The 111,227-nt window shown below is 70.8% G+C and carries 117 protein-coding genes, 1 tRNA gene and 1 pseudogene (1 of these 119 running past the window's edge); 58 read left to right on the top strand and 61 right to left on the bottom strand.

The annotated features are described in order from the left end of the window. Positions 1–1,827: the 3' portion of a DUF4132 domain-containing protein gene (locus QSK32_RS20830; RefSeq protein ID WP_285472826.1), read on the top strand. The gene continues 1,176 nt to the left of window position 1, outside the view; 1,827 of the gene's 3,003 nt are visible here — the last part of the coding sequence; the start codon falls outside the window, past its left edge; it ends in the stop codon at positions 1,825–1,827. Here QSK32_RS20830 and QSK32_RS20825 read toward each other — a convergent pair. After that, positions 1,820–2,731 (bottom strand): NAD-dependent epimerase/dehydratase family protein, encoded by a 912-nt coding sequence (locus tag QSK32_RS20825; RefSeq protein WP_285472825.1) that lies wholly within the window; start codon positions 2,729–2,731, stop codon positions 1,820–1,822. The two genes, QSK32_RS20830 and QSK32_RS20825, sit on opposite strands and share 8 nt — an antisense overlap. Positions 2,732–2,830: 99 nt before the next feature. On the opposite strand from QSK32_RS20825, the gene QSK32_RS20820 reads away from it, so the two are divergent. Continuing rightward, the gene (locus QSK32_RS20820) at positions 2,831–3,436 is read left to right on the top strand and encodes a TetR/AcrR family transcriptional regulator (protein WP_285472824.1); all 606 of its coding nucleotides are present in this window, start codon (positions 2,831–2,833) and stop codon (positions 3,434–3,436) included. A 172-nt stretch (positions 3,437–3,608) separates the two neighbouring features. On the opposite strand, the gene QSK32_RS20815 is transcribed toward QSK32_RS20820, so the two are convergent. Next, positions 3,609–4,043, bottom strand: a complete 435-nt coding sequence (locus tag QSK32_RS20815; protein ID WP_045742663.1) for an ABC transporter ATP-binding protein — start codon at positions 4,041–4,043, stop codon at positions 3,609–3,611. Between the two features lie 128 nt (positions 4,044–4,171). On the opposite strand from QSK32_RS20815, the gene QSK32_RS20810 reads away from it, so the two are divergent. After that, complete coding sequence (locus QSK32_RS20810; protein ID WP_045742664.1) at positions 4,172–4,489, top strand: hypothetical protein; 318 nt, start codon at positions 4,172–4,174, stop codon at positions 4,487–4,489. Positions 4,490–4,519: 30 nt separating this feature from the next. Here QSK32_RS20810 and QSK32_RS20805 read toward each other — a convergent pair. Beyond that, positions 4,520–4,593, bottom strand: a tRNA-Asp gene (locus tag QSK32_RS20805). 752 nt (positions 4,594–5,345) lie between these two features. Continuing rightward, a complete protein-coding gene (locus QSK32_RS20800; protein WP_045742665.1) occupies positions 5,346–5,921 on the bottom strand; it encodes a TetR/AcrR family transcriptional regulator in 576 nt (191 codons plus the stop codon). A gap of 62 nt (positions 5,922–5,983) precedes the next feature. Between QSK32_RS20800 and QSK32_RS20795 the strand changes: the two genes are divergently transcribed. After that, the gene (locus tag QSK32_RS20795; RefSeq protein WP_285472823.1) at positions 5,984–7,048 is read left to right on the top strand and encodes an MBL fold metallo-hydrolase; all 1,065 of its coding nucleotides are present in this window, start codon (positions 5,984–5,986) and stop codon (positions 7,046–7,048) included. 36 nt (positions 7,049–7,084) lie between these two features. Here the strand turns inward: QSK32_RS20795 and QSK32_RS20790 are convergent, their stop codons facing one another. The 3 genes from QSK32_RS20790 to QSK32_RS20780 form a co-directional block, all read right to left on the bottom strand. Next, a complete protein-coding gene (locus QSK32_RS20790; RefSeq protein ID WP_045742667.1) occupies positions 7,085–7,669 on the bottom strand; it encodes a DUF998 domain-containing protein in 585 nt (194 codons plus the stop codon). Positions 7,670–7,728: 59 nt separating this feature from the next. After that, a complete protein-coding gene (locus QSK32_RS20785; protein ID WP_285472822.1) occupies positions 7,729–9,336 on the bottom strand; it encodes a lysyl oxidase family protein in 1,608 nt (535 codons plus the stop codon). Positions 9,337–9,580: 244 nt separating this feature from the next. Then, on the bottom strand, positions 9,581–10,474 hold the full coding sequence (locus QSK32_RS20780; RefSeq protein ID WP_285472821.1) for an AraC family transcriptional regulator: 894 nt from the start codon (positions 10,472–10,474) through the stop codon (positions 9,581–9,583). Between the two features lie 159 nt (positions 10,475–10,633). Between QSK32_RS20780 and QSK32_RS20775 the strand changes: the two genes are divergently transcribed. From QSK32_RS20775 to QSK32_RS20760, 4 genes are read left to right on the top strand one after another with little or no spacing between them, the layout of a single operon-like run. After that, positions 10,634–13,345, top strand: coding sequence for a family 78 glycoside hydrolase catalytic domain (locus tag QSK32_RS20775; protein WP_285472820.1), 2,712 nt, complete (start codon positions 10,634–10,636; stop codon positions 13,343–13,345). Then, entirely contained in the window at positions 13,345–14,649 is a 1,305-nt protein-coding gene (locus QSK32_RS20770) for an ABC transporter substrate-binding protein (protein WP_285472819.1), read from the top strand. Before QSK32_RS20775 ends, QSK32_RS20770 begins: the two co-directional genes overlap by 1 nt. Further along, positions 14,643–15,503 carry a carbohydrate ABC transporter permease gene (locus QSK32_RS20765; RefSeq protein WP_285472818.1) on the top strand — a complete coding sequence of 287 codons (861 nt, stop codon included), beginning with the start codon at positions 14,643–14,645 and terminating at the stop codon, positions 15,501–15,503. Before QSK32_RS20770 ends, QSK32_RS20765 begins: the two co-directional genes overlap by 7 nt. Before the next feature lie 35 nt (positions 15,504–15,538). Continuing rightward, positions 15,539–16,321, top strand: coding sequence for a carbohydrate ABC transporter permease (locus QSK32_RS20760; protein ID WP_285472817.1), 783 nt, complete (start codon positions 15,539–15,541; stop codon positions 16,319–16,321). On the opposite strand, the gene QSK32_RS20755 is transcribed toward QSK32_RS20760, so the two are convergent. Continuing rightward, positions 16,311–17,225, bottom strand: a complete 915-nt coding sequence (locus tag QSK32_RS20755) for an SDR family NAD(P)-dependent oxidoreductase (protein WP_285472816.1) — start codon at positions 17,223–17,225, stop codon at positions 16,311–16,313. The genes QSK32_RS20760 and QSK32_RS20755 overlap by 11 nt on opposite strands. Positions 17,226–17,328: 103 nt before the next feature. On the opposite strand from QSK32_RS20755, the gene QSK32_RS20750 reads away from it, so the two are divergent. Continuing rightward, a complete protein-coding gene (locus QSK32_RS20750) occupies positions 17,329–18,207 on the top strand; it encodes a helix-turn-helix transcriptional regulator (RefSeq protein WP_045742673.1) in 879 nt (292 codons plus the stop codon). 18 nt (positions 18,208–18,225) lie between these two features. Here QSK32_RS20750 and QSK32_RS20745 read toward each other — a convergent pair whose 3' ends face one another. After that, positions 18,226–18,417 (bottom strand): hypothetical protein, encoded by a 192-nt coding sequence (locus QSK32_RS20745; protein WP_045742674.1) that lies wholly within the window; start codon positions 18,415–18,417, stop codon positions 18,226–18,228. A 16-nt stretch (positions 18,418–18,433) separates the two neighbouring features. Then, complete coding sequence (locus QSK32_RS20740; protein WP_045742675.1) at positions 18,434–20,263, bottom strand: carbohydrate-binding module family 20 domain-containing protein; 1,830 nt, start codon at positions 20,261–20,263, stop codon at positions 18,434–18,436. Between the two features lie 321 nt (positions 20,264–20,584). Between QSK32_RS20740 and QSK32_RS20735 the strand changes: the two genes are divergently transcribed. Continuing rightward, positions 20,585–21,367, top strand: coding sequence for a matrixin family metalloprotease (locus tag QSK32_RS20735; protein WP_285472815.1), 783 nt, complete (start codon positions 20,585–20,587; stop codon positions 21,365–21,367). A gap of 9 nt (positions 21,368–21,376) precedes the next feature. Here QSK32_RS20735 and QSK32_RS20730 read toward each other — a convergent pair whose 3' ends face one another. Beyond that, positions 21,377–22,282, bottom strand: a complete 906-nt coding sequence (locus QSK32_RS20730; protein ID WP_045742677.1) for an AEC family transporter — start codon at positions 22,280–22,282, stop codon at positions 21,377–21,379. Positions 22,283–22,709: 427 nt separating this feature from the next. Here QSK32_RS20730 and QSK32_RS20725 point away from each other — a divergent pair, with 427 nt between their 5' ends. From QSK32_RS20725 to QSK32_RS20700, 6 genes are all read left to right on the top strand, one after another. Then, complete coding sequence (locus QSK32_RS20725) at positions 22,710–23,195, top strand: C40 family peptidase (protein WP_052720481.1); 486 nt, start codon at positions 22,710–22,712, stop codon at positions 23,193–23,195. Positions 23,196–23,370: 175 nt separating this feature from the next. Then, positions 23,371–24,468 (top strand): multiple monosaccharide ABC transporter substrate-binding protein, encoded by a 1,098-nt coding sequence (gene chvE / locus QSK32_RS20720; RefSeq protein ID WP_353050981.1) that lies wholly within the window; start codon positions 23,371–23,373, stop codon positions 24,466–24,468. Next, positions 24,468–26,069 (top strand): methyl-accepting chemotaxis protein, encoded by a 1,602-nt coding sequence (locus tag QSK32_RS20715; RefSeq protein WP_285472814.1) that lies wholly within the window; start codon positions 24,468–24,470, stop codon positions 26,067–26,069. The genes chvE and QSK32_RS20715 overlap by 1 nt, the downstream gene beginning before the upstream one ends. Positions 26,070–26,206: 137 nt before the next feature. Next, positions 26,207–26,401 (top strand): hypothetical protein, encoded by a 195-nt coding sequence (locus tag QSK32_RS20710; RefSeq protein ID WP_285472813.1) that lies wholly within the window; start codon positions 26,207–26,209, stop codon positions 26,399–26,401. Between the two features lie 54 nt (positions 26,402–26,455). After that, positions 26,456–27,901 carry a PAS domain-containing protein gene (locus tag QSK32_RS20705; RefSeq protein ID WP_285472812.1) on the top strand — a complete coding sequence of 482 codons (1,446 nt, stop codon included), beginning with the start codon at positions 26,456–26,458 and terminating at the stop codon, positions 27,899–27,901. After that, the gene (locus QSK32_RS20700) at positions 27,898–29,568 is read left to right on the top strand and encodes a putative bifunctional diguanylate cyclase/phosphodiesterase (protein ID WP_285472811.1); all 1,671 of its coding nucleotides are present in this window, start codon (positions 27,898–27,900) and stop codon (positions 29,566–29,568) included. Before QSK32_RS20705 ends, QSK32_RS20700 begins: the two co-directional genes overlap by 4 nt. Positions 29,569–29,586: 18 nt before the next feature. Here QSK32_RS20700 and QSK32_RS20695 read toward each other — a convergent pair whose 3' ends face one another. Together QSK32_RS20695 and QSK32_RS20690 are read right to left on the bottom strand one after the other, a co-directional pair. Next, positions 29,587–29,961, bottom strand: a complete 375-nt coding sequence (locus QSK32_RS20695; RefSeq protein WP_157411024.1) for a hypothetical protein — start codon at positions 29,959–29,961, stop codon at positions 29,587–29,589. 50 nt (positions 29,962–30,011) lie between these two features. Further along, positions 30,012–30,419 carry a (R)-mandelonitrile lyase gene (locus QSK32_RS20690; protein WP_285472810.1) on the bottom strand — a complete coding sequence of 136 codons (408 nt, stop codon included), beginning with the start codon at positions 30,417–30,419 and terminating at the stop codon, positions 30,012–30,014. A gap of 120 nt (positions 30,420–30,539) precedes the next feature. Between QSK32_RS20690 and QSK32_RS20685 the strand changes: the two genes are divergently transcribed. Then, positions 30,540–31,130, top strand: coding sequence for a DUF4291 domain-containing protein (locus QSK32_RS20685; protein WP_245673953.1), 591 nt, complete (start codon positions 30,540–30,542; stop codon positions 31,128–31,130). A gap of 94 nt (positions 31,131–31,224) precedes the next feature. Here QSK32_RS20685 and QSK32_RS20680 read toward each other — a convergent pair whose 3' ends face one another. Next, on the bottom strand, positions 31,225–32,130 hold the full coding sequence (locus tag QSK32_RS20680) for an alpha/beta fold hydrolase (protein WP_083449029.1): 906 nt from the start codon (positions 32,128–32,130) through the stop codon (positions 31,225–31,227). Positions 32,131–32,201: 71 nt separating this feature from the next. Between QSK32_RS20680 and QSK32_RS20675 the strand changes: the two genes are divergently transcribed. Further along, complete coding sequence (locus QSK32_RS20675) at positions 32,202–32,864, top strand: TetR/AcrR family transcriptional regulator (RefSeq protein ID WP_045742686.1); 663 nt, start codon at positions 32,202–32,204, stop codon at positions 32,862–32,864. A gap of 74 nt (positions 32,865–32,938) precedes the next feature. Here QSK32_RS20675 and QSK32_RS20670 read toward each other — a convergent pair whose 3' ends face one another. Further along, positions 32,939–33,385 carry an NUDIX hydrolase gene (locus QSK32_RS20670; RefSeq protein WP_285472809.1) on the bottom strand — a complete coding sequence of 149 codons (447 nt, stop codon included), beginning with the start codon at positions 33,383–33,385 and terminating at the stop codon, positions 32,939–32,941. Positions 33,386–33,512: 127 nt separating this feature from the next. On the opposite strand from QSK32_RS20670, the gene QSK32_RS20665 reads away from it, so the two are divergent. Next, positions 33,513–33,983: a hypothetical protein gene (locus QSK32_RS20665; protein WP_285472808.1), complete on the top strand. Its 471-nt coding sequence runs from the start codon at positions 33,513–33,515 to the stop codon at positions 33,981–33,983. Beyond that, on the top strand, positions 33,962–34,111 hold the full coding sequence (locus tag QSK32_RS20660; protein WP_157411025.1) for a hypothetical protein: 150 nt from the start codon (positions 33,962–33,964) through the stop codon (positions 34,109–34,111). The genes QSK32_RS20665 and QSK32_RS20660 overlap by 22 nt, the downstream gene beginning before the upstream one ends. Here QSK32_RS20660 and QSK32_RS20655 read toward each other — a convergent pair. Then, positions 34,099–35,391: a class I SAM-dependent methyltransferase gene (locus QSK32_RS20655; RefSeq protein WP_285472807.1), complete on the bottom strand. Its 1,293-nt coding sequence runs from the start codon at positions 35,389–35,391 to the stop codon at positions 34,099–34,101. The genes QSK32_RS20660 and QSK32_RS20655 overlap by 13 nt on opposite strands. 143 nt (positions 35,392–35,534) lie before the next feature. Next, positions 35,535–36,092, bottom strand: coding sequence for a TetR/AcrR family transcriptional regulator (locus QSK32_RS20650; protein ID WP_045742690.1), 558 nt, complete (start codon positions 36,090–36,092; stop codon positions 35,535–35,537). A 93-nt stretch (positions 36,093–36,185) separates the two neighbouring features. On the opposite strand from QSK32_RS20650, the gene QSK32_RS20645 reads away from it, so the two are divergent. Together QSK32_RS20645 and QSK32_RS20640 are read left to right on the top strand one after the other, a co-directional pair. Further along, on the top strand, positions 36,186–37,058 hold the full coding sequence (locus QSK32_RS20645) for an alpha/beta hydrolase family protein (RefSeq protein ID WP_045742691.1): 873 nt from the start codon (positions 36,186–36,188) through the stop codon (positions 37,056–37,058). Next, positions 37,055–37,909 (top strand): LLM class flavin-dependent oxidoreductase, encoded by an 855-nt coding sequence (locus QSK32_RS20640; protein ID WP_285472806.1) that lies wholly within the window; start codon positions 37,055–37,057, stop codon positions 37,907–37,909. The genes QSK32_RS20645 and QSK32_RS20640 overlap by 4 nt, the downstream gene beginning before the upstream one ends. A gap of 4 nt (positions 37,910–37,913) precedes the next feature. On the opposite strand, the gene QSK32_RS20635 is transcribed toward QSK32_RS20640, so the two are convergent. Continuing rightward, entirely contained in the window at positions 37,914–38,876 is a 963-nt protein-coding gene (locus QSK32_RS20635) for a helix-turn-helix transcriptional regulator (protein WP_285472805.1), read from the bottom strand. Positions 38,877–38,938: 62 nt separating this feature from the next. On the opposite strand from QSK32_RS20635, the pseudogene QSK32_RS20630 reads away from it, so the two are divergent. The 3 genes and pseudogenes from QSK32_RS20630 to QSK32_RS20620 form a co-directional block, all read left to right on the top strand. After that, positions 38,939–39,478: pseudogene (locus QSK32_RS20630) on the top strand (DinB family protein); the annotation flags it as partial. A gap of 45 nt (positions 39,479–39,523) precedes the next feature. Beyond that, a complete protein-coding gene (locus QSK32_RS20625) occupies positions 39,524–39,880 on the top strand; it encodes a RidA family protein (RefSeq protein WP_245673960.1) in 357 nt (118 codons plus the stop codon). A 5-nt stretch (positions 39,881–39,885) separates the two neighbouring features. Then, positions 39,886–40,605, top strand: coding sequence for an AAA family ATPase (locus QSK32_RS20620; protein ID WP_045742694.1), 720 nt, complete (start codon positions 39,886–39,888; stop codon positions 40,603–40,605). A 365-nt stretch (positions 40,606–40,970) separates the two neighbouring features. Here QSK32_RS20620 and QSK32_RS20615 read toward each other — a convergent pair whose 3' ends face one another. The 4 genes from QSK32_RS20615 to QSK32_RS20600 form a co-directional block, all read right to left on the bottom strand. After that, a complete protein-coding gene (locus tag QSK32_RS20615; protein WP_285472804.1) occupies positions 40,971–41,546 on the bottom strand; it encodes a TetR family transcriptional regulator in 576 nt (191 codons plus the stop codon). Positions 41,547–41,809: 263 nt separating this feature from the next. Further along, entirely contained in the window at positions 41,810–42,118 is a 309-nt protein-coding gene (locus QSK32_RS20610; protein WP_045742756.1) for a hypothetical protein, read from the bottom strand. 104 nt (positions 42,119–42,222) lie between these two features. Next, positions 42,223–43,674, bottom strand: coding sequence for a carboxylesterase/lipase family protein (locus tag QSK32_RS20605; RefSeq protein WP_285472803.1), 1,452 nt, complete (start codon positions 43,672–43,674; stop codon positions 42,223–42,225). Continuing rightward, complete coding sequence (locus QSK32_RS20600) at positions 43,671–45,533, bottom strand: peroxidase-related enzyme (RefSeq protein WP_285472802.1); 1,863 nt, start codon at positions 45,531–45,533, stop codon at positions 43,671–43,673. Before QSK32_RS20600 ends, QSK32_RS20605 begins: the two co-directional genes overlap by 4 nt. 99 nt (positions 45,534–45,632) lie before the next feature. On the opposite strand from QSK32_RS20600, the gene QSK32_RS20595 reads away from it, so the two are divergent. From QSK32_RS20595 to QSK32_RS20565, 7 genes are all read left to right on the top strand, one after another. Further along, positions 45,633–46,589, top strand: a complete 957-nt coding sequence (locus tag QSK32_RS20595) for a LysR family transcriptional regulator (RefSeq protein ID WP_045742758.1) — start codon at positions 45,633–45,635, stop codon at positions 46,587–46,589. A gap of 108 nt (positions 46,590–46,697) precedes the next feature. Next, positions 46,698–48,383 carry an FAD/NAD(P)-binding protein gene (locus QSK32_RS20590; protein WP_285472801.1) on the top strand — a complete coding sequence of 562 codons (1,686 nt, stop codon included), beginning with the start codon at positions 46,698–46,700 and terminating at the stop codon, positions 48,381–48,383. Next, positions 48,380–49,639, top strand: coding sequence for an amidohydrolase family protein (locus QSK32_RS20585; protein WP_285472800.1), 1,260 nt, complete (start codon positions 48,380–48,382; stop codon positions 49,637–49,639). Before QSK32_RS20590 ends, QSK32_RS20585 begins: the two co-directional genes overlap by 4 nt. Positions 49,640–49,660: 21 nt before the next feature. Further along, positions 49,661–50,737 (top strand): extracellular solute-binding protein, encoded by a 1,077-nt coding sequence (locus QSK32_RS20580; protein ID WP_285472799.1) that lies wholly within the window; start codon positions 49,661–49,663, stop codon positions 50,735–50,737. Beyond that, on the top strand, positions 50,730–51,770 hold the full coding sequence (locus QSK32_RS20575) for an ABC transporter ATP-binding protein (RefSeq protein ID WP_285472798.1): 1,041 nt from the start codon (positions 50,730–50,732) through the stop codon (positions 51,768–51,770). The genes QSK32_RS20580 and QSK32_RS20575 overlap by 8 nt, the downstream gene beginning before the upstream one ends. Next, positions 51,767–52,633 (top strand): ABC transporter permease, encoded by an 867-nt coding sequence (locus QSK32_RS20570; RefSeq protein WP_285472797.1) that lies wholly within the window; start codon positions 51,767–51,769, stop codon positions 52,631–52,633. Before QSK32_RS20575 ends, QSK32_RS20570 begins: the two co-directional genes overlap by 4 nt. Continuing rightward, positions 52,630–53,424 carry an ABC transporter permease gene (locus QSK32_RS20565; RefSeq protein WP_285472796.1) on the top strand — a complete coding sequence of 265 codons (795 nt, stop codon included), beginning with the start codon at positions 52,630–52,632 and terminating at the stop codon, positions 53,422–53,424. The genes QSK32_RS20570 and QSK32_RS20565 overlap by 4 nt, the downstream gene beginning before the upstream one ends. A 35-nt stretch (positions 53,425–53,459) precedes the next feature. Here QSK32_RS20565 and QSK32_RS20560 read toward each other — a convergent pair whose 3' ends face one another. The 4 genes from QSK32_RS20560 to QSK32_RS20545 form a co-directional block, all read right to left on the bottom strand. Next, entirely contained in the window at positions 53,460–54,146 is a 687-nt protein-coding gene (locus QSK32_RS20560; RefSeq protein ID WP_285472795.1) for a hypothetical protein, read from the bottom strand. After that, positions 54,146–56,446, bottom strand: a complete 2,301-nt coding sequence (locus QSK32_RS20555) for a NucA/NucB deoxyribonuclease domain-containing protein (protein ID WP_285472794.1) — start codon at positions 56,444–56,446, stop codon at positions 54,146–54,148. The genes QSK32_RS20560 and QSK32_RS20555 overlap by 1 nt, the downstream gene beginning before the upstream one ends. A gap of 104 nt (positions 56,447–56,550) precedes the next feature. Further along, positions 56,551–59,280, bottom strand: a complete 2,730-nt coding sequence (gene fxsT, locus QSK32_RS20550) for an FxSxx-COOH system tetratricopeptide repeat protein (protein ID WP_285472793.1) — start codon at positions 59,278–59,280, stop codon at positions 56,551–56,553. Positions 59,281–59,336: 56 nt separating this feature from the next. Next, positions 59,337–59,534, bottom strand: coding sequence for a hypothetical protein (locus QSK32_RS20545; protein WP_052720486.1), 198 nt, complete (start codon positions 59,532–59,534; stop codon positions 59,337–59,339). Between the two features lie 160 nt (positions 59,535–59,694). Here QSK32_RS20545 and QSK32_RS20540 point away from each other — a divergent pair, with 160 nt between their 5' ends. After that, on the top strand, positions 59,695–60,858 hold the full coding sequence (locus tag QSK32_RS20540; RefSeq protein ID WP_045742703.1) for an ROK family transcriptional regulator: 1,164 nt from the start codon (positions 59,695–59,697) through the stop codon (positions 60,856–60,858). A 21-nt stretch (positions 60,859–60,879) separates the two neighbouring features. Here QSK32_RS20540 and QSK32_RS20535 read toward each other — a convergent pair whose 3' ends face one another. Continuing rightward, positions 60,880–61,581, bottom strand: a complete 702-nt coding sequence (locus QSK32_RS20535) for an MBL fold metallo-hydrolase (RefSeq protein ID WP_285472792.1) — start codon at positions 61,579–61,581, stop codon at positions 60,880–60,882. Positions 61,582–61,640: 59 nt separating this feature from the next. Continuing rightward, entirely contained in the window at positions 61,641–62,909 is a 1,269-nt protein-coding gene (locus QSK32_RS20530; RefSeq protein WP_285472791.1) for a helix-turn-helix domain-containing protein, read from the bottom strand. 146 nt (positions 62,910–63,055) lie between these two features. Between QSK32_RS20530 and QSK32_RS20525 the strand changes: the two genes are divergently transcribed. Next, positions 63,056–63,667, top strand: coding sequence for a hypothetical protein (locus QSK32_RS20525; protein WP_285472790.1), 612 nt, complete (start codon positions 63,056–63,058; stop codon positions 63,665–63,667). Between the two features lie 9 nt (positions 63,668–63,676). Here QSK32_RS20525 and QSK32_RS20520 read toward each other — a convergent pair whose 3' ends face one another. After that, a complete protein-coding gene (locus QSK32_RS20520) occupies positions 63,677–64,162 on the bottom strand; it encodes a hypothetical protein (protein ID WP_285472789.1) in 486 nt (161 codons plus the stop codon). On the opposite strand from QSK32_RS20520, the gene QSK32_RS20515 reads away from it, so the two are divergent. Beyond that, entirely contained in the window at positions 64,161–64,730 is a 570-nt protein-coding gene (locus tag QSK32_RS20515; RefSeq protein WP_285472788.1) for an HD domain-containing protein, read from the top strand. The two genes, QSK32_RS20520 and QSK32_RS20515, sit on opposite strands and share 2 nt — an antisense overlap. Positions 64,731–64,734: 4 nt before the next feature. On the opposite strand, the gene QSK32_RS20510 is transcribed toward QSK32_RS20515, so the two are convergent. After that, a complete protein-coding gene (locus tag QSK32_RS20510) occupies positions 64,735–65,226 on the bottom strand; it encodes a DUF6624 domain-containing protein (protein WP_285472787.1) in 492 nt (163 codons plus the stop codon). Between the two features lie 68 nt (positions 65,227–65,294). Further along, positions 65,295–65,525, bottom strand: a complete 231-nt coding sequence (locus QSK32_RS20505) for a hypothetical protein (protein WP_083449033.1) — start codon at positions 65,523–65,525, stop codon at positions 65,295–65,297. Between the two features lie 64 nt (positions 65,526–65,589). On the opposite strand from QSK32_RS20505, the gene QSK32_RS20500 reads away from it, so the two are divergent. After that, on the top strand, positions 65,590–66,237 hold the full coding sequence (locus tag QSK32_RS20500) for a TetR/AcrR family transcriptional regulator (protein ID WP_083449034.1): 648 nt from the start codon (positions 65,590–65,592) through the stop codon (positions 66,235–66,237). Here QSK32_RS20500 and QSK32_RS20495 read toward each other — a convergent pair. Together QSK32_RS20495 and QSK32_RS20490 are read right to left on the bottom strand one after the other, a co-directional pair. Continuing rightward, positions 66,216–67,025 (bottom strand): hypothetical protein, encoded by an 810-nt coding sequence (locus tag QSK32_RS20495; protein ID WP_285472786.1) that lies wholly within the window; start codon positions 67,023–67,025, stop codon positions 66,216–66,218. The genes QSK32_RS20500 and QSK32_RS20495 overlap by 22 nt on opposite strands. Positions 67,026–67,033: 8 nt before the next feature. After that, a complete protein-coding gene (locus QSK32_RS20490; protein WP_285472785.1) occupies positions 67,034–67,678 on the bottom strand; it encodes a TetR/AcrR family transcriptional regulator in 645 nt (214 codons plus the stop codon). Positions 67,679–67,767: 89 nt separating this feature from the next. On the opposite strand from QSK32_RS20490, the gene QSK32_RS20485 reads away from it, so the two are divergent. From QSK32_RS20485 to QSK32_RS20465, 5 genes are all read left to right on the top strand, one after another. Then, positions 67,768–69,279, top strand: a complete 1,512-nt coding sequence (locus QSK32_RS20485; RefSeq protein ID WP_285472784.1) for an MDR family MFS transporter — start codon at positions 67,768–67,770, stop codon at positions 69,277–69,279. A gap of 199 nt (positions 69,280–69,478) precedes the next feature. Beyond that, positions 69,479–71,206, top strand: a complete 1,728-nt coding sequence (locus QSK32_RS20480; protein WP_285472783.1) for an outer membrane protein assembly factor BamB family protein — start codon at positions 69,479–69,481, stop codon at positions 71,204–71,206. Positions 71,207–71,280: 74 nt separating this feature from the next. Beyond that, positions 71,281–72,060, top strand: a complete 780-nt coding sequence (locus QSK32_RS20475; protein ID WP_157411030.1) for a hypothetical protein — start codon at positions 71,281–71,283, stop codon at positions 72,058–72,060. Between the two features lie 23 nt (positions 72,061–72,083). Next, a complete protein-coding gene (locus QSK32_RS20470; protein WP_285472782.1) occupies positions 72,084–74,273 on the top strand; it encodes an MMPL family transporter in 2,190 nt (729 codons plus the stop codon). After that, positions 74,270–74,893, top strand: a complete 624-nt coding sequence (locus QSK32_RS20465; protein ID WP_285472781.1) for a hypothetical protein — start codon at positions 74,270–74,272, stop codon at positions 74,891–74,893. Before QSK32_RS20470 ends, QSK32_RS20465 begins: the two co-directional genes overlap by 4 nt. On the opposite strand, the gene QSK32_RS20460 is transcribed toward QSK32_RS20465, so the two are convergent. Continuing rightward, a complete protein-coding gene (locus QSK32_RS20460; RefSeq protein WP_285472780.1) occupies positions 74,880–75,803 on the bottom strand; it encodes an AraC family transcriptional regulator in 924 nt (307 codons plus the stop codon). The genes QSK32_RS20465 and QSK32_RS20460 overlap by 14 nt on opposite strands. Before the next feature lie 71 nt (positions 75,804–75,874). Between QSK32_RS20460 and QSK32_RS20455 the strand changes: the two genes are divergently transcribed. Continuing rightward, positions 75,875–76,864, top strand: coding sequence for an NADP-dependent oxidoreductase (locus tag QSK32_RS20455; protein WP_285472779.1), 990 nt, complete (start codon positions 75,875–75,877; stop codon positions 76,862–76,864). Here the strand turns inward: QSK32_RS20455 and QSK32_RS20450 are convergent. The 4 genes from QSK32_RS20450 to QSK32_RS20435 all read right to left on the bottom strand — a co-directional run bounded on the left by QSK32_RS20450 (position 76,839) and on the right by QSK32_RS20435 (position 78,579). Continuing rightward, a complete protein-coding gene (locus QSK32_RS20450; protein ID WP_285472778.1) occupies positions 76,839–77,513 on the bottom strand; it encodes a hypothetical protein in 675 nt (224 codons plus the stop codon). The genes QSK32_RS20455 and QSK32_RS20450 overlap by 26 nt on opposite strands. 80 nt (positions 77,514–77,593) lie before the next feature. Next, positions 77,594–77,836 (bottom strand): hypothetical protein, encoded by a 243-nt coding sequence (locus QSK32_RS20445; protein ID WP_285472777.1) that lies wholly within the window; start codon positions 77,834–77,836, stop codon positions 77,594–77,596. Positions 77,837–77,874: 38 nt separating this feature from the next. Then, positions 77,875–78,066 (bottom strand): hypothetical protein, encoded by a 192-nt coding sequence (locus QSK32_RS20440; RefSeq protein ID WP_157411033.1) that lies wholly within the window; start codon positions 78,064–78,066, stop codon positions 77,875–77,877. 105 nt (positions 78,067–78,171) lie between these two features. After that, positions 78,172–78,579, bottom strand: coding sequence for an Mth938-like domain-containing protein (locus QSK32_RS20435; RefSeq protein ID WP_285472776.1), 408 nt, complete (start codon positions 78,577–78,579; stop codon positions 78,172–78,174). An 18-nt stretch (positions 78,580–78,597) separates the two neighbouring features. Here QSK32_RS20435 and QSK32_RS20430 point away from each other — a divergent pair, with 18 nt between their 5' ends. Next, complete coding sequence (locus tag QSK32_RS20430; RefSeq protein ID WP_285472775.1) at positions 78,598–79,161, top strand: DUF5317 family protein; 564 nt, start codon at positions 78,598–78,600, stop codon at positions 79,159–79,161. A gap of 134 nt (positions 79,162–79,295) precedes the next feature. Further along, on the top strand, positions 79,296–79,868 hold the full coding sequence (locus tag QSK32_RS20425) for a hypothetical protein (protein WP_045742717.1): 573 nt from the start codon (positions 79,296–79,298) through the stop codon (positions 79,866–79,868). Positions 79,869–79,878: 10 nt separating this feature from the next. Here the strand turns inward: QSK32_RS20425 and QSK32_RS20420 are convergent, their stop codons facing one another. From QSK32_RS20420 to QSK32_RS20410, 3 genes are read right to left on the bottom strand one after another with little or no spacing between them, the layout of a single operon-like run. Then, positions 79,879–81,303 (bottom strand): dienelactone hydrolase family protein, encoded by a 1,425-nt coding sequence (locus QSK32_RS20420; RefSeq protein WP_285472774.1) that lies wholly within the window; start codon positions 81,301–81,303, stop codon positions 79,879–79,881. A gap of 45 nt (positions 81,304–81,348) precedes the next feature. Next, positions 81,349–82,656, bottom strand: coding sequence for a serine hydrolase domain-containing protein (locus QSK32_RS20415; RefSeq protein ID WP_285472773.1), 1,308 nt, complete (start codon positions 82,654–82,656; stop codon positions 81,349–81,351). Continuing rightward, entirely contained in the window at positions 82,653–82,874 is a 222-nt protein-coding gene (locus QSK32_RS20410) for a VOC family protein (protein ID WP_353050980.1), read from the bottom strand. Before QSK32_RS20410 ends, QSK32_RS20415 begins: the two co-directional genes overlap by 4 nt. 167 nt (positions 82,875–83,041) lie before the next feature. On the opposite strand from QSK32_RS20410, the gene QSK32_RS20405 reads away from it, so the two are divergent. Beyond that, positions 83,042–83,473 (top strand): YunG family protein, encoded by a 432-nt coding sequence (locus QSK32_RS20405; protein WP_285472772.1) that lies wholly within the window; start codon positions 83,042–83,044, stop codon positions 83,471–83,473. A gap of 106 nt (positions 83,474–83,579) precedes the next feature. On the opposite strand, the gene QSK32_RS20400 is transcribed toward QSK32_RS20405, so the two are convergent. Then, positions 83,580–84,623: a pectinesterase family protein gene (locus tag QSK32_RS20400; RefSeq protein WP_285472771.1), complete on the bottom strand. Its 1,044-nt coding sequence runs from the start codon at positions 84,621–84,623 to the stop codon at positions 83,580–83,582. 146 nt (positions 84,624–84,769) lie between these two features. On the opposite strand from QSK32_RS20400, the gene QSK32_RS20395 reads away from it, so the two are divergent. Then, positions 84,770–85,270 (top strand): LuxR C-terminal-related transcriptional regulator, encoded by a 501-nt coding sequence (locus QSK32_RS20395; protein ID WP_285472770.1) that lies wholly within the window; start codon positions 84,770–84,772, stop codon positions 85,268–85,270. Positions 85,271–85,291: 21 nt separating this feature from the next. Here the strand turns inward: QSK32_RS20395 and QSK32_RS20390 are convergent, their stop codons facing one another. Continuing rightward, the gene (locus tag QSK32_RS20390) at positions 85,292–86,392 is read right to left on the bottom strand and encodes a glycosyltransferase (RefSeq protein WP_285472769.1); all 1,101 of its coding nucleotides are present in this window, start codon (positions 86,390–86,392) and stop codon (positions 85,292–85,294) included. 55 nt (positions 86,393–86,447) lie between these two features. Here QSK32_RS20390 and QSK32_RS20385 point away from each other — a divergent pair, with 55 nt between their 5' ends. Next, positions 86,448–87,047: a TetR/AcrR family transcriptional regulator gene (locus tag QSK32_RS20385; RefSeq protein ID WP_285472768.1), complete on the top strand. Its 600-nt coding sequence runs from the start codon at positions 86,448–86,450 to the stop codon at positions 87,045–87,047. A gap of 77 nt (positions 87,048–87,124) precedes the next feature. Then, the gene (locus QSK32_RS20380) at positions 87,125–87,523 is read left to right on the top strand and encodes a PASTA domain-containing protein (protein ID WP_285472767.1); all 399 of its coding nucleotides are present in this window, start codon (positions 87,125–87,127) and stop codon (positions 87,521–87,523) included. A 213-nt stretch (positions 87,524–87,736) separates the two neighbouring features. Here QSK32_RS20380 and QSK32_RS20375 read toward each other — a convergent pair whose 3' ends face one another. Then, a complete protein-coding gene (locus QSK32_RS20375; RefSeq protein ID WP_045742723.1) occupies positions 87,737–88,534 on the bottom strand; it encodes a hypothetical protein in 798 nt (265 codons plus the stop codon). 19 nt (positions 88,535–88,553) lie between these two features. Next, positions 88,554–88,784, bottom strand: coding sequence for a hypothetical protein (locus tag QSK32_RS20370; RefSeq protein WP_052720494.1), 231 nt, complete (start codon positions 88,782–88,784; stop codon positions 88,554–88,556). Positions 88,785–88,867: 83 nt separating this feature from the next. On the opposite strand from QSK32_RS20370, the gene QSK32_RS20365 reads away from it, so the two are divergent. Beyond that, positions 88,868–89,311 (top strand): hypothetical protein, encoded by a 444-nt coding sequence (locus tag QSK32_RS20365; protein WP_285472766.1) that lies wholly within the window; start codon positions 88,868–88,870, stop codon positions 89,309–89,311. On the opposite strand, the gene QSK32_RS20360 is transcribed toward QSK32_RS20365, so the two are convergent. From QSK32_RS20360 to QSK32_RS20350, 3 genes are read right to left on the bottom strand one after another with little or no spacing between them, the layout of a single operon-like run. Next, positions 89,286–89,681: a hypothetical protein gene (locus QSK32_RS20360; RefSeq protein ID WP_285472765.1), complete on the bottom strand. Its 396-nt coding sequence runs from the start codon at positions 89,679–89,681 to the stop codon at positions 89,286–89,288. The two genes, QSK32_RS20365 and QSK32_RS20360, sit on opposite strands and share 26 nt — an antisense overlap. 25 nt (positions 89,682–89,706) lie before the next feature. After that, on the bottom strand, positions 89,707–91,128 hold the full coding sequence (locus tag QSK32_RS20355) for a flavin-containing monooxygenase (protein WP_285472764.1): 1,422 nt from the start codon (positions 91,126–91,128) through the stop codon (positions 89,707–89,709). Beyond that, positions 91,125–92,762 carry a GMC oxidoreductase gene (locus QSK32_RS20350; RefSeq protein ID WP_285472763.1) on the bottom strand — a complete coding sequence of 546 codons (1,638 nt, stop codon included), beginning with the start codon at positions 92,760–92,762 and terminating at the stop codon, positions 91,125–91,127. Before QSK32_RS20350 ends, QSK32_RS20355 begins: the two co-directional genes overlap by 4 nt. Before the next feature lie 89 nt (positions 92,763–92,851). On the opposite strand from QSK32_RS20350, the gene QSK32_RS20345 reads away from it, so the two are divergent. Together QSK32_RS20345 and QSK32_RS20340 are read left to right on the top strand one after the other, a co-directional pair. After that, entirely contained in the window at positions 92,852–93,631 is a 780-nt protein-coding gene (locus QSK32_RS20345) for an alpha/beta fold hydrolase (protein WP_045742727.1), read from the top strand. Positions 93,632–93,674: 43 nt separating this feature from the next. Continuing rightward, a complete protein-coding gene (locus tag QSK32_RS20340; protein ID WP_157411037.1) occupies positions 93,675–94,010 on the top strand; it encodes a hypothetical protein in 336 nt (111 codons plus the stop codon). A gap of 428 nt (positions 94,011–94,438) precedes the next feature. Here QSK32_RS20340 and QSK32_RS20335 read toward each other — a convergent pair whose 3' ends face one another. Continuing rightward, complete coding sequence (locus QSK32_RS20335; protein ID WP_157411038.1) at positions 94,439–94,918, bottom strand: hypothetical protein; 480 nt, start codon at positions 94,916–94,918, stop codon at positions 94,439–94,441. A 148-nt stretch (positions 94,919–95,066) separates the two neighbouring features. On the opposite strand from QSK32_RS20335, the gene QSK32_RS20330 reads away from it, so the two are divergent. Further along, on the top strand, positions 95,067–95,381 hold the full coding sequence (locus tag QSK32_RS20330) for a YciI family protein (RefSeq protein WP_045742730.1): 315 nt from the start codon (positions 95,067–95,069) through the stop codon (positions 95,379–95,381). A gap of 91 nt (positions 95,382–95,472) precedes the next feature. Further along, positions 95,473–96,099, top strand: coding sequence for a hypothetical protein (locus tag QSK32_RS20325; protein ID WP_285472762.1), 627 nt, complete (start codon positions 95,473–95,475; stop codon positions 96,097–96,099). Between the two features lie 147 nt (positions 96,100–96,246). Here the strand turns inward: QSK32_RS20325 and QSK32_RS20320 are convergent, their stop codons facing one another. From QSK32_RS20320 to QSK32_RS20305, 4 genes are all read right to left on the bottom strand, one after another. Beyond that, positions 96,247–96,567, bottom strand: a complete 321-nt coding sequence (locus tag QSK32_RS20320) for a hypothetical protein (protein ID WP_285472761.1) — start codon at positions 96,565–96,567, stop codon at positions 96,247–96,249. A 72-nt stretch (positions 96,568–96,639) separates the two neighbouring features. Next, positions 96,640–98,385, bottom strand: coding sequence for an ATP-binding cassette domain-containing protein (locus tag QSK32_RS20315; protein ID WP_285472760.1), 1,746 nt, complete (start codon positions 98,383–98,385; stop codon positions 96,640–96,642). Next, positions 98,382–100,175, bottom strand: coding sequence for an ABC transporter ATP-binding protein (locus tag QSK32_RS20310; protein ID WP_285472759.1), 1,794 nt, complete (start codon positions 100,173–100,175; stop codon positions 98,382–98,384). Before QSK32_RS20310 ends, QSK32_RS20315 begins: the two co-directional genes overlap by 4 nt. 149 nt (positions 100,176–100,324) lie before the next feature. Further along, on the bottom strand, positions 100,325–100,558 hold the full coding sequence (locus QSK32_RS20305) for a hypothetical protein (protein ID WP_285472758.1): 234 nt from the start codon (positions 100,556–100,558) through the stop codon (positions 100,325–100,327). 188 nt (positions 100,559–100,746) lie between these two features. On the opposite strand from QSK32_RS20305, the gene QSK32_RS20300 reads away from it, so the two are divergent. Then, positions 100,747–101,622 (top strand): SIR2 family NAD-dependent protein deacylase, encoded by an 876-nt coding sequence (locus QSK32_RS20300; protein ID WP_285472757.1) that lies wholly within the window; start codon positions 100,747–100,749, stop codon positions 101,620–101,622. Here QSK32_RS20300 and QSK32_RS20295 read toward each other — a convergent pair. Together QSK32_RS20295 and QSK32_RS20290 are read right to left on the bottom strand one after the other, a co-directional pair. After that, complete coding sequence (locus QSK32_RS20295) at positions 101,613–102,332, bottom strand: DUF5984 family protein (RefSeq protein WP_045742733.1); 720 nt, start codon at positions 102,330–102,332, stop codon at positions 101,613–101,615. The two genes, QSK32_RS20300 and QSK32_RS20295, sit on opposite strands and share 10 nt — an antisense overlap. Positions 102,333–102,406: 74 nt before the next feature. Next, a complete protein-coding gene (locus QSK32_RS20290) occupies positions 102,407–103,228 on the bottom strand; it encodes an SAM-dependent methyltransferase (protein ID WP_285472756.1) in 822 nt (273 codons plus the stop codon). Between the two features lie 168 nt (positions 103,229–103,396). Here QSK32_RS20290 and QSK32_RS20285 point away from each other — a divergent pair, with 168 nt between their 5' ends. Then, on the top strand, positions 103,397–103,630 hold the full coding sequence (locus QSK32_RS20285) for a hypothetical protein (protein ID WP_285472755.1): 234 nt from the start codon (positions 103,397–103,399) through the stop codon (positions 103,628–103,630). 48 nt (positions 103,631–103,678) lie between these two features. Here QSK32_RS20285 and QSK32_RS20280 read toward each other — a convergent pair whose 3' ends face one another. Then, positions 103,679–104,419: a DinB family protein gene (locus QSK32_RS20280; RefSeq protein WP_045742736.1), complete on the bottom strand. Its 741-nt coding sequence runs from the start codon at positions 104,417–104,419 to the stop codon at positions 103,679–103,681. 126 nt (positions 104,420–104,545) lie between these two features. Then, the gene (locus tag QSK32_RS20275; protein WP_045742737.1) at positions 104,546–106,747 is read right to left on the bottom strand and encodes a putative bifunctional diguanylate cyclase/phosphodiesterase; all 2,202 of its coding nucleotides are present in this window, start codon (positions 106,745–106,747) and stop codon (positions 104,546–104,548) included. Positions 106,748–106,819: 72 nt separating this feature from the next. Here QSK32_RS20275 and QSK32_RS20270 point away from each other — a divergent pair, with 72 nt between their 5' ends. The 3 genes from QSK32_RS20270 to QSK32_RS20260 all read left to right on the top strand — a co-directional run bounded on the left by QSK32_RS20270 (position 106,820) and on the right by QSK32_RS20260 (position 108,832). After that, a complete protein-coding gene (locus tag QSK32_RS20270) occupies positions 106,820–107,284 on the top strand; it encodes a MaoC family dehydratase (protein ID WP_285472754.1) in 465 nt (154 codons plus the stop codon). Positions 107,285–107,346: 62 nt separating this feature from the next. Beyond that, the gene (locus QSK32_RS20265) at positions 107,347–108,375 is read left to right on the top strand and encodes an NADAR family protein (protein WP_285472753.1); all 1,029 of its coding nucleotides are present in this window, start codon (positions 107,347–107,349) and stop codon (positions 108,373–108,375) included. 58 nt (positions 108,376–108,433) lie between these two features. Then, positions 108,434–108,832, top strand: coding sequence for a hypothetical protein (locus QSK32_RS20260; RefSeq protein WP_285472752.1), 399 nt, complete (start codon positions 108,434–108,436; stop codon positions 108,830–108,832). Between the two features lie 153 nt (positions 108,833–108,985). Here the strand turns inward: QSK32_RS20260 and QSK32_RS20255 are convergent, their stop codons facing one another. From QSK32_RS20255 to QSK32_RS20245, 4 genes are all read right to left on the bottom strand, one after another. Beyond that, positions 108,986–109,219: a hypothetical protein gene (locus QSK32_RS20255; protein WP_083449039.1), complete on the bottom strand. Its 234-nt coding sequence runs from the start codon at positions 109,217–109,219 to the stop codon at positions 108,986–108,988. A gap of 12 nt (positions 109,220–109,231) precedes the next feature. After that, positions 109,232–109,537 carry a colicin D domain-containing protein gene (locus QSK32_RS45515; protein WP_353050982.1) on the bottom strand — a complete coding sequence of 102 codons (306 nt, stop codon included), beginning with the start codon at positions 109,535–109,537 and terminating at the stop codon, positions 109,232–109,234. 100 nt (positions 109,538–109,637) lie between these two features. Continuing rightward, positions 109,638–110,459, bottom strand: coding sequence for a transposase family protein (locus tag QSK32_RS20250; protein ID WP_285472751.1), 822 nt, complete (start codon positions 110,457–110,459; stop codon positions 109,638–109,640). 69 nt (positions 110,460–110,528) lie between these two features. Beyond that, a partial coding sequence (locus QSK32_RS20245; protein WP_285472750.1) for a polymorphic toxin-type HINT domain-containing protein occupies positions 110,529–111,227 on the bottom strand: 699 nt, incomplete at its 5' end.

Genomic DNA, 111,227 nt, shown 5'->3' with positions numbered 1-111,227 from the left:
GAACGGGAGACGGCCGAGCGGGCCGGGGTCTACGAGGACGCCGAACGCTGGGACGGTGTGCCGATCTCGCGGTGTGACGAGGCGCAGGTCACGGCGTGGCTGGAACATCGGGAACACTGGCGGATCCCGGCGACGCTCCCGGCGCTGGCCCTCGCGCCGCGCTGGACGCACGAGCGGCTGATGGCGCTCGGATTCGACATCCAGCAGTACTGGATCCGGTCGCTGATCCCGTTGCTGCTGCTCCGGCACGGGGTGAGTCACGTGGCGCCGCTGCTGGCCGCGTTCGGGGACCGGGACCACGTCGACGCGGCCCTGGAAGCGGCACAACCGGTCGGGCACGTGTCGCTGACCGCGCCGGTCGCCCGGGCGTTCGCCGGCAAGAAGCACCGTCGCCTGGCCCGGTCGTGGCTGCTGCAGCATCCCGCCCACGCGGCGGCCGGGGCGATCGCGATGGGCACCGGCGATCCGGCGGCCGCGCGGGTGCTGCGCTACCTCGACACCCAGGGCCACCGGCCGCTGCTCCTCGACCGGGACCCCGGCTTGGCCGCCTTCCTCGACGAGGACCCCCTCGACGCGCCCGGCGCCGTCCTTCCCAAGATCCCGGCCTATCTCACTGCCTCTGACTTTCTGGTACGCCTGGCGTCGTGCGACGCCGACTACGTGCACCCGGCCGTCCTCGCGGCCCGGACGAACGGCGACCCGGTGGCGCTGGCCGCCCTCGCCGACACCCTGTTCGAGAAGTGGCTCGCCGCCGGGACGCCGCCCGCCGACAGCTGGTGCATGCAGGCGGTCGGCCTGATCGGCGACGACGCCGGCGCCCGCAAGCTGGCGTCCTACGCCCGGCAGTGGGCGGGCACCAACGCCGCCGCCCGGGCGCAGGCCGCCCTGGACGCGCTGCGGCACCGGGGCACCGACGCGGCGCTGATCGAGATCAGTCTGCTGGCCGAACGGTCCCGGTTCCCGGTGTTCAAGAGCCGCGCCCGCGAACACATCGAGGCCATCGCCGAACGACAGGGGCTGACCGCTGACGAACTGGCGGACCGGCTCGTACCGTCGCTGGGCCTGTCCGGTTCCGACACCCTCGATGCGGGCGGCGGCACCTGGCGGATCGGGTTCGACCATCAGCTGCTGCCGGTGCTGCACGGTCCCGGCAAGCCCCCGCGGAGCGTGCCGGGGCTGGCCGCGCTGCGGAAGGAGGCGCGGGCGTCGGCGTCCCTGCACATCACGCGGCTGGAACGGGCGATGTGCACGGAACGCCGGATCCCGGCCGCCGTGTTCCAGGACCGGTTCGCCCGGCACCCGTGGATGACGCACCTGGCGCAGCGGCTGGTCTGGGGTGTCCTCGTCGACGACACGCTGGTGTCCACGGTCCGGGTCGCCGAGGACGGTTCCCTGGCGACCGTCGACGACGATGCCTTCACCCTGCCTCCGGCCGCGTCGCTGGTCGTCGCGCATCCGGTGCGACAGTCTCTCGACGAGTGGGGACCGGTGTTCGCCGACTACGAGTTGTTGCCGCCGTTCCCGCAGGTCGACAGACCGACATACACCGATTTTTCGGCTTTTGACCGCTACATCGGCCTCGCGACGACTTATGGGGCTCTTCGCGGTTTGGAGCGGCACGGCTGGATCCGCTGGTACGACGCCTCGGTGCAGATGGCGAAGCCGCTGCCCGGCGGCGGCCACGCGATCCTGCGCACCGACCCCGGCTGGCACGCCTCGGACACCGTGGACTCCGCTCCCCCACAGACCGTCGTCGGCCTCTCCTACGATTCCGCGCCCCCGGTGGCCTTCTCCGAAATGATCCACGACCTGCGCACCCTCAGCTGACCAGAGCGCTCACCTGGTCACGGATCGCCACGTCGAGATCGGTAGCGGTAAGGTCGAACGTCTTCATGGTCTCGGTGGCGTCCATGACGAGCGGGGCGTACCACTGGTAGTCCATCTCGGCGATCTCGCGGGCCATCGGCACGACCGTCCCAGCCAGGCGCATCGCGAAGCGGGGCAGCGGGATCAGCCTGATCGGCGGCTTCCCCGCTGCGGCGGCGTAGCGGGCGGCCAGTTCGCGGAGGGTTACCGGCGGCGGGGACGGCACGTGCCAGGCGCGGCCCCAGGCGCGGTCGTCGGCGGCCAGGGTGACCAGGGTGCTCGCCACGTCCCGGTTGTAGGTGAAGGTGTGCGGCATGTCCAGGTGGCCGGGCACCCAGGCGGTGCCGCCCTTCTTCAGGGCCGGTTCGAGGATCATCGCGTAGTAGCCGTAGGCGTCCCTGCCGATGAAGTCGGAGCTGCGCGCCTCGAAGGTACGGATGCCCGCTGCTAGGGACCGTTCCCAGTTCTCCTTGCGGAGCAGGCCTTTGCGCCCGGTGGCGGACAGCGGGGTGCGCTCGGTCAGCGTGCCGGGCTGCGGCCCGTACGCATAGGTGCTCCCGGTGTTGGCGAGGACCGCGTCGTTGGCCTGGGCTGCGGCGATGGCCGCGGTTTGCAGCGGCGGCAGGAGACGGTGCCAGGTGGTGTACGACGCCGGGTTCGCACAGTGGTAGATCACCTTCGCGCCCCGGGACAGCGTGGTCAGGCGCTCCGCGTCGGCGGCGTCGGCGGCGACCCGCTCGATCAGCGGATGGTCCGGCCCGGCGCCTCCGCGGGTGACGATCCGGACGGTCTCGCCGCGGTCGGCGAGGAGGAGCGCGACGTTCGAGCCGATCGATCCGGCACCGAGGACGACATGGTCAGGCATGATCCGCATTCCTTTTCTAACGTTGTTAGATCTTCTAACGTCGTTAAGCTAGACATGCACCGACAGCACTGTCAAGGAGGGTCACTACTGTCTGAGTCCATGCCCACCAGCACACGACGTGCCCGCGAACGGGCCGGCATCCGCGACCGGATCTTCACGGCCGCGCTGCAGGTCCTGGAGGAGGAGGGCGCCGCCGCGCTGACGGTCCGGCGCATCGCGACCGAGGTGGAGTACACCGCGCCGGTCGTCTACCAGCACTTCGCCGGCAAGGACGGCCTGATGCTGGAGCTGGTCACGCACGGCTACACGCTGCTGCTGACCGAGGCCCGCGCCATCGCCACGGCGGAGACCGATCCCGATCAGCGGCTGCTGCGCGTCGCCGCGGGCTACGTGCGCTTCGCCGGCGACCACCCGCACCTGTACGAGGCGATGAACGGCACCGCCGTCGGCGCGGCCGGCCGCCTGGAGGCCGCCCAGCCGACGATCGACCTGCTGGCCGAGCTGCTGGCCGCCTGGTCGGCGGTGCACGGCGTGAAACCGCCGGGCGACAACGCCTCGTGCGAGATCCTGTGGGGCACACTGCACGGGATGGCGACACTGGGTCGGCTGGAGGCCGTCGGCACCGAACGGGCCCAGCACCTCGCCGAGCAGGCCGTCGACGCCATCCTCCTCGGCTGGCGGCACCGCCCCGGTCTGCCTGCGTGATGACTTCGGGCGTCCAGCGCGCCCGTAATCACCACACCCCCACCGGTGTGTTGACTTTCGGCGCCCACCGCGCCCGAAATCACCACACCCCCACCGGTGTGTTGACTTTCGGCGCCCACCGCGCCCGAAATCACCACACGCGCGGGCTTCGCACTCTGAACACGAAACGTGTTCAGCCGACGGCTGCCCGGTGCAGGCGGGCGTAGGCACCGTCGGCCCGGCCGACCAGGTCGGCGTGGGTGCCCTGCTCGCGGATCCGGCCACGCTCCAGGACGACGATGTGGTCAGCCGTCGCGACCTGGGTGAACCGGTGCGCCACGATGATCGCGGTCCGCCCGCGGATCGCCGCCCGGACCGCGGCGTCCAGGCTGCCGCCGGCGCCGCCGTGCGCGGTGGCCTCGTCGAGCACCACCACCACCGGCGGGTCGGCGAGCAGCACCCGGGCCAGGGCGATCTGCTGGATCCGGGCGTCGTCCACGAGCGGCCCGAGTGCGGTGTCCAGCCCGTCCGTGCCGGCGCCGACCGCGTCCAGGGCCGCCACCAGCGCCCCGTCGGTGGCGTCCGGGTCGGCGAGCCGCAGGTTGCCGGCCAGGGTTTCGGTGAACACGCCACGACGTGGCCCTGCTGGAGTGTCACAAGGCGGTCGGCTGATCCCAGCCTCCGCCCCGGAGACGCTCATACCGTCGGATCGAAGCCGTACTCGTGTAACGACCGCACGCCTCCTAGGCTCGGCACGTGCGCGATGCAGCAGAAGACCCGGATCTGATCAGTGAGAGCTTCCGGCTCAAGGTCACGATGCCGTTCCTGCTGATCTCACTGCCCGTCAGCATCGGGGCCGTCGGCACCCTCGTCACGCTCTGGCCCGGCGAGGGCTGGGCGTGGCGATCGGTGTCCGTGGCGATGGCCCTGCTGGCGAGCTCCGGCACCGTGCTGGGCGTGACGATGGTCATGGACAAGCGCCTGAGTACCCTGCCGTGGCGGCGCATGCTCGCGGTTTCGGTGGTGCCGGCTTTGACCTTTGGCCTGGCGGTAGCCCGCGACCAGATGCTGTAGTCGGGAACCACAGCCTGAGTGACGATAGTGCGGTCCTGACGGGACTTGAACCCGCGACCTCCGCCTTGACAGGGCGGCGAGCACTCCAACTGCTCCACAGGACCTCGATGTGAAGGCGGCGCTTGTTGCTCGCTGCCTTCGTTGTAAAACTTACCAAAGCCCTCCGGCGCCCCTCGAGGGGACCCTACCGGCGCCATCCGCGGCGGCGCCTCCTGCTCGGGAGGTGCCCGGCGGGACGGCTCGGTTCGTTCCAGCCCAGATATCGCAGCCCGCCAGGTGCTGCAACAGCACGGCGTCGACGACGGCACCCGGCTCTCTTACAGGAACGAGGCCATTCCCCTTCAGGAGGCGTAGGGGAATCTCATACAAAACGCCGCACCGGCTGACGACTGGGCAGAGCCGTCAGCACGGGCGGCGACATGACAAGAATAGCCCGCAAGGCACCCGCCACAGGAGTCCCCGACAGGCGGTTCACTCTTCAGCCGGAGTCCTCGAAGGTAGCCGTCCTACCGTTCGGCGAGTGCGGCCAGCTAGCTGAGAAGATCAAAGAGGAACCCAAGAGATCGTGGTGAACCATGCCGAAGAGGCCTTTGAGCTGCTCGTCAACCAGCGAACACGACGCTTGCCGGGAACTCCCCCCGCTCACGCCGGAGGCCCTTGATATTCGATGCGATGGCGCCCAGTATCCAGCCAAAGCGCCTGCCATCAGGACTGATCCCCCATGACTCCTTGTCGATGGTTAACACCCGATCGAAGTCTTCACCGAAGACAGCTCATACCGCATGGTCCCGCAGACCAAAGCACGTGGCATCCGGCAGGATCCGAACTCGCAGCCGAGGAATCATGAGTCCCCTGATCAGGGGGCGTAGCCGCGCAGCGTGAAGGCGATCGTCTCGCGCAAGGCGTCCTCGGCCTTCGCGTCCGGCAAACCTCCGTGCGAGGTCAGGTCGGCCAGGCCCTGCAGGACCGCGGCCAGCGGCACCGCCAGCTCCAGCGCCGGCCCCGCACGCACCTCGCCCCGCCGCTGGCCGTCTTCGATCACGCCCAGGGCCAGGCCCATCAGCCGGTGCGTCGCGGCGATCAGCTCGGGCGGGGCGGACGGGTCGTGTTTGCGGGAGAACATCAGCTCGTGCAGGGCCACGTTCTCCGTCACGAAGGTGACGTAGGAGCGGATCAGCGCGTTCAACCGGTCCGCGAACGAGCCTCCGGTCAGGGCCGGGCCCAGCACGGCGGTCAGCCTGTCGTAGCCCTCCATCGCCAACGCGTCCAGCAATGCCTGTTTTGTCCGGAAGTGCCGACTCGGGGCGGCGGGGCTCACCCCCACCTCGCGGGCCAGTTCGCGCAGTGACAGCTCGCCCGGGCCCCGCGTGCGCAGCGCGTCCTCGGCCGCAGCCAGCAGGGCCGCGCGCAGGTCTCCGTGGTGGTAAGCCATGCGAGCCACCCTATCAAAATGTTGGCGTTGCATACATTGTTATCGCCGCCTACATTAGGGGCATGACGACGAAGAACCCGTCCCCGGCCAACATCGCCGCGCAGATCGGTGCGAAGGCGAGCGGCTCACGGCGTACCCGGATCCAAGCCTCTCCGCAGTTCGACGGTGGCAAGTTCCGCAACAGTGTGCCGACCAGCAACTCGCTGTCGCTGAGCGCGATTCCGCGGGTCGCCGCCGGGGCGCTGTTCGGCGGCGAGGCACGGCGGCCGAAGCATGACATCCCGGTGGTGCGAAGTAGCGGCGGCGACGCGGACGGCCTGCACATCACCTGGTACGGGCACTCCAGCGCGCTGATCGAGATCGAGGGCAGCCGCGTGTTGCTCGACCCGCTGTGGAGCGACCGCTGCTCGCCGTCGCAGCTGGCCGGGCCGAAGCGGCTGCACGCGGCGCCGATCGCGCTGCACGAGCTGCCGCCGGTCGACGCCGTGGTGATCTCGCACGACCACTACGACCACCTGGACATGGCGACGATCCAGCAGCTCGCCGCGAACACCGAGCACCCGGTGACGTTCGCGGTGCCGCTCGGAGTGGGCGCGCACCTGGAGCGCTGGGGTGTGCCGGCCGACCGGATCGCCGAACTCGACTGGAACGAGAGCGTCAGCGTCGCCGGCGTCGAGTTGATCGCCACGCCGGCCCGGCACTTCTCCGGGCGCGGGCTCAGCCGCGACGACACCCTCTGGGCCAGCTGGGTGATCAACGGCCCGTCCCGGAAGGTCTTCTACTCGGGTGACACCGGCTACTTCCCCGGGTTCGCGGAGATCGGCGCGCAGCACGGGCCGTTCGACGCGACGCTGGTGCAGATCGGCGCGTACAGCCACGACTGGCCGGACATCCACATGTTCCCCGAGGACGGTGTCGCCGTGCACCGTGACGTCCAGGGCGGACTGATGATCCCCGTGCACTGGGCCACCTTCGAACTGGCCGCCCACCGCTGGGCCGAGCCCGTCGAACGCGTCTGGCAGGAGTCGAAGGCTCATGGGGTACGCCTCGCGGTCCCGCGTCCGGGCGAGCGCATCGACGTGGACAGCCCGCCGGAGTTCGACGCCTGGTGGGAGCAGATCGCTTAAGGGGTCATCCCCGGCCCGATTCCGGGGTCTGCTCGATCATCTTCCTGAACCACGGCTGGAGAGGACCGTGGCCAGGGGCCAGAGCGACTGCGCGCCGGCGGCTACCCGTTCGGCCAGGCCTACATGGTCGCCGGTGGTGAGGGTGACGGCGAACCAGCCGATCAGGCCGAGCAGGACCAGGGCGGCGGCGGACGACACCGCCGGGCGCAGCGCCGCCGGGCCGGGGCCGCGACGCCAGGCCAGCGCCGGCCACACGGCCAGGGCGACGAACGCGGCGGTGGCCACCGTCATGTGGGCGGTCGTGGAAGCGTCCGGTGCGAGCGGGAAGGCCGCCACCAGCATCGTCGCCACCCCGCCGAGTCCGAGGACGATCCGGCCCGCCGGCGCCGCCCGGGACAGTCCGAGCGCGGTCACCACGTGGGCGATGCCGACGCCGACGAGGGCCGCGGTCATCAGCCACCGGTCGGTGGCGTCCAGGGCGGCCAGCGCGCTGATCGTGTCGACCGTGCTGTCGAAGCCGGCCGGTTGCCGCCGGGCGGCGACCTCCCAGCCGCCGATCAGCAGCACCGGCGCCGACGCCGACGACAGGACCGCCCACCACGGCACGGACGATGATGTCATCGCGCCATTCAACCGCTGCCGACCGGGACGCCGATCGGCAGGGCCGGGCAGCCGGCCGGTCAGCCGGTGATGCCGTGGACCGCGGGGACGGTCAGGGTGCGCTTCTTGGCCGTACCCCCGATGATGATCTTTCGCAGTGAGGTGTTGTTCTTCGTGGTCAGCTCGGCCAGGTGGTTCGACGGGTTGGCCTTCACCTGGATGTAGTACGTGCCGTTCTTCAGGTTGGTGATGTCGAACGACTGGCCGGGGCGGTCCTGGCTGTAGGTGTCACCGTTGCCGATGTCGAGGACCTCACGCACCGCGACGACCGTGTTCGCGCCGCAGGACGTGGCCAGCGACGTGTTGTCCGGACGCCACTTCGCACCCTTGATCGTGTAGTCGACGGCATCCGTGTTGGCCAGGCAGAACGCCTCCTTGCCGCTGCGGACGGCGAGTTTCTTGTCCGCGGCCAGCAGGTTGTACTGGGCGAAGTCGGTGAAGTGCCAGTGCATGTGACCCTCACGCGGGTCCCACTGCATGGTCCCGGCGGCCTTCGAACCGACCTGCTTGCCCTTGGCATCGAAGAAGTACTGGTAGGCGTCCATCTTCTCGGTGCCGGTACGCCGGAAACCGTCGACGACGAGCGGGGACGTGCCGGCGTTCCACACGGTGGCGCCGAAGTTCACGTACCACTTGCCGTTGGTCTTCCCGGTCTTCTCGTCCTCGCCCTGGGTGAGCGAGATCCCCCAGGCCGGCAGCGACCGGAGGTCCGGCTTCGGGCCCTGCGGCGTCGCCTTCACGGTGGCGGGACGACTCGCGGCAGCCCGGAACTCGGGCAGGTACGACGAGACCTGCCGGCTCGCGTCGCCCTGTGCCGCGTGCAGCCCGTGCTCGTCGTGACCGGCGGCGGTCACCGGCCCGGCGGCCCGCGCGTCCGCGGCCCGCGCCGCCTCGATCCCTCCCTCATCCGTCTTCACGTCGACGACCTTCACCGCGACCGTCGCCGCCGCCTTCCCTGCCGGGATGCCGAACATGCTGCGGTACTTCTTGTTGACGGTGGCGGTCGCGGTGTACGTCCCGGCGGTCAGCTTCGACAGTTGTGTCTCCGACCGCGGCCGGTCGTCGACGGCCGAGTCCCAGCCCGCCTGCACACCCCAGACCGCGCCGAGGCGGAACGGGTTCGGGCTGTACCCGCCGCAGTCGGCCGGGTAGGGGCTGGTCGCCGGCGCGTCCCGCCGGGTCCGGCCGGTCGAGTAGGAGTTGCCGCAGAACGACGTCTGGTACGACGTGACCGTCTTACCGGCCTTGTCCTGGATGGTGATCGTGGTGAAGTCCTTCAGCCCGGTGAAGTCCTTGACCGTCCCGGCCGGCAGCTTGACCTGCGTCTTCCTACCGTTCTTGACGACCGTGCGGGTCGCGGTGATCGGCTTGTCGTACCCGGCACGCTTCGCCCGCACCTCGAAGGCGTCCCGGCCCGCGATCAGGTGCATGCCCAGGTCGAGGGAGACGTACGCCGGCTCGCCCTTGACGGCGTACCGCTCGGCGGTCACGGTCCCGGTTGCCGCCACCATGCTGAGCGGAGCCGGCGTGGTCGCGGCCTGCGCCGGGCCCACCGCGAGTCCGCTCAGCACCAGCGTTCCCAGCGCCACTCCGACGGCCGGCCAGCGGCTTCCCCGGTACTCGATCAAGCGTTCCTCCACTGCTCAGGCCGGTAGGAGCCGGTCACGTGGAGAACATCTCAACCCAGAACCTGAGAAGAAGCTGTAGGTCTTTGGTGCCGCAGCTGTCAGCCGATCGGAGCCCGCCACCAGACCGGCCGGTCCAGTCGGGGCGTTCGGTCCGGCCGGGCATCATCTGATCCTCCGGGCGGGTCTGCCGGTGTGGCTGAGGACGGATCCGGCGCTGAGGACGCGTACCACGTCCGCCGGCCGATCAGCCCCGCGCTCGATGACCTCCGGTGACGCCGTGGGCGGCGTCGGTGAAACGGCGCCGGTACGTGGAGGCGCTCAGGCCGTAGTGGGCGCGGAACCGGCGGGCGAAGTAGTTCTGGTCCGGCCATCCGACGCTCTGCGCGATCTGCGTGATCGGGTCGGTGGTGTGCAGCAGCAGGTGGGCGGCCGCCTCCACCCGGTGCCGGGACAGGTAGGCCACCGGGGGCAGGCCGGTCGTCGCCTTGAAGATGCGCACCAGATAGCCGGGGCTGAGCCCGAGCCGGCCGGCCAGGTCCGCAAGGTTCCAGGGACGGGCCGGGTCGGTCTCCAGCAGGCGGATCGCCTGGGTCACCGCCGGGTGGGTGGCTGACGTGCCGGGCGGCGGGCCGGGCATCGCCCGGGACAGGACGGTCAGGAACAGGATCAGGCGGCCGATCACGTCGCCGTGGTCGGGGCCCCGGCCCAGCGCATCCAGATGGTTCGCGGCTTCCGCCAGCGCCGGATCGGGTAGCCGGCCGGTGAGGATTCCGCGGCGCTGGGACGCGTAGGGGCCGGTCCACAGCAGGTGGCCGAGCAGCGGTTCCTCGCGGGTCCACGCTAGTTCCCGGTGCAGCAGGTCGGTGGAGAAGCCGCAGTTGTACAGGCGCAGACCGTCGCACGACTCGTAGCCGTGCCACACGCCGGGGCGCAGCAGGATGACATCGCCGGTGGCCAAGGGGCGGCGGCCGGTCATCGAGCGGTGCACGCCGGTGCCGCCGACGATCAGGGCGATCTCCACGAAGCTGTGCGTGTGGTCGGGGTGCCGGTCCTGATGCAGGTAGGGGCCGGCGAAGGCCAATGCCCCGTCGGCCAGGAACACCAGGCCCCGGGTGTCCTCCACCGGATAGTCGGTCATGCCCGCCCACGGTAGACGTCCCGATCGTGCTACTCCAGGTGCAGCTTGGCCTATCCGAGCCGGGGCGGCGACACCACGATGGATCTGCGCCCGCAACCGTGTGGTAATCCGGGGGAAACCTCGCGGGCAGGCGCACATCGTCCTGACACGAGGAGCCCCATGCGCCCGTCCGCCCTGCGCCTCGAACACGACAGTCGATCCGTTCTCGGCACCGGCACGCCGCGTCTCTCCTGGATCGTCGAGGAGGCGCCGCCGGGTCATCGCCAGCGGGCCTATGCGATCGCGATCGGCGACGACGAATACCTGGTCGACGGCGCCGAACAGGTTCTGGTGCCGTGGCCCGGGCCGCCGTTGTCGTCCCGCGAGCGGGCGACCGTGCGGGTGCGGGTGCGCGGCGAGGACTGGAGCGAATGGTCGGAACCGGTCACCGCCGAGGTGGGGCTGCTGCATCCGGAGGATTGGACAGCCGTTTTCGTCGCGCCGGAGAACGACGAGGACAATGCGCTGCAGGGCCGGTTCACCATCGACGGCGGTGTGGTCCGCGCCCGGTTGCACATCACCGCCCACGGCCTCTATCGCGCGCACCTCAACGGCATCCGGATCGGCGACCACGAACTCGCTCCCGGATGGACCAGTTATCACCACCGCCTGCGCTATCAGACGCATGACGTCACCGCGCTCCTGCGCAACGGCGACAACAGCCTCGACGTGCTGCTCGGCAACGGCTGGTATCGCGGTCGCCTCGGATTCCAGCAGGGCCGCGCCCTTTACGGCGACAAGCGCGCGCTGCTGGCACAACTCGAACTCACCTTCGACGACGGCACCACCCGATCGGTGGTCACCGATGACAGTTGGCGTTGCGGTCCCAGTCGGATCAGATTCGATGATTTGTACGATGGACAACTCACCGATCTCCGTCGATCGGTCCCGGCGCGTTCACCGGTGAACGTCATCGGTGCCGACCTCGGCAGGCTGGTCGCGGCGGACGGTCCGCCGATGCGCGTCACCGGGGTCCTCCCCGCCGTCGCGGTCAAGGGCACTCTGATCGACTTCGGGCAGAACCTGGTCGGCTGGGTCCGGCTGAAGACCCGCGGCCACCGGTCCGGTCACGAGATCACGGTCCGGCACGCCGAGGTGCTCGAGGACGGCGGGCTGGGGGTGCGCCCGCTGCGGACCGCCGCCGCCACCGACACCTACCTGCTGGCCGGCCCGGACGAGATCACCCTCGAGCCGGTCTTCACCTTCCACGGTTTCCGGTACGCCGAGGTCAGCGGGGTGCCGGACCTGCGCGCCGAGGACGTCGAGGCGGTCGTCGTCGGCTCCGACCTGCGGCGTACCGGATGGTTCGCGTCCAGCCACGACCTGCTGAACCGGTTCCACGAGAACGTCGTGTGGGGCATGCGCGGCAACTTCCTGGACGTGCCGACCGACTGTCCGCAGCGCGACGAGCGGCTGGGCTGGACCGGCGACATCCAGGTGTTCGCGCCGACCGCCACGTTCCTGCACGACAGTGCCGGTTTCCTCACCTCGTGGCTCGCCGACCTGGCCGCCGAGCAGCTGCCGGACGGTTCGGTGCCGTTCGTGGTGCCGGACGTGCTGCACGACGACGGTCCGGCCGCCGCGGCCTGGGGGGACGCCGCCGCCCTGGTGCCGTGGACGCTCTACCAGCGGACCGGCGACCGGGAGCTGCTGGCCCGTCAGCTGCCGAGCATGCGCGCCTGGGTGGACCGGATCGCCGCGCTGGCCGGCGACGACCACCTGTGGACGGGTGGTTTCCAGTTCGGCGACTGGCTGGATCCGGCCGCGCCGCCGGAGAACCCGTTCCAGGCCCGTACCGACCCGGACGTGGTCGCCACCGGTTATCTGGCGCACTCGGCGCGGACCGTGGCGGCCGCCGCGGAGGTGCTCGGCGAGACCGATGTCGCCCAGCGGTACCGGGAGTTGGCGGACCGGGTACGCGACGCGTTCGCCGCCGAGTACGTGACGGACGGTGGCCGGGTGCTCGGGGACACCGCCACGGCGTACGCGATGGCCCTGGAATTCGATCTGCTGCCCGGCGCGCGGCAGCGGGAACGGGCCGGGCAACGGCTCGCGGACCTGGTCCGGGCCTCGGGGTTTCGGATCGCGACCGGGTTTGTGGGCACGCCGCTGATCGCCGACGCGCTCACCACGACCGGTCACGCCGAGGTGGCGCACCGGCTGCTGCTGCAGACCGGCTGCCCGTCCTGGCTGTACCCGGTGACGATGGGTGCGACGACGGTCTGGGAACGCTGGGACAGCATGCTGCCGGACGGCTCGATCAACCCCGGCGAGATGACCTCTTTCAATCACTACGCGCTCGGTGCGGTCGCGGACTGGATGCACCGCCGGGTCGCGGGGCTGGCCCCGGCCGCCCCCGGGTACCGGGAACTCCTGGTCGCGCCGGTGGTCGGCCGCGCGCTCACCGCGGCCCGGGCGAGGCTGCTCACGCCGTACGGGAGAGCGGAGGTCTCGTGGCAGCGGGCCGGCGGCGAGCTGCGCCTGGATCTGCGGGTGCCGGTGGGCAGCGCCGCGACCGTGCGGCTGCCCGGGCAGGGCGACGTCCGGGTCGAGCACGGTGATCACTTCTGGACAGTGCCGGACCCGGTGACCCCGGTCGTGCACGGCACGGTCCGGGACGTCCTCGACGACGAGCCGCTGTGGCGGGCGGTCGTGGACGCCGCTGTCGGGGCCGGCGCGGCCGCGGACGAACCCGCGGCCGCCGCCCGGCTCGGCCGATATCTCGACGCGCCGGCCGCCCGGCTCGTCGATGCCCTGACCGCTTTCGGGTTCGTGCCGAACGCGGCGGAACTGCGCACCCGCCTCCAGGTTCTCTTGACCGAGGAGCACTGATGAGAAGATTCCTGACCGCCTCCGTCGTCCTCTGCCTCGCGCTGACCGGCTGCAGCGCCGGCAGTCTCGGATCCAGCGAGGACGACGGTGACGGTGTCACGCTGACATTCCTGGTCGACAACTCCGACACCAACCGGAAGCTGGGCGAGGGCCTGGCCACCGCATTTGCTGCCGCCAATCCCGGCATCACCGTGAAGGTGGAGATCCGGCCGCAGGGCACCGAGGGCGACAACCTCATCAAGACCCGGCTGGCGACCGGCGACATGACCGACGTCTTCCAATACAACTCGGGGTCGCTGATGCAGGCCCTGGCCCCGGCGAAGAACCTGGTCGCGGTCGGCGACCAGCCGTGGGCCGCGCAGCTCGACCAGAACTTCACCACCTCGGTCACCGCCGACGGCAAGGTGTACGCCGCGCCGTTCGGCAACTACAACGCCGGGGCGATCCTCTACAACCGGGCCGTCTACGCGAGACTCGGGCTGACGGTGCCGGTCACCTGGGCCGAGTTCGAAGCGAACAACGCCGCCCTGAAAGCGGCCGGGATCGCGCCGGTCGTCCAATCGTACGGCGAGACCTGGACGTCGCAGCTGTTCATCCTCGGCGATTTCCACAACGTGTCCGCCGCCGATCCGCGGTTCGCCGAGAAGTACACCGCCAATCAGGTGAAGTACGCGTCCACCCCGGCCGCGGTCGCCGGATTCCAGCACCTGCAGCGGGTGCACGACGCCGGCTGGACGAACGAGGACTTCGCGTCCGCGAAACTGGACGACGCGATCGCCCTGCTCGCCGAGGGAAAGGGCGCGCACTATCCGATCCTGTCCGGCATCATCAGCCAGCTGGCCGGCACCTTCCCGGACAAGGTCGACGACATCGGCCTGTTCGCCGTTCCGGGCACCGACGCCGCGAAGAACGGCCTGACGGTGTGGGCGCCGGCCGGCGTCTATCTCCCGGCGAGCACCACCGATGCGAAGCGGGAGGCGGCGCTGAAGTTCCTCGCCTTCGTCGCCAGTCCGGCCGGCTGTGACGCGCAGACCGCGGCCGCCGCGCCGCAGGGACCGTTCGCCCTCACCGGGTGCACGCTTCCGGATTCGGTGCCGCAGGCGGTGAAGGACATGCAGACCTATCTCTCCACGCCCGGCAGATCCAGTCTGGCCCTGGAATTCCTGTCCCCGGTGAAGGGCCCGGCCCTCGAACAGATCTGCGTCGAGGTGGGTTCCGGCATCCGTGACGCGAAATCCGGTGCGGAACTCTACGACGAGGACGTGAAGAAGCAGGCGCAGCAGCTCGGGCTCACCGGATGGTGAGGCGGTCCGTCTATCCGTACTGGTTCCTGCTGCCGGCCGCGGTCGTCTACGGCGTGCTGTTCCTGGCGCCCACGTTCGCGTCGTTCTGGTTCAGCCTGACCCGGTGGACGCTGTTCGAGTCGCATTTCGTGGGCCTGGACAATTTCGTCACGTTCTTCCGGGAGCCGGCGCTGGTCAAGGGGTTCGTCAACACGCTGATCTACGGGGTGGTGACCTCCGGCGCGAAGGTGGTGCTCGGGCTGCTGCTCGCGGTCGTGCTCACCTCCCGGATCGTCGCCCGCGGATATCTGCGGTCGGTGGTGTTCTTCCCGGTGCTGGTCAGCACGATCGGCGTCGGCCTGACGTTCACCGTGCTGATGAACCCGGAACGCGGCCTGATCAACCAGGTGCTGGGGGCCGCCGGTGTCGACGGCCCCGGCTGGCTCACCGATCCGTCGTGGGCGCTGCTGTCGGTGGCGGCGGTCGACGTGTGGAAGGGCGTCGGCCTGGCCACCCTGATCTACATCGCCGGGATCGTGTCGATCCCGCAGGAGTACTTCGAGGCGGCCCGGGTGGACGGGGCCGGCGCGTGGGCGAACTTCCGGCACCTGATCCTGCCGCTGGCCCGGCCGGCCACCGTCACCGTGATCATCCTGTCGCTGATCGGTGGTCTGCGGTCGTTCGACCTGATCTGGGCGATGACGCGGGGCGGTCCGGGCTTCACGTCGGATGTCATCGCCTCGGTGATCTACAAGCAGTACCAGGCCGGGTTCTACGGGCTGTCGACGGCGGGCAACGTGGTGCTGTTCGTGGTGGTCACCGCGATCGTGCTGCCCCTGTCCCGCTTTCTCAACCGGAAAGAGGTCGAGATTTGAGAAAGTCCACTTTTTCCGGAGTTATCGCGATTGTTGTGTCGTCGGTGGTCTTCCTGGTGCCGTTCGGGTTCATCCTGCTCACCGCCTCGAAGGATCAACGGCAGGCGGCGCGGCTCGACTTCTCCTGGCCGACCGAGTTCCACTTCGTCGACAACCTGATCACCGTCCTCAAGGCCGACGACTATCTGCTGATCATCGCGTACATCAACAGCACGATTCTGACTGTCGGCAGTGTCTCGATCATGGTGGTGCTGGCCGCGATGGTGGCGTTCGTCCTGCAACGCCGGGCCAGCCGCTGGAACGGGATGATCAACTTCCTGGTGCTCAGCGGGCTGATCATCCCGCCCGCGGTGGTGCCGACGATCTGGGTGCTCGACGGCCTCGGCCTGTTCCGCACCATGGCCGGGCTGATCGCCGTCGAGGTCGCGTTCGGACTGTCGTTCTGCGTGCTGCTGTTCCGCGCGTTCGTCGCGACGATCCCCCGCGAGCTGGACGAGGCGGCGATCCTGGACGGCGCCGGCCCCGCCCGGCTGTTCTTCCGGGTGATCCTCCCGCTGCTGCGACCGGTAGTGATCACCGCGGTCGTCGTCCAGTCCGTCACCGTCTTCAACGACTTCGTGAACCCGCTCTACTTCCTGCCCGGCTCGGAGAACGCGACGGTGCAGCTGACCGTCTACAACTTCGCCGGACAGTTCGGCACGCAGTACCACCTACTCTTCATGGACATCCTGCTGGTCACGATCCCGCCGCTGATCATGTTCCTGTTCTTCAACGGGCGGATCGTCGCCGGGATGACCGCCGGCGCGATCAAGGGCTGACCGACGCCAGCATCACGGCGGTGGCCTCCCACAGGCGCCGCTCCCGCTCCCGGTCCTGGGCGACCGGCTGCACCTCGGTCAGCCGGTCCTTCAGCACGAACGCGCCGCCCCGCAGATGTGCCCACCGCGTGTCCAGAGCCGTCGCCGCGAGCAGCGGACCGGACCGCTCCGGCGTCGACACCCCCGGGATCCGCCCCAGCGCCCGGCCGATCGCCTGCGCCGCCGCGGGCGCACCCCGGCCCAGCGCGGTACCCGGCATCCAGCCCGGCTCGAACACCGACACCCGGATCCGGTCACCGGCACGGCGCTGCAGCTCATGGGCGTAGTACAGGATCGCCAGCTTGGCGGTGGAGTAGGCGGTCATCGGCGAGCGCCCCGCCGCCGGCCGGGCCAGTTCGACCGGGTCGGCCCACTGCGCCGGGGCCACGCCGAGCAGCTTGCGCCAGACGTTCGCGTGGTAGGTGTTCGACCCCAGCAGCACCACGCGCCCCTCCGGCGCGAAGGAGTCCAGCAGGTCGCCGATCAGCTGCGCGTGTGCCAGGTAGTTGACGGCGAAGGTCGGTTCGAATCCGTCGCCGGTCGCCTGGCCGCTCTCCGCCGCGATGACACCGGCATTGGCGATCAGGGCCTTCATCGGGGGTACGCGACCAGAGTCCACCAGTGATCGCACCACGCCGGCGGCCGCCCGCACGTCGGTAAGGCTCGCCAGGTCGCAGCCGATCTCGTGCACCGTGGCACCGAGCGCCCGCGCCTGCGCCGCCACCGCCGCCAGATCAGGCCCGGCACGCCCGACCAGCAGAAGGGTGGGCCGGTCGGCGCGCGGCCGGCGGGCCATCGCCAGGACGGTGTGCCGCCCGAGGTTCCGGGTCGGGCCGGTGATCAGAACAGTTCCGGGTTCGTTCATGGGACCCAGCGTGCGGCGGTCCCCGGTCCGCAGGCAGTCGTCCGGTTTTCGTAGGACCACCAGTACCACGACAAGAGGCGACGGTGCGGGCAGACTGGACCGTGTGGAGACGTGGGAGTTCGGCCGGACCGTCCGTCGCTGGCGGGACCGGGTCACCCCGGAGGACGTGGGTGTGCCCGCCGGATCGCGGCGCCGTGCCACCGGCCTGCGCCGCGAGGAGCTCGCCGCCCTGGCCGGCATCTCCGCCGACTACCTGATCCGCCTCGAGCAGGGCCGGGCCACCGCACCGTCCGCGCAGGTGGTGGAGGCGCTGGCCCGCGCGCTGCGGCTGCCCGACGTCGAACGCGACCTGCTCTACCGCCTGGCCGGCCACGCCGCCCCCGGCCCGGACGTGGTCCCGTCCCGGCTGTCCCCGAGCGTCCAGCGCCTGCTCGACCGGCTGTCGCACACACCGGTGGTGGTCTACGACGCGACGTGGACACTGGTGCTGGCGAACGCGCCGTACGACGCACTGATGGGCGACACCACGGCCTGGCACGGCCGGGAACGCAACGCGGTCTGGCGCACCGTCACCGGCCTGCCGTCGCGGGTCGTCCACACCGATCGGGAACACGCCGACCACGAGACCCGCCTGGTGGCCGACCTGCGCCTGACCGCCTCGCGGTACCCCGCCGACCGGGCCCTGCGCCGCCTGCTCGCCGACATGTCCGCGGCCAGCCCCCGCTTCGCCGAGCTGTGGGAGTCCCCGTCCCCGCCGGTGGTGACCGAGCCGTCCCGCCGCAAGACCGTCGACCACCCGGCAGCCGGCCGCATGACCCTGGACTGCGACACCCTGCTGGTCTCCCTGGACGACCTGCGCATCACCGTCTACACCGCCGAACCCGGCACCGACGACGCCGACCGCCTCGCCCTCGCCGTCGTCCTGGGCACCCAGTCCCTGGTCAGCGCTTCGCAGCCCGACACCGACGCAGCAGCACGGTGATCCGCGCCGCGTCAGGCTTCACGAGGAATGCGCCGGATCCGGCCCACCGACAGGTGGGCGGTCCGCCGAATATCCGGGCGCAGGAACCAGCGCCGCGGCGAGATCGTCACGGATCAGGTCGGCGGCCCGCCGTTCCCCGTCCGACGTGGGCGGTCGGGGAATGGCGGCCAGCCGCGTGATGACCGACAGCAGGAAGTCCGGGTCCTCCATGTGCCGATGCTGAGCGTCAGCGCCAGGTGTCGCTGACCCGCTGGGAGCAGGCAGAACCGATCTTGAGGGTACGGTTCGCGCCCGTCTCCCAGGTGACCGTGTCGCCTTCCTTCTTCACGTACTTGTACTCGATGCTCGTGTTCGCGGGCAGGTCGACGGTGCCGGACCAGACCGGGTAGGAGTCGGCCGACAGCGTCACTCCCCCGGTGGTCTTCCACGTGCTCAGGGCGGCGTTGTCGCCGAGCACGACGACGTTCTCGCCCCACTCGGTGGTGACGTTCGCGTCGAAGGTGACGGCGACCGTCGTGCAGGTCGTGGCGCCGGTGCCGGCCTTGGCGTTGACGTCGATCGCGACCGCGCTGTTCGCCGGGATGGTCACCGAGGCCTTGCCGCCGGAGACGGTGACCGTGGTGCCGGCGCAGCCGCTGCCGGTGGCGCCGCCGGTGACCCGGTCGCAGTACGTGCCGTCGGCCAGGCCGGTGGTGTAGGTGGCGGTGGACGCCTTGCTCGAGGCGTTCAGGCCGGCCCAGCCGAGCGAGCCGCGGCGGAATCCGATGATGTTCTTCGCGGTCGCGGTGAAGTCGGCGGCGGTGGTCGCGTCCTGGACGGTGTTGTGCCAGGCCACCATGCCCTTGATGCCGGTCGACCGGGTCAGGCACTGCCAGGCGCCGGTGGTGCAGTCGGTGTCGCTGACGTACCCGTTGCTGTCGGCGGGCGGCGACTGTCCGGTGTTGTCGTCGGAGAAGGTGAAGCCGTCGTACAGGAACGGCTTGCCGTGCGGGTACGCGAGCAGGAAGTAGTTGGCCAGCGTGTAGGTCGACCCGTCCTGGTAGCGCAGGGTGTTCTTGTCGCGTTCGGTGTCGTGGTTGGCGACCATCGCGGCGGTGTTCGCGCTCGGCAGGTCCAGGCCCCAGTTCGGGATGCCGCCCAGTTCGTCGAGGGTGCCGTCGGTGAAGTGGTTCTTCAGTGCGTCGGCGTAGGAGAAGCCGAGCACGTCACCGTTGGCGATGTACTGCCGCGGGGCGAGGGTGCCGGTGCCGCCGTTGGCGACCTCCTGGGCGATGTACGGGGCCTTGCCCTCGGCCGTGGTGGTCTTCAGTCCGGCCACGATCGCCGCGAAGTCGGCCTGCGGGATGTGCTTGGCGGCGTCCACCCGGAAGCCGTCGACGCCGAGCCCGACCAGGTCGTTGAGGTAGCCGGTGATCTTGTCGCGTACCCCGGTGGAGGAGGTCTTGAGGTCCGAGAGGCCGGACAGTTCGCAGTTCTGCACCTCGGCGGGGTCGTCCCAGGCGTCGATCTGGCCGTCCTCGTCGGCACAGGACCCGTCACCGGCGTGGTGGAAGTCGGCCGTGGTGTACGGGACCGCCGGGTAGTCGTAGCTCTTCGCGGTGAAGGTGCTGCCCGCGTAGCCGGTGGTCAGGGTGTTCTTGCTGCCGGCGGTGTGGTTGATGACCGCGTCGACGTAGACGCGCACGCCCGCGGTGTGGCACGCCTCGACCATGGCGGCGAACTGCTCGCGGGTCCCCAGACGACTCTCGATCTTGTACGAGACCGGCTGGTAGACCTCCCACCACGGGTGCGCGCCGACGACGCTGGTCGGCAGTGTGACCGACTCCTGGGGCGGGGCGACCTGGACCGCGCCGTATCCGGCCGGGCCCAGTTCGGTGGTGCACGCCGTGGAGATCGACGTCCAGTTCCACTCCCACAGGTTCGCGGTGACGTCGCTGTCGTTGAGGCGTTCGGCGGCGTCGGCCTGCTGGGTGAGCACGACCGCGGCCAGCCCTCCGGCGGCCATCAGAGCCACGCCGGAGGTCCGGGCGATGGCTACTCGCAGTTTTCGGTTCACGAGGGTCCCCTCGGTCGGTTCTGATCTTGGCGAGGGTGCATGAGCTGCCCATTCTCGTCAATGGCCCGCGGCGCCGAATCCGGGAGCCATTCGCACGGAGAGTTACTTGAACATTCACGTGCTGACGCGGAATGGTCGAAACGCCCGTTATCCCGGCGATTTTTCCAGTGGCAAAGGTCTCCCCGGAGAATGTCCGCTGTTCCACCCGCCGGGAGGATCCCCGGCCCGTGAGGGCCATCACTTGTGCACCGGAACCGGGCACCGCTGCCGATGAACGCGGTACTGCGGGACATCCCCCTCCCCGTAGTGGACGGAGACTGGATGCGCCGCCGCCGGACCACCGCGACGATCACGCTGCTGGCGACCATCACCGCCACGGCCGGTGCCGTGCCGGCGCCACAGGCCGCCCAGGCCGCCGCCGGGAGTGCGACCTCGTACACGTTCATCACCCAGACCGGCGGGAAAGGTGCCATCGCCCGGTGGGATCCCTGCGGCGGGGCCGTCACCTACCGGGTGAACCTCGACAGGGCACCGAAGAAATCCCTGGCCGAGGTCAAGGAGGCGTTCAGGCGGGTGGGCACGGCCACCGGGCTGACGTTCCGGTACGCCGGAGCCACGAGCACGGTGCCGCAACGGGACTCGGGGTCACCGGAACCGTTCGAGGAAGCCGACGTGGTCGTCGCCTGGGCGGTGCCGGGCAAGCAGAGCAGCATGCTGCCACGGGGCGCCACCCAGGCCGGCCAGGGTGGGCCGGCTTACGTCAGCGCGTACACGAAGAATGGTGACAAGGCCTGGCGGATCTTCCGGGGGTCGGTGGTCCTCAACGCCACCGTGACCACCGAGATGGCACGCGGGTTCGCCGCCGAGACCGGCGGGACCACCGGGCAGCTGCTGATGCACGAGATCGGGCACGCGGTGGGGATGGGGCACGCCGCCTCCGACCGCAAGCAGATCATGTATCCGATGCTGACCGGCAAGGCCGCCCGATGGGGCGCCGGGGATCTCCGCGGGCTGCGGATCCTGGGCAGGGCCGGTGGGTGCCTGACCACCACGAGCAGCGCGGGGAGCACTCCGGTCTACGGCGAGGACGTGACGCAGGACTGACCGGCGGCGTCACCGCAGCACCAGGGTGATCACCACCATCACCGGCAGGCAGGCGAGCGTGGACAGGAAGATGGCGTCGCGGATCAGGATGACCGCGGCGCCTGCCTGCTGTGCGTACACGAAGAGGTTCTGAGCGCACGGCAGGGCCGCCAGAACGGTCACCGTGTAGACCGCCTCGCGGGACAGGCCGAACGCCCAGGCCAGCAGGAACGCGACCACCGGCATGGCGAGCGTCTTCAGCAGCACCGCCACGATCGTCGGCAGCCGTTCCGGGCCCGGGGCCAGCACCCGGCGGCCGGAGAGCGACATGCCGAAAGCGATCAGCACCACGGGTACGCACGCCTGCCCGATCGTGGTGACCGGGTCGAGGACGACCGCCGGCAGCGTGAGCCCGGTCGCCGCCACGACGGCGCCGAGGGTCACCGCCACCACGATCGGGTTGCGCAGCGGCAGGAGCAGCACGCGGCGCCAGGAGACGTGGTGCCGGGTGCCGAACTCCAGCAGCGCCATGGCGACCGTGATGATCACCAGTTGCACGAAGACGATCGGGACCACCAGCGTGGCGTCGCCCAGCACGTAGGTGGCGATCGGCAGGCCGATGTAGTTGGCGTTGGTGTACCCGCCGGCCAGCGCCCCGATGATCCGCGTGCCGGGATCGCGGCGGTGGAAGATCACCGCGAAGACGGCGAAACACACGATCGCCGCGAGCGTCGACACCAGCAGCGGGGTGCTGAGCAGCAGACTCAGGTCCGCGTCCAGCACACCCTGGAAGAGCAGACACGGCGCCAGCACCAGGAACGCCAGCCGGCCCAGGGTCGCCTCGGTGTCGTCCGGCAGGTCGCCCCAGCGCCGCAGCGCCCACCCGACCAGCACGATGACGGCCAGCAGGGCGAACCCCGACAATGCGTTGATCATGCGGGGACGGTGTCACACCCCGGCAGACCGGACACGAGTCCTGTGGCGTAGGTCGCCCCGATCGCCGACCCGGCGAACACGATCCGGCCGTGCCCGCCGGGGGCGAACGCCCCCGGTGCCGGGTTGCGCCGGTTCCGCGGTGCCCTGGGAAGGTATCGGCGTGCCCGCCCGGTAGAACGGTCCGTCGATGGCCCCACCAGGTCTAACGGCAACCGTTCGGTGACCGGCCACACCCACCGAAGACCTCCGGGAACCCCGGAACCCGGCCGAACGTGTCCGGCAACTTCCCGCAGTCCGGGGAAGGAGCCGTGCCCCGGACGCCGAGTCCTGCCCGCCGGGCGCACGTAGATGGTCGATACTTCCGAGACATTCGACCGGGCAGGAACGGGGCACTCCCCGTGGGCGGGTCGAAGGACCCGGGAACCTCGTGGCCCATCGCATCAGCTCCCTCCTGCGTACCATCGTCCCCCTCGCTCTCGCCGCCGCGTTGATGATCGGCTTCTCCCCCGCCGAGGCCGTGGCAGCCACCAAGACCCCCACCGCCGAGCAGACCGTCGAGGCCAGAGGCCTGAAAGTGGTCGCTTACGCGAAGGCCCTCAAGGGCAGGCCCTACCGCTACGGCGCCTCCGGACCGGGCGCCTTCGACTGCTCCGGCCTCACCGGGTACGTCTACAAGAAGGCGCACGTGACGCTCCCCCGGACCGCGAACGCCCAGTACCACAAGGCCCGCAAGCTCGCAGCCTCCGAGGTGCGCCCCGGCGACCTGGTGTTCTGGGTCAGCGGCGGGCGCGCATACCACGTGGGAATCTACGCCGGCGGCGGGAAGGTGTGGCACGCCCCCAAACCGGGTGACCACGTCAAACTCGCCGACATCTTCTCGCGCAGCCAGGTCCGTTTCGGACGGATCGGTTAACCACAGACACCGCGATGGGCCGCCTCCCCGGCTGGGGAGGCGGCCCATGCCGTTTTAACAGACCCGTTCGGCACCCGGGCGGAAACCGAGGAATCCCCGGCCCAGAACCTTGAGTGCCGTCGCGGATTGCCGACAAACATGGGGACCGCCCATGCAGGGTAGCCAGGAGGACACCTTGACCCGTTTGTCCCGACGGTTCGTCGGACCCGTCGCCGCACTGCTGACCATCGGCCTCGCCGGATGTGGCAGCACCGCCGCGCTCGTCACCACCAGCACGCCCGACCTCGGCACCATCGGCATCGCCATGCCGACGACCGGCAGCGCCCGCTGGATCGCCGACGGTGACAACATGGTGAAGCAGTTCGAGGCGCTCGGCTACAAGGTGGACCTGCGCTACGCCGAGGACGACCCGAAAGAGCAGCTGTCGCAGCTCAACGAGATGATCGCGGCCGGCGACAAGGCCCTGGTCATCGGGGCGGTCGACGGGTCGGCACTGACCGACGCGCTGGACAAGGCGGAGGCCGCCGGCGTGCCGGTGATCGCGTACGACCGGCTGCTGCGGGACTCGAAGAACGTGGACTACTACGCCACCTTCGACAACTTCAAGGTCGGCGTCCTGCAGGCCCAGACGATCGTCGACAAGCTGGGCCTGAAGAAGAGCGGCGGCAAGGCGCGCACCATCGAGCTGTTCGCCGGTTCGGCGGACGACAACAACGCGAAGTTCTTCTTCGACGGTGCGATGAGCGTGCTCAAGCCGTACATCAAGAGTGGTGCCCTGGTGGTGCCCAGCGGGCAGACCTCCTTCGCGAAGGTCACCACGCTGCGGTGGGACGGCGAGGTCGCCGGCGCCCGGATGGACAAGATGCTCGAGGGCGCCGACGAGGACGTCACCCTGGACGCGGTGCTCTCGCCCTACGACGGCATCAGCCGCGGCATCATCACCTCGCTGCAGAACCACGGCTACGGCACCAAGTCCAAGAAGCTGCCGGTCGTCACCGGCCAGGACGCCGAACTCGAGTCGGTGAAGCTGATCAAGCAGGGTGTGCAGGCCGAGACGGTCTACAAGGACACCCGTGAGCTGGCCAAGGTCGCCGTCCAGATGACCGACAAGGTGCTCTCCGACAAGACCCCCGACATCAACGACAGCACCACCTACGACAACGGGGTGAAGGTCGTCCCCGCGTTCCTGCTCCAGCCCGTCAACGTCGACAAGTCCAATCTCGTGACCGTTCTGGTCGACGGCGGCTACTACAAGGAATCGGAGCTGAACTGATGACGACAGCCACCCTGCCCCGGCGCCGGTTCGGCGCGTTCTTCCTGGACCTGCCGGTCGCCGTCAAACTGACCGCCCTGGTCACCGTCAGCCTGCTCGCCCTGGCGATCTGCCTGGGGGTCAGCGCCCACTCCTCGTCACGCTCCGGCGAGACCTCCGACCGCCTGGAGAGTCTCAACCTGGCCGGCAGCTACATCCAGCAGCTGGACCGCCTGGCCAGCGAGCTCAAGGCCAACGGTCTCGAGGCCATCGCCCGTGACGAGCCGGCCGACCAGGTCACCCCGCTGAAGAACACCAGCGCCGCCGCCACCGCGCTGCTCGACAAGCTCGGCGCGGTCAGCCTCCCGCAGGCGCAGCAGGCGCAGGTCACCAACCTGCGGTCGGTCTACGACGAGTACATCGCCGTGATCACCCGGTACGTCGACGGCGCGCAGAGCGACCCGGCCACCGCCCGCCTCGGCTGGGCGCAGATCGGCGTGGACAACTACCTGGTCTCCGCGGTGCTGGAGAAGACCCGTACCTCGTTCGCCGCCCTGATCACCGCGTCCGAGGTGGCCGCGGACGAGCAGCGCTCGACCGACAACCGCATCATGTGGGTCACCGTGCTCATCGCCGGCATCATCGTGGTCGGCCTGGCCTGGATCGTCGTCGTGTCGATCACCCGGCCGCTGACCCGGGTCCGGGAGGCCCTGCAGGGTGTCGCGAAGGGCGACCTGACCTCCTCCGCGGACGTGCACTCCCGTGACGAGGTCGGCCAGATGGCCCGCGACCTGGACGTGGCGATGACCGACCTGCGCCAGGTGGTCGGCTCGGTCACCCACGAGGCGGTCGCGGTGGCCACCGCCGCCAAGCAGATGTCGGACGCCTCCTCGTCGATGTCCGGTGCCATCGCCGACAGCACCCGGCAGAGCGAGATCGTCGCCTCCACGGCCGGTGAGGTGTCGCGCAGCGTGCAGACCGTCGCCGCCGGCGCCCAGGAGATGGGGGTGTCGATCGGCGAGATCGCCCACAACGCCGCCGAGGCGGCCCGGGTCGCGGCGCAGGCCGTCGCCATCGCGCAGCACACCACCGACCAGGTCGGCAAGCTGGGCGAGTCGTCCGCGGAGATCGCCACGGTGGTCAAGGTGATCACCAGCATCGCCGAGCAGACCAACCTGCTCGCCCTGAACGCCACCATCGAGGCGGCGCGGGCCGGCGAGTCCGGCAAGGGCTTCGCGGTCGTCGCCGGCGAGGTCAAGGAGCTGGCCCAGGAGACCGCCAAGGCGACCGAGGACATCTCCCGCCGGGTCCAGAAGATCCAGAACGACACCGCCGGCGCGGTCCAGGCGATCAGCGAGATCAGCGTGGTCATCTCGCAGATCAACGAGTTCCAGACGACCATCGCCAGCGCGGTCGAGGAGCAGACCGCCACCACCTCGGAGATGAACCGGGGTGTGGCCGCGGCCGCCGACGGTGTGGGTGGCATCGCCGCCAACATCGACGGCCTGGCCACCGCGTCGCGGATCACCAACCAGGGCGTCACCCAGTCCCAGAAGTCGGTCACCGAGCTGAGCACGATGGCCGACCGCCTGCAGAACCTGGTCAGCCACTTCAAGGTCTGACACCACACCTGAGCAGCACACTCCGCCCGGCGGCACCATCGCCGGGCGGAGTTTTCTCGCTAGCGCCACCCGGGATTCAGGAAACGTCCCGGTAACCGTTACCCTTCACCGGCCACCCGCACGATTGGAAGAGCGCTATGAGCGACATCTCGCTGGCCCAGCCTCGGGCCCTGCGTCACGCCCTGCTGACCGCCGTCACGATGGCCGTGGTCATCGGCCTGATCGGCGTCGCACGGCACTGGACCGGCGAGGCCTGGGTGTTCGGCGTGCTGGTCGGGGTGCTCTCCACCGGGTTCTTCATCGCCACACGCAAGCGTCGCGCACACCACTGATCCGCGGTTTTTCGAACGCTCAGGTGCACCCGGGGCACGCCGATATCACCTGGCGTGTTCACCCTAGACGCGGCGACTGAAGTCCGGAACCGGGCCGTGGACGCCACCGCGCTGGCGTACCTGCACGTGGACCGGGCCGGCATGATCCGGGACTGGAACCCCGCCGCGGAGCGCCTGTTCGGCTGGACCCGCTCGGAGATCATCGGCCGGCGGCTCGCCGACACCCTGGTCCCGGCGGGACTGCGGTCGGCATACAACGCCGCCTTCGCCCGCCGCCTGGTGACCGGCGACGGCGACCTGGTCGGCAGCCGGGTCGAGGTGCCGGCGGTGCACCGGGACGGCGGTGAACTCCAGATCACCATCAACATCGACGAGCTCGGTGCGGACGGGTTCTTCGCGTACGTGTCGGACCGCACCGACTGGCACCGGGCCCAGCAGGAACTGCAGCGCAGCACCACCCTGATCACCGCGATCCTGCAGCACACCACGGCGGTGGTCTTCGCCAAGGACCTGCAGGGCCGGTACCTGTTCGTCAACGGCGAGTACGAGCGGGTCTTCCAGGTCGCCGCCGCGGACGCCGTCGGCCGGCTGGAGGCCGAGGTGCTCCCGGCCGCGGTGGCGGCGGTCGGCCGGGCCCACGACGAACAGGTCGCGCGGACCGGGGTCGCCGGGACCGCCGTCGAGGAGGTTCCCACCGGCGACGACCTGCGGCAGTACCTGGTCACCCGGGTGCCGCTGACCGAGCCGGACGGCACCGTCTACGGCATCTGCACGATCGCCATCGACGACACCGCCCGCCGGCGCAGCGAGGCCGCCCTGGCCGCCCGGGAGAAACAGTTCTGGACCACGGTCAACAACGCGCCCGGCATGCTGTACCAGTTCCGGACGGGCGCCGACGGTGACAGCGGCTTCACCTTCGTCTCCGAGGGCTGCCGGGACATCTTCGGGCTGGAACCGGGCGACCTGATCACCTCGATGCGCCGGCTGTCCGAGGTCATCGCGCCGGAGGACCTGGAGTCGTACCTGGCCAGCGTCCAGGAGTCGGCGCGGACCCTGCAGCCCTGGTCGTGGCGGGGCAGCATGATCTGCCGCGACGGCAGCCGCCGCTGGCTGTACGGCGTGTCCCGCCCGCACCGCGAACCGGACGGCAGCATCATCTGGGACGGGATGATGCTGGACCGGACCCGGGAACGGCACACCGAGGCCGACCTGGCCGAACTGCGCCGGGAGATGGCCGGCCTGACCGAGCAGCTCGCCGTGCTCAGCCTGGTCACCGGCGCGGACACCGCCCCGGCCCCGGCCCTGACCACCCTGGTCGAGGCGGCCGAGCACGAGACCCTGGACCGGATCTGGGCGGCCGCCCGGGAGGGCAACCCGGCCGACATGCGCTGCGCCCGGGCGGACGGCCGCGGGCGTCTCTGGGTGCGGTTGCGCCCACGGGTGGAGGACGGCGAAGTGCTGATCGAGGTGGCCTGCTTCGACCTGGGGCGGATGGCATGAGCGCCCGGAAACTCGGCGAGGTCGGTTATCCGGCCACGCCGGTGCTCGCCTGCACCCCGATCGGCGAGGTCGAGTCGGCCCTGGCCGCCGACGACCGTACGCCCGCCGTGCTGATCGCCTCCGCCACCGGCCACCGGGTGATCACCCGGGCGCTGCTGACCCGCTGCGCCAACCGCGGCACCGCCCGGGTCGCCGGTGACCTGCTCACCGACGACGCCCTGGTGTTGCCGGCCGGCCTCGAACTGGAGCTGGCGGCGGAGGCGGCGCTGGCCCGCCCGGCGGCGCTGCGCGAGGAGCCGGTGCTGGTCAGCTGGCCGGACGGCCGGTTCGGCATCGCGCCGATGCTGGACCTGCTCGCCGAGATGGCCGGCCGGACCGCCCGGCTGGCCCGGACCGACCCGCTGACCGGCCTGCCGAACCGGGCCAGCGCGCAGTCCGAGGGTCAGCGCCGCCTGGACGCCGGCACCCTGACCGCGGTGGTCCATCTCGGTCTGGACCGGTTCCAGGACGCCAACGACGTGCTCGGCCACCACGGCGCGGACACGCTGCTGAACCTGGTGGCGGCCGCGCTGCGGGACGCCCACGGATCGGGGAATCTGGCCGCCCGCATCGACGGTGACCAGTTCGTGGTGCTGCTCTCCGACCTGCCGGCCGGGCAGAGCCCGCAGAGTGTGGGCCGGCGCCTGGTGGCCGGGATCCGCGGGCCGCACACGGTGGACGGCCTGCCGATCAGCGTGGAGGCGAGCATCGGCATCTGCCCGGCCGACCACCAGGACGTCAGCGTGCTGATGCGCCGGGCCGCGGCGGCCATGCGCCGCGCCAAACACGAACGCACCGGCCTGGTCGAATGGCATCCCGGCCTCGACACCCACCAGCGCGTCGACCTGCGGCAACTCACCGAACTGCGGGCCGGGCTGCGCACCGGGCACCTGCGCCTGCACTACCAGCCGCTGCACGAGGCCGGCAGCCGGCGGATGCACGGCGTGGAGGCGCTGGTCCGCTGGCAGCACCCGCAGCGCGGGCTGCTCCCGCCGGGCGTGTTCCTGCCCGACGCGGAACGCTCCGACGTGATCCTCGAACTCACCGACTGGGTGCTGGCCGAGGCCCTGCAGCAGTCGGCCCGCTGGCGGCGCGACGGCGTGTGCCTGCCGGTGTCGGTCAACCTGCCGGCGGCGTACCTCGCCCAGGACCGTGCCGTGCCCACCATCCTGACGCTGCTGGGGCTGGAGGGGGTGGCGCCGAGCCTGCTCACCGTGGAGATCACCGAGACGGCGGTGCTGACCAATCCCGATCAGGTGGCGGCGCAGCTCGCCGAGCTGCGGGCGAAGGGCATCCGGGTGGCGATCGACGACTTCGGCACCGGGTACACGTCGCTGGGGTTGCTCCCGCGCCTGCCGATCGACGAGTTGAAGATCGACCGGTCGTTCGTGGTCCAGATGCACGATTCGCCGGCCCACGCCACGATCATCGACTCGGTGATCGCCATCGCGAAGGCCCTCGGCCTGACCGTGGTGGCCGAGGGCGTCGAGGACGAGCCGACCGCCGCGGACCTGGCGGCGGCCGGCGTCGACCTGCTGCAGGGCTATCACCTGAACCGTCCGGCGCCGCCGGACGCGATGCCGTTCGCCAAGGCCCCGGCCCGCGATCCGTTGCCGGCGGCCGCCTGACCGCCCGGAGCCCCGACCTCAGACCGGGTCGAAATCCTGCGGGGCGGCGGCGAGACGCTCCTCGAAGGCGGCCTCGAGCCGGGCGCTGTCCGGGACCGTGGCGTGCCAGGCGGCGGACAGCCGCTCCTCCGCCTCGTCGTCGTCGCTGCTCCCGGCCGCTTTCGGCAGTTCCTCGATCAGGCCGGCGAGGTCGCCCATCCCGAAGTAGCGGGCGCCCACCGCCGCGGCGGCGAGCTCGTCGGTCGAGCAGCTGTCCGCGGCGTGGTTCGCTCCGCCGTTCTGCACCATGCCGTCGACCAGCAGCAGGGCACCCAGGTGCCGGTCACCCGTCCCGGACCCGTCGCCCCCGGCCGCCCGGTTCCACACGGCCCGTACCACGTCACGATCAGTCACCCGATCAGTCTGCGCCTCCCGGCCGGCCGAGCCCGCCGTTTCTCCGGGGATCAGCGCTCGTCCGCCCGCCGGTAGTCGTCGTCGGTGACCGGCTCCAGCCAGGTGGTCGGGTCGCTGCCGTCACCGGCCGACTCCAGCATCGCCAGGTGACTCATGAACGTGCCGGCCGCGGCCCCGTGCCAGTGCTCCTCGCCGGGCGGGCAGAGCACCGTCTCCCCGGCGTGGATCCGCAGCACTGATCCGTCGCGGACACCGACCAGGCCGACGCCCTCGGTCACGTGCAGGGTCTGGCCGACGGCGTGCGCATGCCAGTTCGTACGGGCCCCGGGTGTGAACCGCACCAGCGCCACCGTCATCCGCGACAGCCCGGCCGGCTGGCGGATCCGTGTCAGGTAGGCATCCCCGGTGAAGGCCTGAGCAGGCAGCTTGACGGTCGGTCGGACAGGCAGAAGTTCCATGCCCTTCATCAGAGCCTTCCGGGGTACGCGACAAGAAGTCCCTGCCGAGACGCGTACCGGCAGGGCACCCCGGGATAACCGCTCGCCCGCACCATGAATGCTGTGACAGGGTGCCGTCTCGTGCAACGGGAGATCCGCGCCGACTTCGACGGCGACACCATCGTGATGTACCAGGCCTACTCCCCCGCCGTTGCGGACGCCGCGCTCGCCGCGGGCCGTTTCGTCACGCCGTTCTCGTTCACCCGGATGACCTGGATCAAACCGTCGCTGCTGTGGCTGATGCACCGCAGCAACTGGGCCGCCAAACCCGGCCAGGAACGCATCCTGGCGGTCCGGATCACCCGGGCCGGCTGGGAGCGGGCCCTGTCGCGGGCCGTCCTGACCGCCCCGGTGCCGGCGATCCACGGTGGCGCGGCCGCTTGGAACAGGGCGTTCGCCGAGGCCGAGGTGCACGTCCAGTGGGATCCGGAACGGTCGCTGCGCGGCGCGGCCCTCAACCACTACAGCATTCAGGTCGGCGTCGGCCGCACCCTGATCCGCGAGTACGCCGAAAGCTGGATCACCGCCGTCGCGGACATCACGCCCACCGTCCGCCGGATCGCCGACCTGGTCCGGGCCGGGCAGCACGCCAAGGCGCGGCGCCTGTTGCCGCCGGAACGCTCGTACCCGCTGAATGCCGCCGTGGCCCGCCGCATCCAGGCCGACGCCTGACCGCCCGCCCGCTTCCCTGGCCAGGCGGGTCGGGGACAGCCTGTGGTTCAGCCTGCCGGCGCCCGGATCTCGCGGGCCGGGGACAGCCTGTAGGTCAGCCGGCCAGGGCCCGGATCTCGCGGGCCACCGTGGGCCAGACCTCCCGGGGCAGGTCGTGGCCGGTGCCCGGCAGTTCGACGTAGCGGGCGCCCGGCACCGACGCGGCGATGCGGCGGCCGGCGGCGGGCCGGGCCAGCGGGTCCTGCGCGCCGTGCAGCACCAGGGTCGGCACCCGCAGGTCGCGCAGTCGCGGGCCGTGCCAGCCGGCGCTGACCTGCCGGGCCTGGGCGCGGCTGTCGCGGACGCCGCTGGGCAGGCCGGCGTCGAGTTCGCGTTCCACCCGCAGGCGGGCGTCCTCCTCGTCGAACGGGTGACCCGGCGCGTGGATCATCCGGGCCAGGTCCAGACCGGCTGCCACGTCGCCGTCGCGGCCCTCGGGGTGCCGCAGGCGCGTCAGCCGGGCCAGGAACGGCAGGTGCACGTACCGCAGAACGGCGGCACCACGCACGTCGCTCGACACGGCGGCGAAGGTGGTGAGCGTGTGCACCCGGTGCGGGTGGCGCAGGGCGGTGCGCTGCGCGACCAGGCCGCCCAGGGAGACGCCGAAGAGGTGGGCGCGCTGCCAGCCGAGCGCGTCGAGCACGGCAACGGTGTCGTCGGTCATGTCCTCAGCGGTGTACGCGAGGGGGCGCCGACGCAGCAGGCCGGTCACCGGATTGCCGGACGGCACGTCGTCGAAGTGGGTGGAGCCGCCGGCGTCGCGCCCGTCGAACGCGGCGACGCTGAAACCGGCATCGATCAGGGCGGCGACCAGGCCGTCGGGCCACCAGAAACGGGACACGCCGAGGCCCATGACCAGCAGCAGCGGGTCACCGCCGGCGCCGCCGAGGTCGTCGACGGCGAGGTGCACGTCGCCGTTGCGCGCGGAGTACGGGATCCGGATCATCGTCGCCTCATCCATTCGGGAACGCTGTTCGCGAACAACGTTATCGAAACGGTAGGGTGAGCGCAACGGAGAGAGAAGGAAGTGTCATGGAGACGACGCCGGTGTGGCTGCGGGAACGGCGTAGCGGAGTGGGCCGGCCCGCCGAACGCTCCCGGGCCGAGGTCACCGCGGCCGCGATCACGCTCGCCGACCGGGAGGGCCTGGCCGCCGTCTCGATGCGCCGCATCGCCGCCGAGCTGAACACCGGCGCGGCGTCGCTCTACCGCTACGTCGACAGCCGCGACGACCTGCTCGACCTGATGACCGACGAGGTCGCCGCCGGATACCACCTCTCCGCGCCGGGCGGCCCGTGGCTGCCGGCCCTGCTCGAGGTGTGCCGGCAGGGCCGCGACCTGATGCTGCGGCACCGCTGGCTGCCCGAGCTGGTGCTGACCCGCTCCCCGCTCGGCCCGCACGGCGCCGACCTGCTGGAGCACGTCCTGGCGGTCCTCGCCGACCACCCGGCCGACACGGGCCGCAAACTGGAGGCGTTCGCCGTGATGACCACCCTCACGGCCGCGCTCGCCCTCAACGAACTCAACGCGAGCACCGGCGCCCGCGAACGACAGGGCGCCTACCTGGCCCACGTCGTCGCGGCCGGCCGGCACCCCCACCTGACGGCAGCCCTGCTCAGCGGCCGGCCGACACCGGAGCCCCGTTTCGAGGACACCCTGTCCCGGGTCCTCACCGGCCTACTGACAGTTCAGTGATCAGAGCGCGGTAGGCGGCGGCCGCCGGCTTCGGGCGGTACCCGGAGTCGAGCAGGCCGAGCTGGAACAACGGCTCATTCGCCCCAGCCGTCCAGGGCGAACGGCTGGTGGGAGGCGATCCGGGCCAGGGCGGCGGCGGTGTACGGCACGGTGTCCGGCGGCGGGTCGGTCGGGTCGGCCCACAGCAGGCGGGCGCACTTGTGCGGCTCCCGGTTGACCGGCGGCCCCTGCCAGCGGTCGGCGACGAAGAAGAACCCGATCCGCGGATCGTCCCGCCCGTTGCGGTGGTGCACGACGTGGACGAAGTGCAGATCGTCCTCGCGAACGTCGACGCCGGTCTCCTCGGCCAGTTCCCGGACCGCGCCGGCCGTCACCGACTCGCCGGCTTCGAGGTGGCCGCTGGGCGGGCAGAGCAGGCCGTCGGCGTACCCCGTGCCGGCTCTCTCCATCAGCAGGATGTGACCGTCGGCGCGGCGCAGGAGCACGTGAACGTCGACGATGCTGCGATAGCGGCTGCTCATGTCCTTACGAGTACTCGACGTTGCCACCGCGAAGCTGTCGGCCACCCGACGGCGCCGGTCCTCGGTTCACCCGCTCGGAGCTTCAGTTCACGACCCGCGGGGGTGGGCGGGCTCGTAGCCTCGACGGGTGCGCACCCTCTGGACGACCGGTTCGGGGCCGGATCCGGCACTGCGGCAGGTCTCCACCGGGCAGCTTCCGTCGGCTGTCGCGACCGCCACGGTCGGCGGGGCCGAGGTCATCGTGACACTGACGGAACGGCACGAGGATTTCGACTGTCACCTGGCCGACCTGCATGCCACGCGGTGTCCTCGGCCGGGCATGCGGATGCGGGACCGGGCCACCGGGGAGCTGATCCGCACCGACCGCTATCCGCTGGAGGCCGACGCGGAACAGCTCGCCGTCGTCGGTGACAGGGCGCTCGCCGTGGTCATTCTCGACCCGGGCGGCGCTCCCGTGCCGGTCGACCTGGAGACGGGACGGCGTATCGGCGGGCTTCCCGGTCACGACGACGCCAAGTGGGTCGAACACCTCGCCGCCGTGGACACCGACGACGGGCCCGTCGTCGTGACCGCACCGTGTCCGTCGTCGACGTGGTGACCGGGCGGGATGTGGACCGGATCACGCTGCCGTATGCGGCGCGGGCGCCGGCCTGGGGTCCCGGCGGCCGGCTCGTGATCGCCTGCCGCCGGGACCTGTACTGCGCCGAGGTCGCTCAGGCCAGGTAGTCGCGGCGGGTCGGGGGCATCGTGCTGGTGCCGTCGCGGTGCGGCTTCACGGCCAGGACCTGGTTGACGCCGATCTGGGCGAGTTCGAAGGCCAGCGCCGACGCGGCCATGTAGAGCCTCCACACCCGGGCCCGCCCGGGACTCGTCAGGCGGACGGCGGTGGACCAGTCGGATTCCAGGTTCGCGACCCAGGCGCGCAGGGTGCGGCCGTAGTGTTCGCGGAGCGCCTGTACGTCGCGGACCTCGAAGCCGGCCTTCTCCAGCAACGAGACCGTCGTGCCGATGGAGACCAGTTCACCGTCGGGGAACACGTACGCGTCGATGAAACTGCGGCCCGAGGACGGCGACGGGTCGTGGCGCAGGGCGGCGATCTGGTGGTTGAGCAGGCGGCCGCCCGGCTTCAGGTGGTGGTGCAGGATCGTCGCGTACTCCTGGTAGGGGCCGGTGCCGACGTGCTCGGCCATGCCGACGCTGCTGATCGCGTCGAAGGCGCCGTCGTCGAGGTCGCGGTAGTCCTGGACGCGGATCTCCACCTGGTGGGCGAGGCCGGCCGCGGCGACCTGTTTGCGGGCGTGGTCGGCCTGTTCGACCGACAGGGTGATGCCGAGGACCTGGACGCCGTACTCGCGGGCGGCGTGCACGGCGAGGCCGCCCCAGCCGCAGCCGACGTCGAGCAGCCGCATCCCCGGCTGCAGGCCCAGTTTGCGGCAGATCAGGTCGAGTTTGTCGCGCTGGGCGTCGGCCAGGTCGTATCCGGGGGTGTCGCCGGTCCAGTAGGCGCAGGAGTAGACCATGCTCTCGCCGAGGACCAGGCGGTAGAAGTCGTTGCCGACGTCGTAGTGGTGGCTGATGGCCTGCCGGTCGCGGCCGCGGCTGTGCCGGGTGCCGGTGACCGCCATCTCCTCGGGCGGCGGCTTCGGGCGGCTGCCGATGAGGCCCAGCCGCAGCGCCTCGCCCATCACGTTGCGTAGCGGCATCTCGGTGGGTTCGGCGGCGCGCCAGAGCAGTGGGGCGAGTCGGGACAGCACGTCGTAGAGGTCGCCCTGGACGTCGATCTCGCCGGCCACGTACGCGCGGGCGAGGCCGAGCTGGTCCGGTTGCCAGACGAGCCGCCGCAGCGCGCGCCGGTGACGCACGATCACCAGGGGCGCGTCGGCCGGTCCCGCCTCGGAGCCGTCCCAGGCTCGCAGGCGTACCGGAAGAGGGGTGTGAAGGAGGGTTTCGAGGAGTGTCTTGAGCCTGGTCGCGGTGGCGGGTTCGGCTCGGTTCAGGGTCCGCATCGGGTTCTCCCGGGGTACTGCTCGGCGGAGGCTCCTGCCGGGGGTTGGCAGCGAGCGCAGCCGATCTTCGACCCTCCCACTATCTGCCCGCGCAACTATTTACATAAGGTCCTTCTGTAACTTTGTGTTGTAGAACTCAGCGATCAGGTGTGCAGGCCGGTGAGCAGGTGGGTGACCATCTCGCGGGCGTTGTAGCGGGGGTCCCAGCCGTCACCCGCGCACAGGTTGCCGACCGCGAGGATCAGGCCGAACGGCTCGACCGGGCGGAGTTCGCCGGCGTCGGTCGCGGCCGCCACCAGGTCGGTCGCCACCGGGAGCAGGCGTTCGACGAACGAGGCGTGCAGGGCCTCGAACTGCGGGTCGCCGGAGCTCAGGGCTTCGGCCAGGCCGTGTTTGGTGACCAGGAAGTCGGCGAACATGTTCACCCAGGCGACCAGGGCCGCATACGGCGACGGTGACGACGCCAGGAGCGCCGGGCCGGCTTCGGCGCATGCCTCGACCTGGTGCTTGTAGACGGCCACGACCAGGTCGGCCCGGGTCGGGAAGTGCCGGTAGATGGTGCCCACACCCACGCCGGCCCGGGTGGCGATGTCGCGGACCGGGACGTCGATGCCGACCGCCACGAAGGCGGCCGCGGCCGCGTCGAGCAGGGACTTCTCGTTGCGGCGGGCGTCGGCGCGTTTGCGCGGGACGGCGGGCATGGGTCTCCCGGGGTTGCTAACCGGAACCAGGTTCCGTATCTTCATAACCGGAACTTGGTTCCGCTTGAACATTCTCTCCGAGGAGCCATTGTCATGCACTCCACCGAAAGCACCACCACCGCCATCGTCTCGGTCCGGCCGGTGACCATCCCGGCCCCCGCCGGCCGCGGCGTCGACCTCCAGGTCCGGGTCACCGCACCGGTCACCGGGCGCGACCTCCCGGTCATCCTGTTCTCGCACGGCTTCGGGCAGTCGATGGACGCCTATCAGCCGCTCGCCGAGCACTGGGCCGGACACGGTTTCGTCGTCGTGCAGCCCACCCACCTGGACTTCCCGCCGCTCGGGGTCGGTCCGGACGACAGCCGCACTCCGGAGATCTGGCGTTTTCGCGTACAGGACATGGTGCTGGCGCTGAATCACCTGGATCTCCTCGAAGCGTCCGTGCCCGGCCTGGCCGGGCGCATCGACCGCAGCCGTGTCATCGCCGCCGGCCACTCCTACGGCGGCCAGACCGCCGGGATGCTGCTCGGGGCCCGGATCGTCGGCAGCGACGAGGACCTGTCCGACGCCCGGGTGACCGCCGGAGTGCTGCTCACCACGGCCGGGACCGGCGGCGACGACCTGACGCCGTTCGCCGCGGAGCACTTCCCGTTCATGAGCCCGGACTTCAGCACGATGACCACCCCGGCCCTGGTGATCGCCGGTGACCAGGACCGGTCACCGCTCACCGTCCGCGACCCGGACTGGTTCGCCGACCCCTACCACCTGAGCCCGGGGTCGAAGACGCTGCTCACGATCTTCGGCGCGGAGCACACGCTGGGTGGGATCGTGGGGGCGAACCACACGCAGACGACCGACGAGGACCCGCAGCGGGTCGCTCTGGTGCAGCGGGTCACCACCGCCTACCTGCGCGGCGAGCTGACCGGGGAGCACGTGGGCGACCTCGGGAAGCTGGAGTCGCGATGACCGCACCGACCATCGGGATCATGACGGCGCCGATGAACGTCGGCTACCCGGACGTCCTGCGCGTCTGGCAGGAGGCCGACGAGCTTCCGGAGATCGGGCACGCCTGGCTCTTCGATCACCTGATGCCGATCGGCGGCGACCCGACGGGCCCGGCCTTCGAGGGCTGGACGCTGCTGTCCGCACTCGCCGCACAGACCCGGCGGCTGCGGCTCGGCCTGCTGGTGACCAGTAATCGTTTCCGGCCACCGGCGATGCTCGCCAAGATCGCGGCGACGGTGGACGTCGTCGCCGGCGGCCGGCTCGACTTCGGCATCGGGGCCGGGTCCCGGCCCGGACACCCCATCGCCCGGCGGGAGTACGAGGCACACGGCCTCCCCTTCCACGATTTCCGGCACTCGGTGCGCAGTCTCGACGAGTCGCTCACCGTGATCCGGCGCCTGTGGACGGCGGAGCAACCGTTCGACTTCGCCGGCGAACACGTCCAGCTGACCGGGGCGTTCGGCAATCCCAAACCGATGCAGCGCCCCGGACCGCCGGTGATGATCGGCGGCCGGTCGGACGCCCTGCTCCGGGTGGTCGCGCGGCACGCGGACCTGTGGAACATCCCGGGCGGGGATCTCGCCGACGCGGTGAGCCGCAGCGCGCTGCTCGACCGGCTGTGCGAGGAGATCGGGCGGGACCCGGCGTCGATCACCCGGTCGATGCACCTGGGCGTCTCCTACGAGCGGCCGGACGAGACCCGGCGGGCGATCGGTGAGGCGGTGGAGGCCGGATTCGGGCACATCGTGCTGGGGTTGCCGGCGCCCTACCCGCCGGGCGTGGCGCACTGGGTGGTCGACACGCTGCTCTAAGCAGCTACGAGCTGCTCTGAGCGGCTTCCAACAACCGGGCGGCGAGCACCCGGCAGCGCTCGGCCAGCTCCGGCGGGTCGAGAACGGTGAAGTCGTGGCCCAGCAGGACGACGTGCATCAGCACGAAGTCGAGGCTGTCCGCCCCGCTGACCAGCTCGCAACTGTGCTGGTCGACCGGCTTGACCACGGCCGCGCCGGCCGGGATCCGCTCCCGGATCGTGGCGGCCGGAGCGCGTACCAGAAAACGGGCCTGATGCCGGTAGGCGCGACTCGCGATGCCCTCCTGCACGTAGGCGGCGGCGGGCGGAGCCTCCCGGGGACGGAAACCCCAGGTCCGGGCGGCGACATCGGACATCCGGTCCAGGCGGAACGTGCGCCAGTCGTCGCGGTCCAGGTCGAACGCCACCAGGTACCACCGGCGGTCCGAGCTGACCAGACGGTACGGCTCGACCCGGCGGCGGCCGGACGTGCCACCGGACGGGTAGTCGAACCCGGCCTCCACCTCGTCGCGGCACGCCCGGGCCAGGGTCATCAGCACCTCTGCGTCCACCGGGGTGCGCCCGCCGCCGAACGAGTCGACGGCGCCGGCGAACGCGCGTACCCCCGCCTTGAGCCTGGTGGGAAGCACCCGGTCGAGTTTCGTCAGCGCCCGCAGGGCGGCGTCGCCGGATCCGGCGACGCCGCCCGCACCGGTCAGCAGCGCCGCCGCCGTCGCGACCGCCTCCTCGTCGTCGAGCAGCAACGGCGGCACGTCCCGGCCCGGTCCCAGCCGGTAGCCGCCGCCGGTGCCCTGCCCGGCGTGCACCGGGTAGCCGAGCGTGCGCAGGCGCTCGACGTCGCGCCGGACCGTGCGGGTCGTGACGTTCAGACGGCCGGCCAGCTCGGGTCCGGTCCACACCCGGCGCTGCTGCAGCAGGCCGAGCAGGGTGAGCACCCGTTCGGTGGTATCTCGCTCGTCGCCGCTCATGCCGACCAGTCTGCCCGGCCAAGCGGACCGATCCTGTCCGCCCCGGATGTCAGGGTGGACTCATGGCACACGACTGGAACAACTCCCTGCGTGAGCAGTGGCACTGGCACTGGACCAACCAGATCCGGCCACGCCTCGAGGGCCTGACCGATGACGAATACTTCTGGTCGCCGGTCCCGGACGCCTGGAGCGTGCGGCCACGCGGCACGTCGACGGCCCCGGTGCAGGGCGGCAGCGGCGACGTCACCATCGATTTCGCGTTCCCCACCCCGGAACCGGCCCCGTTCACCACCATCGCCTGGCGGCTCGGGCACGTGATCGTCGGTGTCCTCGCCATGCGTAACGCCGCGCATTTCGGCGCGCCGCCGGCTTCCTACGAGACTTTCCGGTACGCGGAGAGCGCCGCTGAAGCCATGGCCCAGCTGGACGAGCAGCTGGAGACGTGGCTGGACGGTGTCCGTGGGCTCGGGGAGGACGGTCTGCTCGTCGCGGTCGGTGACAAGGAGCCGTATCCCGAGCTCACGATGGCGGATCTGGTGCTGCACATCCATCGGGAGTTGATCCACCATTTGTCGGAGGTGAGCCTGTTGCGGGATCTGTATCTGCGTTCTTCAGCCGAAGAACTGGTAAAAGTCGACCCGCCGGGGATGTTTCATAATCCGGCCTTCACGCAGGGGGTGATCGCCCCGTCCGGCCGGACCCTCTACGTCGGCGGACAGCTCGGGTCGGACGGCAGCGGGCGTCTCCTGGACGGCATCGAGGAGCAGACGAGACAGGCCATGCGCAACGTGCTGACCGTGCTGGGTTCGGTCGGGGCGACACAGGAGCACGTGGCCAAGCTGACGATCTATATCGTGGACGGCGTGGACGCACAGGTGGGGTACGCGGCATCACGTGAGGTGTGGGGAGACCACCGCACGGCGATCACGGTGGTGACGACGGCCGGGCATGCCCGCCCCGGCGCCCTGGTGGAGATCGACGCGACGGCTGTCGTCCCCGGATAGGCAGCATGTTCATCAGGGCGGTCCGGCTGGACGCGGCACCGGGCGACGGATATCCGTTCGACCTGCCGGTGGTGCGCGCCCTGCACCGGCGGGGCGGCATCGCCCTGCCCGGACCGGTGACGCTGCTGGCCGGCGACAACGGCAGCGGCAAGTCGACCCTGATCGAGGCGATAGCGGTGGCGGCCGGCTTCAACCCGGAGGGCGGCACCACCGCGTTCACCTTCGCGACCCGTCCCAGCGAGTCGGCGCTGGGCGGGCACCTGACCCTGTCCCGGGTGGCCGGCCGCAAACCGCGGACCGGCTTCTTCCTGCGGGCAGAGTCGTTCTACAACGTGGCGACCGAGATCGATCAGCTCGGCGTGACCGCCTCCTACGGCGGCCAGTCTCTGCACGAACGGTCGCACGGCGAATCGTTCCTGGACCTGGCGGAGCACCGGTTCGGCCCGTCCGGGCTGTACCTGCTCGACGAGCCGGAGGCGGCACTGTCGGTCCAGGGCTGCCTGGCGCTGCTGGTCCGCATCGGTGAGCTGGTGGCGCTGGGCGGACAGTTCGTGATCGCCACCCACTCGCCGGTTCTGTTGGCGTACCCGGGCGCGACGATCCTCGAGATCGGGACGGACGGCGCCATCAACGAGGTGGCCTACGACCAGACCGAGGCGGTGGCGATGACCCGCACGTTCCTGGCCGACCCGGCCCGCATGCTGCGCCACCTCGGCCTCACCTGACAGACCGGCGTGGTTCCCCGGCCTGCCCACCCTCACCACATCATCGAGGTGTACCTGACCTCGCAGGATGAAGACGGCTCAATCATGTTGTCCGGAGCATTGCAAGCTCCCCTACTGCCGGCAATATCTCCGGCATGGCAACTATCTCTGTCACCCTTCCCGATCGATTGGCGGGTGAACTGGACGCCGAGGTTGCGGGCGGAAACCGGTCTGCCACGGTAGCCACGGCAGTAATCTCACCCGCCCTGATGGAGCAGGTCGACGACGGCCTCAGGCGATTGCTCGACCTGGCACATCGGTAACGAACCGGCTGGCGCCCTGCATGCACGGGCGCCGGCCGGTGTTCGTGGCGTGTGATGCGCACCTTACGTCGAATAAGCGCTCCGGATCGCCACCAACGCATCGAAGCATTCCAGCGTCGCCTCGATGACCGAGGCCAGGCTCGTCTCGTCCTCGGCGGTGAGCCACTTCTCGTAGGCCGTGAAGAACACCTGGGAACCCACCCGGGACGCCAGCTGCGCGGTGCCGGCCTCGACGCCGCGCTGCCGCAACGCGCCGGTGAAGGCGGACGCGATGGCGTCCCGCTTCATCAGGTCACGTTCGTGCAGTTCCGGGTTCGCCGCGATGATCGCATGCCGCCGGCGCTGCGACTGCCATCCCATGGCGCTCCAGTCGAACCCCGCCAGCACCTCGATGACCGCCGGGAACGGCCGGCTGACGTCGGCCTCGAGGATGCGGCCGACGAGCGCCTCGAGCAGGCTCTCCGCGTCGGCGAACAGGACGTCACGCTTGTCGGGGAAGTAGCGGAAGAACGTACGCGTGGTCACCCCGGCCCGCTTGGCGATCTCGACGACGCTCGTCGCCTCGACGCCCTGCTCGGCGAAGAGCTCCATGGTGGCCTTCTTCAGCCGTTCTTCACTGCCGACTTCCCAACGGGGCATGCGCCCATGCTACCTGCCCACCGGCTTGTTGTCGCGCCGCGACATCACTGCTGGTCATCGCCGAGGAGAAGTCGATGGCGCGCAAGCTCGGCGAGGCCATCCCCGTACTCATCGAGCTCGAGCGCCGAGGCACGTCCAGCGGCGGCAAACTGATCATCCAGCCCTGATCAGCTCAGGTGTTCGTACTCGCGGGTCTCGTCGTCCACCGCATCGGTGATCCATTCCTGTTGCCGGACACCGTCACCGGCAACCCTGGGATCGGCCTACATCCGCGCCCGGTGGGCGAGTTCCGCGGCATCCGCGGGCGCGGTCGGGAAGACATCCATGTCGAAGAAGCGGGCGAACGGCAGGGTCTGCATCGTCTGCGCCACCCCCTCCTCGTCCGCGGCGATGATCTCCACGAAGGTCGTCCCGCGCGCGGGTGAGACGTAGTGGGCGCCGACCCGGCCCTCGGCGCGGAGCACCTCCAGCTGCCGGTGCTCGTCTGCCCGCAGGGCGCCGAACTCCGCCATGTCCGTGCCGGCGTGCAGCGTGCCGACCACCATGAACGTCCGCTTCGCATGTTCTGACATTGCCTGTCCTTCTCCGTCGGCGGGCTTGTGGATGCGGCACGACATGATGTCTCGCCGCGACATCAGAATAGCGATGTCGCGGCGAGACATCAAGGGCTGCGTGGCTACCACCACGAGAGACGCGCGGCGAACGGATCGGCGGCGGGGAAGACTTCGGTGCCGCTGATCCGGGTGGTCCGGGCCGCTCCCGGACGGTGGGCGGAGAACGGCGCGGGCGGGACGTGGTCGCGGATGAACGACGCCCAGATCTCATGGACCACGCGGGCCGCGGCCGGGTCGGCCGGGCGCTGCCGCGGCGGGACCGTGGCCAGGTGGCCGGGACCGCGGTACCAGACCGATCCCAGCTCAGCGCCGTGTTCCGCGCCGAGTTCGTCCGGTTCGATCGGCCCGTACAGGTAACGGAAGACCGGCAGGCCGGACGCCGCGGCGTGGTCGGCGAAGCGGGTGGCCGGGTTCTGGAAGACCAGGTCGCCGCCGACGGCACGCCAGATGCCCAGGCCGGTGTGCTCCGGCAACCCCGCCCGGTAGCGCGCCACGATCTCGGCGCCGGTCAGGCCCAGCGGGACGACACGCTCGTGCAGCAGGGACGCCGCGTCGGTGAAACCGAGATCCACGGGGTGCACGGTGGCGTGGGTGCGGTACTCCGCCGTGGTGCAGCCGATCATCATCGGGACCGGGGCGAGATCCGCCCGTATGGGGTGCACGGGGAGCGAGACACCGTCGATCACCGGCTGGAAGGCGACGCCCAGCATGGCCACGTCGCCGTCACGGTCGGCGTCGTGGGCGGTGTACGACTCGTCGCAGACCGCCTTCTGCGCTCGCAGAACAGCGCTTATGTCCGAGATATCAGGAGATGAACTGAAGAAGCGCCCGGATACCCTCGCCGCATCGGCGGGACGCAACACGGCCACCGACGCGCCGGACTGCGGGAGCGCCGCGTGGAACAGGCCACGGGCGGCGGGCATCGCCATCAGGGTCGCGACGGCGAACCCGCCGGCGGACCGTCCGGCGAGCGTCACCCGGTCGGGGTCGCCGCCGAACGCGGCGATGTTGTCGCGTACCCATTCCAGGGCGGCGATCAGGTCGAGCAGGCCCCGGTTGTCGGGCGCGTCGGGCAGGTGCAGGAAGCCGAGCGCGCCGAGCCGGTGGTTGGCGGTCACCTCGACGATGCCGGATGCGGCGAACGCGCCGGTCTGCAGGGCGCCCTCGTTCGCGGAGCCGACCGCGTACCCGCCGCCGTGGATCCAGAACAGCACCGGCGCCCGGCCGCCGACGTCCGGGGTGCGGACGTTGACGGTGAGGAAGTCCTCTCCCCCGGTCAGCGTGGACGCCGCCCGGGTGCCGACCGGGCCGTAGGTGGGGACCTGCGGACACACCTCACTCAGGGCGGTCGCTTCACGAACACCGGACCACGGGGTACGCGCCTGAGGCGCCCGGAAACGACGGGAGGCGGTGATCGGCTCCGCGTAGGGGATGCCGAGGAACTCCCCGATGCCGTCCCGAACACGTCCCCGCACGGTGCCCGCGGTGGTGGAGACCTCGACGGCGTCGTTCACAGGACCGCCTCGCCGAGGGTCATCATCAGCCGGTTGGCCCAGGCGAACATGGCGGCGACGGCCAGCGCGTCGCGGATCGCGTCGTCGCCGAGACCGGCTTCCCGCAGGGCCGTGACGTCGCCGGCGCCGACGGTCGGCGGGGTCGTGGCGGTGTGGGCGGCGAGCGCCACCACCGCCTGCTGCAGCGGGTCGCCGAGCACCGACGGGCCCTTCTGGGCGAGCAGGACGCTGGTCCCGGTGTCGCCGGAGAGCTGGATCTGGCGGCGGCCGTGGACCGACGCGCAGTATTCGCAGCCGGTGACCAGGGAGGTGCCGAGGGCGGCGAGTTCCCGGTCGGCGCGGCCGAGCGCACCGGCGACGCCGGGGCTGCCGGTCATGATGGCGTTGTAGAGGGCGGTCCGTTCGGCGAGGACGGCCGGGTCGTGCAGCAGGGTGAGGTAGAACGGTGACCATTTCGCCGGGGTGCGGCTGTCCGAGCCGGGTTCGACGCCGGGCACCCGGGCCGGCGGCACCCACGGATCCCACCGGTAGACCGGGAATTCGGTCTCGTCCGGGCGCAGCGTCGCGGTGAAGTGCGGCGGTTCCGAGGCCGCGAGCTGCGGCTCCGAACCCACGACCCGCGGCGGCGCCGGGGTGGTGTCCGGGTTCTCGTCCAGGGCGGCCAGGCCGCGCAGCAGGCGGACCAGATAGCTCACGTAGGCGACGACCTGCGCCACCGCCACCGTCTGGGGTGCGTCCAGGCCGAGGTCGCCGAGCAGGTGGACGTCGTCACGGCCGAGGTCGCGCGGGTCGAGGGCCATCTGTTCGGCGTGGGCGAGGATCCCGGCGGCGCGGGGGCCGAGGCCGGCCCAGTGGGACGGGTCGCCGACCGGTCCGGCGTCGCCGCCGAGTTCCGCGGTCCAGTGCGCGGCCAGTTCGCGGTGGTCGTTGACCTGCGCCACCCGCAGGGCGATCCGCAGCCGGTCGGTCCGGGACAGCCCGCGCTCGTCGACCGGCCGCAGGACCAGGTCGTCCAGGGCCAGGGTGGAGGCGCGGACGTCGTCGCGCAGTGTACCGAGTGCGGCCAGTGGATCGTCCCCGACGAGGGTGGGGATCGCAGAGGTGGCCCGTGGCGTGAGCGGCGGGGCCGGTTCGTCACTGATCAGGGCGACGACCGAACCCTCCTGGCCCGCACGGCGCATCCGTTCGATCAGCCGCAGCGCGGCCCCGAGACTGTCGGAGACGGTGACGACCTCGTCGACGAGGGGTGCGTCGACGGTGGCGGCGATCAGCGTGGGTCGCTGCTGGAGGCGCAGGCGACGGCCGACCGGTGCGCTCACCGTGGTCGCGTCGGCGCCGAGCACGAGCCACGTGGGTTCCGGGTGCGGTTCCAGGGCGAGCTGGTCGAAGAGGTCGTCGAGGCCGAATTCGGGACGCCCGTCGAGGACGTACCAGTGCGGGCGGGTGCCGAGGTCGATCGCCGCGGCGGAGACGGAGTCGGCCGGGTGGAGACGGCCGCCGTGCCGCCGGATCAGGTCCAGGACGGCGGCCGGGGTGTCGCGCGGGACGACCGCGACGAAGTCGAGGTCGAGCAGCCGGGCGAAGTACGCGAGCGCCGCGGCCGTGGTGTCGCCGCCGGCCCGGACGAGGGTGGTGCCGGGACCGATGTCGCCGTTGGCCAGGCCGAAACGGATCAGGGAGCGGGCGGTCCGGTGCTGCACCGAGCCGGTGGGCTGCACCGTCTCGTCCTTGAGGTAGAGCCGGATGCCCCAGTCGGCCGGCAGCGGGAAGAGCCGCAACGGTGTGGTCCCGGTGCGGTGGGTGTCCGCCTCGATGGCGCGGATCGCCTGGTGAACCCAGGTGCGGTCGGCGGTGGGCATGGCGGGACTCCGTCCGTGGGGGCGCCGGGGAGGACCGACGGGGTGCGGGAGATGACCGACATTAGCTGAGCTGATACCCCAACTGGTTTGATGGTGCGCATGATTGAGGTACGTCACCTGCGGCTGTTGCAGGCGCTCGCCGCCGAGGGCTCGATGTCGAAGGCCGCGAAAAGGCTCGGCACCACGCAATCGGCGGTGACCCAGGCGGTGAAGCTGCTGGAGGAGCAGTTGGCGACGCCGCTGCTGGTGCGTACCCACGCGGGGATCCGGCTGACCGACGCGGGCGCGGTGTTCGTCCGGCACGGCGAGCAGATCCTGACCCAGATGGCGCAGGTGGAGGCCGAGGTCGCCGCGGTCGCCGGGCTGCGGGCGGGCACCGTGCGGATCGCCTGTTTCCCGAGTGCGGCGGCGACGATCCTGCCGCGGGCGCTGGGCCGGGTCACCCGGTCGCATCCGCAGTTGCGGTTCACCCTGACCGAGGCGGAGCCGCCGCGGGCGCTGCAGTTGCTGCGCCGGGGCGAGTGTGACATCGCGGTGGTCTACGTCTACGCCGCGGACAGCGATCAGGAGTTGGGCACCGGCGCTCCGGTGCCGGTGCTGCAGTCGGACGAGGTGGCGGTGCCGCTGGTCACCGAGCATCTGCACGTCGGCATGCCGGCCGGTCATCCGGCGGCCGCGGCGACGTCGGTGGACGTGCACGAGCTGGCCGGGGAGCGCTGGATCGCGGGCTGTGTCGAGTGTCGCGGCAACCTGCTGTCGCTGTGTTCGGCGGCCGGTTTCCAGCCGGAGATCGGGTTCGAGACCGACGACTACGTGGCATTGCAGGCGCTGGTCGCGGCGGGTCTGGGGGTGGCGCTGGTGCCGGATCTGATGCTGGCCGCGGTACGCCCGGATCCGGGTCTCGCGGTGCGCCGGCTGGTGCCGGTGACGGCCAGGGTGGTGAGTTCGGTGACCACCGAATCCCTCGCCTCGGTGCCGGCCGTCCGGGTCACCTCGGAGGCGCTGGTCGAGGCGGCCGCCGAGGTTCGGGAGGCCATCGACGTGTCGTTCGCCTGATCACATAACCGTCGCAGCGCTTGCGCGGTGCAGGTCAGTGCTGGGTATCGTCTCGCCTTATAGGGGCAAGCAGTGCTCCGTAAAGCATGGTTTGACGATAGGAATGGCATGTCTACGCCCCGATGCCGGGTCGCCGTCATCGGTGCCGGCCCCCGCGGTCTCGCCGTCGCGGTCCAGCTCGCCGGACGTCCCGGCGCCGAGGTCCACCTGATCGACCCGCTGCCCGGCGGCGCGGTCTGGGACCCGGCGCAGGACCCCGAGCTGCTGATGAACTCGCGGACCCGGCAGGCCACCGTCTTCGCCGACGACACCGTCGACGCGGCGGCCGGCGGTGAACCCGGTGTGCACGGACCGTCGTTCCACGAGTGGCACGTCGCCGCCGGTGGCGAACTCGGGCCGGACGACTTCGCCACCCGCGCCCACTTCGGCGAATACCTGCGGTGGGTGGTCAACCAGCTGCGCGACCAGGGCGTGCACATCCATCCGCACCGCGTGACCGCACTCGCCGAGCTTCCCGACGGCACGCAGGCCCTCACCCTCAGCAACCACCGGATCGTGTACGCGGACAGCGCCGTTCTCGCACTCGGGCACCTCCCGGCCGCGCCGGACGACGACGGGACCATGCTCAGCGCGTACGCGAAAAGCCACGGCCTGCAACACGTCGGACCGGGACCGGCGACGGCGGCCGCGCTGCGCGGGGTGAGCGCGGGCGAACCGGTGGCCGTGCTCGGTGCGGGGTTGAACTTCTACGACGTGCTCGCGCTGCTCACCGAGGGCCGGGGCGGCCGCTACCAGCGTGACGGAGACGGCCGGCTGCGCTACGTCGCGTCCGGTGACGAGCCGGTGCTGCTGATGGGTTCCGGACGCGGCGTGCCCTACCTGGCCCGCGCGAACCGGCCCGGACCGGTGACCCTGGAGATCGTCACCGACGAGGTGGTCGAGCGCTGGTCGGCGGCCGACGGCACGCTCTCGTTCGCCGAGGACGTCTGGCCGCTGATGATCGCCGAGATGTCCCGGACCTGGACCGTCGCGGGCGGCACCGGGGAGTTCGACCTGGACGCCCTGCTCGACCCGTTCGCCGGCGGAGCGGACGGAGCAGCCGGGCCCCGGGACGTCGCGACGCTGACCGCCCGGCTTCGTGACCTGCTGACAGCCGACCTGGACTCGGCACTCGCCACCCCGCGCGGCCCGGTCACCGCGATGGGCGAGACCCTGGCCGTGCTCAAGGACCGGGTCCGGACGGTCGTCGCCGCCGGAGGCATCTCCCGGGAATCCGTGCTGACCGACCTGCAGGGCTGGTTCCGCAGCGCCGGCGCCTTCCTCGCCGCCGGGCCGCCCGCGCTGCGCGTCGAACAGGCCCTCGCGCTGGTCGACGCCGGACTGCTGAAAGCACTCGGCGCGGGCATCCGGGTGAGCACCGCCGACGGCCGGTTCCTGATCAGCGGACGGGACCTGGCCACACCGGTCACCGTCCGCGCGCTCGTCGAGGCCCGGCTGCCCGCCGACGACGCGGAACGCACCGCTGACCCGTTCGTCCGCGCCCTGGTCGACGACGGGTACGCCACTCTCGCCGACGGTGGACTGGTGGCGTCGCGTGCCCGTACCGGAGAAGACACCGCCTGCCGGTTGCGGGACGCCCAGGGTGAGTTCAGCGCCCGCCGGTTCGTGATCGGACTGCCGGTGCAGCCCCAGGAGTGGAACATCGCCAACCTGCCCCAACCCGGACGGGCCGACCGCACCCTGCAACAAGCACGGTCCATCGCCGACCAGATCGTGCCGAGGAGAAGCTCGTGACCACCACCGTCATCCGCCACGCCACCGTGCTCACCGCCACCGTCGAGCAGCCGGTACTCACCGACGCCCGCATCGTCGTGGTGGACGGGCAGATCACCGAGGCCGGACCGGACACCGGCGCGGTCCCGGCCGGGGCCGTCGAGCTCGACGCCCGCGGCTGCACGGTGGTGCCCGGCCTGCACAACCTGCACGACCACGTGGCCCGCAAGACCCTGCGGATCTCCCAGCGGACCAGCAGCTACCGCTCGCAGAGCGACATCCTGATGCGCCAGCCACCGGAATATCTCGCGCTGCACACCGCCGCGAACCTCGCCGCGCAACTGGCCTCCGGCGTGACCACGATCCGCGACTTCGGGCTGCCCGGCGCGGGCGGCATCCAGGCGATGCGGGCGGTCCGCGACGGCGTGATCCCGGGGCCGCGGCTCTACTCCGGCGGCGACCCGATCTGCATCACCGGCGGGCACAGCAGCAACTGGGGTGCGATGGAGGCCGACGGCGAGGACGCCGTGGTCCGGGCGGTCCGCACCCAGATCGGCCGGGGCGCCGCGGTCGTCAAGTTCATGGGCTCCGGCGGGCTCGGCACGTACCCCGAGGAGGAGCCGGGCATCCCCGAGTTCACCGAGGCGGAGCTGCGGGCCGGGATCACCGAGGCGCACAAGTTCCACAAGCCGACCGCGACGCACGCGTACTCGACCGAGGCGATCCGCAACGCCGTCCGCGCCGGGTCGTCGACCATCGAGCACGGCGCGTTCATGGACGACGCGGTGGTCGCCGAGATGGTCGAGCACGGCACCGCGTTCGTCCCCACCCTGTCCAGCGTGGCCGGGATCGGCTGGCAGCACCGCCTGTACGGCAACGAGTACCTGTTCGGCCGGATCCAGAACGAGATCGTCGGACGGCACATGGCCAGTGTCGCGCTCGCCTGGAAGGCCGGTGTCCCGGTGGTCACCGGCACCGACACCAGCGGCGAGGTCGTCGAGGAACTGGAACTGATCGCCGAGGCGACCGGCGCGGACCTGCTCGACGTGCTGGCCGCCGCCACGCGTACCGCCGCGACGGTGGCCCGGCACGACGACATCACCGGCACGATCGTCCCCGGCCTGCGCGCCGACCTGCTGATCGCCGAGGGCGACCTGCTCACCGAAGGGTTCGAGGTGCTGCGCCGGCCCCGCTGGGTGCTGCGCGACGGCGTCGTCACCCCCGGCACACCGCTTCCGCTCGGAGTCCGGCTCAGCCAGCTCCGCGGGCTCGTTTAAGAAACTCCGAAGGGAAACATAGTGACCATCAGCCGTCGTTCCGCCCTTTTCGGGGGCATCGCCCTGCTCGGGCTCGCCGCGTGCAGCACCTCCGCGACCGACTCCTCGCAGCAGGACTCCTCGGCCGGCGGCGACGCCCTCACCATCACCGGCTTCTCCGGTGCGTTCGCCGACCAGTTCCAGGCCGAGGTGATCGACCCGTTCCAGCAGGCCAACCCGGGCACCAAGGTCACCTACACGCCGGCCACGAACTCCGCCGAGCTGCTCGCCGGACTGCGCACCAACACCGGCAAGGCCACCTACGACCTGGTCATCATGGACTCGTCGGTGTCCACCACGGCCAACGCCGAGGGACTGTTCGAGAAGCTGGACGCCTCGATCGTGACCAGCCTGGCCGACCTGGTCGACGCGGCGGTCATCGACGCCGGCTTCGGCCCGGCGATCACCATCGACAGCCTGGCGTTCATCGCCAACCCGGCCAAGTTCGCGACCCTGCCGTCGAAGTGGACCGCGCTGGCCGAGGCACAGTACAAGGGCCAGCTCGCCCTGCAGATCGCCGACACCCGCGGCATCGCGCTGATCGCCGGCCTGTCCAAGGAACTCGGCCTGGACTACAAGACCTCGATCGACGGCCAGCTCGCCGAACTGAAGAAGTTCGCCGCCAACACCCAGACGTTCTCGCCGCAGCCCAACATCTACGACGCGATCCGCTCCGGCAGCGTCGGCATGGGCGTCGGCTGGAACGCCCGCGCGCAGGCCCTGCACGACGAGACCCCGAACGAGCTGATCGTCGCCGTCCCCACCGGACTCGGCGTCGCCCAGATCAGCACGATCAACCTGGTCAAGACGTCCACCAGGAAGGACGTCGCGCAGAAGTTCGTCGAATTCGCCATCGGCGCCGAAGCGCAGAAGCGGCTCAGCGAGTCGGCGTTCTACGGCTCGGTCAACAAGACCGTCACCGTCGCCGAGGACATCAACGCCCGGACCGCCTCCACCACCGGGCTGCTCGCCGACGCGGCGCCGATCGACTGGAACTGGATCGCCCCGAACTACGCCGGCTGGGTGCAGCGGATCCAGCGTGAGGTCATCGGTGGCTGAGCTACAGGTCGCCGGGCTGACCAAGTCGTACCCGGGAGCGGCGTCACCCGCCGTCGACGGGGTGGACCTGACCGTCGAGCAGGGCGAGATGCTCGCCCTGCTCGGCCCCTCCGGCTGCGGCAAGACCACCACCCTGCGGATGATCGCCGGACTGATCGAGCCGACCGCCGGCACCATCAGCGTCGACGGCCGCGACCTGACACGTACACCCGTGCACAAGCGGGGCATGGGCATGGTGTTCCAGTCGTTCGCCCTGCTGCCGCACCTCACCGTGGCCGGAAACGTGGCGTTCGGCCTGGACATGCGGCGACTGCCCGCCGCCGAGAAGAAGAAACGGGTCGCCGAGATCCTCGACCGGGTCCGGCTCGGGCACCTCGCCGAACGGCGGATCGGGCAGCTCTCCGGCGGCCAGCAGCAACGCGTCGCGCTGGCCCGCGCCCTGGTGGTCAACCCGAGCGTGCTGCTGCTCGACGAACCGCTGTCGGCCCTGGACGCACAACTGCGCGAGTCGCTGCGGACCGAGATCCGGGAGATGCAGCAGAACGCCGGGATCACCGCCGTGTTCGTCACCCACGACCAGGACGAGGCCCTGTCGATGGCCGACCGGGTCGCGGTGATGGACAACGGGCGGGTCGCGCAGATCGGCACCCCGCAGGAGATCTACGAGAACCCGGCAGACGTGTTCGTCGCGACGTTCATCGGCCGGGCCAACCTGTTCGACGGCGAACTCACCGCCTCCGGTGTCGTCGTGCCCGGACTGGGGACACTGCCGGTCACGTCGGACCGCGCGCACGGGCCGGTCACCGCGCTGCTGCGACCGCAGGCGATCCGGCTCGCCGCCGACGGGCTTCCCGGCACGGTACGGTCCGCGTCGTACACCGGCGACCAGGTCGCCTACCAGGTGGACGCGGCCGGGCACACCTTCCTGGTGGACACCGTGGCCGCCGGGGCGCCGCTGACCCGCGGCGACGCCGTGCACCTGGCCTGGGACGACACCGCCGTCCGGGTGCTGCCGCCACGGGACGCCTCGTGAGCCGATCCTGGCGGCCGCCGGTGGCCTGGGGACTGCTGCTCCCCGGACTGGGGGTGCTGCTCTTCGCGTACGCGATGCCGATGCTCTGGGTGTTGCGGATGGCGTTCAACCGGTTCACCGGCGGGGGCGGCATCGAGATCACCCTGACGCTCGACTCGTTCGCGGACGTGTTCACCGACCCCTACTACCTGCGGGTCGCGTGGACGACGGTGAAGCTCGGTCTGCTGGTGGCGGCGATCACGGTGCTCGTCGCGTACCCCCTCGCGTTGTTCCTGGTCCGGACGACCTCGAAGTGGCGAGGCCTGCTGACCATCCTGGCGATCGCACCCATGCTGGTCTCCTCGGTGGCCCGCACCTACGGCTGGATGGTCGTGCTCGGCAATCAGGGCCTGCTCAGCGCGGTGCTCACCGGGCTCGGCCTCACCGACACTCCCCCACAGCTGGCCAACCAGTTCGCAGGCGTCGTCATCGCCCTCGTGCAGATCTTCCTGCCCTACGCGGTGCTCGCGATGACCAGCGGATTCGGCAGGCTCGACGCCACCCTGGAACAGGCCGCCGCGTCGCTCGGCGCCGGCCGGATCACCCGGTTCCTGCGGGTCACGCTGCCGCTGACCCTGCCCGGCGTGCTCACCGGCCTGCTGCTGGTCTTCGTGCTGACCATCAGCGCCTATGTCACCCCGCGCCTGATCGGTGGCGGACGTGTCTTCGTGCTCGCCTCGGAGATCTACGACCAGGCCACCAACCAGCTCAACTGGCCGCTCGCCGCGGCACTGTCCCTGGTCCTGGTGATCGTCTTCGGCATCGCGGTCACCGTCTTCGGACTCCTGCAACGCCGGGTGGAACGGTGGGTGAGCGGACGATGAGAACCTCCGGCTGGGTGCAACGCACGGTCGTCTCTCTGGTGTACGCGTTCCTGTGGCTCCCGATCCTGGTGGTCGCGGTCGTGTCCGTGGACACGTCCACCTTCCTCCGGTTCCCGCCACAGGGGTTCTCGCTGGAGCCGTACCACACGGTCTTCACCACCCCGGAATTCACCACCGGTCTCGTCAGCTCGCTGATCATCGCCGTGTTCACCACCGTGGTGACCCTGGCCGTGGCGATCGGGGCGTCCCTGGCCTTCACCCGGCACACGTTCCGCGGCTCCGGGGCGGCACAGTCGTTCTTCACCTCGCCGCTGCTGGTGCCGAACATCGTCCTCGGCCTGGCGTTACTGCTGCTCTTCGCACCCCTGGGACTCACCGACACGTACACCGGACTGGTCCTGGCCCATGTGGTGCTCTGCCTGCCGTACGCGATCCGCACCATCACGGTCAGCCTGTCCACGGTCGACGTGGCCGGGGAGGACGCGGCCCGGGTCCTCGGCGCCTCACCGTGGACGACGTTCCGCCGGGTCACGCTGCCGCTGATCCGCCCCGGCGTGGTGGCCGGCGCCGTCCTGTCGTTCCTGGTGTCGTTCGACGAGGCCGTGGTCTCCCTGTTCCTGTCCGGCTTCGACATCACGCCGCTGCCGGTGACCCTGCTCGACCACCTCGAGACGCAGGCCGGCCCGGAGGTGGCCGCGCTGTCGATGCTGCTCATCGCGTTCTCACTGGCCGCCGTGCTGGCAGTGGAGCGGGCCCTGGGCCTCGGCCGCAGCCTGCGCGCCTCCACCTGAGCCGGTGGGTCCGGCCCCGCAGCCGGACCCACCTGTCAGACGCCGAGGGCGGAGCGGGCCGCGTTGATCTCGGAGAAGAGTTCCTCGTGGCAGTCGAAGCCGCGGTCGATGCAGTCCAGGTCGACGCCACACTCGCGCTGCCGCTGACGTAACAGCGGGTAGTGCGTCACCGACGGCGGGAACGCCAGCGGATCCGCGTCGCGCGGTTCGCCGACCTGCAGCCGGCCGTTGAGAGCATCGCGGCTGATCAGCCCGGCGGTGATGGCCGACGCCCACGTGGTGAACAGGGACGCCACGCTGTCGGCCGCCCGGACCGTGTCCCAGGCGTCCGGGGTGAACTCGTAGCGCCAGACCTCGCCCTCGTGACCCGCGCCCAGCACGAACGTGAAGAGGATCAGGTCGAACCGGAACAGCGGAACCTGCTGCCGCCACGGGAACGGCGTGCCGATCGCGAAACCGAGACTGTCCAGCGCCTCGCCGGGGTCGGCCGGCCAGGGCAGCAGTTCGCCCCCGTCCGGCAGGAGCCGCCGGGAATGCCAGGGCTGCGACTTCAGCCAGGTCAGCGACGCGGGAATCCGGTCGACGGCGAACAGCTCGTGCACGAACGGGTCCGGCGGCGCGGCCGGGGCCTCGGCCGGATCCGGCCAGGCGAGACCGGCGCCGGTCGCCGCCGCCCGGTAGGCGGCGACGGCAGCACGCAGGTCCTGCGGGTCATCGAGCATCAGGGGGCTCCCGGCGCCTGAGGTGTCATACACAGGCTAGCCCCGCCCTGGGAGACCCGGAATCCGAAACTCGGCCCGTTCGCGGCGACCCACGGCTTCACCGGCAGCACGATGAACTTGTCGCCGTCGTCCACGTCGCACTTGCGGTAGAAGGCGGACAGGTCGCTCGCCTGCGGCAGGGACTCCGTGGTCGGCACCGGTTGCAGCGAGGCGACCTGGCCGGACAGGTCGACCGCCTGGTCGGTGGTCCAGAACGGGAACTCGTCGCAGGTCTTGCCGGCGACCCGGCCGGTGCAGGTGTTCGGGATGTAGGCGGCCTCGGTGTCGTACCAGCTGCGGGTGTGTCCCGCGGCGGTGGCCTTCTGTCCCTTGAGGCTGCGGCCCGGGTAGAACCACACCGCCCGGGTCGGCGGCTGCGGGTAACTGCCGTCGCCGAGGGCCACCACGATGTGGGTGCCGGTCTCCTTCATCGGGCGGAGCTGGTAGTTGGTGCCGCCCGGGACGTAGACGGCCAGGTCGTCGTCGCATCCGGCGGTGCCCTGGGTGCCCCGCTGGGCGGTGCACGCGGCGTCGATGATCCGCTTGAGCCGGGCGTCCTCGGCGGAGTCCCACGCGAACGCGAGGTTGTGGTCGACGGTCAGCAGCTTCGTCGTCTTGACGACCTCGGCGTACACCTTGAGGCTGTTGTACCACTCGCCCTCGTCGGCGGCCCAGTTGTCGAAGGTGTCGAAGTCGACGTCGTGGGAGATCGGGTACTCCAGCAGGCCGAGGATGCCGATCTCACCGGGGAACAGGATCTCCAGCAGCGCCCACAGGGCCAGCCCGATGCCGATGCCGGCGGCGGCGACCACCACCCACGAGGTGCCGGCTGCGGCCACCGGGGCGGCGGTGACGAGTTTGACCGCCTGAGCGGGCGGCGACAGCAGCATCGTGCAGGCGGTCGCGGTGCACCAGGTGACGGGCACGACCGGTGCCGGCGCCAGCTTCGCACCGATGCCGGTGCTGGTGGGCAGGGACGCGATCACCGGTCCACGGCCGGTCGGCGCCGCGCCGTACAGCAGCTGGGTGACGTTGTCGGTGCAGTCGAGGACCCGGTCCCCGGACGGCGGCAGGAAGTCGTCGACGCAGCTGCTGTCCCCGGCGGTGTAGCAGCCGGCGAAGAGCAGGGTGCTGCCGGCCGGGACGGTGACGATGTCCCGCGTGTCGGCCGCGATGTAGAAGTCGCCGCCGTTGGAGGCGCACTGGGAGGCCTCGCTGGCCGACAGCTGGACCGCCGAGACCGGGACCTCGTCCACATTGATCATGGTGGTGAAGGTGCCCTCGAGTTCCCGGACCACCGTGCCGTCGGCGGCCAGCGCCTCGACCGAGAACGCGTACAGCGTGTACTCCTCGAGCGGCTCCACCGGGTAGTCGACGGTCGTACACGGGCTGTCGCAGAAGTGGTCGGCGGTGAACTCGTCGTAGAGCAGGCCGTCGAGGTAGACGCGGTAACTCGCCTCGGTGTCCGGGGCGGCCGCCCAGGTGGCGGTGGCTCCGCCCTGTTCCGGGTCGAAGGTGAGGTCGGCATCCGGGTCCGGATCGGCCGGTGCGGCGGTGGTGGTGAACGACGTCGTCGCCGCCGTCTTCGAGCGGTTGCCGGCCAGGTCGACGGCGACCACCGCGACGGTGTGCGTGGAGGACGGTTCAAGACCGTCGATGGTGTACGCCCGGGTGCCGACCGTGGTCCGCTGCGGGGCGCCGCCGTCGACGCTCACGTCGTACCCGGCGAGCCCGTAGTTGTCGGTCGCCGCCTCCCAGGTCGCCTTCGCCCCGGTGGCGGTGATCGCGCTGACCGCGAGCCCGGTCACGTTGCTCGGCGGGATGAGGTCGACGACCTTGACGGTACGGGTGATCTTCGCGTACTTCCGGTGGTCGCCTTCGGCGCGGGCACACAGCACACTGGCGCCCAGGTGGGCCGGGCGCAACCGGGCGGACCAGGAGACGTCGTCGCCGGTCGAGTCCAGGTGCGGGTCCGGGTCGTACCGGAAGTCGGTGGTCGACGCCCGGTCCACCGCAACGTCGATCATCTCGGCGTGGCGGCGCAGGCTGCCCCGAAGGTCGATCTGGCCGTGTTTGTCGACGGCGAGGGTGGTGCCGTCGCGCGGTCCGTCGAGCTGGATCGACGGGTGGTTCACGTCGCGGTCGGTACAGGCCGGCGGTGGTTCTCCCGTCGCCGCGGCGGCCGGCTGGACGACGGCGGTGAGAGGGAGGAGGATCGCGACGGTCAGAGCCGTCGCGCGCAGTGTTCTCCGGAAGGTCACAAGCACACCCCGTTCATTGAACGGCATCAATGTGTACGGGAGCGTACGCCGCCCTGCCGGTCCTCGTTGTCACCTGGGGGACAGTCCTGACCGGATGGACTCCGTCAGTAGGGCGGGAGTTCCACGGGGCATTCCGCCCACTCCCGGCGGCGCAGCTTGCGCAGCAGCAGGGTGTCTCCGGTCCGGGTCAACCGGTCGCGTGTTGCGGCGCGTAACGCCCGCAGGTCGCCCGCGTCGGCGGAGCGTCCGGCGGCGTGCAGGAGATTCACGGCGTACCCGAGAGTGAAGGGATGTTCGGGGCCCTGAACAGCGGCGGCGCGCTCGTGGGCCTGGCGCAGCAGGCGGACGGCGGACGGGCGGTCACCGGCCACGTGACGGTCGACGCCCTGGCCGGCGACCGCGCACAGCGACACCCAATGGTCGGCGCCGAGAACCCGGGCGGCGGCCGGAACCGCCTCGTCGTCGTGGGCAGCGGCGCTCCGGTGATCGCCGGTGTGCCGCTCGGTCGCGGCCGTGTTGATCAACGCTGCGATGGTGGCCGGGTGCCCGTCGCCGTCGATCTCCCGGTGTGCGGCCAGAGTGTCGCGGGACAGCGCCAGCGCCTCGGCGGGGTGACGTTCGCGGAGCGCGTTCGCCGCGGTCATCGCCATCGCCAGGGTCAGCGGATGGTGGTCGCCGCGGTCGTCGCGGCAGCGGGTGAGGGCGCGCCGGGCCAGCGGGATCGCCGCCTCGCTGTCACCCTGGGCGGTCAGCGCCGCGACCTGGGTGCGCATGGTCAGCAGGACGAAGATGTGGGTCGGCCCGATCTGCGCCTCCGCCGCGGCGGCGTCGTCGTCGAGCATCCGCAGGCAGTCCCGGTAGCGGCCCAGGTGATAGAGGTCGATGGCGCAGTTCAGCCGGATCACGACGTAGTCGGGTCCGCGGGCGCCCACCAGTTCCTCCTCCCGCGCCAGGTTCTCCCGGTCCCGGGTGAGCGCCTCCGCGAAACGGCCCAGCATGCGCAGGTTGACCACGAGGTTGTTGACATTGCGCATGGTCTCGGCGCTCGACGGTCCGAAGGTGCGGCGCGAGTCCTCGAGGGTGCGGAGGTCGATCTGGTAGGCGCCACGGTAGACACCGGCGATCCGCAGGCTCGCGCCGTAACTGTTCGCGGCGTACAGGGTGGTCCGGTGGGCGTTGCCCAGCCGCCGGCGGGCCCGTCCGAGGATCTCCTCCAGGAGCTGCTTGGCATATCGGGTGTCGCCGAGTGAACGGGCCGCGTTCGCGAGGACCACCGCCACGGTCAGGGTGTCCTCGTGCCCCGGGCCGAGGCTCTCGGTCCACAGGCCCCACGCCTCCTCGGCGAACTGGCGGCTGCTGTGCAGGTCACCGCGGAACTCCAGGTAGCCCAGATGATGCAGGACCAGCTGCCGGATCCGGTGGCCCGGGCCGGCGAGACAACCGGTGAACCGCAGATGCGGGGTGACCATGGCGTGCACCGGCCAGGTCGCCGGGTCGGCCCAGTCCGGCACGGACGCGTCCGCCGCCGCCAGCAGCACCTGCGCCGAGGTCCGCAGGAGTTCCTGGCGTTCCTCCCCGGCGCGGGCCCGGACCGTCGTGCGGACCAGCCGGTGCAACTGGACGGTGCCGCGTTCGGCGTCGAACCGGGCCAGGGAGAGCCGGCCGATGCTCGCCAGGGCCTGATCGAGCCGCAGCGGATCGGCGAGCAGGTCGCGGGTCTCCGGTGGCAGGTCGTCGTCCGCGCCGAAGGCGAACAGCCGGCGGTCGACGGGTTCCGGGCCGAAGAACGCGGCGAGCTCGAGCAGCCGCACCGCGACCGGATCGGTGCCGGAGAGACGGTCCAAGGTGACTCCCCAGGTCGCGGCCACCGACATCGGGTAGTCGGTGGCCTGGTTCGCGCCGAGCAGGTCCGTGGTCCGGTCGGCGAGGATCCGCAGGTAGTCGCCGACCCGGGTGCCGGACGCGTCCAGCCAGGCCGACGCCTGTTCCAGGGCCAGCGGCAGGTCGCCCAGCTGTTCGGCGAGCCGCACGGCGTCCCGCTCGATCACCCCGGGGTTGCGCCTGTGGACCAGGGCGACGCTCTCGGCCCGGCTCAGCACCTCGACCTCGACGGCCTCCGCGTAACTCGACCAGGTCCGGTCCCGGGACGTGATGATCACCCGGCCGGTCGAGGCCGGTGGGGCGGCCTCCGGGACGTACCGGCGCAGCGCTGCGGGTGACTCGGCGTTGTCGAAGACGATCAGCCAGCGCCGGAACGGCACACCCCGCCGCAGACCGTCCCGGACCCGGGCCACCGTCCGGTCCGAGCTGTCCGGGTCGGCGATGCCCATCGCGGCCGCGATCCGCTGGAACGACGACCGCAGCAGCGCCTGCTGTTCGGCGGGGATCCAGGCCACCAGGTCGAACGACGACTGGTGGCGGTGGGCGTACTCGATGGCGAGCTGGGTCTTGCCGACACCACCGAGACCATGCAGGGCATGGGGTACGAGAACAGTCGCGGTGTGGCTGCCGATCGGCTGGCGATCCAGGGCGGCGAGAAGGTCACCGCGGCCGGTGAAGTGCAGCCCGCGGGGCGGGACGTCGAGCCAGACCGCCGGCGGACCCGGCACCGGCTCCGGGGGCGGCTCGGGCGTGGGCGCCACCGTCAGCTGCGGATCGGTGGCCGGGCGGTCGGCGGCGACCGTGAGGACCACGGTCACGGCGACGATCGCCACCAGCCCGCCGAAGAGCCACGGATCCCAGCCCGAGGTGAGCACGTTCGTCAGCCAGCCACCGACGGCGACGAGCACCGGCAGGGTCCCGACGAGCAGGGGTTTGCGGAGGTGGCGGGACAAACGCGTCATCCTCCCCCGGGGCGACTGACGGCGACCAATATACGCGGCCGTCCGGCTCAGGTGGGGTGGATCATCTGGTGCAGGAACGCCACCCCGGCCGGGACGGTGGCCAGTCCGGCCAGCAGGGACTTGGGGACGTTCTCGCCGGAGACGTAGGTGAGACCGCCGACCACACCGCCCGCCAGCAGGGAGATGCTGAGGATGACGGTGGTGCGCAACGTCAACAGGCCGGGTCGGGTGGGGGTGCTCGGCATGGGGGAACCTTCCTGCGAAACGGGGACGGCACCTCCTGTCGGCGGGACTCGGCGGGTGTTCATGGCGACCGGCTGTCGACAAGCCGACAATGGGCCTCTGGTCACACGTACCGGAGCGGGTTTGGCTTCTGTCGTTGATCTTCCTTAGGTTTGGGGTGAGATGCGTAGACACACCCTCGGCAAGCTGCTCCAGCACGTCCACGTGAACGGGCCGCTGTCGCGTGCCGCCCTCGCCGAGCGGATGGGGGTGAACCGCAGCACGATCCTGGCGCTGACCTCCCAGCTCGCCGCCGCCGGACTGGTCCGGGAGGAACCGCCCACCGACACCACCGGGGCGGGACGGCCGTCGTTCATCGTGCTGCCGCAGTCGCAGCGGGTCTACGTGCTGGCCTTCGACGTGGCGGTGGACCGGCTGGTCGCGGCCCGGGTCGGGCTCGGCGGGCCGGTGCTGGACCGGCGGGAGACGCCGCGCACCCGGGCCGGGGTGGACCTGGACACCGTGGTCGGCAACCTCGCCGCCCTCGGCGAGGAACTGCTGGCCGCGGCGCCACCCGGGGCGGTTTGTGTGGGAATCGGGGCGTCCTACTGCGGGATGATCCGGCCCGGCGACGGAATGGTCCGGTACGGGCCCGAGATGGGCTGGGTCGACCAGGCGTTCGGCGCCGAACTGGAACGGGCGCTCGGCATCGGCCTGCCGGTGGCGGTCGGCAACGAGGCACACATGGGCGCACTCGCCGAAGCGGCCCGCGGCGCGGGCACCGGCTCCCAGAACCTGATCTACCTGCACGGGGACGTCGGGGTGGGCGGCGGTGTCCTGGTCGGCGGGAAACTGCTCGGCGGCGACGGCGGGTACGGCTGCGAAGTCGGGCACATGGTCGTCAACCCGGTCGACGGACGGCCGTGCCTGTGCGGGTCACAAGGCTGCCTCGAGGCGGAGACCGGCGAACACGCGCTGCTGGAGGCGGCCGGCCGCGCCGACGGCCGGACCGGACGGCAGGCGGTCCGGGCGGTGGTCGACGACGCGGCGGCCGGCGACCCGGCGGCGTCCGCAGCGGTGGCCCGGATCGGCGACTGGCTGGGCATCGGCGTCGCCAACCTGATCAACCTGTTCAACCCCGGGGTGGTGATCTTCGGGGGGATGCTGCGTGACGTGTACCAGGTGGCCGAACCACAGGTCGCCAGCCGGATCAAACGGCACGCGATGCCGGTGTCGCGGGACCGGGCCCGGCTGCGACTGTCCGGGCTGGCCGACGACGCGACGCTGATCGGGGCGGCGGACCTGGGGTTCGCGGCGCTCATCGCTGATCCGCTGCGATCCTCCTGAGCCGCGCCGACACGTCGCCGGTCAGAGATGCGCCGTCGCCGCGGTCCTCCTGAGCTGCGCCGAAGCGTCGCCGGTCAGGGGTGCGCCGTGCCCGAAACAGGCGATGCCCACGTCGAGGGCGGCCTGCCGGCGCAGGGAGTCGACCGCGCGGTCGTGGTCGACGTTGAACACCCCGAGGATCACGGTCCCGTCCGGCAGGCGGGCGACGGTGTCACCGGTGAACAGGACCCGCGGCTCCGGCAGGTAGTAGGCGACACTGCCCGGGGTGTGACCGGGCACGTGCACGGCCACCGCGTCGACGCCGCCGAGGTCGATCGTGTCGCCGTCGGTGAGCTCCCGGTCCACCCGCACCGGGCCGGGCAGGACCCGCGGCGGGAGCTGCTCGAACAGCGGCCGTTCCCAGTCGCGCAGGACCGGCGGCGGGCCCGGTTCGAGTCCGCGGATGATCGGGGTCTCGGTGCTGTGCGCGTACACCAGAACGTCGCCCCACCCGGCAATCGCCGCCGCCGAACCGACATGGTCGTCGTGGAAGTGGGTGAGCAGCACCCGGCGCACGTCGCCGGTCCGGAAGCCGAGGCCGGCGATGGCGTCGGCGACGGCCGGGGCCTTGCCGACCTCACCGGTGTCGATCAGGGTGAGGCCGTCCTCCCCCACCCACAGGTAGGCGTGGCCGACCGGGAAGGCCAGCATGTGCAGGCGTGGTTCCAGCGTGACGACGTCCATGCGAGCGACCCTAGGCCGGGCGGCGCCGATCAGCCGCCCCCGTCTGCTGACAGGCGAAATCACGTCTGCCCGGTCGAGCGCGACTCGTCGAGGAAGGCGTCAACTGCCTCGTTGCCCGCGTGCTTTCGCAGTTTGCGCCGCAACAGAACCACCCGATCATCCGCCCGCACGGAGCCCGCTCGGCGGGACAGCCGCAGCGACTTGAGCGCCGCCGCCGCGGCACGGTCCGGTTCGTTCGCCTGTTCCAGAGATTCCGCCATCCATGACTGGTACAGCGCGGTCTCGCGGCCGGTGTCGTCGCCGTAGCCCTCAATGGCCCGTTCCAGGATGGGCACCGCCCGGATCGGGCGGCGCGTCTGAGTCCAGACCCGGCCGGCCATCACCTCGACTTCTTCCGTGGACAGCCAGTACACCCAGTGCGGGTCGACGTCGGTGGCCTTCTGGGAGGCGTAGTCCTTCTCGACTTTCACGAGCGCGGTGTCGGCGGCTTTGACGTCCCCGGCCTGGGCCGCGGCCCAAGCGACCCGTTCGGCGAGCAGCGCTCTGGTCTTGGGGGTGGCGCTGTGGCGGGCGCCGGCGTAAGCCGAACGGGCCAGGTCGAGGGCATGCGTAGCCCTCCCGACGTTCGCGAACTGGTAGGCCAGCGATGAGAGGTTGTTCGCCGCCAGGGCTGCATCGCCGCCGGCGTGCGCTGCCCGCATGCCGATCAGGTAGATCCGCTCGGCCTGCGCATACCGTCCCGCGTCGGAGCTGGTCCAGCCCGCCAGCTGTGCCAGTTCGCCCACCGCGACGAGCAGGCGCCTGCCGACCTCCTCGGGATAGGACCAGTCCCGGAGCAGGCCGATCGTGGCGGCCAGTTCGGCCGTGACCATGGCGTAGGTATGGCTACCGCCTACGTGGTCGTCGAGGAGTCGCAGCTGTTTGACCCGCTTCTGGACCTTGCGCACCATGCCCATACCGATCCGGCGCCCGGCACGGGACTCGGTTACCTGAGGAGACTCGGCGAGCAGCCACTGATGGGCCAGTCGGGAGGCGTTCTCGGCAGTGGGTCTGTTCGCGACCAGATCCGCGGAAAGACGCTCGGCGTCGTCGGGACGCCACAGGCCGCCGTCACGGATCCATGGCGGGCTCAGTATCGCGGCAAGTTCACCGCCAGTGCCAAGCGCCTTGTCGATCAGCTCAACCGTGACCATCGCTGGTGGTGGCCGGGTCCCGCGCTCGATGCGGGTGAGGTGGCCGGGATCGATGAGCGCGGCACGGCCAAGGGCACGCAACGACAGGCCACGTGCTTCGCGATGTCGGCGCAAAGCCGATCCGAACGTCTCCACAAGCCGCCCCCTGCGCTGAGTGTTGCCATTGTTGCCACCTGTGCGCCACCCCGTGTGGCAACGCGGATGCACTTTTGTTCCTTCCGGGTGGTCGGAAGGCTGAAGCAGGGAGCATCCCCACAGAGCTATCCGTACAGGGAGAGACCATGCAGACAGAGGGAATGACCAGCCAGCCGGTCCCGCTCGACGTGCACGTCATCGGGAATCGGGGCGCGGCGATCTTCGCCGCGGTCCAGGCCCACGAGCTGTACGCACGGCTGACCGAGTCGTCGCTGGCCTACAGCGACTGCTGGTTCACCAACACCGGCTTCGCCACGGTGTCGCAGTGGGACCAAGAGAAGGACGCACCCGTCCTGGCAATCGAGGGCCTGAAGGTGCTGGCGCTCAAGGCGGCCGTGTTCGAGGCGACCGGTGACGAAGTGCGAGCGGAGCTGCTCGTGCCGAGCCCGGTCGACGAGATGATCCACGCGATCCTGGCCCAGCCCAACGTGCTGCGCCGCATCGAGGCCGACCTCCGCGTGCAGTTCGTCCACGCGACCGAGCTCGAAGAGTTCAGGTACGAGTTCGGTGGTGAGACCGACGCGCTCTATGAGACCGCCGGCTTCGGGCCGAAGCCGCTGCGGTACTGGCTGCCGGCCTCCGAGGTCGGTCGCCGGCTCGCGGCCATGGAAGCCGGCCTGGAGACGGCAGGCGTGATCGGCTTCGGGAAGCGGACCACGCACAGGTTCGACGACACGGTCGCCCCGGCTGCGGTCTGAACCGGACGGTCAGCGCCGGGCGAGTTCCCGGGAGAGCACCTTGCGCATCGCCGTGACCACCTCGCGGCTCGGGAACCTCTCCAGGGCTTCGCGTTCGGCGCGCGCGACCGCGCCGAATATCTGATCGGGTTCGGCGGTGCGGAGCTTCGCTACCAGCCAGCCCTCCAGGTCCTCGAGGCGGTCCGGTAGTTCCAGCGCCTCCGCGGTGGGTTCCGGCACCGGTGTTGTCTCGGCCGGCATCGGCGCCCCCGCGGAGGCGTACGCGCCGGCTGGCAGGCCGACCCGGTACGGATGCACGCACACCGGGACGCCCCGGTGGTCGGCGCGGTAGCCGAGATCGGGGCGATACGGCATCTGGTGGCCGGGCCTGGCCACCACGTCGAACGCCCCCGGTCCGAGTGACTGCGCCGGGCAGACCCCGCAGGTGTCGTCCGCCCAGGACGGCTTCGGCTCGCTCACACCCTCATCGTAGAAAGCGCCCGGGAGCCTCGACATGACCCAACCGCCCCTGCAACACCCACTCGTCCTCGCCGCCATGGCCGACGCCCGTCGATGGTGTACAGGACACCTCATCGAGGAGAGGCCGGCATTCCGGCACACAGTCGCGGTCGCCCGGACAGTGCTCGAACACGGCGGCACGTCACCGGAGCTGCTTGCGGCCGCGCTGATGCACGACGCTCCCGACCTCGCGCCGGGCGACCTGGACCTCCCGGCATACCTGGCGACGGCGTACGGCCCGGTGACGAATCGCCTGGTCACCGCCCTGCACCAGGAACACGTGGCGCTGAACGAACCCGACCCGACGGTGGACGTCAGTGACCCCGAATTGGTGCTGCTCTCGACAGCCGACAAGGTGGTGGCGTTCCGCGGCAACCTCAGCCGGGCCGATCTCACCGGCGACCGGCCCGCCTACTTCGGTGCGAAGACCGCCATGGTCCGGCTACTCCCCTACTTCCATGAGTTCCAGCGCGCAGGGGTTGGCCTGGTGCCTGCTGCACTGAGTACCGCCTTGGCGGATTCACTCTTGCAGGTGGACGCCGCGATCGCCGAACGCCTGCCGTGATGGCTCAAGCCGGCGCGTGCTTGGCGACGTGCACGGCGAACGGGTCCAGGCCGACTTCGGCGCGCCGCTCGTCCAGGCGGTCCGGGTCCTCGGACGGCCACGGCAGCGGCCGGCCGTTCTCGACACCGGCGATCTGGGTGCCGTAGCGCTGCGGACGCCCCTCGTTGACCAGCACCCGGTCGTGGAGCATGGCCAGCTGGGTGCGGTCGGCGTCGCCGGCGTCCACGGCCGCGGTCATCAGTGCGAGGGCCCGCCGCTGCACGTCGAGTTGCCGGTCCGCGTGCTGTGCCACCAGCCACGCCCGCCGGGCCGCCTCCTCCCCCACGAGGCGCACGCCGGGCCAGCCGTGCTCGTCGATGATCTCGCTGAGCCGGTCGGCGTTGCGGGTGGTGACCCGGCGGTGGGCGAGTTGCGCGGCGGGGTCGCCGCTCAGGGCGCCGGCCTGCAGTTCCCGGTCCTCGTCGGTCATCGTGACCAGTTCTTCCGCGAGTGTCATCGGCCCACCGTAGAACCCCCTTGATCCACTCAAGTCGATAGCCGAGAAGGAATCGATGTTCGTCTTTTTCATAAGCTTGATGAGGCCCCGGACTCCAGATAGACCTCCACGTCATAGAGGAGCCGGACCGGCTCGCCGTTGGTGACGCCGACGAAGACCGGCTCCGCGGCCGGCGTCCGCCCCAGCCGCCAGACCTCGTCGCGCGCGGCATCCCGCGACTCGCGGTGCACCTTTCCCGCCCGATGCAGGTCCAGCACGCGGCGCGCGGTGGCCCTGTCGGCGTCCAGCTGAATCCGCATCACTGGCACGACACACCTCCTTACCAACGTTAAACTGGTTTACCACTGTAATAGGATGCGGGACATGACGGTATGGCTGCGCCCGGAACCGGAACGTCCCCGCCGGGGAGTGCCGCTGACCCGCGACCGGATCGTCGCGACCGCGGTGACGCTGCTCGACGAGCAGGGTGCGGACGGCCTGACGATGCGCAGACTGGCCGAGCGCCTCGCCGTCACGTCGACCGCGCTCTACTGGCACGTCACCACGAAGGACGACGTCCTCGACCTGGCGCTCGACCATGTCTTCGGCGAGGTGTCGCTTCCGGACACCAGCAACGACTGGCGCGCTGACGTGCACGCCCTGACCGCGCGGTGGCGCGCGGTGATGCTCCGCCACGCGTGGGCGCCGGGGCTGATCGGCCGGCCCATGCTCGGCCCGAACGTGCTGGCGCGCACCGAGTTCCTGCAGGCGGCGCTGGTCCGCGGCGGTTTCGCCGACCGCGCGCTGGCCGTGCTCACCCGCGTGGTGGCCAACTACGTGATCGGCGCGGCCGTCACCGAGGCCACCGCGCACCGCGCCGACGCGCAACGGCAGGTGGCCGCCGACCCCGAGACCTACCCGACCCTGATCGCTTCCGGGCATCTCGACGTCGGCCGGTGGAGCGACGACGACCTGTTCGAGCGGGGTCTCGCCGCGATTCTGGCAGCGCCTCAGCCGGGCCCGGAGAAGTAGGCGACCGTCGCGTCGTCCGGGAACCTCAACTCCTGGACCCGGCGGACGACCTCAGCAGGCCCGTCCGTGTCCAGCAGCCTCAGCAGCTCCGGCCAGTCGGTGGCGTGGAAACGGTCGACCAGGCTGCTCGCCCCGTTGCTGAGCAACGCTGCCGACCTGAACGCCGGGCGACTGCCGACGAGCGCCTCCTCGACGACGCTCGGATCGTCCTTGACCACCCAGAATCCGCCCGGACTGTTCCGCCGGGACCGTAGTTCCGCGAGCAGTTCCGCCCGGTCCTCGACGCCCGCATCGAGCCGTTTCTCGATGTCGCCGGCGATGACGACCTCGCGCGGGTCGTGGACCACCACCGGCGGGCCGTCCGGGACGTCGATCAGCGCCACCGCGTCCCCGAGCACCAGCCACTCCGCCCGCCCCTCGGCGAACCGCAGCATCGCCACCGCCCCGAAAGGGCTGCTCCCGTGCGTGACGTCGCACGTGTCCCGGTGCATGTCGGCGACCGCCGTGATCCCCTCGGCCAGCACCTCCCGCAGGCCGGCCGGCTTTCCCAGCCCGCCGGGAAGCAGGCCGGCCGACTTTCCCAGCCCGCCGGGGAGCAGGCCGGCCGGCTGGGACAGCCCACCGAGGAGCATGCCGCCGAGCCGGCGCGCGAACCAGGCCACCCCGTGCCGGCAGACCTCCGCCGCCCCGGGAACACCTCCGGCGCCGTCGACCAGGACCATTCCTCCGGGTACGCCTCCGGCAAAGTCCTCATTGGCCCGCCCCGGATGCCCTCCGGCCGTGGCCATCCGCAGCATCAACGTTTCCCCGCCAGCTCGTCGAACTGTTCCGCCGTCAGCGCCGCCACCGGCAACGCGGTGAGACCGGGCCGGGCCCGCATCCCGTCCAGGATGATGGTCAGGTATCGCCGGTAGAGCTCCGGCCGGACCGGCTGGGCGAACGCCTCCACCCCGCCGAGCATGGTCTCGATGATCGGCAGATCGGTCGGTTCCACGTCGGGCCGCAGCACGCCCGCCTGTTGCGCCCGCCGCACGACCGCGTCCATGGCCGGCACGAACCGTTCCCGGATCCGGGCCACCCGATCGTGCCCGTACGTGTTGTGCAGCAGCACTTCCCGCAGCCCGTGGTCGGCGGCCATCAGCGCGCTGAACCGGCGGAACATCTCGGCGAACCCGTCCCAGGTGTCCGCGCGGGTCAGGGACTCCTCGGCGAGCGCGATCATCCGGTCGAGCTGGTCGTCGAAGAGCGCCTCGACCAGCTCCTCCTTGTTGGCGAACCGGCGGTAGACGGTGCCGACGCCGACACCGGCGTGCCGGGCGATCTCGTCGAGGGTCACGTCCAGTCCACGCTGGGCGAACATCTCGCGGGCGGCCCGCAGCAGCAGCTCACGGTTGCGGGCCGCGTCGGCGCGCAGTGGTCTCGGCGGGCCCGGAGTGCTCATCCCCACACCCTATCAAGCGGAGAGGCAACCTCCGCTTGAGTGCTACGGTGGCGAAGCGGAGAAAGTCTCTCCGCTAAGAGGAGACCCCCATGACCGCTGTCATCGACACGAGGCGAACCCGGCATTTCGCGCTCGTCTACGCCGCCCTGCTGACGGCGATGCTGCTCGGCGCGCTCGACCAGACCATCTTCAGCACCGCCCTGCCGACGATCGTCGGCGAACTCGACGGCCTGGCGCACATGGCCTGGGTGACCACGGCGTACATCCTGGCCGCGACGATCGGCATGCCGGTCTACGGCAAACTCGGCGACCTGATCGGCCGCAAGGTGGTCTTCATCGCCGCGATCGGCTTCTTCGTCGCCGGATCCGTGGTCGCCGCCCTGGCCGGCGGCATGGGGGCTCTGATCGCCGGACGTGCCCTGCAGGGCCTCGGCGGCGGCGGCCTGATGATCATTTCGCAGGCGATCGTGGCCGACCTGGTCCCGCCGCGCGAGCGCGCCAAGTTCCTGGCCCCGATGGGTGCCGTCTTCGGCGTCGCGTCGGTCGCCGGTCCGCTGCTCGGCGGCTGGTTCACCGACGAGCACTCGTGGCGCTGGGCGTTCTGGATCAACGTGCCGCTCGGCCTGCTGGCCATCGCCATCGCCATGGTCGCGCTGCGGCTGCCGTCACACACCGGCGAACGCCCCCGCCTCGATTACCTGGGCACCGTGCTGATGGCGTCCGCGGTCACCTGCACCGTGCTCTTCGCGACCTGGGGCGGCACCGAATACGCCTGGTCCGACCCGATCATCCTCGGACTGGCCGCCGGGGCCGTCGCCGGCTGGGCCGCGTTCCTGCTGGTCCAGCGTCGCGCCGCCGAACCGATCATCCCGCTGCACCTGTTCCGCAACCCGATCTTCGTGGTCGCCACCCTGCTCGGCATGCTCGTGGTCGGCGTCGCGATGTTCGCCGTCGTCGGCTACCTGCCCACCTACCTGCAGATGGTGCACGGCGTCTCGGCCACCGAGTCAGGCCTGCTGATGCTGCCGATGGTGGTCGGCATCATGGTCACCGCCCTGACCTCCGGCGCGCTGCTCGGGCGTACCGGGCGCTACAAGATCTATCCGATCGCCGGCACCGCCCTGCTGATCGTGGACGCCGCCCTGCTCTCCCAGGTCACCGTGAGCACGCCGCTCTGGGTGATCTGCGGATACCTGATGCTCACCGGAGCCGGCATCGGCCTGATGATGCAGACCCTGGTCCTGGCCGTGCAGAACGCCTTCCCGGCCCGCGAGGTCGGCACGGTGACCTCGGCCAACAACTTCTTCCGCGAGATCGGCGCCACCCTGGGCACGGCCGTCGTCGGCGCGGTCTTCGCCGACCGGCTCACCGACCGCCTGGCCACCGCCCTCCCGGTCGGCGCCTCCGGCACGACAGACTCCGCCTCCCTCACCCCGGCACTCGTGAGATCTCTCCCTGACGGGGTACGCGACGCGGTCATCACCGCCTACTCGGACGCTCTCGTCCCGATCTTCGGGTATCTGATCCCGGTCCTGGCGATCGGCCTGATCCTCGCCGTCATGCTCAAGGAGAAGCCCCTCGCCACCACCACCGAGAACTGACCGCACACTCCAACGGCTGGTTCCGCTGTCCCGAACGCGACAGTCCGTGGCCGTCGAGCACCGTGACACCCCAGCTTGAGGTGTGCATTTTCGGCCCTCAACCCGAACCGTCGCGGTGTTCGCCGGCATCGTCCTCTTTACCGCGGGCGCTGCTCTCCCCACCGTGGTCTCGTCGGCGGTCTCCCCACGGGACGTCCCGGTGTCCGCATCCACGGCCGGGACGTCCGCCGGGCTGGTCACCCGCTGGCGACGTCCGATCGGTGACGCCGAGGTCGTCCTGGACGCGCGGTCGGCGAGCCTGGCACTGGTCGGCCTCGATGCGGGATTCTCCGGACGGAACCCCATCGAGGTCGTCGACACCCGTACCGGCGTCTCCCGGTGGACCGGAACGACCGCCGGTACTCCGGTCCGGGACGCGGACTGGCAGCCGGCCGTCACCGCGGGCGGGCTCGCGCTCCTCGCCACGCCCACGACTGTCGAGGCGGTCGATCTCGCCACCGGCCGGAGGGCCTGGGCGACCCGGCCCGGCAGCGGCGCGAATCCGGCCCTGCACCGCGACCTGCTCCGGCAGCACGACCTGGTCCTCCTCGAGACCGGCGACGGCGCCGACGCCCGGGACGCGGAATCCGGTTCCCCACGCTGGAACTGGCGGCACCACGACTGCATCGACCAGTTCTTCGCCGTCGTCACCGGCACGGACGAACCGACGATCCGCTGCGGCGCCACCGTCACCCGGTTGCGGCCCGCGGACGGGACCGAACGCTGGTCCCGGCGGAGCCCGGCCGGGTGCGCACTCGTCGGCACCGCCGGCGGGACCGGTTTCGTCGCGCTCGCCGAGACGTGCGGGAACGTCCCGTGGATCCGGGTCCTGGACGCCGCGACCGGCAGGGAACGCTGGTCCCGCACGACACCGTGGGAGACCGACGACCTCCTGCGCGGCGCCGAGGGCCTGTCGGCGGTCACGGCGGGAACGACGACGCTGCTCCTGACCGGGGAACAGCCGGACGTGCTGTACCGGGCCTCCGACGGCACGGTGGTCCTGCTCCCGACCGGCTCCGGCCCGCTCCCGCCCAGCGGAACGACGCAGGGCGGAACGACGACGGATGGTCTGATCGCCGCACGGGCGGATGGGCGGACGACGACGCTGACCATGATCGACACGGTGACCGGGGCAGCACGGTGGACGCGCGAGGTCCCGTTTCCCGAGGTGGGGCCCCCACTGCGTACCCCCGAAGGGGTTCTGCTCTTCACCGGAGCCGCACCACCGCTGTGGCCGGACCTTCTCGCCCGGGTCGACGAGGACGACGGCGGCCTGACGTTGTCGGCGACCGGCGGCGCCTCCGCCGGCCTGATCGGAACCGGCGCGGACGGAACGCTGCTGGTGGAGACCGGGGCACACGGCCGGAAGACCATCGCCGCGCTGGCACCGGGCGTCGCGGCGGACGGTTTCCTCGACACCCCGGTCGCCGCCGGACGCTGGCCGGACGCCTGTGCACTGCTGACCGCCGCGGACCATCAGGCCGCCTACCGGGGCGCGCGACCGGTGATGCGGCCGGAACCGGTGCTGGGAATGCCCGTGCCGGTCGGCTGCCGGCTGTTGCCGCCCTCGATGGACGGCACCACGGTGACGACGGTGGGCTGGCTGGCGGCGGACGACACCGAGGCGAGCGCGGCGGCGACGGCCCAGGACCGTTCCGGGCGGGCGCCGGAGCCGGTCCGTCTCGGCGCCGCCGGACGGCCGGGCTGGACCTGGACCGGTGACGAGTACGGCGACGACGAGGATCGGAGTGCGCTGTCGGCCGCGGTCGGGCGGTGTGTGGTGACCGTACGCACGTTCGGGGATGGCGGACCCCTGCGGCGACTGGGCGGTGTCGTGGTGGACCGGCTCGCCGCCGACCCGGTCTGCGCGGCGGGCCGGTCGCGATGAGCCGCCGACGGAGAAGGGGTGACCGGGGCGCGGGCCGGCCGGCACCGGAGACGGCCGTGCCCTGGTGGCGGCGGATGCGGACGACGGTCATCGGGGTGATCGTCGCGAGCGTGACGGCGGCGGGCGCGGCCCTCGCGACCGCCGTGGTCAACCAGATCGTGCCGCCACCGGCAGTGCCGGCGACACCGGAACCCACACCCGCGCCGGGCAGCGGGTTCCAGGCCGCGGTGGCCACCATCCCCGACTGCGGGCAGGTCTACGCCCTCGACCGGGTCGTCGATCCGCGTACCGGCGCCGCACCGCTGCTCGCCCTGGACGGGTCGTCCGCGCCGGCCTTCGACGACTTCCTGGCCCGGGAGAAGGCATCCCCGGTCGGGCGGATCACCGTCGAAATGGTCTTCACCGGCCTGTTCCCCAGCCCCACCCGCATCCTGGGGGTCCGGGTGGACGGCCTGCGCCAGGGCCCGAACAGCGCCGGCACGAGCATGACCACCGCCTGCGAGGGTGACTCCTCGACCCGGGCGGTCACCCTCGACATGGACACGGCGCCCCGATCGCTGCGGCAGGCGGGCCGACCGTACTTCGACGGGCACGACCTGGACGTCTCGATCGTGGACCGCGAGACGCTGCGGATCACGGTCACCGCACGCCGGCACGGTTACAGCTGGTTCTTCGCGATCGACCACATCGACGGCGCGGGCAAGCAGGTCACCGATTACCTCGACGTCCACGGGACGCTTCACGGCGAGCGTCACGAGGTGAGGGAGGACGGCCGCTTCCGGATCACCGGCACGGCGGGCACCTACGGGGCCAGCTACGTCGAAGACGGCGCGCGATTCCGGCTCAGCAGCTGAACCGGCCCGCCGAACGTGTACGTGTGGCGACCCTGCTGTACCGGCTGGGCCGGTTCTCGTACCGGCGGCGGAAGCTGACCCTTGCAGGTTGGGCGCTGCTGCTCGTCCTGTTCGGGGTCGGTGCGGCCACCCTGTCCGGTCCGACGAGTGCGGCCTTCAGCATCCCCGGGACCGAGTCGTCGCGGGCGATGGACGTGCTGGCCGACAAGTTCGGGGCCGGCTCTGATGCGGCCTCGGCCAAGGCGGTGTTCACCGTCGGCGCTGGTGCCACGGTGACCGGCGCGTCGGAGAGGACCGCGATCGAGGCCGCGGTCGCCGCCCTCGGACAAGCGCCGAAGGTGGCCGCGGTGTCCGACCCGTACACCAGCCAGGCGATCTCGCAGGACCAGCGCACCGCGTACGCGACGATCACCTACTCGGTGCCGGTGACCGACGTCAGCGTCGCCGAACGGGAGGACCTGCTCGCCGCCGGGCGCAGTTCCGGGGCCACCGTCGAGTACTCCGGCGAGGTCACCAAGACGGTCGAGGAGAGCCACGCGGCCGAGGCGATCGGCATCCTGGTCGCCGCGCTCGTCCTGGTCGTCACGTTCGGTTCGCTCGTCGCCGCTGGACTCCCGCTGGTCACCGCCCTGGTCGGGGTGGGCGTCGGGATGCTCGGCATCCAGATCGCCACCGGTTTCCTGGACCTGTCCAGTTCCACGTCGGCGCTGGCCACCATGCTCGGCCTGGCGGTCGGCATCGACTACGCGCTGTTCGTGGTCTCCCGCTACCGCCACGAGATCGCCGAGGGGCACGACGGCGAGGAGTCGGCCGGACGGGCGGTCGGCACGGCCGGCTCGGCCGTCGTCTTCGCCGGCCTGACCGTGATCATCGCGTTGGTGGCGCTCTCCGTCACCGGGGTGCCGTTCCTGACCGCGATGGGCGTCGCCGCCGCGGGCACCGTGGCCGTCGCCGTGCTGATCACGTTGAGTCTGGTGCCGGCCGTCGTCGGCTTCGCCGGGCTGAGGATCCTGCCGAAGAGGCACCGGGCCGACCCGGCCGCGGTCGAGCACCGCTCGAAGGTGCCGTTCGGTGAGCGGTACGCCCGCAACGTGCTCCGGCACCGCTGGATCGCGCTGGCCGGTGCCCTGGTGGTGATCGCTCTGGTGGCCGTCCCGGCGATGGACCTGCGGCTGGCCCTGCCCGACGACAGCACCGCCGCCGAGGACTCCACCCAGCGCAAGGCGTACGACCAGCTGGCCGCCGCATTCGGCGCCGGGTTCAACGGGCCACTGATCGTGGTCGTGGAAGCCGCCGCCGGGGCCGCGCAGACCGCCGCCGAACAGGCCCAGGAGGTGATCGCGGAACTCGACGACGTCGTGCTGGTCACCCCGCCGACGCTCGCCCCGGCCGGCGACACCGCGATGCTCACCGTCATCCCGAACAGCGGCGCCACCAGCGAGGCCACCAAGGACCTGGTCCGCGACATCCGCGACCACGCGAAAACCGTCACCGGCGCGACCCTGGCCGTCACCGGAGCGACAGCGGTCAACATCGACGTGTCCGACACGCTCACCGATGCGCTCATCCCGTACCTCGGCATCGTGGTCGGTCTTGCCTTCGTGCTGTTGATGCTGGTGTTCCGCAGCATCCTGGTGCCGCTGAAGGCGACGATCGGGTTCCTGCTCAGCGTGGCGGCCGCGTTCGGCGCGCTGGTCAGCGTCTTCCAGCAGGGGCATCTGGCCGGGCTGATCGGGCTGACGACCACCGGGCCGTTGGTCAGCATCATGCCGATCTTCCTGATCGGGATCCTGTTCGGCCTGGCCATGGACTACGAGGTCTTCCTGGTGACCCGGGCCCGTGAGGAGTACGTGCACGGCGCCGCCCCGGACGACGCGGTGATCAGCGGCATGCGGCACGGCGCTCGCGTCGTCACCGCCGCCGCGCTGATCATGATGAGCGTATTCGCGGGCTTCATCCTGGCCACCGACACGATCGTCAAGTCGCTCGGCTTCTCGCTGGCGTTCGGGGTGGCGGTCGACGCGTTCCTGGTCCGGATGACGATCGTCCCGGCCGTCCTCTCGCTGATGGGACGCGCCGCCTGGTGGATCCCGGCCTGGCTGGACCGGATCATGCCGGACGTCGACGTCGAGGGCGAGGAGTTGACCCGGCGCCTGGCCGCATCCGGTCAGCCGCACGGTCACGGGGATCCGCAGATGCCCGCGGCCGCGTGATGCGCCACCTCCCCCGGCTGGCAGCGGCCTTGTTGCTCCTGGTCGCGGGCTGTTCCGAGGCGCACCCGGCGGCGTCGCCCTCCGCGGCGGCGTCGGCACCGGCCTGCCGCACCGAGTTGCCGGAGACGACCAGCGGGCTGCTGCAGGTCCGCCAGGTCTGGCCGGACAGCCCGGACGACGTCCATGACTACTCTGCTGCGGCGTACGATGCGGCGGCCTGCACGGCGACGCCGAGTCCGGTCGACTGCGCCCACCCGTTCCCGTGGATCGCCGGGACCGTCACGCAGACCGATGCCGTCCTGGGCGCGATGGGTGTGGCGTACGTCCACGAGGCCACCCTGACCCGGGGATCGTCGACGGTCCGCGAGGTGGTGCTGACACTGCGCGGCACGGCCGAGGCGGAGGATCACCCGTTGATGCAGGTCGGGCTGCGATGCGGGGCGATGACCCACGATCTGCCGGTGCTGGCGTTCCAGCTGCCGGTGGGGTCCGACGACACCGGCGGCACCGGAATCCTGGCCGCCTCCAGTGACAAGATCCTCTGGCTGGCGTTCACCGAGGGTGACTGGACCGAGGCGGAGGAACTCCGCGTCACCAAGCTTGCCCTCAGCGTTCTGTAGCGGACGACCGGTAGCGGCCCGGCGCGGCTCCGTGCGAGCGGGTGAAGGCGCGGCTGAACGCGGGCACCGACTGATAGCCGACCGCCGCGGCGATCGACTCCACCGACTGGCGGGTGCGGCGCAGGCGGGCGGCCGCCAGGTCCATCCGCCACTGGGTCAGGTAGGCGCCGGGGCTCTGCCCGACGGCCGCCGGGAACCGCCGGGACAGCGTCGCCCGGGACACCGCGATCGCGGTGGCCAGCGACGCGGTCGTCCACGGCCGGGCCGGGTCGGCGTGCAGGTGCTCCAGGGCGCGACGCACGATCGGATCGTCGAGCATGCCCAGCCAGGTGCCGCGCTGCTCGGCCGGCCGGGTCGACAGCCAGGCCCGCAACAGTTGGATCATCACCACGTCGACCAGGCTGTTCAGGACGGCGGTGGAGGCGATCTGCGGGTCGGCGAGTTCCCGGCCCAGCATCCGGACCGTGTCGTCGAACCCGGCCGCCCCCGCGTCGGCGCGCACGTGGATGAGCTCCGGAAGCGTGAACAGCAGCTGGGTCCGGGCGGTGTGGTCGCAGTCGTACTGGATGGTGACGGCCCGGGTCCGCGGAACCCCGTCGCCGAGCCGGATCGCCGCACCGGTCCGGCGGGCCTCGGCCAGCGCCACCGGATCGCAGACCACCGGCAGTGACCGGGGATCGTCACCGAGGGTGTGCGGGATCCCGGCCGCCAGCAGCACCACGTCACCGGCGAGCAGTTCGAGCGGTTCGTGCCCGGACCGGGTCAGCCACGCGCTACCGGCCGTGATCGCGTGCAGCGCCGCACCCGGGTAGTCGTCGTTGAGGAGCGCCCAGGTGCCGCCCGCCTCGATCCGGGCGCCGATCGTGCCGGTGACCCCGGAGACCTCGAGCACCTCAGCAACCACATCCATGAGGCAGAAGGATAACTCGTTGACTCAGATGAGCATCGACTGATGCATCCGGTGCTTCGTACGGTTCTCTCATGACCGACAAGACGATGAAGGCCCTGGTCGCCACCGGCTACGGGCAGCCCGAGGAACTCGCGATCGCGGACCTGCCGGTGCCGCACCCCGGACCCGAGCAGATCCAGGTGCGGATCGCCGCCGCCACCCTCAACCCGACCGACATCCGGGCGATCACCGGCGCCTTCGGGGAGGCGTTGCGGCTGGAGTTCCCGTACGTGCTGGGCAACGAGTTCGCCGGAACCGTCACCGAGACCGGGCCCGGGGTGACCGCCTACCAGGTGGGCGACGAGGTGTTCGGCCAGGCGCTGCCCCGCTCGTTCGCCGGACTGCTGCCCGCGGAGGACGCCTCGCTGAGCACCGGGGCGCTGGCCGAGTTCGCCGTCTTCGAGGCCGGCACACCGGCGCTGGCGCGACGCCCGTCCGGCGTACCCCCGGAGAAAGCCGCAGCCCTCGCGATCGCCGGAACCACCGCCCTGTCGATCATGGACGCGGCCGCGCTCAAGCCGGGCGAATCCGTGCTGGTGATCGGGGCCACCGGCGCGGTGGGCACGACCGTGCTGCCCCTGCTGGCCGCCGCCGGAGCGAAGATCACCGCCACCGCCGCGACCGAGGACGGCGCCGCGCTTGTTCGCCGCCTCGGCGCCGACGAGGTCATCGGCCACGACCCGGCCGGCTATCCGGCCGGCGTCGACGCGGTGCTCAACCTGGTCCACTTCGCCGACCGGCTGCCGGACGCGGCCCGTGCCCTGCGACCCGGCGGCCGACTGGTTTCGATCATCTATCCGGAGCCGACGCCCGAGCAGCTCGGACGCGACGACGTGGAGCTGCACTTCATCTGGGACATGGGCGGGATGAACCGGGTCGCCGAAGCGGCGGCCGCCGGCGAACTGGCACCGGTGATCGCCCGGTCCTATCCGCTGGCCGAGGCGGTCCGGGCCGCGGTCGACTACACCCGCGGCCACCCGCTGGGGAAGATCGTCGTCACGGCCGGCCCCGGAACCGCTTGATCGTCCGCGACAGCCAGGACTCGCTTCCGGCGAGCAGGGCGTCCAGCTTCTCCGCCTCCTGCCACTCCTCCAGGAGGATCGCCAACACCTCACGCTCGTCCTCGGACAGCAGCTCCGGCTCGGCGGTCAGCGACGGCACCGCCGCGGACCGCAGGGCGGTGAACTCCGGCAGGTCGGCGTCCAGCATCGTCAGGGCGGTCATCCGGGCCATCACGCGTACCCCGGGAAGGTCGTCGGTGAAACGGCCGGCCACCGCGGGATAAAGCTCGATGAGGTGCGGCCGGGCGTCGTCGGCCTCCGGGTTCTCGCCCTCATCGTTCAGCAGGATCGCCGCGGCCACCCGGTCGAGCCAGTTCAGCAGCGACCAGCGCACCGGCTGTGGGGTGTCCTCCCCGGTCTCGGTGAACACGAAGGCGGTGCGGGAATCGGTCAGCACCCCGGCCACGTAGCGGGCGGCGGGCAGGGTCGCCGAGTGGACCAGCTGCTCGAAGAGCAGGGTGTGGTGCAGGAACGTGATCGCCGCGTCGACCTGCGCCGCATCCTCACTCAGCAGCGCCCGCAACCGCTCCGGCACGTCACCGGCGGGCCCGTGGCCGTGCTCCAGCCCCGCCCAATCGGTTTCGGCCAGGATCTCCTGCGCATTGATCATGACCGGCAATCCTAGACGGTGGAGTCCCGCGCCGGTCTGCCTGATGATCACGCAGGTCCTGTCGCTCCCGTTGGCCGACGTCAAACGGGAGCGACAGTGACGTCGTCGTGCCCGCCGTACAACTCCGGGTACCGGGTGACGATGATCGCTCGCATGGAGCGGGCCTCGGACAGGACCTGCGCGGCCTGAAGCGGGCCGCGCATCTCCGGGTGCACGGGATGGTTCGTCAGTCGCGGCCGGGCGAGGTCGCCGGTCGCGACAGCGGTGTGCACGGACAACGGGAGCTCGGTGACACCGTGACAGGTCAGGATGTAGTCCCACATGGCCGGGGTCGTGGCTTGGACACGCGGTCAATGGCTCTTCAGCGTCCAGCTGGTGCAGGCGGCGGGGTCTGTTCGGCATCGAGGGCGGCTTGCGCATTGTCGCCGGCACGCATCCACGCCTTGAAGTCGGCGACATCCACGGCGGTGAGCTCACGAGCGGGCAGGCCGAGCTTCGCAGCGAAACCCTCTGAGGGGCGCGGCTGACGTTCCTGGGTGCCGGTGGTCGTCACGTGGTCCAGGATAGGCGGCAGGCCACGACCGGGAAACGCCCGATTCACCCGATCGAGCAGATCACCCGTGGTTCCGCCTGCGAAGGTGGACGGCACCGAACGTCGTCAACAGGTCGAATGGAACAGGCCGCCGACCGCCTCGGTCTCGGCCAGCTCGTTGTAGACACGAACCGCCTCCTCGGTCTGCACCACATGCACCGGCACGCCGCGCTCCGCCAGCAACGCGAGCGTCCGTGGGTCCACCTCGAGCTTGAGATCCATGCCGCGGGACAGCACGACGACGGTAGCCCCGTGCGCCAGCAGCTCCTCCACGTCGGCGGGCTGGATGCCCGGGCTGTGCCGGGTGCCGCTCACCGTCCAGTCCCAGGGACGCCCGCCACCCGGGTAGAGCATGTAGTCCTTGCCGTCCGGCAGCCCGTCGACCCGCATGCTCCCCCACGAGATCGACACCACCGCCGGTGATCGCTCCACCATCATCGTCCTCCGCTCGCCCGGCCCCCACAGTAGAACCAACTCGTGGCACCCTGAGCCGTGTCCTACACCACGGTCGTTTTCCTCGCGGCGCCGATCATCACCGGCATCCTGATCGGGTACGCCGTGGGCGGCCGCCCCTCCGGCCTGGCCACTCTGCGGCCCCGCGCGTTGTGGCTGCTCTGGACAGCGGTGGCCGCGCAGGTGGCCACACACTGGATCCCGGCCGCGTTCGCCCTGGTCATCACCTGGATCGCGGTGAACCTGCGCCAACGGCGGCCGGTGCTCCGCGCGGCCGGGGCGGCGATCCTGCTCGGCGTACTCCTCAACGGCACGGCGATCCTGGTGAACGGCCGGATGCCCTACTCCCCCACCGCCGCCGCGGCCGCCGGGGCGTCCACCCCCAGCGAGACGCCGAGGAACGAACCCGCAGACGCCGACAGCCGCCTCACCGTCCTCGCCGACGTCATCCCGGTGCCGGTCCTGCGCGCCGTGGTCAGCCCCGGCGACATCCTGATAGCCACCGGTGTCGTAGCGGCCCTGGCCGGCGCGATGCACTCCGCACGCCGGCGCCGCCCACCCGGCGCCTGCGTCGCTCCCGTCGTCCCTGTCGAGAGGAGGTGATCCCATGAAGTCCAAACTGCTCGGCGCCGTGTACGTCGCCGCGTCCCTGGCCACCCTGCTCTACACGGTAGGCGCCCCGAAACTCCACGGCGGCTGACCGGATCGGCCGCACCGGGTCGTGGCATAGTCCCGGTGTGGCCGACGACGAGGACGCTCTGAGCCTTGACGACCTGGTCCCGATACCCGGCGGCAGCTGGGCCGGCCTGCTCTTCGACAACACGGGAATCGGTCTGCCACCCGCGTTGACGTGGAGCTTCCGGTTCCCGTTCGCCGAGGTCGAGCGGGACTACGGCGACAGCCCGGTCTTCCTGGACGTCGACTGGCTGCCGCTGCCCGGCGCTGACTGGCACGCCATGACCGGCCAGGTCGTCAAGGCCCTCGGTGAGCCCGCCGAGTGCAGCGTCTACTTCTTCCAGCACCACCAGTACGACCTGATCGACCTGGAGGTGCTCGACCAGCGCGGGACCGACCTTCACGTCCGCGCCACCCTGACCGGTGACCTCGACGGCCTCGGCATCGACCCGATCAGCGCCGACGCCTGGCTCCCGTTCGGCGGCCTCCGGGTCTCCCTCGACGACGTCACCACCGCGGAGGCGGCGGAGGCCAGGCTCGCGGCTCTCGTCGACATCAACGGCCTGGTCGTCCCGCCGTCGGCGTACCACTCGGCATTCCATTTCCAGGCTCGGTGCGACGAGGCCGACGAATAGCCGAGAACGGTCAGGTGGTGAGGGGCAGGGCCACTGCCAGCGGCCAGGCGACCACCGCGGAACCGGTCAGGGCGATCAGCCAGGTGGGTGTGGCGAAGCGGCGCAGAACGACGCTCCACAACGCCTGCCAGATCAGCAGGGCGATCATCGGGGCCACGATCAGCGCCACGAACCCGCTGGTCAGGTTGACTGCGGCGGCGGCCACCAGGACGACCACGACCACCGCCGCGATGGGCAGCAGGAGCAGCGGGTTGTCGTCGGCCGACAGTTCCGCGCCGTAGGCGAGCAGCGCGAAACCGGCCCAGACGATCGGAAGGAGCCACCAGCGGGGGCCGACCGGCCACGCGTGGGTCAGGCCGAAATGCACCGGGGCGCCGGCGGCGAGGATCGCATACGGGAGCACGACCAAAAGCTGGGGCCGGTTGCGCCGGGTGCCGCGGGATCTCTTTCTCGCGTACGCGAAAAGCAGCGTCCCGCAGACGGCGGCAAAACCGGCGACGTAGCCGGCAATCGCCAGAGGCAGGTGATTCGTCGGCAGGAAACGGGCGATCACCGCGCTAGGCACGGCGGCCGTGGTCGTCACCACTACGACGCGGACCGTGGCGGCCAGAGAGGGGAGGCGTGGCCACGGGGTGCCGGGTGTTCCGCCGAGCAGCGACGCCAAGGGGTGCAGGCCGATGAAGAACGCCAGAACCAGCAGCATCGCGCCCGTGAGCCGGCGGCCGGGAAAGGGGATCGCGCCGTTGTCCGGCGCACCGCCGAAAGCGTTGTCGAGCCACGCGGCCGTTTCCCGGTGCGTTTCGGGGGCGAACAGAATGGTGATGTGTTCGACGCCGGAGACGATCCGGGCCTCGCGGTCGGCGCGGGCCCCGGCGACGCTGGTCGCCACCGCGCGGAAACTGGGGAATTCCAGCGCGCCGGCCATGGTGAGCAGGCGGGCCGGCTGTTCGGCGGTGGCGACTGTCGCGTCCGGCATGGAGATCGCCACGGTCGCGGTGATGTCGGGGTGGCCGGCGGCGTACCGGGTGACGGCGCCACCGCCCATCGAGTGCCCGACCAGCGCGATCTTCGACGGGTCGACGTCGGGCAGCGACCGCAGGTGGGCGACGGCCGCGTCCAGGTCCGGCTGCAGCATGTCCGTCGTGCCGGGAGCCATCGGCCGGGTGTTCGCGCCGTGGCCGGTGAAGTCGAGCATCACCACCACGTAGCCGCGGGCGGCGAGACTGTCGCCGAACGGGGCCATCATCCTCGCCGATCCGGAGTAGCCGTGCGCGACCACGACACCCGGCCGCCGGCCGTCCCCGGACGGGTGCACCACGTCGAGCGGAACCCCGGTGGCGACGACGTGTTCACGCCGCAGGCCCTGGTCCGCGCCGGCGATCAGCCAGGCGCCGGTTGCCGCGAGGACGAGCAGCAGGAGCAGCGTACGTCTCAACGGATTTGCTCCTTCGAAAGCGGAGCCGGATCTTATCGCCGTGGCCTACGGCCGGGATGCCGCGGTCTGTACGGTGCCCTCCTGACGCAGTTCCACGATGCCGGGCCCGGGAAAGCGGATCGCCAGGTCGAGTCCCGGGTGGTGGTAGCCGTCCGGGGTGGATGTCAGTACGACCGGGCGCTGACCGGGCGCGGCGAAGGTCACGCCGTCGTCGGTGACCGTGATGTCGACCGGGTAGTCGTCGCGCAGGAAGTACCGGCCGGCGGTCGCGGTTCCCCCGTCGACGGGCGTGACGGCGTAGAGCCGGTCGGCCGCGGCACGGACAGCGGCCAGCACCTCCCAGCCGTCCTCCGAGTTCGTCATCACGGCGACGGCGATGCCGCGGTCCGGCCACACATAGGAGAAACAGGTGTACCCGACGTTCTGCCCGGTGTGCCCCCACCGCTCGCCGGTCTCGGTGCCCAGCCCGTAGCCGCCACCCGGGATCGCCGGCGTCCGCATCTGATCGGCCAGTTCGCGGTCCAGCAGCGTCGATTCCCCGGCGACCGCGCGGGCGATCTCCAGGTCGAGCCGGATCAGATCGGCGGGCGTGCTCCACAGCCCGGCCGCCGCCTTCTCCGGCTGGGTGCGCCGGCCGCCGGGCACCGGGACGCCGCCGCCGTGGTGGCCATGCGCCACCAGATCCGGCCGGCGGTGCGGAAACCCCTGGTCGAAGCTGCTGCCGCTCATCGCGAGAGGTTCCAGCACGAGGGTACGCATGAGCTCCTCGAACGAAGTCCCGGTCGCGTCCACCATCAGTTGTTCGAGCACGGTGTAGTGGCTTCCCGAATACCGGAACCGGCTCCCCGGCAGCATCGTCGCCCGGACCGGCGGCGTGGTCACCGGCCCGCTGCCGTCCAGCACCTGCAGCAGTGTCGGCATCTGATCAGCGGGATAGCCGCGGTACCAGGTGTCCGACAGTCCCGCGGTGTGCGCCAGCAGCTGCCGGACGGTGGCGTACGCGGGACGGCCGGCCCGGTCGCGGAGCCGCCACGAGGTGAGGTGCCCGCCGATGTCCCCGTCAAGGTCGAGAACACCCTGCTGGACCAGCCGCAACGCGCCGAACGCGGTGACATGCTTGCTGATCGAGCAGGCCGCGAACCCGGTCTCCGCGGTCACCGGCCGGCCCGTGCCGGCCGTGCCGAATCCGGTCGCCCACACCTCACCGCTCAGGTCCCCGACGGCGAAGCTCACCCCGGGAACCGCATAGACACCCATCAGCTCCGCCAGCGTCGCCGTATCCGGCGAGAGCCGGCCGGACGAGACGTTCCGGTCGAGTCGCTCCAGTTCCCGAGCCCACTCCTGGGCGATCATGCCGGCGTGAGGAGGCAGAATTCGTTGCCCTCCGGGTCGGCCGTCATCACCCACGACACGTCGTCACCCTGCCCGATACAGTCGAGACCGGCCGGCTCCAGGTTGGTCACGCCAGGCCCCTCGCTGGACGTCTCCCAGCCGAGCGCCTGCGCCCGGAACGCGCCGAGGGTGGCGTCGTCCCTAGCCTTCATGTTCATCTGCACCAACCGCGTCGCCATGCCGACGATGCTAGACGGATCGATAGGGTGGCCCGGTGGCGGTGATCGACGAATCCGGGGCCGGACCGGCCGGCGATTGATCAACACTGCTCCCGCGGGCGTTACCGCTCGCCGGGGGCCTTCGCCGGCCTTGACTCTCGACCTGGTCGAGACTCCACGGTGAACGCATGACAACCGACACGATCATCGGCCCGGCGATCGACCTGGAACGGCTGCGGCCGCTGCTGCGCGCCGCCTGGGGCGCCGACACCTGTGACCCGCACGACCTGGCGGACTGGCACCCGGGCAACCCGGCCCGCGGCCAGTGCAACGTGACCGCACTCGTCGTCCAGGATCTGCTCGGTGGCGACCTGATCCTCGGCGAGGTGCTCGTCGACGGCGTCAAAGTCGGTCACCACTTCTGGAACCGGCTGCCCGACGGCCGGACGGCCGACCTCACCGCCGACCAGTTCCACCCCTACGAGACGGTTGTCGGCGGGGCGCCGCTGCCCCGCCCGCCGGCCGGGCCGTGGCGGATCCGCGACCAGTACGAGACCCTGAGCCACCGGGTCCTCGCCGCCCTCGCCACCGACTCCCCGCCGGCGCCCTCGGAGAGTTGACGGGCGGTGTGACGTCCCGGGCGGAAGCCGCGCCCCGGCGCTCTTGCGGCCGGGACGCGGCTCTTGTTCCGGCGGCCTTCAGCGACACATGGCCGGCGGCGCGGGATCAGCGGATCGGGTTCCAGCCGTCGGAGCCGGCCAGGTACGCCGTCGGGACGTACTGGGTGGCGGTGGACGCCGTCATCTGCGGGCGGTTGCTGTTGACCACGGCGCCCGCGCCGGTGCTGCTGTACTCGGAGAACCGGGCGTCCTTCCACGAGAAGCCCGACATGTCGGTCCACGGGTCGTCGCGGATGTGTGCGCCCATGCTGACCCCGCGGTACAGCACCTGACCACGGGCGTTGACGTCGCCGCTCGGGTGCCAGGGACGGCCCAGGTAGACCGTTTTCGCCGGGGCGTTGCTGGTCAGCGTCGTACCCCAGAAAAGGTATCCGAATTTGTTGTTGATGTCGGTGGCGGCGGCGGTGATGTAGCCGTTGTTCGACGACGATCCGCGGGTCAGTGAGTGCACCGTCCCGTTCTGGAAGACCATCGTGCCGCGGCCGAAGATGAAGTCGACGTCGCCTTCCACGTACGAGTTCCGCACGTAGAGGCGCCGCACCGTCGACGCGCTCGGCGAGTTGACCAGCAGGGTGTCCTGGTTGCCGAGGATCCGGACGTTGTCGAACTGGACCCGGTCGCCGGAGGTGTTGACCGCGACCGCCTGTTCGGCGTCGAGGTTGTACGCCGCCTCGTTGAAGTCGTTCGACATGGTCAGGTTGCGGATCACCGTGTCGTTGGCGTTGACGAACACGGTGGCGCTGCCGGACGTGCCGTAGGTGCTGCCGTCCGACTTGGTCTGTCCGGCCGCGTGCCCTTCGACGATCACCGACTGGGTGGAGGCGGTGCCGGTGCCGACGAGGGTGAGGTACGGCTTGGTGGCCGGGATGGTGACGACGCCGCGATACGTACCCGGCTTGATGTTGATCGTCACGGCGGTGGTGTTGCCGGCCGCGACGGAATCGACCGCGGCCTGGACGGTGGTGTAGTTGCCGCTGCCGTCGGCGGCGACCGTGATGGTGGTGGCCGCGAATGCGGGTGGGGCGAACAGGAGCGTGGCGGTGAGGGCCGCGCACGCGGACAGGGGGACGAGCCTGTCACGTGGGGACATCGGAATCTCCATGGGGATGGGGAGACGGTGGAAGGCGAACGTTAACATTGATGTTTCTCGATCAGTAGTCTCGGTGCATTTGTCACGCCCGGCCGTGTATCGACGGATCTGCCGGTGCCCCCTCCCCCACTTCTAGCGTGATCGTCATGAATGACCTGGCGGTACGCCTCACCGGAATCACCCGCCGGTTCGGACCGGTCCGAGCCGTCGACGACGTCACCCTGTCGATCGCGAAGGGCAGCCTGGTGGCCCTGCTCGGGCCGAACGGCGCGGGCAAGACCACCACGATCGCCGTCATGCTCGGCCTGATCGGACCGGACAGCGGCACCGCGACCCTCTTCGGCGGCCCGCCCGCCGACGCCGTCCGGGCCGGCCGCATCGGCGCCATGCTGCAGGACGCCGGCGAGAGGGTCATCGATCCGGCGCTGGCCGCGGCGGCCCTGTCGGCGGGGCCGAACCCGCTGACCGACCGGGAACGGGACGTGCTGGCCGCGGGCACGGGTGGCGCGACGGTCGCCGACATCGCGTCCCGTCTGCACCTGTCGGAGAGCACGGTCCGCAACTACCTGTCCGCGGCGATCGGCAAGACCGGCACCTGCAACCGGATCGAGGCCGCCCACCGCGCCCGGGACAACGGCTGGATCTGATCGTCTCGGGCGCGGTTCTCGTCAGATCAGTCTCTCCAGCACCTGGGCGGGGCTGTCGGTGCGTGCGATCTCGGCGGCCACCGTCCGGGCCGACGCACGGTAGGTGTCGTCGGCGAGCACCTTCGCGACCGCCGCTCCGATCTCGTCGGGATCGTCGACGACGAGGGCGGCCCCGGTCGCGGCCGCCCGCTCGGCGTTGACCGGCTTGTCCAGGCCGAGCGGCAGCAGCACCATCGGCAGCCCGGCGGCGAGCGTGGACAGCACGGTACCGGCACCCGCGGCGGACACCACCAGGTCGGAGACGGCGAGCAGGTCGTGCATCGGGACGAAGCCGGCTACGCGTACCCGTGCGGGGTCGATCTTGTTTAGATCGAGGTCTTCCGCGGTGTGCGGGGCGAGCAGCACGTTGACGTCGAGGGCGGTGGTCGCCGCGACGGCGCGGGTGAGCACCGCCGGATCCTCGACGACCGTCCCGAGCGTGAGCAGCGCCGTCGGGCGATCCTCTCGGCCGGTGAAGACCGGCGGGACCCACGCCGCGCCTTCGCCGGTGTGCGGCTCGGGCCGGATCGGGATGCGTGGGGCGAAGTAGCGGTCGCTGTCCCGGATCAGGCTGTCCGGCCACGGGTCGACGTAGGCGAACGCCGCGGTGGGGGTGACGCCGTGGTCGGCGAACCGCTCGGCGGCCCGCGCCCCGAACTGGGCGGCGAGCGGCTCGATCAGGGGCAGGGTGGCGCCGTGCGCGGCCCAGCGGACCCCGAGGGCCGCCGCCACGAACTGGCCGAGATAGTCGGACATCTCCGCCACGACAAGGTCGGGCCCGAAATCGCGGGCGGCGCGCAGAGCCTCCGCGGCACCGGCGCGCAGCCGGGTCTCCACGAAGTACTCGACGGCGAAGGCCGCCATGTCGGTCATCGCGTCGCCGCCGGTACGCCGGGTGACGTCGGCCAGGATCTCCGGCGTGCTCGGGCCGCCGGGCAGCAGCGGGATCGACGGCGCCGCCGACCCCATCGAGGCGTGCGTCATCAGAGCCACCTCGTGGCCGGCCGCACGGGCCGCCTTGGCGAGCGGAAGCAGGGGCAGGACATGGCCGAAAGCGGGCACGGCCGTGAACAGGATTCGCATGTCGGTGGACTGTACTCCACTCACTTGACACCACTCTAGTGAGTAGGATCTCGGAGTGGGCACCAGACGGGCGGAGAACGCCGAACAGACCCGGCGGGCAATCCTCGAAGCCGCACGCCGGCTCTTCACCGAGCAGGGCTACTTCGCCACCAAGGTCGGCGACATCGCGGCCGAGGCCCGCGTCTCGGTCGCCTGGGTGCACGCGGCCGGCGGCGGCAAGAGCGGCCTGCTGCGCGCCCTCATCGAGAACGGCGTCGACACCGACGACAACGCCGCGGCCGTCGCCCACCTGGCGACGATCAGCGACCCGGCCGCCCTCGTCGGCTTCCTGATCACCGCCACGCGCCAGCGGTTCGAGGTGTGGTCGGGGCTGATGCGCCAGGTCGCCGCCGCCGCACCCCAGGACGACGGGGTCCGGGAGATCCAGGAGATCGCCCACGAGGGCCTGCGGGGCGCTCTGCGGGTGACCGCGGACCGGCTGGCCGAGATGGGCGCCCTGCGCGACGGCGTCGACGCCCGGCACGCCACCGACCTGCTCTGGCTGCACCTGTCCAACACGGCATACTTCTTGCGTACTGACGAGCTCGGCTGGACTCTCGACGAGTCCGAGAAATGGCTGCACCAGGCCGTCCCTGCCGCACTCTTCACTCCATGACGGCCGCGATGTGTGTCGCACGTTCCCGGTGACGCCTGAGACTCTGGACATCAGGGACACCGATCGTTTGGGGAAACATGATCGCTCGACGCCTCACGCTGGGCTTGACCGTCATGACGCTGCTGGCGGTTGCCGCCTGCGGGTCGCCCGACGACCCCGCGGAACCGGCTCCCGTGGTCACCACCACGGTGGTGACCACATCCGCCGCCCCGGAAAGCACCACGACCTCCGCGCCGGCGCCGAAAGCCGCGAAGATCAAGGTGCCGGACGGGGTCGGCCTGGACTACCAGTCGGCGCAGGACCTGTGGCGTGCCGCGGGCCTGCACGTGGCACCGGCGAAGGACGCCACGGGCGCGAACCGGCTGCCGGTGATCGACGCGAACTGGGTGGTCCTGTCGCAGGATCCGAAGGCGGGCACCACGGTCGAGGCCGACTCGTTCATCACCGCGACCGTGAAGAAGAACACCGACGGCTGATCACGCCCCGACGTCACCATCGTCGCGGCGTCGTCCGCGCTCGCATCCGGGTTGAGCCGCCGATAGGTCCGCCGGGCCGCGGCGAGCAGACGATCGGCGGCGCCGACCGTGAAGTCGTGTCGTATCCGAACGGACAACCGCATCCCGTCGGCCGGCGGGCCGTCCCCCACCGCTCCGCCCTCGTCCATTCCGGCACGATACCGATCGCGCCGGTCAAGCGTCCTGCCTGGATCGGCGCCCGGTGAGTCCGGCGACCATCAGCAGGTACGCGGTCATCTCCAGGGCTGTCGTCAACGCCGGCATCGGCTGAGGCAGTGACAGGGACGGCCTGATGAGATCCCAGCCGAACAGCCCGGTGCTCTGCTGGACGTTGTAGGGCAGCAGAACACCCGCGATGCTGGAATCGATGTTCGGCAACGCGACGACCGTCAACAACAGCGCGCCGGCCGCAGCCAGCCGATCCCCTGTCCCCGCCAGCACCATCGCGAGGGCCAGGCCGGCCAGCCCGAGCGCCACGGCAGGCAGCACCGCCAAGCTCACCGTCCACACGTCATCGGCGCTGCCCGAGGCGGAAGCCCGTACCGCTGCATAGCCGGTGACCAGGAAACCCGTGAGCAGCGCCGCCACCGCAACCGCCCGCGACGGGCGGGGCCAGGGGCGCCACGCGATCAGCAGCAGTACGACCGCGACGATCGGCGCCCAGCATGCGGCCAGCGCGACCTCGAACCCGGACGGCACGTCAGCGGCGTCACCGGGGCTGAGCACCTGCCAGCCGTAGGAGTCGCCGGGCACGGCCGGAACAGTCCGCACCGCATCCACGAGCAACACCGTCAGGAAGGCCGGCACCGCCCACCGAGGTGCGGGCAGCCCCACCAGCACGGCATGGACGAGAGCCAGCCCGAGGCTCGCCACCTCCGCGTAACGCCAGACCGGCACCGCCAGGAGTACCCCGGCCACATGCGCCGCGGCGAACAACGTCGAAGCCGCCAGAATGAAGGGTCCAGGACGCACGGCTCGCATCGTGCCACGGTCATCGATCTTCTGATGCCTGCCGCACCGGGCCGGCGAGGGTCTCGATGGCGAAATACGTGCGCCGAGGCTTGTCGCGGGTGCGGCTGATCAGCTCCTCTGCGGGTTCACCCCCGTCCCGGACGGCATCGACGTAGTCCTTGACCTCCAGTAGTGACAGCTGCGGCACGGCTCTGCGCATATGCCGGAGCGCCGCCATGGCGCCGTCCCGCTGGAGGATGCCGCGGACCACGGGAAGCAGCGGATCGGGCGGCCGGAGACACGCCCCCTCAACGCGATTTCGACGGGTGGACGGGGAGGGGCAGACTGACGTTCGTGCGGACTCCTTTCCCGCTTCTCCACGCCATGCCGCCGGCGCTCCACGCCGTGGTGCTCGACTTCCTGTGGGACCGGGAGCGCCTGTGGAGCCTGGAGCTCCCGGTGACGCGGGTGCCCACCGCTGATCTCGCATGGCATCTGCGACTCCCCCTGTGGTCTTTCGGAGGACGACCGTTCGTGCTGACTCCCGAGGCCGTCGCGCAACACCCCACAACCTTCACTGTTCAGTACGCGCGAACGACGTCAGCCGATCTGGCGTTCCCGATCCACGTCCTCCAGCGTCCGACCGGGCTCACTGTCCTGGACGGCATGCACCGCCTCCTCAAGGCACGTCTGGAGGGCCACCCGACCGTGGCGGCGAAAGTGGTGCCGTTCAGCCGCCTGGACGACTTCGCCCAGTTCAGTCCGGACCCGGTCAGCGACGCACCGGGCCGGTGGTGACCTCACCCTGCCACGTGTTCAGGGTGATCAGCCGGCCGTCGAAGTCCAGCCGGAGACCGGTCACCTCACCGACCTCGTTGTGGATCGGTTCCAGGCTGGTCAGCCGTCTTCCCAGAACCGGCAGGAACGGCGACTCGCGGGAGGCGTCCCGTACCGACCACCGCGACCCCTCCACGTCGTAATCGAATCGGGCACGCCACGCGTCGTCTTCCCGCGTGGTCTCCGTCATCTCCAGGGACCAGTCGCTGCGGCCATCGATGAGAATGCCGCTGCCGTCCGCGAACAGCAGGTGCACCGGACCGGCGCTCGGATTCTCCGGCTCGCCGATCTGACGCCAACTCCACCGTTCCACCTTTGCCAATGCGCTCAACACGAATCCTCCCCCGCCGGGAAGGCTACGGGTGGAGGAAGTCGCCGGGGTCGGGGCGGGCGGTGCGGCGGCGGTATTCGGCGGCCATTCCGGGCCAGTTCGTCACGACGCGGCCGGCTGCGGTGCGGTACCAGCTCTGGCATCCCGTCCACACACTTCCGGCCAGGCGGGACTGGATTTCGCGGTCGTAGGCTTCGGCGCGCTCACGGCGTACCTCCAAAGGGGCCGACGCCAACCGCAGAGCCTGCGCTATCCACCGGGCCTGCGCCTCGTGGAAGTAAATCACCGACGTGTTGCCGGTGTTGGTGTTCGGGCCGTAGATCAGGAACATGTTGGGGAATCCGGGAACCGTCATTCCGAGGTGGGCGTGGGCGCCGTCGCGCCATTCCTCCGACAACAGGAGACCGTCGCGACCGGTCACCGTGATCGGGGCCAGGAAATCAGTCGCGGCGAATCCCGTGCTGTAGACGATCACGTCGCACGGATGGTCGGCGCCGTCCGCGGTGCGGAGGCCGGTTTCGGTCACGGCGACGATCTTCTCGGTGGTCAGGGTGACGTCGGGGCGGGCCAGGGTGGGCAGCCAGGCGTTGGTGAAGAGGACCCGTTTGCAGCCCATCGGCTCGTCGGGGGTGACCTTGGCGCGCAACGCGGGGTCGCGCACCTGAAGTCGGCGCTGCGCCGTCGACACGCCCCTGATCAGGGCGAGCGCGACCCGGTCACCGGTCACCGCCCGGCCGGTCGCCCAGGTCATGGCCCAGGTTCCGGCGCGGGCCGCCTGCATCAGGAACGGCATTCTCGTGTACGCCGCCCGCCGCACCCGCCCGTAGCGACGGTCCGGTTTCGGCAACGTCCAGGGGGCGCTGCGTTGAAAAACGGTCACGTGCCGGGCGCGGTCGACGATCGCCGGGACGAGTTGAATGGCGCTGGCCCCGGTGCCGACGACCGCGATCCGCTGCCCGTCGACCGGCACGCCAGGATGCCATGCGGCGGTGTGGACGGCGGTTCCCCGAAACAGTTCCGCCCCGGGGAGAACGGGTGTCGACGGGCGGGACAGCTGGCCGACCGCGGGGATCAGCACGTCGGCGACGGTCTCGTCACCGGCGCCGGTGCGCAGTCGCCAGTGTGCGCCGTCCCAGGTCGCCGCGGTGACCTCCACACCGAACCGGATCAGCGGAGTGATGCCCAGGTCGGCAGCGCAGGATTCCAGATATCGCTGAATCTCGTGGTGCGGCGGGAAACGGCCGCTCCACAGCGGATTCTGCGCGAACGAGTACGAGTAGAGCGGCGCCGGAATGTCGCAGGCGCATCCCGGATAGGTGTTGGCCCGCCACACCCCGCCGATCCGGTCGCCTTTCTCCAGCAGCACGATGTCGCGGAATCCGGTGCGCAGGAGTTCCGCGGCGGCCGCGATCCCGCCGAACCCCGCCCCGATGATCGCGATCCTCATGAGCGGGGCCGTAACGCTGCCGGGGCGTGCGCGGGGACCGCCGGGGTCCGTGGCGCGACCGGGTCGACCCGCCGGTACGGTTCCCCCGGCGCCGGACGCGGATCCGGGTCGTTCAGATTCGGCCACAGCGCGACGGCCCGCTCCGCCAGCGCGGTGATCGTCAGGGACGGGTTGACGCCGAGGTTCGCCGCGACCACCGAACCGTCGATCACGTGCAGGCCGGGATGGCCGGACAACCGCAGGTAGGGGTCGACCACCTCGCCGATCGCGCAGCCGCCGATGAAGTGCCCGGTCACCGGACGTCCGACGAGTTCGGTCGCCGCGCCGATGGCCACCCCGTCGATTTCGGACGCGACCTTGCGGGCGACGTCGTGCGCGGCGGGCACCCACACCGGGTTCGGCGAGCCGATGCCGGGCCGGCTGGTCAACCGGCCGCGACGGCGGAACACGGTGATCGAGTTGTCGAGCGGCTGCATGGCCAGCAGCACGATCGTCTCCCGTGACCAGTGGCGTGGTGAGACGTACAGGCGCAGGTCACGGCCCGCCCGCGCGAGCCGCCGCAGCGCCTCCCACCAGCGCGGACGGCCCTCGTCGACGAGCACCGTGGCGAGCAGCGCGAGCAGGTTGCTGCCCGGCCCGTAGCGGACCGGTTCCACGTGCGTGACCGGGTCGGGGTGGATCGAGGAGGTGATCGCGACGCCGTGCGTGAAGTCGCGGTCACGGTCGCGGGTGCGCGCGCCCAGGATCGACTCGGAGTTGGTGCGGCTGAGTTCGCCGAGCCGTGCCGAGACGCGCGGCAGAACGCCCTGGTCGCGCATCCGGTGCAGGAGCCGTTGGGTGCCGAGGGCGCCCGCGGCGAACACCACCTGACCCGCGGTGAACGTGCGCCGCCCGCGCCCACCGGTGCGACGGGTGCCGATCGCGTAGCCGCCGTCCGGGAGCGGGCGGACCGTGCGGACGGTGGTCAGCGGATGCACCGTCGTACCGGCCTGTTCGGCCAGATACAGATAGTTCTTCACCAATGTGTTCTTGGCGTTCTCCCGGCAGCCGGTCATGCACGCGCCGCACAGGGTGCAGGTGCGGCGGGCCGGTCCCGCGCCGCCGAAGAACGGGTCCGGCACGGCGGCCCCCTCGCGCTCTCCGAAGATCACACCCACCGGGGTACGCCGGAACGTGTGCGCCACCCCCATCCGCTCGGCCACGGCGCGCAGCGCGTGATCGGATGCGGTCTCGACGGGGTTGACGGTCACTCCCAGCATGCGCTTCGCCTGGTCGTACCAGGGGGCGAGTTCGGCTTTCCAGTCGGTGATCCCGGCCCACTGCGGGTCGGCGTAGAACGCCTCCGGCGGCTCGTAGAGGGTGTTCGCGTACCCGAGGGAACCTCCGCCGACGCCCGCCCCCGACATGATCATCACGTCTTTGAGCAGGGTGAGCCGCAGGATCCCGTAGCAGCCGAGCGCGGGCGCCCACAGGTAGTCGCGCAGCCGCCAGGACGTCTTCGCGAACTGGTCGTCGGTGAAGCGGCGGCCGGCCTCGAGGACGCCGACGCGGTAGCCCTTCTCGGTCAGGCGCAGTGCTGTCACGCTGCCGCCGAACCCGGAGCCGATGACGAGGACGTCGTAGTCGTACGACATCGGCGTACCATCACATCGCTATTGGCGGCGTGTCAACAACAGGTTTCCGGGTCTTGCCCACAGCGCGAATCCGGGTCCATCGTTGACCGGTGAGCGACCTCGCGTATATCCGCACCGGCTACGGTGCGCCGCTCGTCCTGATCCACGGACTCGGCAGCCATCAGGCCGTGTGGGCGCCGCTCCTGCCGCTGCTCACCGCCGTCCGCGAGGTGATCACCCTGGACCTGCCCGGTTTCGGTCACTCTCCGGGACCCGGGACCTCGATCATGGGGTACGCCGACCGCCTCGCCCAGTTCTTCACCGAGATCGGACTGGACCGGCCCGCCGTGGCCGGCAGTTCCCTCGGCGGCGGCGTCGCCCTGGAACTCGGCCGGCGCGGGCACGCGCGGTCGGTCACCGCCTTCTCCCCCGTCGGCTTCTGGACCGTGGCCGGACGGCGATGGTGCCAGTCCAGTGTCACCGCGGCGCGTGATCTCGCCGTACACCTCAATGGTCTTCTCCCGAAGCTGATGGCGTCCCCCGCAGGCCGCACCGCGCTGTGCTCGCCCTTCTACGCCCGGCCCGGCCGGCTCGATCCGGGCGCCGCGCTCGCCGACGCCCGCGCGCTGGCCCGCGCCCCCGGCTTCGACGCGGCCCGGGACGCCTTCACCGGCCTGCGGCCCTGGAGGTTCGACGCGCCGGGCGCGCTCACCCGCACCCCGGTGACCATCGCGTGGGGCGACCGCGACCGCATCCTGCCCTACCGCAGCCAGGCACGACGCGCCCGGACGGTGCTGCCGGCGGCCTGCCACGTGCGGCTGCCCGGCTGCGGCCACCTGCCCTTCAGCGACGACCCCCAACGCTGCGCCGACGCCATCCTGCGAACTTGATATTTTGGCGGCGGTATCCGGTAACCGCGGGAAGGACGGCGACATGTCGGGGTGGACGGACGATCTGACGATTCCGCTGCCGCCGGGACGCACCCCGGCCGACGTGGTCGACCTGATCGCACGGCTGGCCACCCACCCGGATGCCTTCGACGACGTGGTGCGGGCGCTGACCGCCGAGTTCGGGCTTGCGGAGGACGACGCCGAGTTCGCCTTCGAGCGGTACGGCGGCGGCCTCGTCCGCGCGTCGAGCCGCATCCCGCAGAACTGCCCGCCCGCCGACAAGGACCCGATCGCGTGGGAGGCCTTCCAGCGCGGATTCGCCGACCCGCAGCTGATCGCCGCCCTCTACCCGCAGTTCGCGTCTCGCCCGGAGCAGTGACCGGCCGCTCTCACGCCTTAGTGCGGCCTGCGTCCACCTCGCGGACGGGGTCTGCACCCACGGCACCTACGACGCGATCCTGCAGCCCGGCGCGAACACCAAGTCGGCCTTCGGCTGGGACGAGGCGTTCGGGGCATACATCGGCGGCGGCTACCGCGGTGACGGGGCCGCACCCGGGGAGGACGGCTTCAGCATCCTGGGGCCCGGCTACGTCGCCCACCTGACCGGCGGAAACTGGACGGTCAACGCGTACTCCATCGCCTGAGGACCGACCCTGGACACGTTTCGTCATCAGGGTCCGTGTGGTGATTTCGGGCGTCCGACGCGCCCGTAATCACCACACCCACCACGGGTGTGGTGATTTCGGGCGTCCAGCGCGGCCGAAATCACCACGCGGATGGGCTTCGCACCCTGACCACGAAACGTGCCTAGCGCCGCCGACGGACCTTGCGTTTGTAGCGTGGCAACGACACCTTCGACTCCGGAGCGGGCGGCTCCGGCCGGGCGGTCCGGATCCCGGCGACCCAGAGGAACGCAACCACGGCCGTGCTGACCAGCGCCACGATGCTGTACGCGGTCAGCGCCGCGTCCTCGACACTCGCCACCGGCCGCAGCGGCGGGCCGTGTTTGCCGGGGGTGCTGTGCGGCACGATCACCGCGATGGCCAGCAGCACCACGGTGAACCACTGCCACGGCATGATCTCGCCGAGGCCGTGGCGCAGCGTCCGCCCGATCCACCCGGCGCTCGCCAGGATCCCACCCAACGCCCCGGCGATGGCCCCGGTGCGCCAGTCGACGCTCCCGGCCGCCGGCGACCCGAAGAGGCGAACAGTGCAGTAGGTGAGCAGGGCCAGGCCGAGCACGACAAGAACCACCCAGGAGTACGAATCCCACCGCCGCGACCTCATGACAGTCGACGGTATCGATGCGCCGCCAGCGGGCAGCCCCGTCCACCTGGAGTCCGTGGCCGGCCCCGAAAGACCCACGACGGCGCAGCTGTCGATCTCGATGCGGCTCGTTCGACGGGGTGGCGACGGACGACATGAGGAGACAGCCATGGCCCAGTACGCAGTGTTGATCTACGCCGCGATGGCGGGCGACGCCGAGGCGCACGACCGGCACGCCGAGGAGCTGATCGGGTCCGGGAGTCTCCGGGCCGCGTTCGCGCTGGAACCGGAGGTGACCTCGATCCGTGGCGGCGTCGTGACCGACGGACCGTTCACCGAGACGAAGGAGGTCGTCGCGGGCTTCTACGTCCTCGAGGCGCCCGACCTCGACACCGCCCTGCGGATCGCCGCCACCAACCCGGCCGTCCAGCAGGGCGGTGGCGTCGAGGTCCGGCTGGTCGCGGGCGGGTTCACGCGGGGATAGCGGCGTTCGGCCCCGAACGTCTCCGCGGCCGGGGCGCGGGCCGGTACCTTCCGGTAGGGGGACCGCATGTGACGACAGAGAGGTGCCGCCCGTGCGCCGACGGATCCTGGCAGTCGCGGCGAGTGCCCTCGCCGTAGCCGGCTGCTCCGGCACCAACCCCGTCGTCCCCGAGCCGACCACCTCGACCAGCCCGGCGCCGTGCACCGATCCGGTGTTCACCTGGACCGGTGTTCAGGCCACTCCCACTCTCAGTGCCGTCGGCGAGGTGACCGAAGCGGCCTCCGGCGCGGATCTCGAACTGGACCTGAAACCGATCGGCCGGCTTCGGGACGGTGTCTCCGGCGACATGCTCATCGTCGAGGTCGACACCCCCGGCGTCGACCCGGAGGTGGCCCTCACCTCCCTGGACGCGAAACTCGCCGCCGACAGGATCGAGAAGATCGACACCGTCGCCCGCAACGCCGAGCACACCGCTGACACCGTCAGCACCACGCTGACGGTCACGGACGTCGCTGCCGGGCGGTACGTCGCCTACACCGCCTCGTACGTGATCACCGCCAGGACGACGTACACCTGCGCCGGGGAGCCCTCGGCCCGCACCGGCAGCGTCGCCACCTGGTCAGACCTGGTCACCGCCGTCTACGACTGTGCGTCCTCACCGGGCACCGGCCCGGTCGGTGTCGTCGAAGCGGAGGTAGCCCGGTTCAAGTGCACATAACCTTTAAGGCGATTTTTCGTGACATGCCGTTTTTGGTGGTACGCGGCGATGGGCCGCAGCTTTATCGTGGGCGGCGTGATCAAACACGCGCCCGGGGGCGAAGGCTCAGCCGGCTGACGCACTCCACGGTCCGCCGGCGCCGTCCTGCTACCGGGCTCGGACGATCATGACTGCCCAGCCGGTGAGGAGGGCGGCAGCGATCCCCGCGGGCACCGCCACGCTGACGGCATCAGAGTGCCGGCTTCCGACGAAGAAGATGATGCTGTTCATGGCCGCCCCGAACGACAGCCCCAGCGCACCGAAGTAAGCCGCGAACCGGTACCTCGACAGCGTCGAGGCCGTTCCCCAGATCGCCCCCTGCGGAACGGGGATCTTCCCCATGGCCACCGGGACCATGATGGCGAAAAGGACGATTCCCGCCATCATCATGATCATGAGTAGGCCGAATACCGGAAAGCTGTGGTTCATTTCTCTCCTCCGAGCGGGGCGCCGGCACTGTTTCTGCAGGTCACATGGCGCGGTCACCCAGCAGGGGGTCGTTCAGCGGTAAGCGCGTTCGTGCAGCCGGTACGCCACCGCATAGTCACCGTCGGCCGCCATCAACTCCGCGTGGGTGCCCTGCTCGCTGATCCGGCCGTCGCGCAACACCACGATCAGGTCGGCGGACCGTACCGTCGTGTAGCGGTGGGACACCAGCACCGTCACCGCGCCCTCGGCCCGCGCCGCGGCGGCCTCCGCGGCGAACCGCTGGAACAGTTCGTGTTCGGCGAGCGGGTCCAGGGCCGCGCTCGGCTCGTCGAGGAGCACGCACAGCGGACGGCGCGCCCCGGCCACCGTCCGCATCAACGACCGGGCCAGCGCCAGCCGCTGCCACTGGCCGAGGGACGGTTCGACACCGCCGAACGCCGCGCCGAGCCGTTTCTGCAGGTCGTCGCCGTACGGTGCGCCGGCCAGCCGGATCGCCTCGGCCACCACCGCGGTGTCCCGGACGTGCGACACCTGGCCCACGCCGACCGTCTCGCGGACCGGCATCCGGAGCTGGGCGAAGTCCTGGAACACCCCGGACAGCCGTGATCGCCAGGCGTCGACCGCGAGGGCCGGCAGCGGGCGGCCGTCCACCGTGATCGTGCCCGACGACGGCTCGTACAGGCCGATCAGCAACTTGATAAGGGTGGATTTGCCGGCCCCGTTCTCCCCGACGACCGCGACCGTCGTGCCGGCCGGCAAAGTCAGGGTGAGCCCGTCGAGTGCCGCGCGGTCCGCGCCGGGGTAGCGGAACCGGAGGTCGTGCAGGGTGATCCCGGTGGTCAACCGGTCCGGCGGTTGCTCCCCGCCGCTCGGGAACGCCGCCCGGTATTCCCGCAGCCACCAGTGGTGCGACACCGCCCGGCCCGCCTCGGCCGCCGAGGTCAGGCTGACCAGCACCATCCGCCACTGTCCTTCGAGCTGGGTGGCGAGCGAGACGACCAGTACCGCCTCGCCGACGGTGGCGTGCCCGCCGCGGATCAGGCCCGCGACGGTCAGCAGCGCCCCGGCGAACCCGGCCGCGTACAGCAGCCAGGCCAGGGACTGCCACGCGGCGCCGCGCAGCCGGGCGATGGTCTCCCGGCGGGCCGCCTCCGCCCACAGGGCGCTCGCGTCGTCGTCGAGGGTGTACGCGCCGAGCAGCACCTCCTTGGCCGGTTCCGGCGTCACGCACAGTTCGTGGAGGCGGCGTTCGCGGCGCAGCAGTTCGGTGGTGTCGTCGCGGGCCGCCCGCAGCAGCGCGTCTCCGCGCCGGCCGGCCGCGTACACCGGCAGGCCGAGCAGGGCGAGCAGGCTGAGCGCCGGGTCGACCGCGGACAACAATGCCACCGTCACGCCCAGGCCGGTGACGGCGACGACGGTGTCGAGGGTGGACCACGGCATCGCGGCGATCGCCTGCGAGTCGCGGAACAGCCGGTCCCAGCGGTCGATGTACGGGCCGTGTTCCAGGTGGGTGAGTGTCGGGATGCCGGCGACGTCGCGCATGACCCGCTCGTTGGCCATCCCGCGGACCCGGCTGACCAGGAACGTCAGCAGGTTGCCGCGGATCCGGCCGGTGCTCAGCGACACGCCGTACGCCAGCGCCCCCAGCGTCACCGCCACAGCCGTCTCGCCGTCGACCAGCAGCCGCAGGCTCACGCCGATCCCGGCGATCACCGCCGTCTGCCCGACCGTGACCGCGGCAAGCAGGATCGACGCCCGCCGGTCGGCGCGCAGCGTCAACCGGGTGACCTCGGCCAGAAGCCGAAGCCAGGCAGTCACGTCGACTCCCCCAAAGAAGTCGACTCTCCCAAAGACGTCGACTCTCCCAAAGACGTCGACTCCCCGAAAGACGTCGGCTCCCGGAACGCCGCCGCCTGCGTGGTGAAGAACCGCGCGTAGTCGCCACCGCGGGCGAGCAACTCCTCGTGGCTGCCGTCCTCGGCGACCCGGCCGTCGCGGAGCAGCACGATGCGGCCGGCGGCCCGGACCGTGGACAATCGATGCGAGATCAGCATGGTCGTGGTGCCCGCGGACCGGCCGATCACCCGGTCGTGGAAGGCCGCCTCGGCGTGAACGTCCAGGTTCGCGGTCGGCTCGTCGAACACCACCAGGCGGCGGCCGGCGCGGGCCGCGTACAGGGTGCGGGCCAGGGCCACCCGCTGCCACTGCCCGCCGGAGAGATCGGTGCCGCCAGCGCCCTCGAGCCACAGCGAGGTGGACAGGTCGCTGGGCAGGCCGGTCGCGCCGGCCTGCTCCAGGGCGGCACGCACGTCAGCGTCGTCGTGCGGCGGCGGCACACCGGCGGTCACGTTGTCGCGCACGCTCGACGGGTAGTGCACGAAGTCCTGGAACAGCACGGTGATCGGCGGGCGGCGCGTCCGCGGGTCCACGCCGTCGACCGTGATCGTCCCCGCGGTCGGGGCGTAAAGACCGGCGAGCAGCTTGACCATCGTCGTCTTGCCGGCCCCGTTCTCGCCGACGACCGCGACCGTCTCCCCTGGCCGGAGGGTGAGCGAGAAGCCGTCGAGCACCGGCCGGTCGCTGCCGGGATAGTGGAAGCTCACGTTCACGAACCGGATTCCCGGCGCCCGCGCGACCGGCTTTGCCGGGGGGATCCGGCCGGTGGTGACGGCGAGTTCGTCGGCGGCCAGCAGACCGCGCAGGCCGTACTCGATGTCGTAAGCCTCCTGGCCCATCTGGCTGATGCTGAGCACGCCGATGCCGGCCAGCACCACGGTGATCAGCCGGCCGTCGTCAAGGGTCAGCGCCGGGAAGCCCAGCACGGCCGCCGCGGACAGGGCGCTGACCGGGCCGGCCCACCACAGGCGGCGCAGCACGTCGAGCATCGCCCGCCACACCGGCCCGTAGGTCCGCGCCACCGATGACCGGAAACGCCCACCGAAGAACCCGCTCAGCCCGAAGAGCCGCACGTCCTTGGCGGCGCCCATCACCGCCTGAGTGGCGACGTAGTACTCATACCGCTGACCGGCGGTGTCCGCGTCCAGCTTGTCGATCACCGCGATCCACTGGCGGCGCAGGACCGCCCGCAGCCACAGCGAGACACCCAGCACGGCCACCGCGAGCAGCACCGAGAAGGTGGCCAGCAGCACCGCGGCGGCCAGCGCCGACACCATCCGGAAGATCAGCGTGACCTGCCCGGTGATCGCGTTGCCGGCCGACCGTTCCCGGGCGACGCCCATCCCGGGATCCACCGCGCGCGCCGCCCGATCCTGGAAGGCCGCGCTCTCCAGCACCTCCAGACCGGACGATCCGGCCGCCGCGGCGCGCACCCGGGCCCGGAGCACTCCGTCGACACGCCGCGCGACGTGCGCCTCGGTCACCTCCAGCAGCAGCCACCCCACCTGCTGGACGACCAGCAGTGTCACCACCGGCAGCACGGTCGGCAGTGCGGCCCTCCCGGCGACGAACGCGGACACCATGCGGCCCACCGACCACGCCGATGCGGTCGGCACGACAGCCAGCACGAGCTGCAGAAACACCAGCACGGCGGCGGCCTTGACGCCACCGGCCGGCAACAGACGAACCAGACGCAGACGCTCGCTGATCATCCATGACCCCCGATGCCTCCACCATAAACCGGTCGGGTCGCGCCAGGTGCGCCCGCTGCGGCTTCTTCGGGGGTACGCGTCAAAGCATGCCCGTCGTCGACCGTGCTCCGGGCGTACAAGATGGCGGTGGGGAATGGTCTTGCGGGCTGTCAGGCCTTGGCCAACCAGGTCACCACCATGATCGCCAGGAAGAGCAGGCCGGTCACGATCGTCACCGCGCCGACCAGGTGACTCACGTTCGCCTCCGACCAGTTGGGACGGGCCGTCTCACCCGGTGGGCCCGGGGCGGTCCAGTCGCCCATCGTGGTCAGCATCCGCGACCCGGCGTACCGCAGTCGACGCTTCCACAGTACGGCGGCGGGCGCACGCCTGCGGCCGCTCACCGCTCCTCCACCGTGGACATCCGGCTTCTCCCCACTCGGCGCTTCCGCACACCGATCCCGCTCGGCGCTTTCCGACACCGATCCCGCTCGGCGCCTCTCCACACCGATCAACGACGCCGGACCGGATCAGTGATGCGCGACGGGACTCGTCCGTGCTGGAATACGCAGCGGAAACGGGAGAGGATCGAATGGATCGCATACGAGATGCCGCCACCATCCTGAGTCAGGCGAAGCGGGTCGTCGTGTTCACCGGCGCCGGGATCTCCGCGGAGAGCGGCGTGCCCACGTTCCGGGACGCGCTGACCGGCTTGTGGGAGCGGTTCGACGCTCAGGCACTGGCCACCCCGCAGGCGTTCGCCGACGATCCCGCCCTGGTCTGGGGCTGGTACGAGTGGCGCCGCACCCAGCTCCTGCGGGTCCGCCCGAACCCGGGACACGACGCGGTCGCCGCGCTGGCCGGGCTCGTCCCCACCCTGACCGTGATCACCCAGAATGTGGACGACCTGCACGAACGTGCCGGAAGTGTGGATCCGCTGCATCTGCACGGCAGCCTGTTCGCGCCGCGCTGCTCGGTGTGCGCCGCGCCCGCCTCGCCGGTGTCGCCCACGGTCACGTCTCCGGGAACCGCACCGGGTGCGTCTCCGGGACTGTCGCCGGAATCGGCGTCAGGATCGGGATCGGGATCGGGATCGGCGTCAGGATCGCCCCTGGGGTCGACTCCGACTGCCGGTGTTGCGGACGAAGGCCGCCGCATCACCCCGCCGGCCTGTGAGCGCTGCGGCGGGGCGATCCGGCCGGGAGTCGTCTGGTTCGGTGAGGCGCTGCCCGAGGACGCCCTGGAAACCGCGGTGCTGGCCGCCTCCGAGTGCGACGTGCTGCTCACCGTCGGCACGTCCGGCCTGGTCTACCCCGCCGCCGAGATCCCCCGGGTCGCGGCCCGTTTCGGCGCCGCCGTGATCCAGGTGAACCCGCAGGCCACCCCGCTGGACGCGCTCGCCGTCGTCAACCTGCACCAGTCCGCGGCGCAGGCGCTGCCCGCCCTGGTCGAAGCACTTCAGTCCTGATCCACGGGCCAGGCGGCGGTCTCGGCGGCTCCGGCGCGGACCGCGGCCCAGTCGACGGTCCGCGGCAGGCTCAAACGTTGCCGTAGCCAGGTGCTGCGCTCATCATGCTCCCGCCGCAGCTGCCGCACGTCGAGGTCGACCCCGGGTGGTGGGCCGCTCCGCTCCAGGGCGGCCACCCGCTCGTCCATCGCCGCGATGAGCCGCCTGTCGAAGTCGTCGACCGCCGCGAAGAACTCCGCCGTCGGCACGTCGACCTCCAGCACCGGCGGCCCCTCGTAACAGTCCCGGGCCCGCTCCCCGATCCGCTGGCTGACCGTCACCACGTCCCGGCCGTCGACGATGTGCCGCCAGAACCGCACGGCCGGCGGCCGCTCCAGGTAATGCAGCGGCAGATCGAAGTCACCCTGGAGATCGATGGCGGCGTCGACCTCGGCGGACCAGTCGCCCTCCGGCCACTCACGGCGGGGCTCCGACCCGTCCACGAACCACCGGAGATCCTCCGGGACCGGCTCCTCCAGCACCTGCCGCAGGACGATCACGTCCTCCCACAGGCGGACGACGTAGTAGTCCGTGTCCGGAAGGATCCGCCAGCCGTCGCCGCTGATCCCGAACCGGCCGTCGGTCAGTCCGAACCAGTGCAGCGTCGGCCGGTCGCCACCCCACGGTGCAACCTCGTCGAGGGTACGCAGCACGAACTCGAACCTCAGCACGACGCCATCCTGCCCGACGCGGGGCCGCGCCACCCGTGAGTTCCACGGCCCCCACATCGAAACCGGCCCGAGGGTCAGGGCTTGCGGGCGACCGCCCCGTACATGGCGATGTCCTTGTCGGCGACGTCGGTGGGCTCGGAGCCGTCCGGACGCCACTTGTGCACCTGCACCAGGCCCGGCTCGACCAGCTCCAGACCGTCGAAGAACGACAGGGCGGTCGGGCGCTTCCGGAAGATCAGGGTCTCGCCCAGCCGGTTGTACTCCTGCTGCACCTTGGCCAGCGGGATCGGGTCGAACTCGTCGGTCGCGATCGACATCGCCAGGTAGCTGCCCGACGGCAGCACGTCGAGCACCTGCCGGACCACCTTCAGCGCCTCGTCGTCGTCCTCGATGAAGTGGACGATAGCGATCAGAAGCAGTCCGACCGGCTTCGTCAGATCGAGTGTCTCGATGAACTCCGGAGCGGAGGTGATCGTCTGCGGGTCGCGCATGTCCGCATCGATGTAGGCGGTGCTGCCCTGCGTCGTGCCGAGCATCAGCGCCCGCGCGTGGGCGAGCACGAGCGGGTCGTTGTCGGTGTAGACGACCTTCGCGGTCGGGTCGACCGACTGGACGATCTCGTGCAGGTTGGGCCGGGTCGGCAGGCCGGTGCCGATGTCGAGGAACTGGCGGATGCCCGCCTCGGCAGCCAGGTAGCGGCCGACGCGGTGCATGAAGGCCCGGTTGGCGTGCATGTGCGGTTTGAGCGCGGGCCACATCTTCAGCGAGTTCTCACCGGCCTCGCGGTCCGCGGCGAAGTTGTCCTTGCCGCCGAGGATGTAGTCGTAGATCCGTGCGCCGTGCGCCCGGTCGGTCTGCAGGTCGACGCCGCGACCCTCTTCCTCATCACGTGCCACCGAGCAGCCTCCGTAAGACGATGCCGTCACCCGTGTGGGCGACCCTACACCGGTCACTCAGCGTACAGAGATCCACTATGGACTGAGTCCGGTCAGATCAGATTCGGTCATGCAGAAGCCAACATGTGATCATCGACGGCAGTGGAACCGGCAAGCGAGGCGGTATCGATGAAGAACCTGTGGCACGAGGCGGTCCACGGCGACGGCTGGCGCGGACTGGCGGCGTCCGTGGGCTTCTTCGCCGTCGTCGGTGTGGTGTACGTGCCGCTGCGGTGGTTCACCGGCGGCGAGGAGGGCCTGTCCACCGCCCTGTGGAACATCACCACACTGAGCGCACTCGTCACCGTCATCCGGCTCGTCGGCATCCTGGCCTCCGGCCGCCGCCGCAACGACGCGCCATAGATCAGAGGCGCCGGGCCGCAATAGCGAGGACGTGACGGCAGCAGGAGCTCAGCGAAGCGGCGGCGTGGTGAGGGCGTCGAGGTCGCGGACGGCGTAACGGAGGTGGTCCCACTCCTCGTTCAGGATCGTGTGCACGCAGGACAGCACGCTCGTCATGTCCTCCGGCGCCCACGGATGCCGGCGCGGTGACGCCAGCTCGAGGGCCGTCACGGCGGACAGGAAATCGCCGACCATGGCGAACCGTTCGGCGCGGACCGCGAGGACCTCGGCGTAGGTGGGGTTCGGGTGGGAGAACACCGACATGTCGTAACCGTCGGCCTCGAACTCGCCGTTCGGGATGCCGATCGGATGGTACGGGTACGGATTGCGCTGGACGGCCCCGCGGAACCACGTGTCGGTGGCCATCACCAGGTGGCGCAGCGTCTGGGCGAACGACCAGCCCCCGTTCACCGTTGCGTCGGCGGTGCCCGGCGGCATCGCGTCGACACGGGTCAGGGTGCTTTCCCACGTACGAGAAAGGGAAGCCCACGCCGCACGCAGGCCGTCGGGATCGGTGGCCCGGCGTCGTTCCCGGCCGGGGAATCGGCGATCGAGTTCGGCGTCGACGAACGGCAGCACGTCGACGCCATTGACCAGTAGAGTGTTGCCGTCCTCGAACAGCCACGGCGAGTCGATGTCGGCCTTGTGCAGAACGACGTCCCGCATGACCACGCCGGACAGGTGGGCGCCGATGAACTGGGCGCCGTTCAGGTTCGTGCCGACGAAACGCGGCCGGTCGTCGTCGCTCACCGGAACGTCCGGGCGGTGCGGCGCCGGCGGCTCAGGACGAGGATCGCGGCGCCCGCCGCCAGAAACGCGAAGGACCAGCGGGGACGGTGCCGTGACGTCATGCGCGGCAGTATGGCACCCGCAGGGTCACGTACCCGTGAGAATGGCCGGACGGGGCAGCAGTTCGAGGATCCCCGCCGCGTCCGTCGGATGCGCCAGCACGAACCCCTGGGCGAACTCGCAGCCCAGTTCGCCGAGGACCGCCAGGTCGGCCGGGTCGTCGACGCCCTCGGCGACCGACATCATCCCCAGCGCGTGGGCCATCGACACCATCGCGTCGACCAGGTTGCGCCGGGACGCGTCGAGGCTGATCCCGGTCACGAACGTACGGTCGATCTTCACGATGTCCCAGCCGTGGTCGGCGACACGGGCCATCGACGAGTAGCCGGTGCCGAAGTCGTCCACCGCGATCTGCACGCCCGCGCGCCGCAGCGGGCCGAGCGCCGCGTCGACCGTCTCCGGGGACGCCAGTCCGGTCTCGGTCAGCTCCAGGGTCAGTGACCCGGCCGGCGCGCCGGTGAGTTCCAGGGCGGTCAGCACCATGTCGGTCGTCTCGTCGGAGATCTGCCGCGGCGACAGGTTGACGGCGACCGGGATCCACCGCCCGGTCTGCTCGTGCCAGTCCCGCTGCTCGGCAAGCGCCTGACCGAGAATGATCGTGAACAGCTGGCCCACCGTGCCGGTGGCCTCGGCGACCGGCACGAACTCGGCCGGCGGCAGGATCCCCTCGGCCGGGTGCCGCCAGCGGGCCAGCGCCTCGACCGACGACAGCGTCCCGTCGTCGACCCGGAACACCGGCTGGTAGACGCAGAACAGCTCCCCCGGATGCGCGAGGGCGCGGCGCAGGTCCGCGTCGCGGCGCAGCCGTTGCGTGGCGTCGGCCCGGCTGCGCTCGTCGAACCGGACCATCCGTCCCCGGCCGGCGGCTTTCGCCTGGTACATGGCCATGTCGGCGTCCTGGAGCAGGGTGTCCGGGTCGGCGTTCGGGTCGGCCGTGGTGCGCAGCCCCACCGACAGCGACGCGAAGAACTCGCTGCCGTCGGAGAGCAGCATCGGCCGGGCCAGTTCGCCGGCCACCCGGTCGGCGACACCTGTCGCGTCGTCCTCGGTGATTCCCGGCATCAGGATCACGAACTCGTCGCCGCCCAGCCGGCACACCACGTCCGAGTCGCGGACCGCGCCGCGCAACCGGCCGGCGATCGCCACCAGCAGTTGGTCGCCGGCGTCGTGACCGAGACTGTCGTTGACGTTCTTGAAGTGGTCCAGGTCGCAGAAGAGCAGGCCGACCCGGGCCCGGCCGTCGGTCGGCAGCGACCCCAGCGACAGTGACAGCCGGTCCATCAGCAGACTGCGGTTGGCCAGACCGGTCAGCGCGTCGTGCCCGGCGCGCAGGGCCAGCTCGTGGATCGGGGCGGTGAGGCGGACCGCGACCAGCGCGATCGACACCCACGAGCCGGCCACCAGCGCCATGTCGTCGTCCGAGCTCCACAGCAGGTGCAGGGTGGGAAGCAGCAGCGCGGCGCCGAACAGCACCAGCGCCCGCCGGACGGTCAGCGCACCCAGTGCGGACCGGCGCGGGGTGGTAGCCGACATCGACGGGTGCAACGCCGCCGCGGCGATCAGGATCGGCATGGACATCCAGCCCAGATCGATCAGACCACCTTCGGCGTACGTTCCGGTCAGGCTCTGATGGGTGTAGAACGCGTCCGAGACGAACCAGGCGAGCAGCCCGCCGAGCAGCAGCCGCACCGCCGGGGGCCGCAGCTCGATGCCGAGCGCCAGGGCGAGCGCGCAGTACACGACGATCAGCGTGTTCGCCGGGGCGGTGACCGCCACGAACTGGGCCGTCACGCTGCCACCGGCCGCCGTCGTCGGTTCGACGACCAGGATCCAGGCGAGGCTGGCGAGCGGCGTGACGATCACCGCGGCGTCGATGAACGCGGTCCGGCCGGCCCGCGCGGCGAGCAGCGCGACACCGGCGGCGACACTGAGATGACCGAGAAGGTAGAGCACGTCCGCGGGTGAGGGGAACGGCGGCGCCTTTCCCGCGGCGAACAGCACGTCCCCGATCCCGGACAGCACCAGACCGATCATGATCAGACGCCAGCTGCCCCGTTTGCGGGGCGCGTGCCGGCGGATCCCGACGGCCACGGCGAAGGGGGCGGCGACGTTGACAGCCACGTAGATCCAGCGCGTGGTGTCGCTGAACGGCCACACCAGGTACACCGCGGCCGCGGCACCGGCGACGAGCAGGTAGATCCACCAGACGTGGCGGGCGCTCGGTCGCATGCGTGACGTATCGGCCGGAGCACCCCGGAGGTGAGCTGTTGTCCCGGCCCGGTCTGTGAGAGTTTGAAGGGCATGGATCGACAGACTGTGACCGTGAACGGCCTCGACGAACTCCGCGCCCTGACCGGCCGCGACCTCGGCACCGGCGAATGGCTGGAGATCACCCAGGAGCGGGTGAACACCTTCGCCGACGCGACCGGCGACCACCAGTGGATCCACGTCGACGTCGAGCGCGCGGCGAGCGGCCCGTTCGGCGGCCCGATCGCCCACGGATACCTGACGTTATCGCTGGTCATCCCGCTGTTCGGCACGTTGCTCAAGGTCGAGGGCATCAGCATGGGCGTCAACTACGGCCTGGACCGGGTCCGGTTCCCCTCCCCCGTGCGGGTCGGTTCCAAGATCCGCCTGCGCGCCACGGTGGTCAGCGTCGAGGACGTCCAGGGCGGCGCCCAGGCCACCTACGACTTCACCGTCGAGCTCGACGGATCGGCGAAACCCGCCTGCGTGGCCCGCCCGGTCTACCGCTATTACCTCTGACAGATCCCTTTCTGAGGGGTACGCCGACAGCAGCGTCCCGTCGATGTCCCTAAACTCGGCGGGTGACGCTGAGCAACCTGACCTACCGCATGATCGACGGGGAGCGGATCGAGGGCACCTGGCGTTCCGTGTTCATCAATAACGGCGGCAACTACTTCTCCACCGACCTGCTGATCTTCGCGGACGGGGCGCTGCGTTGCTGGGGAGACTGGACGGACCTCGACGGCCTCCGAGAACTCCTCGACCGGGGACGGATCGTCACCACATTCAAGCCGGGCGCGGACGTGTACGCCCACGACTTGACGCTCTGGGACGTCGAGCACGCGGCCATGGGGACCAACGCCGAGGATCTGCTCACCGAGGTGGCCGACGCGATCGACGAGTTGAACGGCAGGCCCGACTCGATCCGGCGGTGCCGGCTGGCCCTGGACCGGTTCCTGGAGAGCCGCACCGAGCAGGACCGGACGGCGCTGCGCACGGCATACCTGGCAGTCAGCGAATACTGGCGGCCGGCCGTGCTCCCCGACCCGGACGTCGACGACGAGCCGGTGCGGATCCTCTGCACCCCGGTCGGCGAGGTGGAAGACCACGGCGAACTGGTGACCGAGTCGGATCACGCCACGGCGCTGGAGTACTTCGCCCGCAGGCCACGCCTCGAGCCCGCCGTGGCACAGCGCCCGGCCGTGACGCTGGACCGGGTCCCGGCCGAGTGGCCTGCCCCGCCGACGGACATCTGCCTGCACAACGAGTACCCGGTGCCCGTCACCCTCGACGACCGGACATACCCGTCAGCGGGCCACGCCTACTGGTCGCGGGCGGTCACGAACGACGACGCGCGGGCCCGGATGGCCGCGGAACCCTTCGTGTTCGACGCCGAGAAGATCGCCGTTGCGGGCCCACCGCGCCCGGATTGGCCCCTGATCCGGATGGCCGCGATGCACACTGTGCTGCGCGCCAAGTTCACCCAGCACCCGCAGCTGGCCGCCGTGCTGCTGGCCACGGGCAACGCCCGGATCGACTACCCCGACGACGACGCAGGCCGCCTCCTGGAACTGATCCGCTCCGCACTGGCCGCCGCCGCAGCCCGCTGACCTGGCCCGCCCTGCCCGGTCGCGCCACTCTCAAGATCGAAGCCGGTACCCTGCTGCCGTGACGAATGTTCATCCCGTGCGTACGGTCCAGGTCGGTCAGCGCAGCGCGGAGATCGACGAACTGCTGGCGCCGGCGGTCGAGGCGATCTGGCGGAACGGTTTCCAGACCTTCACCAGCTGCCAGGACGCCGGCGAGAGCAACGTCAGCTGGCTGGAGAAGCTGCCGCACATGGCCTCCTACGTCGAGTCGCGCCGCGGGTGGGCGTTCCTCGACTTCCCGGTGCAGGACGGCCTGCGCTTCCTGACCGCGGTGGCGCAGGCCGGGCCACGGGACGCGTTCTACGTGCAGATGACCCACTGGGCCGCACCGCAGTCCTGGGACGTCAGCATCCGGCCGATGGACCAGGCGATGTTCGACGAGGCCGAGGAGTCGAACTTCGACTTCCGCCTGCTTTGACGGCAACGTCGACACGCAGCCACGGCCGCCTGCACACATGGCGTGCACCCCGGCTACTCAACGCAACCGGGGTGCCACATGGCGGCCAGACGAATAGCGTTCCCGCTCATCAAATTCGTCGCAGGACGATCGCTAGCCAACCAAATAAGCTAGCTAGTCAAGATCAGAAATAAGTCGCCGCCTGGCGGCTTCGACTCGCTCAGTGTAGTCCGGGGCGAACACTGCCACCAATTTCTTCTCCAACGCCGCCCCAATTCGACGGAGTGGCGTCCGAACCGCCTCATCATCCAGCAGCAGGTCCCGATCCTGTAAATTATAGAGCCAGTCAGAAAGAACAAGTCCTTCATCTGCCGTTAGCTTGATCTCGAGGAATATGTCCTGATCCATGTACTTCCTCCACTAAAGCACACCGTCCCGCATGAGGTAGGTGAACTGATCCGTAGAAGGCTCCGACTTCCATCCACCCAAATACTTCCCAATGTCGGCCCCATCGGCGGTATAAGAGGCGTGGAGCCCCGTTTCTGGGTCGACATAGTGGATGGCCTTCTGCCCACGGAAGGTGCCTCGGAATGAGATTGTACCAGCGGCCTTTACGAACTCCTGAATTCTCGCCAAGAAGTGCGCTCGCGTCTCATTCGTAGCCTTACCTGCTACGCCGAAATCGAGGGCGTGTTCAAAGTGATGGTTTACCTTTTTCGGGTCCATCCACAGGCGCGGGCAGGCACCTGTGTTGTGCACGAGCACCGGGGAGTTGCCAGCGAGCACATAGAGCCATTCCGCGCAAGTTTTTGACTACTGACGGTGGTCATGCGGTGCGGTTGTGCTCGATGTGGAGGATGGCCAGCGCGGCGGCGGTAATCTTGCCGATGCGCCAGGGGTTGAGGCTGACGTTGCGTAGTGCCTTGAAGGTCATCTTGAGGAGCGAGTTGCCGCGTTCGCCGATGGCGCGCAGGCTGTTGTGGGCCTTGTTGAGCTGCTGCTGGATGAGGTTGAGCTTGCCGTTCTTCGGCTTCTTGAATGCGACGGTGATGGTGCCGGACTCGCCTTCGTAGCCCAGGTCGCCGAGGGTGCGCAGGTCTGTGCCGGCGGTGGTGAGGGCGGGCAGGATCTCGGCGTGAGTGCGGACCGCGGTGGTGTCGTGTTCGCGGCCGGGCCGCACGTCGGAGGTCCAGATCGGCCAGCCGTCGGGCACGGTGACGACCTGGACGTTGCCGCCGTGGTTGTCGTGTTTGCCGGACCACCACAGATCGACGCCCGCGGTCGGGCCCGGGGTGCGGCAGCGGTCGGTCTCCACGAGGATTCCGTCGATGTTCACGTAGTCATGGCCAGCGGCTTTCGCCGCGAGTAGGGCGCCGTGCAGGCTCGGTGACCGGGCGGCGAGGACATCGATGCCTTCGTGTAGGTAGTCGTAGCCGGTGGAGAGGCTGATCGCGTTGTCTCGGGCGAGTTGCCGCATCCGGGTGCCGTCGAGGAACCAGCGCAGGATCAGTATCGCCTGGTCACGGCAGGTCAGAGACCGGGTTCCGGCACGGGTGCCGCGGCGGGCGCGTTCGGTGGTGAGCAGTCCGGCGAGTACGTCCACGGTGTGTTCGCGTACCGGCAGGACAGCGGTGTATGTGACGCTCATCGTCGGCGCAGGACCTCTATGAAGTTGAGCTGTAGGAGGCCACCTTCTTATCGAGGTCCTGCGCCGTTCCTACGTAGCCGTGATCATCCGGCGCGTCTCCGACTTTCTACGCATCTCGCCAGCTACGGACAGCAACCGAGACGTTGCGCGGAATAGCTCATAGTACGTGTGAAGGTCATCGACGGTTATGTTGTGGACGGTTACTTGCGGGTTTACCCAGCGTTCAAGTGCCGTGATCTGGACCCGCGTGCCGGTACCGGTTCGGAGCCACTGGCCGGCCCGCAGATCGGTGGCGTCGACCCACTCGTTCAGACCGGAGACCCAGAAGGGATGCTTGTCGGTCGCGATGACCTCGGCGGTATCAGATCCTTCACCGCCGTCGATGGTGACCTTGACCAGGTTTTTGGAACCGCTGCCGACGATAAGCGCGGTGACCTCTTCCGCGCGGGTCTCGCCGGTTTCCGGATCGGTGGCGAGGACCAGGTCGCCGACGCGCACATCGGCGATCGCCTTGGTGCTGCCGTCCGCCATCAGGACCACGGTGTCGGCGGTGAAACTGTTGCTTGTAGCACAGCTTGCACCTTTGGCCATCGCGGCGAGTTGCGCATTGCCGACCATTGTCGCTGATCGCGACGCTTTAATACTCCAGCAGGAGATCCGTTTCAGGGTTCGGTGAGGGCTTGTCGTTCGTAGTGGCTGGTCCTGGCAGCGTTTTGGTGGCGGCGTCGGAAGATGGACCATGTGATCACGGTGGTGATGTTCGCTGCG

Origin of the sequence: Actinoplanes sp. NBRC 101535 (assembly GCF_030269225.1) — a bacterium.
GTDB classification, from domain to species: Bacteria; Actinomycetota; Actinomycetes; order Mycobacteriales; family Micromonosporaceae; genus Actinoplanes; species Actinoplanes rectilineatus.
This window is presented reverse-complemented; position numbering and strand designations above follow the sequence as displayed.

Bases quoted from the DNA above. Each gene is read 5' to 3' on its own strand.
- QSK32_RS20825 (WP_285472825.1), bottom strand. From the start codon at position 2,731: ATGCCTGACCATGTCGTCCTCGGTGCCGGATCGATCGGCTCGAACGTC.
- QSK32_RS20820 (WP_285472824.1), top strand. From the start codon at position 2,831: ATGCCCACCAGCACACGACGTGCCCGCGAACGGGCCGGCATCCGCGAC.
- QSK32_RS20800 (WP_045742665.1), bottom strand. From the start codon at position 5,921: ATGGCTTACCACCACGGAGACCTGCGCGCGGCCCTGCTGGCTGCGGCC.
- QSK32_RS20795 (WP_285472823.1), top strand. From the start codon at position 5,984: ATGACGACGAAGAACCCGTCCCCGGCCAACATCGCCGCGCAGATCGGT.
- QSK32_RS20790 (WP_045742667.1), bottom strand. From the start codon at position 7,669: ATGACATCATCGTCCGTGCCGTGGTGGGCGGTCCTGTCGTCGGCGTCG.
- QSK32_RS20780 (WP_285472821.1), bottom strand. From the start codon at position 10,474: ATGACCGACTATCCGGTGGAGGACACCCGGGGCCTGGTGTTCCTGGCC.
- QSK32_RS20775 (WP_285472820.1), top strand. From the start codon at position 10,634: ATGCGCCCGTCCGCCCTGCGCCTCGAACACGACAGTCGATCCGTTCTC.
- QSK32_RS20770 (WP_285472819.1), top strand. From the start codon at position 13,345: ATGAGAAGATTCCTGACCGCCTCCGTCGTCCTCTGCCTCGCGCTGACC.
- QSK32_RS20765 (WP_285472818.1), top strand. From the start codon at position 14,643: ATGGTGAGGCGGTCCGTCTATCCGTACTGGTTCCTGCTGCCGGCCGCG.
- QSK32_RS20755 (WP_285472816.1), bottom strand. From the start codon at position 17,225: ATGAACGAACCCGGAACTGTTCTGATCACCGGCCCGACCCGGAACCTC.
- QSK32_RS20745 (WP_045742674.1), bottom strand. From the start codon at position 18,417: ATGGAGGACCCGGACTTCCTGCTGTCGGTCATCACGCGGCTGGCCGCC.
- QSK32_RS20735 (WP_285472815.1), top strand. From the start codon at position 20,585: ATGCGCCGCCGCCGGACCACCGCGACGATCACGCTGCTGGCGACCATC.
- QSK32_RS20730 (WP_045742677.1), bottom strand. From the start codon at position 22,282: ATGATCAACGCATTGTCGGGGTTCGCCCTGCTGGCCGTCATCGTGCTG.
- QSK32_RS20715 (WP_285472814.1), top strand. From the start codon at position 24,468: ATGACGACAGCCACCCTGCCCCGGCGCCGGTTCGGCGCGTTCTTCCTG.
- QSK32_RS20710 (WP_285472813.1), top strand. From the start codon at position 26,207: ATGAGCGACATCTCGCTGGCCCAGCCTCGGGCCCTGCGTCACGCCCTG.
- QSK32_RS20700 (WP_285472811.1), top strand. From the start codon at position 27,898: ATGAGCGCCCGGAAACTCGGCGAGGTCGGTTATCCGGCCACGCCGGTG.
- QSK32_RS20690 (WP_285472810.1), bottom strand. From the start codon at position 30,419: ATGGAACTTCTGCCTGTCCGACCGACCGTCAAGCTGCCTGCTCAGGCC.
- QSK32_RS20680 (WP_083449029.1), bottom strand. From the start codon at position 32,130: ATGGATGAGGCGACGATGATCCGGATCCCGTACTCCGCGCGCAACGGC.
- QSK32_RS20675 (WP_045742686.1), top strand. From the start codon at position 32,202: ATGGAGACGACGCCGGTGTGGCTGCGGGAACGGCGTAGCGGAGTGGGC.
- QSK32_RS20670 (WP_285472809.1), bottom strand. From the start codon at position 33,385: ATGAGCAGCCGCTATCGCAGCATCGTCGACGTTCACGTGCTCCTGCGC.
- QSK32_RS20655 (WP_285472807.1), bottom strand. From the start codon at position 35,391: ATGCGGACCCTGAACCGAGCCGAACCCGCCACCGCGACCAGGCTCAAG.
- QSK32_RS20650 (WP_045742690.1), bottom strand. From the start codon at position 36,092: ATGCCCGCCGTCCCGCGCAAACGCGCCGACGCCCGCCGCAACGAGAAG.
- QSK32_RS20645 (WP_045742691.1), top strand. From the start codon at position 36,186: ATGCACTCCACCGAAAGCACCACCACCGCCATCGTCTCGGTCCGGCCG.
- QSK32_RS20640 (WP_285472806.1), top strand. From the start codon at position 37,055: ATGACCGCACCGACCATCGGGATCATGACGGCGCCGATGAACGTCGGC.
- QSK32_RS20635 (WP_285472805.1), bottom strand. From the start codon at position 38,876: ATGAGCGGCGACGAGCGAGATACCACCGAACGGGTGCTCACCCTGCTC.
- QSK32_RS20625 (WP_245673960.1), top strand. From the start codon at position 39,524: ATGTTTCATAATCCGGCCTTCACGCAGGGGGTGATCGCCCCGTCCGGC.
- QSK32_RS20620 (WP_045742694.1), top strand. From the start codon at position 39,886: ATGTTCATCAGGGCGGTCCGGCTGGACGCGGCACCGGGCGACGGATAT.
- QSK32_RS20615 (WP_285472804.1), bottom strand. From the start codon at position 41,546: ATGCCCCGTTGGGAAGTCGGCAGTGAAGAACGGCTGAAGAAGGCCACC.
- QSK32_RS20610 (WP_045742756.1), bottom strand. From the start codon at position 42,118: ATGTCAGAACATGCGAAGCGGACGTTCATGGTGGTCGGCACGCTGCAC.
- QSK32_RS20600 (WP_285472802.1), bottom strand. From the start codon at position 45,533: ATGCCCACCGCCGACCGCACCTGGGTTCACCAGGCGATCCGCGCCATC.
- QSK32_RS20595 (WP_045742758.1), top strand. From the start codon at position 45,633: ATGATTGAGGTACGTCACCTGCGGCTGTTGCAGGCGCTCGCCGCCGAG.
- QSK32_RS20590 (WP_285472801.1), top strand. From the start codon at position 46,698: ATGTCTACGCCCCGATGCCGGGTCGCCGTCATCGGTGCCGGCCCCCGC.
- QSK32_RS20565 (WP_285472796.1), top strand. From the start codon at position 52,630: ATGAGAACCTCCGGCTGGGTGCAACGCACGGTCGTCTCTCTGGTGTAC.
- QSK32_RS20560 (WP_285472795.1), bottom strand. From the start codon at position 54,146: ATGCTCGATGACCCGCAGGACCTGCGTGCTGCCGTCGCCGCCTACCGG.
- QSK32_RS20545 (WP_052720486.1), bottom strand. From the start codon at position 59,534: ATGCCGAGCACCCCCACCCGACCCGGCCTGTTGACGTTGCGCACCACC.
- QSK32_RS20540 (WP_045742703.1), top strand. From the start codon at position 59,695: ATGCGTAGACACACCCTCGGCAAGCTGCTCCAGCACGTCCACGTGAAC.
- QSK32_RS20535 (WP_285472792.1), bottom strand. From the start codon at position 61,581: ATGGACGTCGTCACGCTGGAACCACGCCTGCACATGCTGGCCTTCCCG.
- QSK32_RS20525 (WP_285472790.1), top strand. From the start codon at position 63,056: ATGCAGACAGAGGGAATGACCAGCCAGCCGGTCCCGCTCGACGTGCAC.
- QSK32_RS20515 (WP_285472788.1), top strand. From the start codon at position 64,161: ATGACCCAACCGCCCCTGCAACACCCACTCGTCCTCGCCGCCATGGCC.
- QSK32_RS20520 (WP_285472789.1), bottom strand. From the start codon at position 64,162: ATGTCGAGGCTCCCGGGCGCTTTCTACGATGAGGGTGTGAGCGAGCCG.
- QSK32_RS20510 (WP_285472787.1), bottom strand. From the start codon at position 65,226: ATGACACTCGCGGAAGAACTGGTCACGATGACCGACGAGGACCGGGAA.
- QSK32_RS20505 (WP_083449033.1), bottom strand. From the start codon at position 65,525: ATGCGGATTCAGCTGGACGCCGACAGGGCCACCGCGCGCCGCGTGCTG.
- QSK32_RS20500 (WP_083449034.1), top strand. From the start codon at position 65,590: ATGACGGTATGGCTGCGCCCGGAACCGGAACGTCCCCGCCGGGGAGTG.
- QSK32_RS20495 (WP_285472786.1), bottom strand. From the start codon at position 67,025: ATGGCCACGGCCGGAGGGCATCCGGGGCGGGCCAATGAGGACTTTGCC.
- QSK32_RS20490 (WP_285472785.1), bottom strand. From the start codon at position 67,678: ATGAGCACTCCGGGCCCGCCGAGACCACTGCGCGCCGACGCGGCCCGC.
- QSK32_RS20485 (WP_285472784.1), top strand. From the start codon at position 67,768: ATGACCGCTGTCATCGACACGAGGCGAACCCGGCATTTCGCGCTCGTC.
- QSK32_RS20475 (WP_157411030.1), top strand. From the start codon at position 71,281: ATGCGGACGACGGTCATCGGGGTGATCGTCGCGAGCGTGACGGCGGCG.
- QSK32_RS20460 (WP_285472780.1), bottom strand. From the start codon at position 75,803: ATGGATGTGGTTGCTGAGGTGCTCGAGGTCTCCGGGGTCACCGGCACG.
- QSK32_RS20455 (WP_285472779.1), top strand. From the start codon at position 75,875: ATGACCGACAAGACGATGAAGGCCCTGGTCGCCACCGGCTACGGGCAG.
- QSK32_RS20450 (WP_285472778.1), bottom strand. From the start codon at position 77,513: ATGATCAATGCGCAGGAGATCCTGGCCGAAACCGATTGGGCGGGGCTG.
- QSK32_RS20445 (WP_285472777.1), bottom strand. From the start codon at position 77,836: ATGTGGGACTACATCCTGACCTGTCACGGTGTCACCGAGCTCCCGTTG.
- QSK32_RS20415 (WP_285472773.1), bottom strand. From the start codon at position 82,656: ATGATCGCCCAGGAGTGGGCTCGGGAACTGGAGCGACTCGACCGGAAC.
- QSK32_RS20410 (WP_353050980.1), bottom strand. From the start codon at position 82,874: ATGGCGACGCGGTTGGTGCAGATGAACATGAAGGCTAGGGACGACGCC.
- QSK32_RS20405 (WP_285472772.1), top strand. From the start codon at position 83,042: ATGACAACCGACACGATCATCGGCCCGGCGATCGACCTGGAACGGCTG.
- QSK32_RS20400 (WP_285472771.1), bottom strand. From the start codon at position 84,623: ATGTCCCCACGTGACAGGCTCGTCCCCCTGTCCGCGTGCGCGGCCCTC.
- QSK32_RS20395 (WP_285472770.1), top strand. From the start codon at position 84,770: ATGAATGACCTGGCGGTACGCCTCACCGGAATCACCCGCCGGTTCGGA.
- QSK32_RS20390 (WP_285472769.1), bottom strand. From the start codon at position 86,392: ATGCGAATCCTGTTCACGGCCGTGCCCGCTTTCGGCCATGTCCTGCCC.
- QSK32_RS20380 (WP_285472767.1), top strand. From the start codon at position 87,125: ATGATCGCTCGACGCCTCACGCTGGGCTTGACCGTCATGACGCTGCTG.
- QSK32_RS20355 (WP_285472764.1), bottom strand. From the start codon at position 91,128: ATGAGGATCGCGATCATCGGGGCGGGGTTCGGCGGGATCGCGGCCGCC.
- QSK32_RS20350 (WP_285472763.1), bottom strand. From the start codon at position 92,762: ATGTCGTACGACTACGACGTCCTCGTCATCGGCTCCGGGTTCGGCGGC.
- QSK32_RS20340 (WP_157411037.1), top strand. From the start codon at position 93,675: ATGTCGGGGTGGACGGACGATCTGACGATTCCGCTGCCGCCGGGACGC.
- QSK32_RS20335 (WP_157411038.1), bottom strand. From the start codon at position 94,918: ATGAGGTCGCGGCGGTGGGATTCGTACTCCTGGGTGGTTCTTGTCGTG.
- QSK32_RS20330 (WP_045742730.1), top strand. From the start codon at position 95,067: ATGGCCCAGTACGCAGTGTTGATCTACGCCGCGATGGCGGGCGACGCC.
- QSK32_RS20320 (WP_285472761.1), bottom strand. From the start codon at position 96,567: ATGAACCACAGCTTTCCGGTATTCGGCCTACTCATGATCATGATGATG.
- QSK32_RS20310 (WP_285472759.1), bottom strand. From the start codon at position 100,175: ATGATCAGCGAGCGTCTGCGTCTGGTTCGTCTGTTGCCGGCCGGTGGC.
- QSK32_RS20300 (WP_285472757.1), top strand. From the start codon at position 100,747: ATGGATCGCATACGAGATGCCGCCACCATCCTGAGTCAGGCGAAGCGG.
- QSK32_RS20285 (WP_285472755.1), top strand. From the start codon at position 103,397: ATGAAGAACCTGTGGCACGAGGCGGTCCACGGCGACGGCTGGCGCGGA.
- QSK32_RS20275 (WP_045742737.1), bottom strand. From the start codon at position 106,747: ATGCGACCGAGCGCCCGCCACGTCTGGTGGATCTACCTGCTCGTCGCC.
- QSK32_RS20270 (WP_285472754.1), top strand. From the start codon at position 106,820: ATGGATCGACAGACTGTGACCGTGAACGGCCTCGACGAACTCCGCGCC.
- QSK32_RS20255 (WP_083449039.1), bottom strand. From the start codon at position 109,219: ATGGATCAGGACATATTCCTCGAGATCAAGCTAACGGCAGATGAAGGA.
- QSK32_RS45515 (WP_353050982.1), bottom strand. From the start codon at position 109,537: ATGGACCCGAAAAAGGTAAACCATCACTTTGAACACGCCCTCGATTTC.
- QSK32_RS20250 (WP_285472751.1), bottom strand. From the start codon at position 110,459: ATGAGCGTCACATACACCGCTGTCCTGCCGGTACGCGAACACACCGTG.